Consider the following 115,343-nt stretch of genomic DNA (forward strand, 5'->3'; position numbering starts at 1 on the left):
CAGAGTTATTGAAGAGACTCCGCATGGATCGGGATCAAGAAGTATTTTCGCACACAGACCAATTAAGTCATCAGTACGATATGTTTCTGGAGCGAGTGGAAGAACGGATGGAAGCCGATGAGTATGACGAATTAACGGAGGAAGAACAGAAAGAATTACTTGCACTAATGCGTGCTGAAGATGAGCAAGAGCGACGAGACTCATCAACGCGTAATGTAGGTCTAGGCTGGCTGGTATTTGTACTGCAATGGGGCGTTGCTTATTTTATGGGGAGAGCGGCAGAATCCGGAAGTATTGAATCCGAACAATGGCTTATGCCGTCTATTATCATCATGATAGGTTGTGCACTGTTCTATACTTTAGTAAAAAGGTTGCTGTGGAAGCATATGTTGTTTTATGCAGGCGGCACATTTCTGAACTTCCTAGGCACCAGCATCCTGCTGGGAGGAAGCGATGAGACAACAGTGATTGGACAGATGCACCTTTCCTTATCCGGCAGTGCAATATTATGTGCTGTGTTAGTTTGGATTCCATACATTCTCATCTATCCGCTCAGAGCAGGAAGAGACGGTCGTAGACAGGACGAATCCATATCCCTAAGTCATTCATAAACATTCATAATACATCCAAATAATACATCAAAGGCACCCCGCATTCTAAGGAATTGTGGGGTGCCTTTGTATAGATCTATACAGGATAATCACGAAAAACATACACGTGCCCTAACTTGATGCAGGGATGAGCTCATTTTTTGTCGTCTATATACAAGGATCTACGTTTGCACTCATTTACCTATTGAAGCTATCAAGATTGTACCTCGGCGTAATGATCTCGATATTTCTCGTCATATACCCGACCGACTGATTCTGCCAGTCCACCTCGCGCTTTCTGAGGATAACGTTCTATGGTGTGATACAAGCGCATGAAGCGATCCTTGGGCATAAAGCGCGCGTAGCGGGTAATAAGACTAGGGAATAACTCAATATATTTGCTTTTACGTACCGCCGCAGCCGCTACTGCAGTGAGGATCTGAATGCCATTGTGTAGTTGTAAAATATTCACTTCGTACGTAGCGATGTAACGAATGGCATCTTCACGCACCAGATCAGGCTTGAGCCGAGCAATCTCACCAATATATTCGGCGAGCAGCCGCTCGAAATTGCGAAGCAGCAACGGTTTTAACTGTAAATCCATGTCACTTCGAAGGACGAAGGATTGAAGTAGAGCCACTTGCTGGAGACGAATTCGATCATTGTATACGAGTGAGCCAATTTCACGCAGCATTTCGTATGCGAGAGCTTCGTCCTCCTGACGAGCTTCGGCGACTAGTGCCCAATTGCGGTTGATCCCCTGACGGATATTTTCCCGTTCCTCGTACAACAATCGCTTCATCTGGCGGAGTTGTTGGACAGGAAAGGCACGCTTATGAATATAGATGAGCCATCCGATGAGCAGTAGAGACACGGTTGCGGCTAGCATCGTCTGATCGGTCGTTTCACCGAAATAGGTTGCCGCAGAACCAAGAATAATTGTGAATAGGAAATCGCGAGCGATCCGGCGCTTAACCCGTGAGCCAGCACGTTCCTGCACAAGAACGAGTGTGCTGCGCCCACAGGAGGTACATTCATCTTCCCATAAGCAGGTATATTGTCCGCATCGCTTGCAGACTCGCAACTTTTCAAAGGCATATGTCGTCCGGTTAAAGGGTCGGATCGAAACCACTTGTTTTGTGCTCATGCTCTAATCACGCTCACCGTTCAGAATAGTATATAGCGTGCGATCTGAATCTTCTCGGGTCACAGGCTTCCGGTTATGAAGATAGAATTGAACCGCTCTAATTAGGACAAAAAGAAACAATATGGCGAGACATACGTATGTAACCATAATTCGATCCTCTCTAGATAGCGTTATTGTGCGTACAAATCAAGGTGATCGCACGCTACGTTGTTATATTGCGGTTTGATGGCAATAACTATATCATATTTCCATAGTTGGAATATTTGTTCCAAAAAAAGGGCTGGAATCGTCGATTTTTGCCAGTCATTACAGAATTGTAACTCAAGATAGGGGTGCTTTTCAGAATTTATTAGTAGACTGTTAAGATTTCCTTAAGGCTTGACGCCTATAATAAACTATTCCCATTTTAATCTCAAACGTGAAGGAGTACACCTCATGCTGCGGACACGCAAAATACGCTGGCTTAGCGGAACCTTGGTTCTGCTGGTATTACTAACGCTACTTCTGCCTTCGACAATGCTGCCTCAGGCGGCAGCGGCTCAGGCACAAACGAGTGGAATTGATGCGGTACTTGTGGCCGATGTAAGTAATTCGATGAACACAAGTGATCGTGACAAGATCAGCAATGAAGCCATGAAAATGTTTATTGATATGCTACCTGTCCAAGGGGACAAGGTAGGGATTGTCGCTTACACCGATCAGGTGGAGCGGGAAAAAGCGATGCTAGAGATTCAGTCCGATGCGGACAAAAGCAACCTGAAGGATTTTATTGATCAGCTGGGTAGAGGGCCGTATACGGATATTTCCGTAGGTGTCGCCGAGGCTGTGAACATTCTGAACCATGGCGCTGACCCGTCCCATTCACCGATGATTGTGCTACTGGCGGATGGTAACAACGATTTTAACAAAACAAAAGGTCGTACACAGGCTGAGTCCGATGCAGATCTGGACATAGCCGTGAAGGAAGCACAGTCACAAGGCATTCCTGTGTATACGATTGGTCTGAATGCGGATGGCAAACTGAACAAGGATGCACTTGCTGATCTAGCTCAGCAGACAGGCGGAAAATCTTTTATCACCGATACGCCAGAGGATCTGCCACAGATTCTAAGCGAAATTTTCGCCGATCATGCCAAATTAAATGTCGTGAAGCTGCCTTCCATCACGGGAAACGGCAGTTATCAGGAAGTTACCGTGAATGTGCCGAATGATAGTGTGCTGGAAGCTAACATTTCGATCATGTCATCGAAGCCAGTTGAAATTCAGTTAACAGATCCTGCTGGCCAAGCTGTAGACCTGAACTCGAATGCGGCCAAGTTAACCACTTCGAAGAGCTATTCCTTGGTGAAGCTACTTAAACCGCAAGAGGGAGATTGGAAGCTACGAGTCAAAGGGGCTCCGAAGGACAGTATCGATATCAATCTGCTCTTTAACTACGATCTGCAACTCGTCGTGGATCCAATTAAGACCAAGTCCTATAAAAAAGGCGACAAGATCGATCTAACCGCAAAGCTGGAGAATGGCGGTCAACCATTACAGGATCAAGACCTGTATGCTGACATGAAGGCGACGCTGGTGATCAACGATGTGGATACAGGTAAAAGTGAGGAACAGCCAATCGAGAACACAGGAAATGGATTTGCTGGTACGTTCACTGTTCCAGACAATCACAATTATGAGCTGGTTATTCGGGCAGAGGAAGATAGTTTTTACCGCGAGAGTGCTCCAGTCATCATTAATGCTGGCGGAGCAGCGGGAAGTGGAACTCAGCCGACGACATCAGCTGGTGGGGAGGACAAGCCGTTTCCATGGTTACCTGTGATTCTGGGTGTCATCGCTCTGATCGTGGTGGCGGTTGGCGGTTGGTTCTTGATGGGCTGGATGAAACGTAAAAATCGCGGCTTTGTCGGTCAGATGGTCGTCGAGATTCGTGATGAGAACACGGGAGACAAGTCTTATCCCCAATACAAAAAGCTAGCATCGTTCCGGGGCAAATTCCATCTGCATCAATTGCTGCAGCTAGACCCTGAACTAAAGGAAACGGAAAAATATATATTTACACCCGGCAATGGTGACCGGATTATGATACGCAACACCGCAGGCGGCACGCTGGAGAAATCCGGTCGTGCGGTCGATGCAAGCTCAGGCGTTGAACTGAAGAACGGTGATCGACTGAGCATCCCGCTGCAACAGGCGGATAAAACCATTTTGATCGAATATCTAATTTAAAATACTAAAACCGTTAGAGGTTGGGAAAAACCGTTTACACGAAGACGTAGAGGATAGAAATAACGTGAAGAAGCGGTAGCGCTCGCCTGAAAGCTTTCTTTCAGAAAGCTACTTCGGAAGCATACGCTATCCCCAGATTTTAACCTTTGAAAAAGAGAATCGAAAAATCCGAGGATAACAGCGATCGGAAGGTTGTTCTGTCATCGGAGTGGCAAGTGTAATCATGTTTTATTTCCAACTGCGTTTACCAAAGGGAGGACATGGAATGAAACCGATTGTTAGAGAACATATTCAGCAACTGGATGTATCGCTTGGCGGAGGAATTGTCAGCGAAAAAATCAGGGTGGATACGATCGATAACCCGATGTTGATTATTGGTCTTGGGGGAACAGGGATCGATGCATTACTTCGTCTCAAGTATCAGATTAATCGTCGCTTCAAGCTGCCACAAGATCCAGTGTCGAAGAAGAAAATGGAGAAACCAGACAATGTCGAGTTTCTTGCATTCGAAACGAACGAACAGGATCGTGCGAAGAGATACAAAGGAATCGGTCTAGACCCGATTAACGAATTCGTGTTACTGTCCAACGCCGAGATTGGCGGATTGCTGCAGAACCGCAGTGTGCTGGAGCCTTATATTACGGACTGGCTCTCGCCAGAGCTGAGCATTACGGATGGTATGAACGGAGCTGCGGGTGTTCGTCAGGCAGGTCGTCTGCTGTTGTTCACGAAGATCAACCAAGTGGTGCAAGCCATCGATAAGAAGATTAAGACACTTTCCGTAGGTACGAATAAGAAATTGATGGTGTTCTTGCTCACCGGTCTGTCCGGGGGTACTGGCAGTGGATGCTTCCTCGATATTTCCTATATTGTGCGTGGCATCATCGAACGTGATCATGGCTCAGCAGGGATTGACCGGGTCAATACACTGGGCTACCTGTTCACGCCAGACGTGAACTTGTCCAACAAAAGCTTGAGTGAGCATACACGGGAGTATATCCGCAAGAACGGTTATGCTGCGCTTAAAGAGCTGGACTACTGGATGAACGTGGACAGCCGCGGAGAACGTTTTACGCAGAAGTACGGTAACATTCTGACCGTGAACTCGCCGTTGCCACCGTTTAACCTGTGTCACTTGATCTCAGCCACGAACACGGAAGGTAAACTGCTGGAGAATGCGTATGATTACTGTATGAATGTTACGGCAGAGAATATCACCAACTTCATGGCGAGTGAAGAGAAGCAGTCTGGGGAAGAGTTCGCGATCCATGACTACATTAGCAACATTCGTACCAACATTGCACAGATGAACAAGGTATACCCGGCGAACTATGATTACAACATCATCGGTGCATCCTCGGCTGTACTACCGATTGAAGAAATGACGACATATCTGGCGTACCGGATGTTCGACAAGATGAGCACGATGTTCTCCAAAGCACCAAACCAGGAAGATACCGAGAAATTCGCTCGTAAGCTGGGCATTGATCTCGAAAGTGTAGTGAAGGCATTTGAATCCCGCGTGCCAGAGCCGCTCCCAGGTTATCAGAACAGTGAACGTCTGTCCTACAACAATGTCGTGAAATCCCAAGTCGTGAACATGGACACGGAGCTGGAACAGAACTTCCTGGCACGTGCTCGTGAAGAATATATCAAGGCGAAGAAACAGCATCCAGGTGAGATTGCAGGGCAATTCACTGAACAGATTCGCCGGATGTTCCTGCACCCAGAACAAGGGCCATTCTATGTTTCTCGTCTCATCTATACGGAGAAAGGCTTCTGTATTCTCAAAATGATCCAATCGTACATTGAGACTTTACGGGAGAATGCTTTCCGCATTCCGCGTGATATCGAGGCTGCCCAAGAACAGTCTGAAGAGAAACTCGGTGATGCGAAGAGTGCCTTCGTCTCCAAAGAGAAGAAAAAGAATGCTTATATTGAAGCTAAAATTCATGAGTACTGGCTGCATGCTGATGTAGAGCGGAACGAGCAGATGATTGAGTTCTATGAGGATCTATATGAACTACTCAACCAAGAGAACAGCCGCATCTATAACGTATTTAGTGAGACATTGAATGCCCTCAGTTCAATTTTCTCCAAGAACGGAGATATTCTGACCCGCGGGGAAGAACAGGCAGATCACAAAGGCAACAAGACGTATTATTGGAACGTGGTAAGTGTACCGGATATCGTCAGCGTCGTGGACGGGCTGTTAGACAAGCGTGATACGGATGACTTGATCCGTGACTTCTCGCGTGAACTGCTGGAGAACTCTAACCAGTGGGTGAAGGAGAACGAAATTGACGTCGTTAGCTCCATCTCAGACTTCTTGACCGAGAAGTTCGGCGATCTAATTACCCGTTCGATGGAAGATTTCCTCGTGATCAAGTACGGTCAGGATGAATCGGTCGAGAAATTCGTAGAGCGGCATATCGCAGGCAAATTAGATGATGAAGCGGTGCCCGTATTTAACCTGAGCAATAGCACGGGTAGCCTTCACTTTCCATCATGGGGATTCGTATCCGTACCAACACAGGCACCGGGTATTCTCAAAGGAATTCGCAATTATCAGAACAATGCGGTAGGAAAGTCTCACTTTACGGTTAAGGAGAGCGAGGTTCGTAATCGAATCTTCTGGTTGAACACACGTAACGGTGTGCCGCTCTTTGTGTATACACCTCTCAAAGTATATGAAGAAAGTTATGAGCGTACAATTCTCGACAAAGAGGGGATTGGTCGCCACCTCGTGCAGACGGAGAAAAATAACTGGACGTATCTTCCGTCCCCAATCCCTGAGAAATCATGGGGCGATGTGTATGAGAACAGCCGCGTGAAGCAGTACAATGCCCGTGTTCGTTCCGAATTCGAACAAGCGCTCGGATACAACATCATTATGGCGAAGACGTTGGATGAGAACACAAGCAACCGCTACGCGGTGGTAACGACAGAGCCGTTTGATCTATCTGCGAAGTTAGGCAGCTACGACATGCGTCTGACATCAACTACACCAAACCTTGGTGAAGTGAAGCGGGCGGTCATTGAACTGAAACGCCTGCAATCCGAAGGACTGCCACGGGTCAGCGTGAAGGATATTTTCGGAAGTATTAATGAAGATATGGCGAAAGAAAACCTGGTGCGTTCTCCACAACTGATTGCGCGTGTACGCGAGGAACTGGCGAAGATGAATGCAATCTCCGTTAAAGTATCTGAGCTTGAAGGTATCCTTGCTCAGCATCAGGATGAAGAGCAATGGTATGATCGCTTCATTGAAGCACTCTATACCGATACGATTGTGAAGAAGGGTGCACTGTACGTCTATGACCGTGACCCAGAGGAAGATGCATGGGAACCGTTCGCCAATCTCATGAAGAGCCGTAATTTTGCTGAGTATGAGGTGTTTGGCAACTTCCGTGGATTGTCTGAGAAGGATCGGAACACCTTGCTTCGCAAAGCTTCACGCCGGGATAACGATCTGACCGCTTCGGAGGATATTGCTCCGCTCCTTGCGAAACTGGATGAACTTGCTGCACTGTTCATGGAGTCCCGTGATCGCCTTGAATACGAACGTGTCGAACTGGCGAATGGTGAGGATATCTATCAGTTCTACAGAACGATGTCGTCCAAGCTGAACGACATTCGCAGAAGGTTGAAATAAGATGGCTGCCGGGATGAAGCACAGCTTGGAGCAATTCGCGGCATCATATACGGCGGAGCAGGAACGTCAGGGCAGTCTGGGTGACGGTCGCAGCAGCATCCATTACCCTGCCTTGTTCTTGTTCGTGGGTGACTTGGTTGCACCGGCATTACCTGTTGTCCGTGAGATTAACCGAACAAAGTGGGATAACGGGGATGGCGTGGTCTATGTACAGGTTGGAACCGAAGACCTGGATCAACAAGAGGAGCGTAGGGGCGAACGATCTGAGGAGAGCCAGGTAGCCTGCCATATTCTAACGCTGTCTACGGGACATTCGGCATCATCCAAAACATTACGCAAAGACATATACCGTCAGTTTCACGATTCAGATCAAGCACTTGCGGGTCTGAATCGTACTTTACGGCGGGTGAGTAACCGGATCGCTGAATACGGGCGTCTGTATTCTTCGTTTGACCGTATCTATGTGACGGTTGTAACTAGAGCGGATGATCCATTGAATGTGCTTTTGCCTGAGCTTACGAAATTGACGGAAACGATATTAGCTCAATCCTTCAAATCCGTGCAGACAGATCTGCATGTTCTGGTTAGTGAAATGGAGCAAGTGAACTCATACGGATATGCAAGCGCAGCGGGACTCGCCTTTTTGCGAGAGCTTGATTATATGCAGGGCTTGGACTATACCTTTAGCGGTCGTCTGCTCGTGACAGAAGATGGCATTTCTATTCCGGTCACACATCCCGCTTCGCCACTGTTTGACCTGGTATATATTTTGTCAGATAAGAATGAACGGGGTACAGGGGTATCTGGCGGGTGGATAGAGAATGCCGAGATCATCTGCCGTATCTGTCTGCTCAAGAACCGTAAACAGGATATGGATGCTGCTGGCACCATTTCGAGCACAGGAGCGAACACCTATAACAATACCTCATTCAAAAATAACATTCGCACCACCTCAGATCAGCATGGTTACGCCAGTGCAGGTTTTGCTGAGATTAGACGTCCCAACAAGCCGATAGCTCTTGCTGTGCTGTACCACTTCTACCGGCATCTGCTTGAACAGATGCGGAAGGAACCGGATGATTGGGGCATCAAGGACAAGCTATCATTCTTCGGTCTTGATCCGATGACGATAGAACGTAAGATTGATGGGCTATTACCAGGTGAGGATCTGGTCAGCGGTATGAGCGGCATCATGACCCATAACGTCAGCTACGCTGATCTCAAGCCGCTATCGCTACGTGAAGCGGAGAGAGCGCTGTTCGGTCATGGAGCCGAGGCGTACTTCCGCGATAATGTGGCACGTAAGGTAGAAGAACGTGTACGTCAGCGGAGTACCGAAGGTACTCTTCGTCAGCAGGCGGAACAAGCTCGGGGTGAGCACCCGGAGGTAGGTTACTTCCAGTGGGCGGCTTGGAGTAATCATGGAATGGGAAGTGTACGCGAAGGTTTGCTTGGATTGATTCGGGACAAATCCATGCAGCTTGAGTCCGCACGAGCTGTTCTTGAGCAGCGACTACAGGAGCAGGTGCAGGATCAACCGTTCAAAAGAGCTTTATTCCGTGATAAACAAAATGTACGCAACGTGATTGATTGTATCCTTGAGCGAGTGTATGTACCGAAGGTGGAGTTATTACGGATCGAAAATGAACTGCAATTGCTGCGCATCTACGATACGGAGATGGAGCAGCTTCACGCTTTTAGTCGAGGCATCACCCAATCCCTTGAGGAATTGAAACAAACATTGCGCGAGACAGCCGAGGAGAGCATAGCTGCAGCGGATGAGTACATTGGACAAAATGTTATGGAATACTACGGTAAAGTGACGGAAGATCTGATTACGGATCTGGAGGCCAAGCGTGGACGGGGCGTATGGTTTGAAGACCGCTATATGGGGGATATGAACCATCTGGCTACGCAGGGCAAGGAGCGTGTATTGGAGCGACTTATGGACGTATGTCATGCATTGTTGCTGACTGCTGAACCGTTGCGTGTTCCTTTCGAAGAGGAGCTATTACAACGTGCCAATGTCACGATTACGTATGGAGATAAAAATGTGTTAACGCGTGATGACCTGTTCCGTCGATTATATCGCACGTTAGAGGATCAGGCTGTTGTTCGGGTTAGGGTGTTTGATTATACGCAGGAACATCGGTATGAAGAAAAATATTTCTTTGGTGACCATGATAGTGCCTTTATGGACTACGCGGCACATGCCGAAGAAACGTCACGAATTTATAAGCTTGGTGTCGTGTATGAAGAGCGAAGCAGCGGCGTAGAGAAATTGAATCTTATGGGAGGCTTCCATCTCGAAGATCTGATGGTCTATCGTAATGCCAAGGTATATTACGATTCCTATACAGACAACGGATATGAGCTACATCCTGAAGGTCTTGCGGACAAACTGTCTCCCGTGCGGTAGCCGGCCTTCGTCATCACTCACGCTTGTATTAATTCAGCCTTATTAAGGGCTGGTGTAGAAAGGATGCATGTGAACATGCAGCGAAAAATCAATCTTCTCCTGGTACTGTTCAGCCTCATTGGCGGAGCAGTAGGATTTGCGGCAGGGGAAATCATGCTGCATCAGTGGCTTGGAGAGATGCCGCGTCTGTTGCTGATGGGATTATATTTCGGTGTTGTTGCACTAAGTGTGGGTCTATTCTGCCTGCTAGCTGAGATGATATCACCGAAGCTTAACGGTGCTTCATGGAAGCTGCGATATCTGAGCTTGTCTTGGAAATTACTTGTCCCGGCAACACTCGCACTCTTATTCGTGGTGGGGCTAGTGGTGCAACTGCTGTATCAGATCAATCCAGGCGGTGTGAAGCAGGTCAAGGATATCGTGCTCATGATTGACAATTCAGGCAGCATGACAGAGACCGATCCGAATAATGGCCGCTTTGAGGCAGCGAAGACGCTGATTAGTCAGATGGAGAGCGATAAGCAGGTAGCCGTGATTACATTTGCGGATGAGCCAGAACTGTTGCAGCCGTTCATTGCACTGGATAATGAAGCTGCTAAGAATGAGGTATATGATAAAATCGATAGCATCGTGACGACCTCAGGTGGAACGAACTTTGATGCAGCGTTAAAAGAAGCGATGGAGCAGATTAAGGGCAAACAAGATCCGAAGCGTGGTACCGTTGCGATATTGCTATCTGACGGAATGAGTGAGGTTGATACGTCTGGCATTCTATCGGAATATGTGAATGAACAGATTGCGGTCAACACGGTGGGACTCAGCTTGGTCGACCCTTCGGGTACAGATCTATTGCGCAGCATCGCTGGGCAGACAGGTGGTCTCTATTATGATGTGCCGGACGCAGGTGGACTTAACCTGGCATTCCAGCAGATTTACGATACGATTGATGAACGAACACTAGTTACGGAACGTACTGGCATGATGGAGCATAGCACGTATCTGGCTATTTTCCGCGTAGCTGCCCTGCTGTTGATTGGAGTAGCGCTAGGTGTTTCACTTGGACTGGTATTCGATAATCGCCATCTAGCGCTCAGCTTCGGCATTGGTGGAGCAGTCTCAGGTTTGTTAGCGGGTCTCCTTCTGGAATGGGGGCTGGATGGATCACCTGTCGGTGATGCATTTGTAAGGCTTGGCGCAATGCTCTTGCTGGCTTCCGTATTAACCCTGTTTACATGGATTATTCCGATGAAGGAGAATACACCACGGAGCAATCGCGGCCGGCGAGATGCCAGAAGAGGGAACGCTTCGGCAGAAGGGTTCGGAGGGCGCGCAAGAGACACACGAAGCAAAGGATTCTAAACATCGGGAGGTCTTAGGAACATGCAATTTACGGATGCAGATCCTTCGGCGCCCACAATTCGCAAACTGACACTTGCGGTGGACGAAGGCATGTGTACGCTTCGCTGGCTCTGGCCAGAGGGTGTCGAGGCTGTGTATGTTGAACGGCTGGAGGTTGCGATGCTGGGCAAAGAGAACAGCGGCGATGCACATGCACAAGGTAAATTGAAGCTATATACGCGTGAGGAATACAAAGCTAGTAACGGATACGTGGATCGGATAACAGGTTTTGGAGCGATCCGTTATACGGTTTATATTTGTAGGATGGATGATGCCGAGCCAGTACTGCTCCGTCAGTCGAACGGTGAGAACACGGTAATGGCGAGTGCAGGCAAGGCGGATATTCGATTTTCCATTCGATATAAAAGTGGTTTTTTTCAGAAAAGAAAAAGTGTATTCATGACCGTTACGACCGAAGCGCCAGTTCCGAAGGAGGCTCTCTGTTATGTTCGTAAACAAGGGAGTGTTCCACTAAATAAGGAAGATGGTACGGTCTATCCATTTGTAAATGATTTTGCACCTGGAAGAAATGAGATGCCGCCTGTTGAGATTGCGAAGGATGAATACGTTAGACTATTCTTCACAGACGGCCCCAAGTATGGAACGGTGTACCGGCTAATATCGGACTAATGAATAGGTTGACTTTCAATTAGGGGAGGGGAGTGGCTATGAGCTTTTTTAGTCGTTTTTTGAAAAGACAGCAGCCAGAAGAACGGCCGCTATTTTACGATATTGTATGTCCCTATTGTTTCAGTAAATTCTCACCTGAAGAGGTTGTATTCCGGGCAGCTCATCACCGAGACGACGATGAAGACTACGCATTGGGGGAAGATGCGAAGCTGAATCGCTACCGTGAACGGTTTGGGCTTGATACGGTGTTTGATATGGAGGCCGTGCTTGCCCCGCATGACGTACCAGAGGAGCATCGCATTTATTCAGACAACATTGTGATGGGGTTGAATGATCGGTATGGTGTTGTCACCCGCCGTAGACTGTGCCCGCATTGTCATAATGAGTTACCTGTTACAGCAGGTAAGGCACCAAGCAACATCATATCCATTATTGGGGCTTCCCAGGTGGGTAAATCGGTGTACATGACATCGCTCATCCATACGTTACAGCATTACACAGCCGACCATTTTGATGCTGCTTGTATGCCGCTGAATGCAGAGATTAGCCGTAGATTCCGTGCGGATTATGAAGAGCCGTTGTTTGAGCGGGGGGATCTGCTGGATTCAACGCAGAAGGAGAAGTTGCAGGAGCCGTTTATTTTCCAATTTGTGTTCAAGGACGAAGATAAAGCTCCACTGACACTGGTGTTTTTTGACGTGGCTGGTGAGGGTATGGTGGAGCAGGATTATCTGGGACTTCACGGACAGCATATCAAAAATTCAGCAGGCATTCTGTTTATGGTTGATCCACTTCAGATTCGCTCCATTCGGGACAAAATCCGGATTAACCTCGGCAATGAGCCAGGGGAGTGGACACCAAGATATGATGAACCGCGCGACGTGGTACTGACATTGTTCGGTGACTTTATCGCTTATCAGGATAAGGCAAAAACAAACATTCCAACAGCCGTTGTGTTGACCAAAAGTGACATGCTGCATTCCTTGAAGGATGAGGATGGCGATTACATCAAATCCAACAGCAACGTGTTCCGTAACATGGTTCACCGCGATTGGTTCGACTTGACGGAGTTTGAGAATATCGATGGAGAGATTCGCCGTTTTATTGAGAAGGTAGATCGTCCGTTCAAAGGCACAATGGATGTTTATTTCAAAGATACGGCATATTTCGCTGTGTCCGCACTAGGAAGCAATCCGGTAGATATGAAGCTACAAGGGGTTGTTAGTCCGATCCGCGTGGACGAGCCATTCCTATGGCTGCTGTACAAGCTGAAGTACATTGAGGGGAGAGTGGGATGATGCAGTCTTCCATGACCCCGCCGATTGAACAACAGATGTATACCCGTGAGCGGCGAGGGGTATTTCGCACAACGGAAGGCTTCGATACGGTCGCGGCATCACCGGGACTGGAACCTTCTTTTATCAAAAAAGTACTTCATCCGTACTGTGTCTATGATGCTCCTGCGGAGCTGACTGGCCGGAGTGAGAAGGACGAGACCAAGTTCCCAGCTGCGATACATCTACTGCATCTGGACAGTGGAGAGACGATCCTAGGGCAGAATGTGTACCAAGCGGCGGACTTTACGGGACTTCGCAGTGCCTTCTTTGCTCATAACTATGTGTTGCCTTCCGAACGCTCGGAAGAGCTCATGAGAACGGGTCGCTGGTTGGATGTGGCGTTTGCTACGTCTTATGACATCGAGCAAGGCACAGTACTGCCTGCTTTGTCTGATTTACCAGGTGTTCCACTGAAAGAGCAGGAGGCTGAACTCAGCTTAGGAGCCCGTTCCGACGCGCTTGCCGAGATTCTGGCTGGGTTAAAACTGAACGAGACGTTGTTCAAGCGTTTGCTCTATGCCGTGATGCAGGCTGTCGCGACACGCCGTAAAGTGTACATCGCATTGGATCTGCCCGCAGAGCAAGTCACAGCAGGGGCGAAGGAGTTGCTTCGTCTGCTCTATGCGGCACTACCTTACGCATTCCGGAGACAGCTTGGGTTCATGACGTTTGCCAAGGAACCACAGGCGAAGAAGGGCATCCACCTTCAGTTCGTAGAACGAGGCACACTTCGTCCCAAAGATCGTAATACAGAGAAGGACTTTACGTTCGATCTCATGTCAGGCAGAGTAACCCACGTGGATGCAGCAGTGGCAAATCTTCCTTATATGGATTTTGCATGGTCATTGCTACATGATCCGAAGGCGGCTACGCCGTTTTATTCTTATGCCGATGAGATGCTATCGGGCATGGAGCCTGGACGTGACCTTTCGGTTGAAGCGTACGGGGAGTTATCTCTATTTTACCGGCTTGAACAAGGACATGAAGACCTATATCTTAATCATAAAAGCGGTGTGCTAAGTGGGCTTCTTACATATCTGAAACCCGAGGGGGCAATCCAGCGCCGCGCTCGTCTGAATGAGCTGTTCCTGACGCTGCTTAGTCGGGAATTAAATAATGTTAAGCGAGAGAATGTGCCTGAAGAGCCGGTTGCAGCTCGAATCGGTGAGTATTTCTCCGTAGCAACGCCAGTGGTTCAAGCCCGAATCGTAGATTATTTCATCTATGCGATCAACAATGCGCGCACACAGAAACGTATGCGGGCGGTTCAAGAATTATACAGTTTACTGGATCGGAATGTTGCGCTGAATCGTGCATTTTTCGGTAAGGTGTTAACTAATGAGTCATTGACCAAGCTGTTATTTGAGCCCTACTTGGACAGTCAATTAAAACATACAGAGTCATCGGCAAATGTGGTGGACGTTATTGAGAATTGGGTACTTTCCCATCCGTCGTCTATCCATAACGATTTCTTGCTGGAACGGACAGCCTCAGAGCTTCGCGAGCGGCTGTGCTCTGCACTGAATCCGGTACATTCCGCCAATGAAGCGCTCAGTCGAGTCAGTGTATTGGATCGTGTCTCAACCTCCATGGAAGACGCTGTAGACACGGGAATTACGGGACAGATCGGACAATCCGAAGTGGTTGTCCGGTCAGAACGTAAACCTGGAGCTGACGCGGCAGCCTTGTCCTATCAAGAGCAATTAACCCGCTTGGCGGATAAGCTCGCCTACGTCATTAATCTCTTCCTGATTCAGGATCTTGATCTAGATCGAGTGGGCCGGGCGCATCTGTTAAGCATTGATATTTTGCAGCATGATCGTGAGGTTCGGGATTGGGCTGCACGTCAGGGCTCAGATGTATCCGCACGCACGAACATGATGCTCGCCGCGAGAGCCTGGCTCAGTGGTGAAGGTCGGGATGAAGAGGATCTGGAAGCCCTCTCCCTTACAGAGCGTAATGAGCTCCAGCGTTGGACCAGACGCTGGCTTGCCGATGAGCTTAGAGAACGTCCTGATGAGGATGCGTTCGCAGCTTTGCCTCTCGCCTTTTATCGTGGAGGTAGCGGCGCTAAGCTGGACTATGCAGGTCTGATTGAGTTTGTTCGGAGCACAGCAGGCAGTGAGCGAGGTCTGTATCCGTTTCTGGAATGGTCGGGCAATCAACGGCTGTTTGTCCGAGGGTCTCAAGCGAGCAAGCCATACTCCGATGCGATCGTAGCGTACTTCAAGGCGCATGATCGTGAAGCCTTCAAGTCGAAGTCAGCCTTTAAGCCATATTATGCTAGAGCAAGTAAGACCATGAAGCCAACCTATGACCGTGCGAAGTCAGAATTATCTTCATCTCTGGTACGTTTATTGACCGGGAAGAGGAAAAATGTTTTTCTAGGGTCATTCGTGGTCATTCTGATTCTTGGCATTGCCGGAGGAACGTATGCTTTAATGGGGAATAATGCAGAACCACCTGCAGCTTCACCTACACCGGTTCAAGACCCTGCGATCCCGGCTGAACCCGAAGTTTCATTAGCTGATCAGATGGCATACATTGCACCAGCAACCGAAGAGAGCGGCACAGCGACTGCGCCGCAACTCGTCATTCGCTTCCGTAATGAAGCAGACCGCGATGCATTGCAGACGGATAAGCTGCAATTGAAGCTGGCGGACGGTAGCGTCGTTGAACTGGAGGATGCGACAAGTGAATGGGAGAGCTTCAACCGGAATGAGGAACCAGATGCGGTAGATTCATCTGATGGTGAATCACAGGATACGGCAGCAGGGAATTCGGGGGATAGCTCTGATGGGAGTTCGGAGAGTATCTCTACTGATACAACCGATGATACCCAATCCAGTAATGATGGTGGAAGTCATGATTCCAATTCGACCACAACATCCGATTCGACCGAATCTACGAACGAGTCTTCTCCAGATGGAGCAGGGACAACGCCACCCGGATCTTCTAACTCTACGGTGGCTGGAGAAGAAGGTTCTCCTGTGACAGAACCACTTACCGTTGAGGCGGCAGATCGCTTATATCCTTTCGGCCAACAGGTCTCACTCCCGACGGATGTGGATCCAGCGAACATTGTCAGTATCCAAAGTGGAACCACTGTGATTGAGCTAACATCACAGCCAGAGGCGTAGCAGCAAGTCTTCTGGTCGTTTCAGCATTGAATGTAATGAACTTATGTATGAACACAATGATTTCAAGAACTCATGTCATGCAATTCATTCATATTAAATGACCTCGGTAATGGTTTACCGGGGTCATTTTTTGTGAACAGCAATTCATTTTCATGTAACATTTGGATGGTTTTGACTGTCTATATAAGTTGAACTAAAGAATATTTACACTTGCCACTCCAATGACAGAACAATCTTCCGATCGCTGTTATCCCCAGATTTTTTTGATTCTTCTTTCCTAAAGGGAAATCCGGGGATAGCTTATGCTTCCGATGTAGCTTTCTTGCAGAAAGCTTTCAGGCGAACGCTCCGCTTCTTCAGATTATTTCTGTCCTCTCCGTTCACGTGTAAATGTTAAGTTCAATTATATAGAATGTAGAGGTTTATAGAATAAAATTAGATGACATAGGGGGCATATGATGAAAGTTTGGCTTGCAATCATATTGATGTGTTGTGTCGTAGTGGGATGTTCTAATGCAGGGGATCCAATCTCAGACCCATCGGATCAGATGGAGAAGCAAGATGGATCACTTACAGCAACAAGGCAAGTAGGGAATTATGTGTTGCAGCTTGTGGCGACTTCTGAGGGGGAGCAGCTTATCCATTTTCGTCCCAGCATCAAGTATGTTGGAGAGCAGACAGAGCATGAAATCTTTCATGGCGTTGGACTGTTCGATGTTGATCTACATCATGATGGGGAATCCATTCTTCCACCTAGAAGCTCTATCGACCTTGGAGTTACAACCGTTCTAAAGGCTAACGAGTGGTATACGAAAGAGTATCAGATTCAACTGACTCAGGAACAGCTTCGAGATATCCCTATGGATGAGATTCAGGTGGTAGTAGAAGCGGACTTCGAGTCAGAGGAAACTGGTTTTGATGATAAGACAAGAATGATCTTATATCTCCACGAGATACAATCGGATTGAAGAAAGGGTGAGAATTAAGTAGAAAGTTGAACGATAGGCAGGCTACGTTTAATCATTCCTTTTGAACTATTGCTGTGCTTTCTCTTTTTCAAGAACATAAGCAATGCTCATCTCCACAAAATTCAGCACGTCCTCAGATACGGGATATAGTCCTGACTCTTCAGTAGGACGCTTCCTCACTTCCCAGAACTTCTCCATCAATTCCTCATCTCCGTTGAAGGTTTCTTGTGATAGCTTCATTAACTCAAAGGCAATATGGTAACCTTCATCGGATTGTGGTGGAATAGCTTCCTGTATGCACCACTCAATCCGTCGTAGCAAAGAAACATATTGTTGAGTTGCCTGGTCACCGCTACTTAGTCTGGGTAGGGCATTCTGTAGAAATGCACTTTCGTCATCGGTGAAATATTCGATCCACTGTTTGGCAGTAGGCTGGACATTATGAACCAGATGAGAGACGCGTTCCCAAGAGAGTTCACCCTCTAGATCAACCATGTTAATTAAGGATGTCGTATTTGCAATACTGCTCTGAAGCGAAGAGAGCTGCTCCTGAAGATGATTATGGTGTGCGATCAAAATATGGCGAAAGGACAGCCTGTCCATTACATTTCGAATGTCATCGAGCGGTAATGATAATGACTTAAGCAAGGTTATCTTTTCAAGAGTGAATAAATCTTCCTCAGAATAATAACGGCGGCCGTTATCTTCTTTATAACTCGGTTTAAGCAGACCGATCTGATCATAATACCGCAGGGTTCGAACCGAAATATTCCGCTGTTTGGATACTTGTCCTGTTGTCCATCGATTCATGGTACTGCTCTCCTCCCGAAATTATGACTTGCAGGTGACGTAACGTCACCATATATCATTCAAGTATATCACAGAGGATTGAGGGGTTAAGGATGACTAGCACAGACACGTGGAAGAAGATGGATCAATGGACATGGCGTGAGTTTGCCGCCTTACTTGCGCTTGAATTTGTATTTGTCATATTTGTTATTAAGTTTGCAGTACAGTCCCTGTATGAACAATGGTTGAGCAATACGCTTTACTCGGGAACTCTTACAGGACTAACGATTGCGATTGTTCTTTTGTTAGGGATCTATTTGGTCGCGTTACGACCACAGAAACTGTCCTGGACAGAGGTAGGTCTAAAGGGATTCCCTGCAAAGGATTGGTGGAGGATAGTGCTATGGACACTCATGCTCATCGTCCTCAGTGTGGGAGCTGTGTATCTGACCAGTTTACTTGGAAATACGGTGGACAACAGCAAAACAGAGAGTTTGAAGCAAAGTGTTACAGTGTTTACAATTCTCATTGGTGTAGTGTCGGCAGGGATTGTGTCACCCATTTATGAGGAGATATTTTACCGTGGATTTATATTTCGCTGGCTACGCACTCGTGTGAGTATGAGCTGGGCTATTGTGATTAGTTCACTGATCTTTACTGCTGCACACTACCCTACGATGAATGCCATGCCTGTGAATTTTATTAGTGGAGTTGTACTTGCATGGACCTATGAACGTACAGGATCGGTCGTGCCTGGCATGATCGTTCATGGTGTATTTAATACGATTGCTGTGTTGTTAACAGCGTTGGGGTAGAGTGTATTTTGATATAGTTCATGCGAGGGCGGATGAATGACGTGGTATGAATATGGACGTGGTTGAGATTCTGTTCTCTGAGTTTCGTGAATAAATGGAACGAAAGAGCATATTGATGGTTGGAATGGTTTTTCCGAAAATGATGCGTTAGGTTACGCTTGTGCTGAGAAAAGCTCTCACATTCACACAGGTATTTAAGGGGGGAATTACTGAAGTTAGTAGCTAAAATGTGTCGATCCAGCTTAGAAAAAATAGATTTAATTTCGATTACCTGTTGACAAATGATAATGATTATCAGTATCTTTAGCATAGAAGATATTTTGCGCCGGAAATAATCAGAATTACAATTTCGTTTTCGTTGTCGATAGCCGGGGTATCACCGGGATAAATGAGAGAGGGATGATCGAATGTTTCGTCTGGAGACGTCTAAGCTGGATATCGCATATGAGGAAAGACTAATTGTTGAGGATCTGAATATCCAGATTCCCCAAGGGAAAATCACAGCACTTGTTGGAGCCAACGGCTCAGGAAAGTCTACGATCCTGAAAACGATGGCTCGGATCATGAATCCTAAGGCTGGTAACGTTCTGCTCGACGGAAAGTCCATTCATAAGCAATCCACGCGTGAAGTAGCGAAGCAACTCGCGATCTTGCCACAGAATCCTACAGCTCCCGAAGGACTCACAGTAACGGAACTGGTGTCTTATGGACGATTCCCTTATCAAAAAGGTTTTGGTTCAATGCGTGCTGAAGATAAGCGCATGATTGAATGGGCGATTAATGTAACAGGCATGACGGAGTTCCATGACCGTCCAATTGATCAACTGTCTGGTGGACAGCGTCAACGTGCTTGGATCGCTATGGCACTTGCGCAGGAAACAGATATTCTCTTCTTGGACGAGCCGACAACGTTCCTCGATATGGCTCACCAACTTGAGGTGTTACAATTGCTGGAACAGCTTAATGCGACAGCTAACCGCACCATTGTTATGGTTGTCCATGACTTGAACCATGCTTCACGTTATGCGCATCATATGATCGGAATTAAGAAGGGTAAAGCAATCGCTACAGGCTCGCCTGTAGAGGTTATGAACTCTGATGTACTCCGTGAAGTATTCAACATTGAAGCGGATATCGTTATTGATCCACGTTCTGGTGTGCCTCTCTGCTTGCCTTATGCTCTTGCAGGGGAGCGTCAACAACAATCCACGACACCAGATCCACGGGTGATCAACAGTGCGATGGTTCATGCCGGAGAACGTAAAGAACAACGTGTTCATCAGGCAACGGGAAGTTAATCACGAATTTAAATATTGCAGACCATATATAGGTCATTAATTATAGAAATAAGTCACGTGCAGTATTGCACGTGACTTATTTTTTTGTATAGAGACTGCTAAAGGGGGACTACATTTTATGTAGGACGGTGTACGGTGGAGAATCTAATGAAAGACGAGTGGTTACAGATAGATAGGTGTTGAGGATATTTGGTAATTAAACGGTTCATGTTTATAATAGTAAGACAGGCTACTCAAGAGAGCGCACCGTCGTTCTGGTTAAGTTAGCTTAAGTCTAGAACAAAATCATGGGAGGAATCAGTCATGTCCGTATATTCGTACAAAGCGTTAACTACCGCTAATCAGGAAGCACCTCTGGATCTGTATCAAGGTAAAGTATTGGTGATTGCCAACACAGCCAGCAAATGTGGACTGACTCCACAATACGGCGAATTACAGAAGTTATATGACCGTTATCGCGATCAGGGTCTGGTTGTATTGGGCTTCCCTTGTAATCAGTTCGGTGGACAAGAGCCTGGTACAAGTGAGGAAGCTGAGTCGTTCTGCCAAGTGAACTATGGGGTTAACTTCCCTGTGTTTGCGAAAGTCGAAGTTAACGGCGAAGATGCTCATCCATTGTTCCAGTACCTTCGTGAACAGCAGCCAGGTGAGGGTGAAGATAACACGATTCAGTGGAATTTCACGAAGTTCCTGGTTAATCGTGAGGGTGAGGTTGTAGGTCGTTATGAGCCTAAAGAATCTCCAGAAGCTATGACAGCAGAGATCGAGAAGCTGCTCGGTTAAATACATGATGTGGGGAGCTTGGTCTCGATCAAGAGACCAGGCTCCTTTATCATTTATAGAGGTTGTTCAGAAAGTCCGCTTTTGATTACGAAGGATGCCTGACGGCATCATCAGCAGCGAATATAGTATTCAGCCGAAATAAGTGAATGCTTACGAAGTTTGTTCCCTTGGGAAACAATGTAGTTGCTCACGTAGTCTGCCTACGCTCCGCTACTCCATTTCTGGCTTTATCCCATCTTCTTGGTACTGAAAAGCGAACTTTGTGAACTTGGATTATAAGAGGTTGTTCAAACAGTTCGCTTTTGATTACGAAGGATGCCTAGCGGCATAAATTTTATGATCCAGGCAAAGGTTTACTTAGAGGATAGTACCCGGTATCCGAAGCAAGCTTCAACAGATTACGCGCGTAACTTCCTGCCCAGGAATACCCGTGTCGCCGTTCTTCGCTGATGTCCAGAATGTTCATGTATTTCAATCCATCCCGATCCGCATAGAAAGGCACATCCTCATCTACATTATAGAAGCGGTACCAGATCACGCTCCCCGCATCCGGCTCAAAATAAACAGGACCTTGCCGATTATATTTGGTTCCATTTTCCCGAACCGTATCAAACCAGCGCAACGCTGCTTTGGCTGCTCGTTCAATCTCCGGTGTTTGCGGTCTGGACATGAGAAAGGCAGTTACGGCTACAGACTCAGATCCCGACTTGGAAGCCAATTCATACGCTCTACCTGCTACAGGAGAATAGGTCACAGGATCATGCTGAGCACCCCAAACGGTAGGTTGGCCGTTATTGATAATCTGTGCTTTAAGGGTATAGTTGATACCCTTGTCCAGAGCAGTCTTCAGTTTATTACGGTCATTGTTGCTTAAAATATCGTTGTCAAATCCCTGTCTTCGCTCCACGATATCGTCAATGAGGATCATCGTTTGTACCATAGCATTGTCATTATAAGTCACTGCGTCGGAGTAATTGCTCCGTTTAGGATATACCTGTGGCCATCCTCCAGACGGATATTGAGAGGTTAAAATAAAGCCGACGGCTTTGCGGACGCTGTCCTTGAAGACGGGATTTCCTGTTTTGTTATACATATCAGCTAGAAAACGGATTTCTGATGTTGTAGCATCATTATCAAACGTCCCGAGTTCAGTGCCATTTGGATCCTTCCAGCCAGAGCGTGCTGTTACGCCATCCCAAGGTGCTGCATATTGCTCTTCCATGTCTTTGTAGAATCCACCATGCGGCATCTGCCATGAGACGATATTGAGTGCATAGGCTGTATCCTTAGCTAGATCACCAGTGGCAAAATTACTAAAATCTCTAAACTTCTGAAGCAGAGAGGAGACATCCACACCTGCTGAAGCTTTGGAGGACAAAACTTCGGTTTTGATCGTTACGGGCGGGGAATCGACAGCAGCAGCAGGGGTAGTGGAAGCAGCTGAAGCACCGTAAGGTACAGCGACTCCGGCTGTCATCATGGCAACGGCAAGCGCGACGGGAACCAATTTGAGTGTGGCAGGCACTGAATGTTTCTTCAAATGAACGCCTCCTGTAATTTTGGTATTTGTAGTATATAAAATCCAAATAAAGGATCATATACCTGTATTGTAAGCGCTTACTATCATGAAAATCAACCCATTTATTTATTGCTTTTGAAAAATATTGGATTTACCTTTCTGGATGTATGTTAAGGCAGGGCTAGAAATAACCCATTTTCTGTGGTTCTTTGAAGCAATTCAGATCATCACGCTGGAGCATAAAGGGCTTGTTTTCAGGGGAAAATAACGTCGTAAACCCATGCAATACACCCATGGCAGTACCCAGGGCGAGGAATCATACCAATAGCAGGCCAGCCGAGTTAAACTGCATTTCGACAATTTTTTTTAGAAACCTATTGCAATGTGAAAAAGATCACATTATAATGAGTGTATAAAGTGAAATAAATCACATGGACAGTATCGACAAAGTAGTGAAATATTTCACAACTTAATTAACATTATAAATCCTATAATTTTTCATACACTCAAGGAGGAATTTTAAATGAAAATCGCAGTTATCGGATGTACACACGCAGGAACCGCAGCTATTGTTAACACCGCCAAATTGTATCCAGACGCAACAATCACCGTGTACGAGCGCAATGACAACATCTCCTTCTTATCTTGTGGTATTGCGCTATATGTTGGTGGCGTGGTGAAAGATCCAGATGGACTGTTCTACTCATCCCCGAATCAGCTCGCTGATCTGGGCGTTGTAACCAAAATGCTGCATGAAGTTACAGCCGTTGATACGGCTAATCACAAACTTCAGGCTAAAAACCTGCAAACAGGGGAAGAATTCGAAGATACTTTCGATAAGCTCATTGTCACTACAGGATCATGGCCGGTTATTCCGAAGCTGGAAGGTATTGAGATGGATAACATCTTACTCTGCAAAAACTATAACCACTCCAATACCATTATCGAAAAAGCCAAAGACGCTAAACGCATCACGGTTGTAGGTGCAGGTTACATCGGCATTGAATTGGTGGAAGCTTTCCAAATGAACGGTAAGGAAGTCACCTTGATTGATAGTGTGGATCGTATTTTGAACAAATACCTCGATCCTGAGTTTACGAATGCTATCGAAGACACGCTGACTAGCCGCGGTATTAAGCTGGCCTTGGGTCAGACGGTACAGAAATTTACCGGTGAGAATGGCAAAGTGAGCAAAGTCATTACATCCAAAGGTGAGTTTGAAACAGATCTCGTTATCCTGTGCATCGGCTTCCGCCCGAATACGGAGCTGCTCAAAGGTCAGGTGGATATGCTTCCGAATGGTGCCATCATTGTAGATAAATATATGCAAACGAGTCAGAAGGACGTCTTCGCCGCAGGCGATAGCTGTGCAATTCATTACAACCCAACAGGTAAAGCATCTTACATCCCACTGGCAACCAATGCTGTACGAATGGGAACTCTCGTAGCGCGTAACTTGGTTCGTCCTACAACACCGTATATGGGTACACAAGGTACATCGGGTATCAAAATTTACGATCAAAACATTGCAGGTACAGGTATGACGGAAACATCTGCAGCAGATGAAGGCTTGATGGTCGAGGCTGTCGTGTTGGAGGATAGCTACCGTCCGGAGTTCATGCCAACAGCTGAGAAGCTGCTGCTCAAAGTGGTCTATGAACAAGCAACTCGCCGCATTGTTGGTGCACAAGTGATGTCTCAAGTGGATCTGACACAATCGATCAACACCATCTCGGTCTGCATTCAGAACAACATGACGGTAGATGAGCTTGCATTCATCGACTTCTTCTTCCAGCCACATTACAACAAACCGTGGAACTTCTTGAACACAGCTGGACTGCAAGCTTTACCTCCAATTGAAGTGAAAGCACCAGCGCTGGTGTAAGTAAGCGCGAATCCGGAGTGCAATAAAAAGTAAATCAGGAACTAATCAAAGGAACTAAATAAACCAAAAGGCTAGCGAGTAATCGCTGGCCTTTTGGTTGTTCTGAGAGAAGTAGCCTGTTCTCTAACAGAGTTAATATTGAAGTGAAACGGATCAATAACTAAAAATGCATCTATTGTTTGTGATTATTTGCACAAAGTTTTATCTTCAGCCAAGATACAATTAGATCAGGGCAGTGAAGCTATAAAAAAACTCAGGCATGAACTGAAGAACGTTCCATTCAAAATGAGAAGCAAAGGAGAGAATGGCGATGGCGGTCAAAACACCTCTTGAGGTTGCACAATACACGGTGCAGAGCGGGATCAAGAAGGCTCATAATCCTGTTTTATCTGTACTTATCCTTGGCTTTATGGCAGGGGCGTTTATATCTCTAGGATTTCTGCTAAATATTCGGGTAGTTGCCTCTGCTCCGGCAGAGTGGGGAAGCCTGGTGAACCTAATCGGTGCGTCTGTCTTCCCATTAGGTCTTATTCTGGTGCTTATCGGCGGCGGAGAGCTACTGACTGGCAATATGATGGCTGTACCTCTAGCCACAATCGCACGTAAACTATCGGTGGGCAGCATGCTCAAGAACCTGACTTTGGTGACGATTGGGAACTTTCTAGGCGCGATCTTCGTGGCGTATGCGTTTGGTCATGTGTTAGGGCTAACGAGTGAGGGCGTATATCTAGCGAAGGTTGTGGATATGGCGGGGCATAAGCTACATGACGGATTCCTGCAAGCCTTCATCTCCGGCATTGGTTGCAACTGGTTGGTCGCTTTGGCGGTGTGGTTGTGCTATGCAGCAGATACGATGAGTGGTAAAGTACTCGGTATTTGGTTCCCGACGATGGCCTTTGTCGCGATTGGATTCCAGCACGTTGTCGCGAATATGTTCTTAATTCCTGCTGCGATCTTCGAAGGGCATTATTCGTGGACACAATACATCATGAACTTCATACCGGTATGGCTTGGTAATCTGACGGGTGGTGCTCTGTTTGTCGCGGCAGCCTACTATATGGTGTACCTTCGTAAAAGCGAGTCGGAAGTCAAGCCGGAGTTAAAAATGGCAACTGAGCCTGAAGCTAGACCGATGCTGAGCAAACAGGCGTAACGATTATATCCAGGAAGGTTTCAGACATGCCCTTAGCGCAGACGATCTTGTCTCGTTCTAAATCACGGTGAGCAACCCCGTGACAGAGCGGAAACGAGATCGTTTTTTCATGTTTAATATTGTCGGTGAGGCAGAGTTAAGGTTATTTTGTCAACGAAGTGACAGCTGTAAATAATCATCAGTTTAGTTCTATATAATATATAAAATGAATTAACATTTACACCAGAACGTAGAGGGCAGAAATAACAAGAAGAAGCGGAGCGTTCGCCTTTATCGCCGGATTTTCCCATTGGAAAAGGGAATCAAAAAAATCTGGGGATAACAGCGATCGGAAGGTTATTCTGCCGTCGGAGTGTGAGTGTAAATGCTCGTTAGTTTAATTTATATAAATACACAAAATAAATTCGCCATGACAAGGTTCGGGGGAACGAAACCTGTTCATGGCGAATTTCGGGAGTGGTCCATGATATGGCATGAGGAGGAAGTGGGGAAACACTAGCCTAATGCCTTGTTTTTTATTTACCCCTGAATCTGGAGAATGAATCAAAAGCAAAAAACTTTTTTTGCAAAATAATGGCGTCCTGTGTAGATGTGAAAATGAACTGTTCTCTTTACGGTAACGCATTAGAGAAGATATGATAGAGAGATAGCTTTTACAGGGGAGGAACTTCAACATGATTAATCAGGAGAATGGTGTATTTCCGGCAGTTTGTCCACTCGATTGCCCCGATACATGCGGTCTGCTGTTACATAAAGAGAACGGAAAAATTGTAAAGGTCGTGGGAAACCCCGATCATCCAATCACCAAGGGCGCTATCTGCAACAAAGTTAGAAATATGACCGAGCGTGTGTACCACCCTGAGCGGCTTCAATATCCGATGAGACGGGTTGGCGCCAAGGGTGAAGGCAAGTTCGAACAGATCAGCTGGGACGAAGCAATTGGCGAGATTACTTCCAAATTCAGTTCCATTGCGGAGACGTACGGATCAGAGAGCATTCTGCCGTACAGCTTCTATGGTAATATGGGCATTCTCGGCGTTGACGGTATGGATCGACGGTTCTTCAACGCACTTGGAGCGAGTATGCTGGAGCAGACGATCTGTAATGCGGCGGGCAATACCGGCTGGAAATATACCATGGGTGCTAATCAAGGGACAATCCCAGAGGATACCGAGCATGCGGATCTCATCATCGTATGGGGAGGCAACATTGTCAGTACGAATATGCATCAGGTTGTACTCGCAGAGAAAGCTCGCAAGAAGGGCGCTCAGATCGTCGTGATCGACGTACACCGCAACCGTACCGCTCAATGGGGAGATTGGTTTATCCCGCTCTACCCAGGTACAGACAGTGCATTGGCACTGGGAATCATGCATGTGTTGTTTGAACGTGGGATGGCGAATGAAGATTTTATGCAAAAGTATACCGTAGGACATGACGCACTACGTGATCATGTTCAAAGTTATACCCCAGAGCGTGTAGCACGCATTACCGGCGTGCCGGAAGCTGACATCGTGAAGCTGGCTGAGCTATACGGCAAGGCGAACGCAGCGCATATTCATATCGGCAATGGCCTCCAGCATCATGATCATGGAGGGATGAGTGTGCGCAGCATATCATGTCTGCCTGCGATCACTGGCCACTGGTTGCAGCGCGGCGGCGGCGCAGTCCGCACGAATAGCTATGCGAGCACCAATAGCGATGCATTGGAGCGTCCGGATCTGCGGCACAATCCAGAGCCGCGAGTAGTGAACATGAACCGGATTGGTGAAGCGCTGCTCGAAGCAGAGCAGCCAATCCGAGCGATGTTAGTGTATTGCAGCAACCCACTGGTTGTTGCACCGGATTCCGAGCGGGTGGAGCGAGGTTTTGCAAGAGAAGATTTATTCACGGTTGTACACGATCTATTCATGACGGATACGGCCAAATACGCAGATATTGTGCTGCCTGCGAAGTCTTCGTTTGAAGCAACAGACCTATACACCTCCTACTGGCATCAGTACGTTCATATACAGGAGCCTGTCATCGCACCGATTGGGGAGAGTAAGAGCAATGTAGAGTTGTTCTCCTTACTTGGACAGGCGATGGGGTACGATCCTGAGATCTTTGGTGAGAAGCCAGAACAGATGATTGAGGCAGCACTCCAGAATACAGACAACCCATATATGAACGGGGTAACGCTGGAGGCACTTCAGGAGCAGCGGTTTGTTAAGCTGGATATGACGCCATATGATTCTTACTTGGACCGTTTGCCAACGCCATCTGGGAAGATTGAATTGTACTCCGAAACGATGGAGCAGCGTGGATTGCCACCCCTGCCTACGTACCGCACTTCCTTGGAAGGTTATGATGGAGAGCGACCTGCCAGTGTTACGGATGAATATCCGCTGATGTTTGTATCTCCGCCGAATCATAACTTCTTGAACTCGTCATTTGCGAATACGCAGAAGCATCAACGTCTGGAGAAGATGCCTATGCTACAGATTCATCCAGAGGATGCCGCACGTCGAAACGTGGAAGAGGGCGACACGGTGCTCGTGTGGAACGAACGTGGACAGATTGAGCTTACAGCGAAAATTACCGAAGCAATGCTCCCAGGAACGGTCATTAGCCAAGGCTTGTGGTGGGATGACGAAGGGAAGAAACAGCGCGTCAATAAGCTGACGTCCAATCGTCTGTCTGATATGGGGAATGGAGCGACATTCTTCTCTGCCACTGTTGAAGTGAAGCGTCAGGTTGGTGTATGAAGGAGCATGAACGAACATTATGAGATGGCTGGATTCCTATCCTAAGGAAGTAAAAGTGTTTTTGCTGGCAAGTCTGGTCAACGCGACAGGCAGTGCCCTGATGTGGCCGCTGACAACGATGTATGTGTTTGACGAGTTAGGTCGGACGATGGCTAACGCCGGATTTGTCATCCTGATTCAATCTCTGGGCGGTATTTTTGGACAATTGCTTGGCGGCTCACTGTACCACAGAGTAGGCGTCAAAAAGTTGATTATCGGATCGCTGGCACTGAACGCTTTAGGACTGTTTGCTCTACCGTGGATCAGTGCATATTGGGTTGTATTTATTTGTGCAATGGGCTGGATTGGCTTATTTAGTTCCTTGTCGCTACCTGCGATTCAAGCGTTTATCGGTTTTCGGTTCGCAGAGCGACGTGGTGAACTGTTCAACATTATTTATGTGGCGAACAACATTGGTGTGGCGATTGGTACAGCGCTTAGTGGATTTCTGGCGGACTTTTCGTATCACCTCAGCTTCATATTGAACGGGGTAACCTCGGTGGGCTTTGCGATATTCTTCTGGTATTATCTATCGCGACTTGAACCGGAGCAAGGGGAAGTACATCTGACCAAACGCCAGACGGAGACCAGTGGTGCAAGTGTATGGGCACTGCTAGGCAATACGAGGCTATATCTGTTTATGAGTCTAGGTGTGTTGTTCCTGTTATTTGGTAACTCGATCTGGAATACAGGGGTATCGCCCTACATTATTTCAGAAGGTATGGAGAAAAGAATGTATGGGCTGCTCTGGACCCTGAACGGGGTGCTGATCTTTGTAGGACAGCCCTTCACGACGTGGATTAAACGTACGATGGCGCGTACCTCCAATGCGCAGATGACGGCTAGTGCCGTATTCTACGGCATGGCATACCTGGTGATGATCACAATGTATAACTATCCCGGTATGGTTCTGGCGATGGTGCTTGCAACCTTCGGCGAAATGCTGATCTCCCCGGCAACGCCGGCATTTATATCCGAGCACGCTGGACGAGCAGCGCCCTTCTATATTGGGGTGTCCGGCGGTATCGGTGCAATTGGTCGGGTCATTGGTCCGTATGCGATGGGGGTCATGTATGACAAGCAGGGATTGATTCCTGTAGCCTGGCTTGCAACTGCAATGGCAGGTGTAGCGATCGTTGGTTTCCTACTGCACGCGGCACTGAATCGGCACCGTGAGGTGAAGGAATATGGAATAGACGGCTAAAATAAATGATTGACAAAATTTTGTTTATATGCTATAATTTACACATGTAAATATCCCGTATATAATAAGATTCTCCTGGCCAGGGGGAATCTTATTTTTTTGTGGGAGGAACACGATATGAAGCATGGACAGGTAAGTATAACTTCATTAGTGTCAGCGTTTAGTCGAGCGTATCACAGTCAGTATGATGTACCTTGTATTTTCAATGATAGTCTGGCTAAGGAATTACTATCACCTCAGGAGCATTCAGAGATTCGGAATAATATGATCCAAGGGATGTCTTTTTTTGATGCAGAAATGGCGGGCAACATGAAGGATGATCCGGATGTGATTCTGAAATGGATTGTTCAGGTGCAGCTTGCCCCGACACCACTGGCTCGTGCAGCCTACTGCGAGCGGGTTCTGCTTCATGAGGTGACACTCGGAGCTACACAGTATGTCATTCTTGGAGCTGGCTTAGACACGTTTGCGTTCAGGCATAGAGAGCTCAGTACTACGCTTCGCATCTTTGAGTTGGATACCCCGGCTACACAGGAATCGAAACAGAGTCGGTTGGTACAAGCGAATTGGGATGTTCCCGCTAATCTCACTTTTGTACCTATGGATTTCACGCTTCCTCTGTCTGTTCAGGCTATGATGAATGCTGGATTTAGTGATCATCATAAAACCTTCTTCAGCTTGCTTGGCGTATCCTATTACTTGACCAAAGAGGACTTGTCCAACTTGCTTCGGCGTATATTCGCTGTCGTACCTTCGGGAAGCTCTATTGTATTTGATTATCCAGATGAGCATCTGTTTGAAGAGAAGGGGATCTCTAATCGTGTGCAAAATATGATTCAAATGGCTGCAGTAGGCGGGGAGTCGATCCAAGCGTGCTACACATATGCGGAGATGGAGAAGCTGCTGGCTGAGGCTGGTCTGCTCATTTATGAGCACCTCTCTCCAATAGGCATTCAAGAGCAATTTTTCTCGAATCGTACGGATGATCTATCGGCATTTGAGTCGGTACATTATATCCATGCGGTAAAACGATAAATATAGCGTAGGCAAAAGGTATACCCGAATAACCACAAACAGCCTTTCCTCTTTTAACGAAGGAAGGCTGTTTCTTCATTCATTTCGTGCCTTTGAAATTGCAATCAGTACGCTAAATACAGCCCCACCGAACATGATCGTTATATAATCAATTTCATCTAAGGATTTACCCAGTAAGATCATATTGAATACGACGGATAATACATTCCATAAAATAAAAAAGCCCAGAAAGTATTTTAGAAAAACTTTTAATTTCATGTTGATTAGTCTCACATCCACTCATAATATTTAATCCATTTTATACCATTATGGTAAGTGTACTATAGTGTCTCTGTAATCTTCATGTAAAATCACAATATCAACAATTGTCCATCAAACACCCTTATTTGCATCAATCACTGCCATTCGCAACGACCCCCCATATTTATGCATAATGCTCATATAATAGAATAAAAGTAGTTAACAATCAGGGGGATATTCTACATGTACAAGGTCTTGTTGGTTGATGATGAATTTCTGATCTCTGACGGAATTTCCAGTGTCGTGAATTGGTCCCTACTGGGTACGGAGCTTATCGGGATTGCTCACGATGGATTGGAAGCGCTTGCCTTTATTGAACGTCAACGCCCCGACATTATTATCTCGGATATTCGTATGCCAGGTATGGATGGGCTGCAACTGGTTGAAGCGGTGGCGGAGAAATATCGGAATATCTCGTTCATTATGCTCACAGGTTTTACTGAATTTGAGTATGCGAAGACGGCTATGCAGTATGGGGTCAAGCATTACCTGCTCAAACCTTGTAGTGAGGAAAGTCTGGTACAAGCCATCGGAGAGCTAGTCAGTGAGAAGCGTGAACTCAATGATCATGAACACTTTGTGCAGACCATTCAGTACAATTTGGAACGTGTATTGCCACATGCGAAAGAGTATTTTCTGAAGGAACTAGTCACCAACAAGACGTATGGTGTGAAGGAATGGAAGTATTTTGGCGAGCTGTTTAGTGTGCAATTTCTCGGTCAGCGTGTACGTTTGTTACTGGTCGAGATTGAGGGAGAGCATGAGTATCTGCACTTGTTCGCTGTTAAGAACATCGCGGAGGATATTTTTCATAATCCGATATTAAGTACAACGGTTAGAGGGCATCTGCTCGTCATGATGGAAGATACGATGTCCGAAGCACAACTATTTCGGAATATTGATGAGATTCGAGCCACCTTTACCCGGTACTACCGCTATGACTTAACGATGGCGCTAAGTGAGCCGGGTGAACTGCCACAGACGCGCCAATTATATATGCGGACGATTGCGTACCTGAATCATCGCTTTTACCTGGGAGAGGGTAGCCTTATTATGGAGCGTGATGTTACCCCAATTGAGGAGCGAGATGTGCCTGAATTTGAGTATGATCAGGGAAGGCTTGTCACCGCAATTCAAGCAGGACACTGGCAGGATGCGGGAGCGGAGCTGAATCGGATCTTCCAACTGCTCGTTGATCTTCGTTACGATATATCCCAGACCAAATCATACCTGATCCAAATATTCATGGAGATTATTCGGCTCAGCGGAGCTGCAGATATGAAGCGTTACATGGACCGGTTACCTTGCATGATTGAGACGAGTACACTTCATTCCTTCCAGCAGTTCCTGCTGACCGTAGCCAAACAGATTACCCTTCGCCGTTATGAACAGCAACGTTCCAGGCAGTCTCAGATGGTGCAACAGGTGAAGCAGCTTGTACAGAAACGCTATCAGGATGAAACGTTAACCCTCCAGTCCATCGCCGGAGAGATCTACATGAATCCCGATTATATCGGCAAGATGTTTAAGAAAGAAACGGGCGAGAAGTTCACCAATTACGTGCTCACCTACCGGATACAAAAAGCATTGGAGCTACTGGAGCAGGACGGGAATTATACGGTGTCCTTGCTCGCAGAGTATACGGGCTTTGGATCGAACTGGCCTTACTTCAGCAAAGTGTTCAAGAAATATACGGGCTTCTCTCCATCCGAATATAAGAAAGCCATAACCTGACTGTCTTCATGGACAGCAGGTTTTTTTTGTTTTTTTATAGCCGTCCCCGGCTTCGGGGTGCTGAAACCGTAATTTTTATACATGAATTTGTAGAACACGGTTTTGAACATCCATATCTCGGAAATGAGCATGGGAAGAACACCCATCCAAGTTCTATCATTAGGAGTATAGAGGATTTCCACATCAGAATTGGAGGTACAGTGGATGGAGCTGAAGCGAAGTCCGGTGATGGAGCCGGGACATTTGAAGCCAGCTGGCAAATGGGGCTTTGTGAAAAAGGAACTTGTTCGTAACAGGTATGTATATCTCATGCTGCTTCCTGTCGTCGCCTATTATCTGATTTTTAGCTATGGGCCAATGTATGGGCTCCTGATGGCGTTTCAGGAATCGTATAGCCCGGTCAAAGGCATATTGGCAGGAGAATGGGTCGGTTTTGACAATTTCACCATGTTCTTCGAAAGTTATTACTTCTGGAGACTCATTAAGAACACATTGATTCTGAGTTTTTACAGTATTGTATTCGGCTTTCCAGCTCCAATTATACTTGCCTTACTCTTGAATGAAGTACGTAAGAAATGGTTCAGAAGCACAGTGCAAACGGTCAGCTATATGCCGCATTTTATTTCAGTTGTTGTCGTGGTCGGAATGTTGAAAACGTTCTCATCTCTGGACGGCGGGTTGTTTAATGTCATCCGTGGATTCTTCGATCTACAGCCACTGATGTTCTTGGCAGAGAAAGATATGTTCCGTCCGCTCTACATTCTATCGAATATCTGGCAGGGTGCAGGCTGGGCGTCCATTATCTTCTTGGCGGCGCTTAGTGGCATTGATCCCCAGTTGTATGAAGCCGCCAAGATTGACGGTGCAAATCGCTGGCGCCAATTGCTCCATATTACACTACCTGGCATCATGCCAACGATCGTCATCATGCTTATTCTGCGTATGGGCGCGGTCATGAATGCCGATTTTCAGAAAATATTACTCATGCAGACCGCGCCGACTTATGAGACATCGGATGTCATATCAACCTTTGTATACCGTTCCGGTATTCTGGAGGGCAATTATACGTATTCAACAGCCATTGGGCTGTTCAACGGAGTCATTAACTTTGCGCTGCTTATCGCTGCGAATGCAATCAGCAGAAAGCTCAACTCAACCAGTCTCTGGTAATTGGAAGGTGAAGCGATGAAGAGGTCTACAGGTGAACATATCTTTGATGCATTTAATACGCTACTGCTCTTGGTGGTCATGATCCTGTGTTTCTACCCGATGCTGTATGTATTCAACTCTTCGATTAGTGATCCGGATCAGATGTTACGTTCCCGCTCACTCATGCTCTGGCCCGAAGGCTTTCAGTTGGAAGCGTACAAAGCGGTATTTCAGGATACCCGTATCTACACGGGTTATATGAACACGCTCTTCTACGTGGTGGTGGGAACAGCAATCAACTTGCTGATGACCTCACTTGCGGCATATGGGTTATCCCGTAGTGATCTGCTGGGTAGAAAAACACTGATGAAGCTGATTACCTTCACGATGTTTTTCGGTGGGGGCATGATTCCGACGTTCCTACTCATTCAAAATCTGGGGATGGTGGACACGCGCTTTGCCCTGATTATCCCTGGAGCGATCAGCACATTCTATTTTCTCATTATGAAAACAAACTTCGAAGGCATCCCGATCAGTCTGATCGAATCCGCGAAGCTGGATGGCGCCAATGATTTCTTGATTCTATTCCGCATTGTGCTGCCTTTATCGAAGCCGATTCTAGCGGTTATGATGCTGTACTACGCCGTGGATCACTGGAATGATTACGTGGGGCCGATGCTCTATCTGCGGAGTCAAGAGCTGTACCCGATCCAGATTATTATGCGTGACATCTTGATTAGCAGCAGCACGGAAGCGATGGGGGCAGGTGTGGATACAGGCTTTGCGATCGGCGAGAACATCAAATATGCCACCATTATTATTTCGACACTTCCGATTATGCTGGTGTATCCGTTTATCCAACGTTATTTTGTTCAGGGTGCCTTAATCGGCGCTGTGAAACAATAAATCAAAATCATGGAGGCGAATTACGTGAAAAAAAGAATGGGGTCTATTCTATTGTCATCTCTACTCACCATGTCCTTATTGGCTGGATGCACTGGAGGAGCGAGTGAGCCAAGTGCTACAGAGCCCGAAGAAGGGACGGAGCCTGCGGTTCAAGCACTGACTGAGATTCCGCTACCGATTACAAACGAACCCTTCACGATTAATTATTGGCGCGCCAATGATGCCAAGCTCACGGCTTCAATGAACAACTTTGCAGATATGGCATCGTACAAGGAGAAGGCGAAGCGAACAGGCATTGAGGCGAAATTTACACATCCTCCACTGGGACAGCAGAAAGATCAATTTAACCTGCTCATCTCTACCAAAGAATTACCTGACGTGATCTACTATAACTGGGCTGACGCCGTTGGCGGACCGGAGAAAATGATCAAGGATGGCCGAATTATTCGTTTGAATGAGCTAATCGATAGCTATGCACCTAACCTGAAACGCATCATTGAATCCGATCCGGATGTGAAGAAGCAGATTGCCCTTGATGATGGAACGATCTATATGTTCCCACTGCTCAAGCTGGATGCACTCAAGCTGAATGCAACCTCTGGTTTGATTATCCGCCAAGACTGGCTCGATAAGTTGAACCTGCAGGCTCCGACGAATATTGATGAGTGGTATACGGTGCTTAAGGCGTTCAAGGAACAAGATCCGAATGGCAACGGGAAACAAGATGAATTACCCTTCACAGGTAACTGGGGACCAGGTAACCTGACCAAGCTGCATGACTTTGCTACTGCCTTTGGCGTTATTGGCGGCTTCCAGATGAATGGAGACAAGGTCGAGTTTGGCCCGATCCAACCAGGATATCGCGATTTCTTGGAAACGATGGCGAAGTGGTATAAGGAAGGTCTGATTGACCCTGAGATTATGACCAATGATGGTAAGGCGTTCGACTACAAGGTTACCAACAATCTGGCAGGTGCTTATCAGGGCGGTGTATTTAGCGGGATGGGGAAATATTTTAACCTCATGAGAGATACCGATCCGAACTTCGATGTAACAGGTGCGCCATGGCCACAGTCTCCAGATGGAACAGCCTATGCGACGTTTAACATGGAAAATAAAGTTCTGAGTTATGGTGAAGCCATCACATCTTCCGCAGATGAAGATAAACTGAAATATATCGTCCAATGGATGGACTATAACTACAGTGAAGAGGGCAGTGATCTGTTCAACTTCGGGATTGAGAACGAGAGTTATGTGAAAGAAGGCGATGGCGTCAAATTCACCGATGTCATTTTGAATAATCCGAATGGTCTGACATATGACCAGGCGCTGGCTTCGTATGCACTATCCATTATGGATGGCCCAATCAATCAAGACAGCCGTTACCTGGATGCACTATTGTTCGATGAAGGCCAACGAGCAGCGAATACGGAATGGATGAAAGCCAGCTCAGCACTGACACTTCCTCCAATTCGTTTAACTACCGATGAGGCTAGCACAAGCACGTCCATTATGAGCCAGGTGAATACGTATCTGAATGAGACGATGACGGCTATCATTAGCGGACAGAAGCCAATTACGGAATTTGACACCATGGCTGAAACGATCAAGAGTATGGGCATTGACCGTGCCATCGAGATTCATCAAGCTGCGTATGACCGATATAATGCAAAATAGTAGGCAAGGAATGTTCGGCAAGCCGCATATGCTATATAAGTTCAATTAAACTTTTTACACGAGAACGGAGAGGACAGAAATAACGTGAAGAAGCGGAGCGTTCGCCTTTATCACCGGATTTTCCCTTTGAAGAAGGGAATCAAAAAAATCTGGGGATAACAGCGGTCGGAAGGTTATTCTGTCATCGGAGTGGTAAGTGTAAACCTTCTTTAGTTGAAGCTATATAGACGGATCTGAACATGTACACACGAACGAAAAGGGAGATTCGTGTATCATCCAAGCGTTGAATGCTGCTAGACGAGCGGGGCGCTAAAAAGATATAGGAGAATTTTCCTGCATGTGATATATCTAGTAGAGGTTGTATAACACGCACTAGTAAAATCACGTGGTTCAAAGGAGCGCTTGTGTCATGATAGCCTACCGCAAACTAAGTATCAAAATGAAAATGTTCCTAATGATCATGTTCATGATGGCATTTATTATCACGCTGGCTTTCAGTTCCTTGTACTATACGTATTCCGTCTATGATAAACAGTTATTCGATAAGTCTTCCCGGCTGCTGAATCTCTCGTCCTCTACGGTTGATCTTGAATTGCAGAAGTTGGAAGCGTTATCACTGAATATGATCTCGGATATGCAAATCCAGCGGGCATTAAAATCATTGTTAGATGATGACACGGCGTACTCCAGTTTTATTGAGCGTAAGAAGATTACAGATCGGCTATGGGAACACATTAGTGGGGCTGCACGTTACGTGCAGTCCGTTCATTTAATTGATTCGCAGGGAAGAGTGAATAAGTATGGTGAGGCGATCACCGTATCTGAGGAAAAGTATGATCGCATGATTGCTGCTGCTGAGCATGCAAATGGTGCTGTTAGGTGGCTGTATCCAGATGATGATGACCCGATGCTGGTGATGGTTCGGCAGGTACGAGCTTATGATCCGATGACGCTCAAGCCTGTAGGCATTTTGTTTCTACGGATTAACATCGAACGTCTTGTGAAGGAATACGCAGGATTGGATAGCCAGAATAGTGATATTGTTCTGAAGGCAGGAGACGACGTAGTTTATCCTTATCGGCAGCTCCAGAACGCAGTATCCGAAGGGCTGAAGCCATTGCCGGGCAGTGGTGGTTATGAGATCAAAAACCTGGATGGAAGGGCAGTATTTCTAGCGCAAAAGAAATCGTCCTATACCGGCTGGGTCTACTATAACATGGCCTCCTATCATGAGATTTTTGAGCGAATCATATGGCTCAAAAATGCACTAATCGTCGTTTATGTTATAGCTATTGTAATCGTACTGACCCTAGGGATGGTATTTGCACGCAGCTTAACGAGACCAATTAGACAGCTCATTGGACAGATGAAAGAGGTTCAGTATGGTGATCTCGACAATATCGATAATGCCAATCTCACTGTGCCAACGCATCATCACATGGATGAGATCGGGTTATTGCACCGTACATATCGGTTGATGATTACCCACATCAATACACTGATTAAAGAGAATTATGCGAGCCAACTGGTCATTAAGGAAACGGAGTTTAAGGCGTTGCAGGCTCAGATTAATCCACACTTTCTGTACAATGCTCTGGACTCTATCCATTGGCTTGCCAAAAAGCATAAGCAGGAGCAGATCTCCAGTATGGTGCTGTCGCTAGGTTATTTATTACGCACGTCAATCAGCTTCAAGCAAAATGTCATTACCTTGGCGGAAGAGCTGGAGATCATCAATCATTACGTTACGATTCAGAAATATCGTTTTCAGCACCGACTGGATTTTCATCTGGATGTGCCACAGTCCTACTTAGGCTGTGCTATTCCCAAGTTGACGTTACAGCCGTTACTGGAGAATGCGATCCAATATGGGCTGGAGCCGCAGGTAGGCACCTGTCAGATTCGTGTGTATGCGGAACTGTCAGCAGGGAAGCTGCTACTTATCGTTGAAGATCACGGGCCAGGCATGGAACCGGAATTCCTGGAGAAGGTGCTTCGCGGTGAAGTGAAGACCCGAGGTACAGGAATTGGTCTGATGAACATCAGAGAGCGGCTACGACTGGCTTTTGGTGATGATTATGACATCAAGCTGGAGAGCAACCCGGGATGTGGAACCAAGGTGATGGTTCCCTTACCGCTGCCGAAGGAGGAGAAGCTGTGGGAAGATTACTGCGAACAATAGGCATCATCTGCCTGACGGCAGCTCTGCTCGGTTGTGTGCCCCAAGTTGCTCAACGGCCTGGGATGGTGATTGAAGAAGAACCCATTACGCTACGTATTGCCTGGTGGGGTGGAGATTTCCGTAACAATGCTACGATTGAGGTTATCAACCAATATGAACAATTGAATCCGCATGTAAATATCGAATATGAATACAGCAGTTTCAACGAATACTGGCGGAAATTGGCTCCGCTGGCGGCAGGAAACACACTGCCAGATATTATTCAAATGGACATTTCGTATTTGGCACAGTATAGCTCACTACAGCTCTTGGAGGATCTGACTCCATATATGCAGCGTGGGCTGCTGGATACGAAGGACGTGGACAAACAGCAGTTGGATAGTGGCCGCATCGATGGCAATGTCTATGGATTGAGTCTGGGTGTGAATGCGCTGATGAGCATGTATGATCCAGAAGTGTTGCAGGCGAATGGCATTGAGTTCCCGACAGATGCATGGACGTGGGACGATTTTGATCAGATGGGCAAGCATATTCAGGGAAGAGGCATCTATCTTGGAACCCATCTTACCCCAGAGCAGTTTTTCGCGTATTACTTGAGGCAACATGGTGCGAAGCTTTACGCGGAGGATGGGGCACGTCTCGGTTATGAGGATGACGCGTTATTTGTTGAATACTTTGGACTAATGCAGCGACTCGCGCAGGATAAACTCATCTTTGCCCCAGACATTTGGACCTCCGATATCGGTAAGCCAGACAATGATCCTTTTTATTTTGGAGAGGCGCTGTTTAGCTGGGGATATTCCAATCAATTTATTAGTACAATAGAGCATTATGGTAAGCCGCTGTCTATTGCTCCAATGCCAGGGCCTAATAATGCGGAGGGACTGTTTTTAAAGCCCGGCATGTTCTTCTCCATTGCAAATAATTCCAGGCAGAAGGAAGAGGCAGCGAAGTTTATTAGCTTTTTCGTGAATGATCTGGATGCCAATCTGCTGCTCAAAGGGGAGCGAGGTGTGCCCGTTTCGACTAGTGTGCGGGAGCAGATGAGAATGATCGTTGAACCGGAGCAAGCACAAGTATTTGATTATATAGACTGGGTCGCAGACCATAGCAGTCCAATGGATGCTCCGGATCCTGTAGGGAGCTCCGAAGTCACTGCCGTGCTGCGTGAGCTGTATGATCTGCTGTTATTTGGCAAGTTAACGGCAGAGGATGCAGCGCAGCAATTTCGTGAACGTGCCAACGCCATTTTGGCGAGAAGTGAAACCTAGCCATCTAATCATGATAAGGTCATTCTGTCATCAGAGTGGCAAGTGTAACTATTCTTTATTTCAATTTATATAGCATAACCTTCATTCTGCATGGATGAGGGTTTTTGTTATGGAATGGTGGATATTTCCTCTAGTATAATTAAACGGGGTAGTCATGCTGCCAATAGATCGGAATTTCGAAGATTAGAAGTTTGGAAGATGTTATCCATATATCAACCGATGAGGAGTGTCAGGACATGTCCATACATCACATGGGTCAAAAGATTGCTTTTGCAGATATCAAAACGAGGTTGCCTCACGAAAGCTGGATGTATACACAGAATGAAGCGCATGACGGTGAATTCGATGCCGAGGAAGTATGGTTACATTCCGGTGATCTTCATATCCCTGAGCTGTTGCTGGATGAGGGGCCTTTTTTGATTATGGTGGAGGGAAATCTGATCGTTGATCGTTATATTGGAAACACCGAATCCGACGCGGCCGCTTCTAACCTGGTTGTGCTTGGTGATCTTACAACGCCTTATATGCTCGTAGGAGGGCAGGAAATATATATTACAGGTCATCTTTATGTGGAGGATATGTTCTGGGGAGATTACAACCATGGAGAGTTGACGGTGAGAGGTAACGTAGAAGGTGGACTGCTAGTAAGTACAGAGCAATATGGAATTCAGGTTCAAGGACAGCGTAAAGTGAAGCGTCAGCTCCAAGAGTGGGAGGATCTCGGGCCATGGCAAGGCTTTGACATGCTGAAGTTATTTGTTCCTGAGTGTGTCATTGACGAAGATACAGAAGAGCCGTTTCTATGGCGAGAAGAGATGATAAAGAGACTTCAGCAGGGACAACCTGTCATTCATCGAGAGTATATTCAGGCCGCTGGAGTAGAACCGGATGTACCGGATTGGTTCGAAGATCATCGAGTTAGCGCTGAGAACATACAGCGTCTTACGCATCCTTCATTATTGCCTGTAAAGGAGGACGATGAGTTGCTGAACAGCTATGAGTTTTGGCTTGGTGAACAGTTTTGCCGAGCATCCGTCTATGGGGATGAGCATACGGAGGGTTACTTCCGAAGCTTGTATTTTCAGGACGAACATGGCTGTGCATTGTTGCTCAAAATAGAGCCAGTAGACCAAGCTTCAGGCTCTCCTAAAGAACTTGCCGAGCAAGCGGAAAAACCTGCCTGGAAGATCTCAGGCGCATATCGTTATGTGAACCGTGAAAACTCCGAATGGAGCGTATTTACGGAAAAATCACCTTCGGATATTCAGAAGTTAAGCAACCACGGATGGGACACCTTATTGCAGTCTGTATCGAATTATCAGTATGCCCGCACCTTAATTACGTCGCAACGTATTCGTGATTTATTAGCGTTGCCTATTGTGGAGCCATATGACGATTATTATGATGATGACCGGCATGGGCTATGGATTGGAGACTTCTACTATGCATTTCGACAAGCAGGTCAGATGTGTGATGGTATTCCCCAGCCAGCTATGCTGCGTATTGGAAGAGAGTATGTGGACATAGAAGGGGAGACACGGGTCGAGAAGTACTACTATACCTTGCACCAGCACGTGGATGGGTCTGAGAGTGTATTGATCGAATATTCGGCTCAAGAAGACGAAGATGATGATGAGGAGCCGCTGACGATTGAGCTTCATTATGCAGGTGGATCTCAATTATTGCATGCCGTTCAATTGCTGGAACGTGGACGCAAAGAGATCATTCAAGCTAATGAGGATTTATTGAATGGGGAGCTGCCGTACGGTGTGGATTCTTTTGCGAAGCGATATTGGAAATCCAAAGGATATCTGAAATAAAAGAGCTACACCTTAAAACAAGACGCCCAGACAGGATATTGCACCTGACCGAGCGTCTTTGTTTGATCATTTCTATAGAAGAGTAGAGCACGCGAAAGAGAGAGGTGGGCAGTTGAGTGGACGCCAACATGTGGAATCATTTAATTCAATTAAAATTGGAAAAAGAGGTTGAAATCGCTACCAACTCAGACTATAATAAAAATGTCGAAACGTTTCAATATGCTGTTTATAAGCTTAATTAACGATTTTCTATATTTAGAAAAAGCAAAAGATATGATATTTATACGTATAATATAACGATGGTAGAATGGTAAGAAAGAGCTTATATATCTTAGTCCCATAGGGTTTTCGGAGCAAAAGTAGAGCATTTTTTCGGAAAGTGTTCGAAACGTTTCGAATTGGTATAAAAGCACACTCAGTTAGAGCCGAAGTACCTCACAATCGTAGAAAGTTATTAGTTATGGTGGTTGTCACAACCCTTTACAGTATAAAATGTAGCTATACAAAACGAACTTGATAGTTACACGAGAACGGAGAGGACAGAAATAACGTGAAGAAGCGAAGCGTTCGCCTTTATCCCCGGATTTTCCCTTTAGAGAAGGGAGTTCAAAAAATCTGGGGATAACAGCGATCGGAAGGTTGTTCTGTCAGCGGAGTGGTAAGAGTAACGTTCTTAACTTCGTTTTAACAAGAGAAATTTGGTCAATGTAGAAGGAGCGAACGTAGAATGGCGACGATTAAGGATGTGGCAAAGCTAGCAGGCGTAGCGCTCTCGACAGCTTCCTATGCGTTAAACGGGGATAGCAAAGTGAGTGCGAAAACGAAGAGTAAGGTGCTTGAAGCAGCACGTGAACTGAATTACCGCAAAAATGGCTTTGCCATGGACCTGAAGCGGAGCCGGACGAATACGATCGCTTTGATTTTGACGGACTTGTCTGGTCCGTATTATTCGGAACTGATTCGGAGTGTGCAAGATGTAGCGCTCGCTAACGGATATGACCTGATTGCATGTAGCTCTATGGGTGAGCGTGATTCCACAGCCGTTCGATTTTTGCGTGAAAAAAGAGTAGACGGTGCGATTATACTTGCACATAACATCCATGATGATATTTTGGTAGAGTCAGCCGGGTCGCGTTTTCCGATCATTGTGATGGATCGTCACCTCTCAGGGGATCATCTGGTGAACGTCCTGGTGGACGGGGAACAGGGTGGCTATCTCGCTACGCGTCATCTGATCCAGGAAGGGCATCGCACGATTGCTTATATTAGTGGACCGTCCAACTCGTATGACAATGCCTTAAGATATCAAGGATATCTTAGAGCCATGCAGGAGGCTGGACTTGAGGAACGTTCGAAGTGGAAGCTAAGTGGCAGTTTTGTGCGTGAAGGTGGATATAGTGCAACCAAAATGATGATGCTGCAAGGTGAGCTTCCATCGGCTGTTTTTTATGGTAATGATGAGATGGCGATTGGTGGTTTGAAGGCATTCGAGGAAAGCGGTATATCTGTTCCGAATGACATTTCAGTCGTTGGTTTTGATGACATTCAGTTGTCGGAATACGTTCATCCTCCGCTTACGACAATCCGTCAGCCTAAGCATGAAGCAGGATCACTGGCAGGACATCTGTTATTCCAGATGCTGAACGGTGAAGCTGTGAATCCATCATATACGCTAACGATTGATATGGTGGTACGACGTTCCGTGCGGTCTGTTCAATCAAGTACTGACACACAACCCATACAGCCTGCCTAACAATCGGCGGTAAATGCTCGTAATGGCGTGGCTTTGGAACATATAAGCAAGATATGGCTAAAAATGATTCATAAGTGCGTAGTGAATAAAGGGGTTCATCGTCGGGATCAGGCTTAACATGCTCGATCCTTAGGGAATCCCTATTCTTTTTCAGACAATTCGAAACGTTTCGAATTTGAGTTTATACTACATCAAGGAGTGGATAAGATGACAACGATGACTAATGAATCGATCCGGCTGACTGCTGGGGAACTGACATTTACCTTTTTGAATAGTGGAGATCTGTATCAGGCGACTTCCGGCACAACGATGCTGAACCAGTTGCTTAGCAATCCAATTGATGGATCACTGAATAACCTGTACCTGCGGGTGTTTGAGGGTAGCAACATTCATGCCGTTCCATTGCTGGGAGCGCGCTCGAATAGCAAAGTCGTGAAGAGTAAGTCCTTGCCAAGCAACCAGTTAATCTGGGAGGGCGCCGTACCACTGGATGGTAAACAACAAGAGATTGGTTATCAGGTCATATTTACGGCTACTGCACAGGGGATCTGGTTCTGGGATGTGAAGCTCCATGGGCAACATAACCACGTGGATGTCGTTTACGGACAAGACGTAGGTCTTGCTGATCCAGGCGCAGTACGGAGCAACGAGGCGTATCTGTCACAATATATCGATCACACCGTATTTGAAGATGCAACTAAAGGTTATGTGGTGTGTTCCCGTCAGAATCAGCCTCAGGGCGGCGCATTCCCATATATGCAGCAAGGTTCACTGACCAAAGCAGTAGGTTACTCCACGGACGGATTCCAGTTCTTCGGTCTGTCTTACAAAGAAACCGATAAGCCCGAGGGCTTAAGTTATCCAACGCTCGCTAATGAGACGTATCAGTACGAATTTGCTTACACGGCGTTACAGTCGGAAGCCTTGAAACTGGATGGAGAAGCGCAAGTTATCTTCTACGGACTCGCGAAGCCAGATCATCCTACAGGCATCTCTGCCCTGGAATTTGGGGATGAAGTAGCGGCAGCTTGGAATAAGGTTCAGGCAGAAACTGTCCAGCTTGGCGAGACATTGGAACAAGTAAAACGGTCTGCACGCCTTGGCGAGCCGCTGGTGACGGTTGATCTAACGGAAGAGGAGATTAATCATTTGTTCCCTGATCGGCATCAGGAAGAACGCAGCGGTGACTCCCTACTTTCCTTCTTCACAGGTAGTTACGAGCATATTGTTTTAAAAGCAAAAGAGTTGCTCGTAGAGCGTCCGCATGGCCATATCCTGATGAGCGGTGGCAATGTGCAGCTCGGAGCACAAGTTATTACGACAACGTCGTATATGTACGGTATCTTCAACTCCCAGCTTGTCATTGGGAATACGAATTTTAATAAAATGATCAGCAATGCCCGCAATGCGCTGAACGTGCCGAAAACAGCCGGACAACGGATCTATGTGGAGCTGGATGGGGTCTATCGTTTACTGACCATGCCATCGCTGTTCGAAATTGGCTTCAATTATGTACGCTGGATGTACAAAACCGAATCGGATACATTCATCATTACAAACTACACGGGTACAAATACAACCGAAGTACGTATGGATGTGCGTTCAACGAGTGGTCAAGCGTACCGCTATCTGGTAACGAGCCAAGTAACGATGAATGTGAATGAATATGAGTATCCGCTACATATGAAGCAGGATGGCAATACGTTGATCTTCACAGCAGACTCACAGGCGATTAGCGCAGGGACTTACCCTGACTTGCAATATCGGATGACGGTGGAAGGCGCTACCTTTAACGTGGGTGACGAATCCTTGCTGGCAAGTGGTGTACGCAGTGGTAGTGCATCTCTGGTTACGCTTAGTCTGGAGGAAAGTGCTGAGTGGAGGCTAACCATCCAAGGGATACTTGAAGGTCAAGCAGAGGGTTCAGTAGTAACGCTTGATTCGAGCCTGACGTTTGAAGAAGAAGTTCAGGCGTATCGTGAATTTTTTGCGGGTGTTATGAATGGTTTCCGCCTATCGCGCGGTGAAGGTCAGAATGCAGAAGATCTTTTCAAAGTAAATGCACTCGCATGGTGGTACACGCACAATATGCTGGTTCATTACTCTGTGCCTCACGGATTGGAGCAATATGGCGGAGCAGCATGGGGTACGCGGGATGTATGCCAAGGACCTGTTGAGTATTTCATGGCAACGCAAAAATATGAGCAGGTAGCTGATATCATCAAAATGGTCTATACCCACCAGTATGAAGATGATGGTAACTGGCCGCAGTGGTTCATGTTTGATAAATATTTTGCCATTCAACAGGAAGAGAGTCATGGCGATATCATCGTATGGCCGCTCAAAGTACTTGCAGACTATCTGACCGCGACTCGTGATTATGCGATCTTGGATGAGAAGGTGCCGTATACCGTTAAGCATAGCTTCGGATTCACAGAAGAGACAGCAACGGTACTGGATCATGCCAAAAAAGAAATTGAATATATCCGTGCCAACTTCCTGCACGATACATTCCTATCTTCCTACGGTGATGGCGACTGGGATGATACGCTCCAGCCTGCGAATGCACAGCTCAAGCAATACATGGTGAGCAGTTGGACAGTTGCCCTAACTTATCAGTCCGTGAATGTGCTCTCCCAAGCACTGCAATCCAAGGATACGGAATTTGCACAGGAGCTTGAAGTGCTGGCACAAGGCATTCGTGAGGACTTTAACCGTTACATGTTAGGTACAGATGTCATTCCGGGGTTTGTATACATGGAGAAAGCAGATCAAGCGAAGTTGATGCTGCATCCATCAGATACAGAAACAGGTATTCAGTATCGTCTGCTGCCTATGACGCGCAGTATGATTGGTGAATTGCTGAATGCGGAGCAGGCTGAAACACACTATGCACTTATCCGTGAGCAGTTCCTATGCCCAGATGGTGTACGTCTGATGAATCGTCCGGCTCAATATGCAGGCGGTGTAAGTACACACTTCAAACGGGCAGAGCAGGCGTCCAACTTCGGACGCGAGATTGGTCTGCAGTATGTGCATGCGCATATTCGTTACGTGGAAGCTATGGCGAAGCTGGGCAAGACGGATCAGGTATGGAATGGTCTGGCGATGATTAACCCGATCGGCATCAATGAGGTTGTCCCAAATGCGGAGATCCGCCAAGCGAATGCCTACTTCAGTAGTTCTGACGGCAAATTCAATACCCGTTATGAGGCACAGAAGCATTTTGACCAGTTGCGTAAAGGAACTGTACAGGTGAAGGGTGGATGGAGAATCTACTCCAGCGGCCCTGGAATCTACATGAACCAACTGATCTCGAACGCGCTTGGCATCCGTCAGGAAAGTGGAGATCTGGTGATTGACCCTGTATTGCCAGCAGAGCTGGACGGTATGCAGTTCGAATTCGAGTATGCGGGTGAACCGGTGACATTTATCTACCACTTGAGTACAGGTGCAGTTAACCGTGTGACGGTGAATGGCCAGGAGATCCATGCGGAAAGCACGATTAATCGTTATCGCCAGGGCGGCGTCTGCATCTCGCAGGAGGCGTTCAAACAAGCACGTGGTGCTGCAGAGCGTACAGTTATTGATATTTATATGTAATGTGTAATCAGGAGAGAGACAAATAATATACAATCTTGTTGGTACTCTCTTCTGTCCCCTATACACTAAAAAAAGAAGCTCTACCTTGATCAGTGGAAGTCAGTCTATCCATTTACAAGGGGGGGGCTTCTTTTCTTTATATATGAGGATGGAAATCAAATGGAACTTTATGAGGTTTTCCACTGCCTATCGCAGTGGGACGGCTAGCACGGTATGCAATAACTCATTGTAACGGATATGCTTCGTCACATACCCATGACTCTCCAGCCAACCGCACAGTTCATTGAGTAAGGGGAAGTGGCGCTCTCGAACAGCGCGTAGCCACTCTTCCTCTCCGGTGGTCTTAACTTGATCCGTAAATGCATTCCGGTGGTTAGCGTCTGTGAACATAAGGTCAGTAAGGCAGATGCGTCCCCGCGAGGTTAACACCCGCTGTATTTCCTCCAGTGCTAGTAGTTGCTGATCTGGGCTTAGATGATGGAAGGCGAAGCTGGACACAACAAAATCAAAGGAATCTCCCTCAAAAGGTAGCGCCAGAAAATTGCCGAGCTTTACATGCATATCAGGATATTTGTGGCGACAGGTACGCAGCATCTCCCGTGATTGATCAATTGCCGTCATATCCGCACCTCGCTGTAACAGCCTTCCAGCCAAGTTGCCTGTCCCGGTTCCGATGTCCAATCCCTTTTCCCCAAGGATGGGCGAGATCCAATCAGCGGTCTGTTCAAGGGCTTCATCATAGTTCTGGTATAGTTCGAGTTGTTCAGATTTGACGTGTTCAGAATTCGCTCTGTTCGTAGCCTGCACTCTCTCATCATGGATGGCGGCCTGTGTATCGTAGTTCCAGCGGTCATGCCAATTCTGCCTCGCTTCGCGCAAGCGGCGTGAGCTGTCTGCAAGCACATGAAGGTGACTGACTTCCAGTGGTCCGTCCTGACGATTCAGATCTATCATGCGCTGGGTGGTATCCAGCATGCGTTTGAGTTCAATCCACTGGGCGTACATAACGGCTTGTTGCAGCTCTAGGTATTCTTCCAGCCGTTGCTGGTTACCTTGGTCAATCTCCCCAATGGCGTGCGCGATATCCTCAAGCGACATGCCGATCTCACGAAGTGCGGCGATGGTCTGTAAGCGCCATATATCATTCTCCGTGTAACTTCGGTATCCGTTGCCCGTCTGTTTCGCAGGGGATATCAATCCTTTTTCCTCATAAAAACGAATTGCCCTCGCAGATATACCAAGCCTGTCTGCTGCCTCCTTGATGTTCATCCTGCTGCACCTCCTTCTACTTTCAGTATAAACCATGACGTTACGTTAAGGTTAAGCATTACTTTTAGATTATGGTATGTCATCTAACTCTGGAGGGAGCAGAGTGCGGCGACTTTTCGTTTCAGTTCAGTAGTTTTGTGCATTCGCAAAATTTTAGTCCAGTCTGAGGCTATGCTACAATATAGAACAACGTAGTCTTTACCGCTCATCCATTGATTCGTGAGATTTCTCTTGAAAGGATGAGTTGCAAGACTAGACCGTGAAACGAACAAACTTATCTCTATGGGAACGCTGCAATCCGCAGCGATATATTATTGCATGAAAGGTTGCGCGATTATGTTAACAAGCCATACCTATACGATTCGACCATCCGAGATCCAAGATACCCGTCAACTGATGGATTTGGATGCGCTGGTGTGGGACAAAAACACTTCACCTGCACCGTTTCAATGGCGATCCAGACAGCAATATCTACAGCACTGTCCTCCGGGTAGCCAGTTACTCGCAGTACAGGGTGAACGTGTGTGTGGTTATGTCGGTTTTCACCCAGCGACAGCAATGCCTGTTAATCAGCACGTGTATGAGATTAATATTGCAGTTCATCCCCATGATCGCCGCTGTGGGATCGCGACAGCGTTGATGGATGCGATGAAGCAGCATGCGCGTGAGCAGGGAATTAGGAAGCTGCGGTTACGCGTTTTATCGTGTAATCCGGGGGCTATTGCTTTTTATACACAATGTGGCTTCTTAACCGAAGGTAGATTAGTGTCTGAATTTTATATTGACGGGAAATATGTAGATGATATTCTGATGAGTTATTTCATCGAAGCATAAGCGCGAAGGAGGAATAACGATGGATATGGGACTTCAAGGGAAGAAGGCACTTGTACTGGCGTCGAGTCAAGGGTTAGGCAAAGCGGTGGCAGCTCAACTGGCAGCAGAAGGCGCGGATGTGATGCTTGCAAGCCGGAACGAAGAGAAGCTGATGACAGTTAAGGAAGAACTGCTTGCGGCTGGTGGGGGCGGACGAGTTGAATTTTGTGTAACCGATGTGACACGTAAGGAAGATATCGATGCGCTGATCCGCAAGACAGGTGAGTTATTTGGTCGAATTGATATTCTGGTGAATAATTCAGGCGGGCCGCCCTCAGGTACGTTTGAATCGTTGACTGATGAAGACTGGGAGCATGCATTTGAATTAAATGTACTCAGTTATGTGAGAGTAATCCGTGGTGTTCTTCCCTATATGAAGGAGAGCGGCGGCCATATCGTAAACATCGCCTCTACCTCAGTGAAGCAGCCGATTCCAGGGCTAATTCTATCGAACACCTTCCGTACAGGTGTGTTTGGTATGGCGAAGACGTTATCACAGGAATTAGCGCCGTATGGCATTCTGATTAATACCGTATCCCCAGGCCGAATTGGCACAGATCGGATACGTGATCTGGATGCTGCGCGGGCAGAGCAGAACGGAATCAGTATTGAAGAAGTAGGCGAGCAATTCCGTAAGGAAATACCACTGGGGCGCTACGGACAACCGGAGGAGTTTGCTAAGGCGGTTGTGTTCCTTCTATCTGGTGCCAATACGTATATTACAGGAGCTTCCCTCGTAGTAGACGGCGGTATGGTGCGAGCGCTCTAGTATAGGTCTGAGTCAGGCGTTAGATATAATGGGAATGCTTACTCAAAAAGTATAATAGTGAAACCCCTCTATACCCGATATATCGGAATAGAGGGGGTTCATTGAGTTTTAGATTATATTTTGCTGTCTCGGTGTAGAGTCATGTTGGTTCCATCCATATCATAACTCCCTATAGAAGTAGAGGTCTATGAGACGGAGTCGTATGTACTTCATTTAGCGCAACAGTTCCCATTCATGCTGTAACATGCCATACACAGCGTGGTTCACGTAGCCTTTAGGCAGCTTCTCTGCTTGTCGAATGACACCCTCTAGCACGAATCCAAGTCGCTCTGGAATAGCCCGGCTACGTTTGTTATTGGTGGCCGAACGAATCTCCACTCGGTTCAGATCCAATGTCACAAGTGCATAATCCACGAGCACACGGCACGCACTGGTCATCAATCCTTGTCCCTCGTAACCTTTTCCAAGCCAGTATCCAATGCTTACGGAGCGATTTGTCCAATTAATTTCATGGAAGCCAATGATGCCTGCAAGCTCGCCCTTTAACCATACACCTGCGGTAAATCCACCATTTTCAGCACCTTGCTTCAAGGCATTGGTAATAAAGTTTGAGGTATGCTCGATTTCGGTCACATGATCCACCCATGGTAGCCAGTGTCTTAATTGATCCCGTGAACGATCGGTAAGTTCAAATAATGGCTTCGTGTGCTCCATCGAGAGAGGGCGTAGTTCGGTATATTCATCCAATGAATAGGTAAACATGAGTGCAACCTTCTTTCTTAGTCAATTTAGGGTTTTAACGGGACTTAGGGGGCAGTTTGCGTTCTAATGCAAACAGATCCTCTTCCAGCGAGGCCATGCGTTGATTCGCCGTGGTGCGTGCGTCAGTGACGGCCTGATTATATATGTAGGGAGCGAGCTGGGTCATGAACAGATCCAGTACACCCCAAGCTGCCAAATCGCCCAGTTCTTCGCCGCGTTCCTCTTCGAAATACGACTGGATGGTGCGTATGGCGTCATCCTGCTGTTCTTTGGTCAGTTTTAGCGTGTTCAATTGGGAAACCCTCCCTTAAATTCTGGTTTTACTACCATGCTACATGATTCGTGCGCACCCGTCAAAATGGTTATAGGCCTATCTTGAATGCGTTTGATCCTGACTTTGGTGCCGTTCTTTATTGAACTCATCCTCCGTTAAAGGTATATTTAAATGAAACGCGTACGAAACTTTCCAGAAAGCAACATTACTCTGGTTGATGTCTTCGTATATCTAAAGGATGATAGCGGAATTGCTGCAATTCCTGAAGCTCCAATCCATTTATGAAAGGTTTGATAGCTGTGGACAATCGTACCACCCCACCTAACTTTATCAAAAATATCATCACCGAAGATCTCCGGTCTGGAAAAGTCCAGGAAGTTATTACCCGTTTTCCTCCGGAACCGAACGGTTATCTGCATATCGGACATGCCAAAGCAATTTGGATTAACTTTGCGCTGGGCGGCGAGTTTGGCGGCAAGACGAATCTGCGCTTTGATGACACAAACCCGGTTAAGGAAGACGTAGAATATGTACAATCCATCCAGGAAGACGTGAAATGGCTCGGATATGAGTGGAACGAGAAGCGTTTTGCCTCGGATTATTTCGATGAGATGTACAATCGTGCAGTCTTGTTGATTCAAAAAGGAAAAGCATACGTTGACGACCAAAGCGCCGACGAAATTCGTCAAATGCGCGGAACGCTGACGGAGCCAGGCAAGAACAGCCCGTACCGTGATCGTTCGGTAGAAGAGAATCTTGACCTGTTCACACGTATGCGTGCAGGCGAATTCAAGAACGGAGAGAAAGTGCTGCGTGCTAAGATTGATATGGCTTCGCCAAACATCAACTTGCGTGATCCAGTGATTTACCGGATTTCACACGCACACCATCACAACACAGGTGACAAATGGTGCATCTACCCGATGTATGCTTTTGCACACCCGCTCGAAGATGCTATTGAAGGTGTGACGCACTCCCTCTGTTCCCTAGAGTTTGAGGATCAACGTCCATTCTATGATTGGGTCATTGCTGAGTGCGAGATGGAGAGTCAACCACATCAATATGAGTTTGGCCGCTTGAATCTGTCCCAGATGGTGACAAGTAAACGGAAGCTGAAGCTACTTGTAGACGAAGGTCATGTAGATGGATGGGATGATCCACGTATGCCAACAATCTCGGGTCTGCGTCGTCGGGGTTATACCCCAGAAGCTATTCGTGACTTCGTATTTGAGACAGGGATCTCCAAGAGCCAAGGGGTTATCGATATTCAAACGCTAGAGCACTTTGTACGTGAAGACTTGAAACTGAAAGCTCCGCGTACGATGGCAGTTCTGCACCCACTCAAGGTTGTTATTACGAACTACCCTGAGGGTCAAGTGGAGTGGCTTGAGGCGGAGAACAATGTGGAGAATCCAGAGATGGGTAACCGTCAAATTCCGTTCTCCCGTGAGATTTATATTGAGCAAGATGACTTTATGGAGAATCCGCCGAATAAATATTTCCGTTTGTTCCCTGGCAACGAGGTTCGTCTGAAACATGCTTACTTCATCAAGTGTAACGATGTGATCAAGGATGCAGAAGGTAATGTGATCGAAATTCACTGTACCTATGATGTGGAGACGAAGAGCGGTAGCGGATTTACAGGTCGTAAAGTAAAAGGCACAATCCACTGGGTGGAAGCGAGCCAAGCGGTACCTGCGGAATTCCGTCTGTACGAGCCACTAATCTCGGCAGAAGCACCGGAAGTAGACAGCGAACCAGAGGTAGTCGTAGCTGGGGCTGAAGCTGAGGTTGTGGAAGAACAACCGGAAAAAACATTCCTGGATCAACTGAACCCGAATTCGCTTGAGATTGTTCACGGATACGTGGAACAGGAGATGAAAGAGGCGAAGCCTCAAGATAAATTCCAATTCTTCCGTCACGGCTACTTCAGCGTAGATCCGAAGCATTCCGAGCCAGGTCGCCCGGTATTTAACCGCGTAGTATCACTCAAAAGCTCATTCCAACTGCCAAAAGCATAAGGTTGATGAATGAATTAAGAGTCTGTTCATCAGCGAGCTGGTGAGCAGACAAGTTATAAATTTAAGAAGGGCATCTGTTGTCATGGTTGATCATGACAACAGATGCCCTTTTTAGTTTTTTAGGAGGAGGATTAGGTTCAGACTCAGGCATAGACTAAGCATAGGTATAGGCGAGACTTTAGCGTCTGCACAAGCATGGGGATGAGCGTTAGCACAAGCAGAAACATAGGCATAACTATATGAGCATCAGTACAAATAGAAGCAGATGCATGACCATGAGTATCAGCCAAGCATAAGTATGACCAATCAGCATGAGCGCCAGCACAAACAGAACACGGCTGACGATAAGTTTCAGAAGCAAGCACAAAGATAGGCAAAAACACGACCAATTGCTCCTGAGCATAAGCACGACGTGGGCATGACCATGGGCGTCAGCGTAAACATAAAATTCGCGCATGAGGTAGGAGCCTAACGAATCGAGGACGCGCTATTTAAGTGTATTTGGATGTTCCAGCAACGTAATGAATCTTAGAGACCTTATTTCGTCGTGTGACCTATCTTTTTAATAATTTGAAGGTCTTTTTCGCGAAATAAGGTTACTGAGGTTCCTTAGCTTTGGAATCTTCTGAAATTGTAGCAAATAAGACGCCTAAGGTTCGTTAGAATTAAAAGCAAGGCTGGGTTGGGAGGAAGGCTACACTTAGATGATTTATAAATCGTAATTCGCACCGCGTGCAGCTCCTAGCAAGCAGTGCCCTACTTCATGGCTACTGAATGAGACAATGGGATTCAACAATGAGAGGAGGAGGAGGGGGTAGAAGACTAGAGTAATACCAATGGGGTGGCACGCAGGTATGCTGAGATAGGGAGGTTAAATCGAATTAAATTCTATATGTAGATTACTATTACGGAGTTGTTGTGGATACAGCTTACGTTAGAATTGTGGCAGGTGAGATATGGTGTTAACGTCTTTAATATCTCTAATGTCTTTTCGTCCATGCCAAAGACATCATCGATCAGATCACAAGATAAAGGTGAGGCCAAAGTGCTCGGCTCCCCAACAAACTTCTTGAGAAGTAGGCTGCATCGAAGCATACTCACCTCTCTTGTCTACTCTCAACAATTAATCTTTATATCGTTTGTGAGTAGTAAGGGACGATGATGTTACATAGTAACGAAGAGTTTAACCTTACTCCTGCTCTAGTCTTTAATTTTGTTTTGTAACGGTAGTGTGTTACACCATAACGTAGAGCTTTATCCCTACTCCCTGTCCTTAATCTTTTGTTTGAATGTTTGAAGTTTTTATTTACACCATAACGGAGAGGACAGAATAAAGCTGGAGAAGCGAAGCGCTCGCCCACAAGCTTTCTGCAAGAAAGCTGCATCGTAAGCATAAGCTATCCCCGGATTTTACCCTTTGAAAAAGGGAAATCCAAAAAATCCGGGGGTAACAGCGATCGGAAGATTGTTCTGTCCTCGGAGTGCCCCGTGTAAATCAAGGTTTCAACCTTTGCCAACAAAAGATTAACCATCACCCATTTCCGTCAACACAACAGGCTGATATCCATTCCGGCGATTAATCAGCCACATGATGGCGAAGCCAGTAGCACCAATCAGTGAGAAGAATACCCCGATGTTGTACATAAGTTCAGCACCGAAGCTCTGGAACAACCAGCCGCCAAACAAACCTGCAATGACACCAGATAAACCGCCCCACGCCATTGTGTAGACAGCTTGACCAGAGGAACGATACGGTCTAGGAATAAACAGCATCGTGAGCTGTGTGCCTACATAGAAGTATCCACCGAAGGTAATGGAGTGCATCAGTTGAATGAGTACCACTTCAATAGGAAGAGTAGACTCAGCCATCAACTGCCAACGGATGGCAAACAGCAGACTAACTAGGACAAGCGAGGCGAGCAGGAAGCTCATTTTTCTTTTTAGATATCGATCCAGCAGTAAGAAGACCCCGACTTCCAGAATAGAAGACGTGAAGATCGCCCAGCCGACCATTTGTTTGTTGCCGCCCATCTCCGTAATATAGAGCGACATGAAAGTGCTGTTCATCGCGTTAGGCACGGATACAAGGACGCCAAGTCCAATGAACGCCATAAAATAAGGATTGAACATCACCTTGCCGAATCGGCGGAATGTGACTACAGGCGTATCGGAAGCGATCGGTTGTCTGGGTAGAAATACCGAAAATGCAAAGGCAACGATGATCATACACGCGAACACGATCGATACACTACCTACGCCAAGACGATCAATTAACGGCCCAGCCGCCACCGCAGTCAGAGCCCACCCTAAGGAGCCCCAGAGCCGGAAGGAACCGAACTTTTGCGAGGTACCGTCAATGTATCCAAGGATCAAGCTATTGGTTTGAGCGAATAGTGGACTTTGAAAAAAATAAAAAACAATCATGGCTGTATAGATCCAGGCATAGGTAGGCGCATGAAAGACAGCTTGAGAGAACACAAATGTGCCTCCCATCATAATCATCAGAATAATGCGGATATTACGTGACTTATCGCTCGAGAACCCCCAGAACGGATTGGCAAACAAGGAGACAAACGGGCCGATCGCCATGAGACTACCAATCTCTAATTTGGTCATACCAATCTCCTGCAAGTATAATTGCAGAAATCCGGCGAAGACGGAGATTGCCCCATAGATGAAGAAATTATATAGTTTCAGCGAGACCAAAGAGGGATCGCCTCTTCCGGGTGCATATTTATCCAATAGAGCCATTCCTTTCAGGAGCATATTGTTCAATGTATCATTTGTTGTATAGGGATTCAACGTATAGAATAAAAGCAACTCTCTTATACCGGGTATACATAAAGTCACATCAAATAGAGTCAAATCGAAAATAATAGCATTGGAGGAGATCGACGTGAGCACAACGGAGTGGACGGGCATCATTTTGGCAGGTGGTCAATCTAGGCGTATGGGATCGAACAAGGCACTATTGCCAGTGAAGGGTTCGACGTTGCTCAGCCAAATTGCTAGTTCAATGATACCGGAAGTCGCCCGCATTATCGTTGCAGGTGGCTCTCATGTCACCACATATACAGAACTGGGCTATGAATGTGTTCAGGATCAATATCCGGGCAAAGGGCCGCTCGCTGGATTGCATGCAGCGCTACAAGCTTCGGATACGAATTGGAACCTCGTATGCGCTTGTGATATGCCACTGCTTAAACCTTCCTTTTTCGCAGGCATGAAGCAATTGGCTGAATCCAGCGATCAACATGCTGTCATAGTGCCGCGAATAGCAGGACGTGTGCATCCACTTGCCGGTGTATATCACAAACGTGTGCTTACAGAGCTTACGCAATGCTTAGACCAAGACCGTTTACGAGTCACAGGTTGGTTGGAGGAAATGAACCCTCTCTATATTGACGTGCAAGATCTGGAAAGCGTAGGTGTTCACGATGCGTTAGAGCAGTTAAGCAATGTGAACACACCAGAAGAGTACCAGTCCATTCGAAACCATGAGAGCTAATTGTGCCAATTAGCTCCGATATAACATGTGATTATTTCATCATTAATCAATCTGATCTTCTAATCGATTCCGTTCACGGTTGAAATTGCGCTGGAAGAATCGAGCTGAGCACTGCGATTTTTTTTCAGGGTGGAGTTGCGATATTGAAGTGGGCTTTCCCCTGTCCAGCGTTTGAACTGCCTGCTGAAATGAGATAGATGGGTATAGCCAAGCTTCCATGCAATTTCCCCTAGAGATAGCTCCGGTTGTTCGATGAGAACTTTGGCTTCCTGTAATTTAAGGCTAGATAGGTATGCGCGCGGTGCTCGTCCGTATACTTTACGGAAGATCTGCAGACCATATCCTGGGCTGATCCCGAACGAAGCGATAATCTGTTCCACTTTTATGGTAGATACGTTGCCATCCTTATTTCTTAGCTGAGCGTGAAAAGCCTGCTTAATCGCTTCCGCAATCGCTCCTGCGTAGTGCATAGCCGTCGGTGCGGGTGTATTGGGCCCAGATCCAGACATCGTAGAGACGGGTTCGCGATCGGCTGTCTGGGACAAGAGTGCAAATAACTCAAACATCCGTGCCTGCATCATAAACTTATCTGTCGAAGTATAAGCCTCTGTTTGTTTGATCATGCCCATCCAGCTCTCCAGTATAGCGCGCATTTTCAGATTATCCGGTGTGCCTGCCTCATAGATTCGACTGTGTCTGGACATCAGCTTTAATATAAATACAGGATCGTCCACATTGAAGTGGGCGCTAAAATAAGTCATGCCCGTGGTTGAGATACATTGGTTCGTATGTTTGTATCCCGGAGGAATTAAGAGAATGTCGCCTTCTTCTACCAAATGTTTATATCCATGGATCATACTCTCTTGTGTACCTTCTAATATGAGGAGCAGCTCGAAGCCTGGGTGTGACTCTTCCGGCATCGTCCAGCCCATCTGCACTTGCTGGCTATGTGCGCCGTACAGCTTGATGTTGCAATCAATAATCGGCAGCCAGTGTGCCATTAGGTGTTGCGGCATTTCTCGAAGCTGTAATTTAGTTTCCATAACATCACCTCGGAAAAGGGTAAAAACAACTCGCTTTGTACAATCGGCACCCTTAGTATACTTCATTATAATCAGTTTAACCCTGATATTCATAATCATTGGATTCTGGTAAGAAACTAGGGATAGCCTGCATATATAGTACACGGTTATTGCTAGTTATGTAAACGTTATCATCCGCATAGTCGCAGATTGGTCGTGAATTTCCTGTTGGATATGTGGCGCATTGCTTTAAGTGCTTTAACGGAAGTAACATACTTTTCCCATCAGAAGGAGAAATTACAATGGACAAGTTATTATACGGTGTAGCTTACTACGATGAATATATGCCTTATGAGCGATTAGACCAAGATATTCAGATGATGAAGGATGCAGGAATTAACGTGGTTCGTATTGCCGAATCCACCTGGAGCACGCATGAACCACAGAACGGAGTGTTTGATTTCTCTTCGGTGGATCGTGTTCTGGATGCGATGCATCAGGCGGGGATTCAGGTGATTGTAGGTACGCCAACGTATGCGGTTCCGACATGGATGGTTAAGGAGCATCCGAACGTGCTCGCAACAACGGTGCAAGGGCCAGGAAAATATGGCGCACGTCAGATCATGGATATCACGAATCCAACCTATCTGTTCTATGCAGAGCGGATCATCCGCAAGTTGATCTCTAGAGTGAGCACCCACCCAGCCGTTATAGGATATCAGACGGATAATGAGACCAAGCATTACAATACGGCAGGGGATAACGTACAGCTACAGTTCGTCAAATATATGCGAAGCCAATTCAGCTCCTTGGATGAGCTTAACAAAGAGTTTGGACTCGACTATTGGAGTAACCGGATTAATAGCTGGGAGGACTTCCCTTCGGTTGTAGGTACGATTAATGGTAGTCTTGGTGCTGAATTTGCGAAGTTCCAGCGTCAGCTCGTAACGGACTTCTTGGCCTGGCAGGTTAGCATTGTGAATGAATACAAGCAGGAGGGGCAGTTCGTTACCCAAAACTTCGATTTTGAATGGCGCGGATACTCCTATGGTATTCAAGGGGATGTGGATCATTTTGCTGCATCGAAGGCTTTTGACATCACCAGCGTTGACATCTATCATCCGTCTCAGGATGATCTAACCGGGATTGAAATCTCGTTCGGTGGTGACGTTGCACGTTCAACGAAACAATCTAATTATCTGGTGTTGGAGACGGAAGCTCAGGCATTCTGGCACTGGGTTCCCTACCCGGGACAACTCCGGCTTCAGGCGTTCAGCCACCTCGCTTCTGGCGCAAATATGGTTGCTTACTGGCATTGGCATTCCCTACACAATTCGTTCGAGACGTATTGGAAAGGATTGCTTAGCCACGATTTTGAACCTAATCCAGTGTATGACGAGGCCAAAACGATAGGTAGAGATTTTGCCAGACTCAGTCCGCAGCTCGTGAATATGAAGAAGACCAATCGTGTTGCAGTTCTGTTCAGCAATGAGGCATACACCGCGATTAAGTGGTTCGGCTTTAACTTTACCAGTGATAAGAGCTATAACGACGTTGTGCGCTGGATGTACGATGAATTGTACAAAATGAATATTGGCTGTGACCTCATCGATCCATCCGTGGAAAGTTATGAAGGATATGATGTCATCATTGTGCCTGCACTATATGCTGCATCAGATGCTCTGCTGGAGAAGCTGAATCAATTCGTTCAGGATGGAGGACACGTCGTCTATTCCTTCAAGAGTGGATTCACCAACGAACATGTGAAGGTTCGCTCGACCCGTCAGCCGGGAATCATCAGCGAAGCGTGCGGGATTAACTACAGTCTCTTCGTTGAGCCGAAACATGTTGCGTTGAGAGATGATCCTTTTGCCGTAGGAGAAGAGCAGAACCAGATCCACACCTGGATGGAACTCATTACACCGACCACAGCAGAGGTGTTGGCATGGTACGATCACCCGCACTGGGGACAATATGCTGCAATTACTCAGAACAGCTACGGTCAAGGAAAAGCAACCTATGTGGGATGCTTCACTAGCTCGGCGGTCATCCATAAGGTGCTGGAGCGTGTGATGAAAGAAGCAGGCGTATGGGGAGCGGATCAAGAGTTAGCTTTCCCAATCATCGTCAAGACAGGTGTGAATGAACTAGGCAACACGATTCGTTATTATTTCAATTATTCCGATCAGCCTGTTTCCTTCGTACACGCCCATGAAGGCGGAAACGAGCTTCTGTCCGGAACTGCGGTAGAGAAAGGCCAGAAGATTGAACTGGAGCGGTGGGGAATTCAGATTATTGAGCAACAAGGGTAGATCATATAGATCGAACTACACATTTACACAAGAACGGAGAGGACAGAGATAACATGGAGAAGCGGAGCTACAAGCTTTCTATAAGAAAGCTGCATCGGGAGCATAAGCTTCGCCTTTATCCCCGGATTTTAACCTTCATAGAAGGGGAATCAAAGAAATCTGGGGATAACAGCGATCGGAATGTTGTTCTGTCATCGCAGTGGTCAGTGTAAAAAATTTGTTCAATCTATACAGAAAAGCACGCCGCATAATAATTGAAAACAAAAGACCAAGACGCCCTCGGCAATATGCTGGGGCGTTTGTCTTATTTTTGCTTGGGAGTGGGCACCATGTTCATCGAACTTTATCGAAAGCTTACAGATCCGTTCAAACGCAGCATTCGCAACAAACTGATTCTCACAATGGCCCTGCTTGCCGTGCTGCCTGTCATTATCATGACGGCGATGGCTGCAGAGAATACTCGTTCTTCCATGGAAGAGGAGATTATGCAAACGAACCGCACCAATATGAACTGGGCTTCGATCTATCTGGGCGAGCAATTCGCTCGGATGAATAATATCGTCTACTCCATTCAGATCAGTGATGAGGTTCACCAATACCTTGCATTAAATAAGGATGCGTCGGCGGCAAGTCGGTTTGATGAGCAAAAGTCGATGTTCAATATGTTAAACAGTGTATATTACTCTGCTGGAAATTATGTATTTGGTGTGGAGCTGTATTTAAAAGAATTAGGTACGTTGTTCACCTTCAACTCGATGGAGAGCCGGATCAAAACCGTTACTGAAATTCCGAAGGGGTATCGTGAGCTATTTGATCAGCATAAGGACTTTACCATCAACAATGATGAGAGTGATCCGAATAAGTTTCATATGACCCGCAGCATGAATCGATTCGAGGATCAGGAGCAGATCGGGGCGATTAGTCTTGAAGTGAAATGGGCTGAATTCAATCAAACGCTGGAGCTGCTGGACACTCGGGGAGATTACTCGGTGTACATCGCAGATCGGTCAGGGACGGTGCTCTATCAGCCCGACCGCATGCAACCACCGTCAACGGAGGCACTGCAACAAGTGGCGAAGTCTACCGACGAATCAGGTTTGATTCGCACAGCCAACTCATACGTATTTTATAACTCCATTGAGCCATCGGGGCTACGCCTTATTAAAGTTGTGCCTACCCATGTCATTAATGAGAGTGCATTGGAAACGATGAAATACGGGCTTGTGGTGGGCGGACTAGCTGCTGTATTTTCCATTGGGATCGCTGTTCTCGTGGCATGGCGTACCTCGAAACCGATTGTTAGACTGGCCAATTCGATGAAAGGCATTCGGCTTATCAAGGATAAGGAAGTGGTTCGCAGTGGACGGGTGGATGAGATTGGATTGCTGGAGAAAAATCTACATGGGATGGCGAGTCGCATCCGAGAGCATATTCGGGATAATTACTTAATGAATTTAGAGAAACAGACAGCGGAGCTCAAAGCGTTGCAGTCACAGATCCATCCTCATTTTCTTCAAAATACATTACAGATGATCGGCGGCATGATTTATTCGCAGAAACCGGAGGACAGCTACAGAGTCATTCGTGCATTAAGCGAGATGTTCCGCTATATCGTCAGAGCTCCGGATGGTCTTGTGCCACTCCAGTCTGAGTTAGATCAATTGGAGCATTATATGTTGATCCAGAAACAGCGATTTGCGAGCAAGCTGGAATACAACATGGAGATGGATGGTGTAATCGGTGACTGTTACATTCCTAAGCTATCTCTACAACCTATCGTGGAGAATGCCTTTGTCCATGGTTTGGAAAAGAAGCAGGGGGAGTGGAGATTACACGTAGAGGTGATCCGCGAGCAAGATGAAGTACTTATTCGAATCAGTGATAATGGCGTTGGGATCGATGAGGAGAAATTAAGTGAGATGCAATTGAGACTGTCCAGGATGTCTCAACAGGGGGATCGTGTCTGGCGCACAGGTACAAGCATTGGTCTTGTGAATGCTGCTTCACGGATCGTCATGCATTTCGGATCTGCATATGGCATGAGAATTGAAAGTGAGCAAGGACAGGGCACGAGAGTGATGATCCGAATTCCCTGTTCTACAGGAGGCGAACGCTTATGAATAAGGAGCAAATGCAGTACAAAGTGTTGCTCGTGGACGACGAGCCGTGGAATCGTGATATTTTACGCAACCTGGGGGCGTGGGCAGAGCTAGGTATGATTGTAGCTGGTGAGGCAGAGGACGGTCAGGAGGCGCTCCAGTTGATCGGGCAACTTCAGCCTCATATCATCATTACGGACATGCGAATGCCCGGTACAGACGGTGTAGAACTGCTACAGACGTTAAGTGCACAGTATCCAATGATCAAAGTGATTGTGGTCAGTGGGTATGACGATTTTAATTATGCGAAGCATGCCATCCGTCACCGTGCGGCAGATTACTTATTGAAGCCTGTGAACCCGGAAGAGTTAAATGCGGTATTAGCTAAGTGCCAACGAGAACTGGAAAAGACAGCATACGGGCCTGAATCCTGGGAGCCTTATTCATCTGCTTTTGCTAGTGAGTTTGCGGTATTTCAGCATCAGCTCAGGCTGCGCTTCAACGACCTGAATACTGGGGGACTTCAAGAGTTGTTCCAACAGCTGGAGAACACATTGAAGGGTACGGAGATTCATAGACCTCAGCAGCTAGGAAGGATCGTATATGAATTGCAGACCTTGCTTACAGAGCTCCGTGGAACGAACGCATTGTATGAGCAGCAGCCTTCCTGCGCTGTGCTGCCTCCCGCTCATATTTTATCCTCCATCTCAACTGCTGTGGAATGGGTGGCTGATTCCTATGAACAAGCGTTGGAGCAACTGATTGCACAGCGCAAATTCAAGAATCGATTGAATCTGGATGAAGTGAAGCAATATATCGAGCAGCATTGCATGGAGCTAATCACATTGGAGCAGCTTGCACAGATCTTTTTTGTCAGTAAGGAATATATGAGTAAGGTATACAAGCGCGAATATGGCGTGAATGTGAGCGATTATATCGTACAACTGCGCATGGCGAGAGCCAAGGAGTGGGTGCTAGATGACCAGGTTCCATTCAAACATATTGCAGAAATGACTGGATATGAGGACGTATCGTACTTTTACCGTGTATTCAAAAAACACTTTGGACTGTCGCCTGGTGAGATGCGTAAAGGTCATACGAATTCATTCGACTAATGACATGTCGTACACTCGCTTTCCAGAATCGTTACTTGGATTAAGGTTTAAAATAATCCAATACAGGAGTCTAATTTTGTCCAATGAAGCGCTTACATTTAGTGATATATAATAATCCCATGAAAGACAAAGCAGTCACACCGGGAGGTCATAAGAGATGAAGATATGGAAAAGCGTAGCAAGTGCGGTTCTGGTAAGCGTTCTGCTGGCAGGTTGCGGTTCCAATGCGGGTACAGAAAGTTCGGAGGGAGGCACTGCAGCAGGAAGCACGGTTTCGCTCAAAATATTCGTCGCACAACCACGGCTGAAAGAACACTACGATAAATATATAGAACAGTTCAAAGCCAAGGAGAAAGCCGAGAAAAATATTGAAGTGAACGTGCAGCTGGAGATGCCACCAGCAGATAATGCAGCCCAGATTCTCAAAACACGTCTTGCCTCCAATGATGCACCAGACGTATTCGCCCTTCATGCTGTTAACGAGATTCCACCGTTCAGTAAGGCAGGGTACTTGGAGGATCTATCCGGGCAACCGTTCGTGGATAAGCTGCTCGATTCGGTTAAACCATCGGTTACTGATTCAAGTGGGAAGGTCGTAGCGGTTCCTTTGGAAACGTTATCCTGGGGATACCTCTATAACAAGGATATTTTCGAAGAGCAAGGATTGGAAGTACCAACGACCTTAACTGAGATGAAAGCGGTGGTAGAGAAGCTGAAGTCAGCAGGCATTACCCCATTTGAGCTTTCTTACAAAGAAGCTTGGGTTCCTCAGCTCTTCCTGCCGCTTACAGTAGGTGCGCTGTCACAGACGGATCACAAGGATTTCTTAGACAAAATGAACCAAGATCAAGGCTCATTCTCGGACATGAAGGCAATCTTCAATATCTTCGATCTGGTCACAGCTAATGGTACAGAAAGAGCGCTGGAAGTAGGGCCAGACGATGCGGCGGCAGCCTTTGCAACAGGCAAAGCAGCAATGTGGGTACAGGGACCTTGGTATGCAGAGACAATCTTAAAGTCTAACCCGGATATGAACTTTGGTGTGGCACCGATGCCGATCGACGACAACCCGGACAATACAAAGATTAACCTGAGTACCTCTACTTCATTAGCCGTATCCTCTTCAAGTAAAAACAAAGAAGTGGCACTCGATTTTGTAAACTATGTTCTCGATGACAAGGATTCTAGCGGTTTCTACGAGGCTTTGAAATTTAACCCGGTAGCTAAAATTCATGACTTTAAGAGCTTCCCTTGGGTTGACGATGCGCTGAAATATGTGAATGAAGGCAAGGCTTATCAAGACCCGGCTGTTCCTCAAGCAGTCAAAGATGAATCTGGTAAAGTACTGCAAGGCTACTACTCCGGGCAGTTGAATCAGCAGCAGGTTATCGATGCACTCGACAAGGCATGGAAGTCCTACAACAAAGTCAACAAGTAAGGAGCTGCGAGTAACTTCGTACCCGCTATTGTTGACAAAACCCTGCGGTCTAGGAGTTTTGTCAACAAATTAGCGTTGCTTTATACTTCGCAGTCCCTAAGCAGATGAAACGGCTGGCAGAACGTACTTCGTTCCCCCGTTCACACGAAGTCTGTTTATGGAGGTTGTTCAAAAGCTGATAACCGCCTTTTTGAACACGCACTTACAGTAAAAGGGGGAGATTCTATGGCTACGAATGTGTTCAAGAAGTATCTGTCATTGCTTGCGTTCACTGCGCCTGCCTTTGTCATCTATGCGATATTCCTGCTGATTCCGACATTTAGCGGTATGTTTTATAGCTTAACGGACTGGAATGGACTTAATCGGGATTATAGCTTTATTGGTTTAAGTAATTTTATCGAATTATTTAAGGAAGACCCTGACTTTCTGAATTCCCTGTGGTTCACGATGAAGTATGTGGTATTTATGCTCATTCTGCAAAATGGGATTGCTTTACTGCTCGCCGTATTCATTGAGACACGGACACGCAGCAAAGGATTGTTCCGAACCTTGTTTTTCATGCCAAACATGATCAGTACAATCATCAGTGCATTTATGTGGACATTCATATTCTCCCAAGTGCTGCCGCAGCTTGCTGAGAAACTCGCGTTCTCTCTGCTGGATCAGCAATGGCTGGGTGATCCGAAGGTCTCTTTTTACTCCATCATTATCGTATCGCTCTGGAATGGTGTAGGGTACATGATGATCATCTATCTTGCTGCATTGCAAGGTGTACCGAAGAGCCTGAAGGAAGCCGCCACGATCGATGGGGCAAATGCATTCCAGGTATTGCGCAATGTCGTTATGCCGATGATTACCCATGCGATAACGATCTGTTTCTTCCTGACACTGAACGGAGCCTTCAAAGTGTTTGAAGTGGTGTATGGTCTGACAGGTGGCGGTCCGGGTAGAGCCACACAGGTGATTACGATGAATATCTATGAAGAGGCGTTCTCCAATAACTTCAGGTATGGCTATGCGAGTGCCAAATCGGTTGTTCTATTCATCATCGTTCTGATCTTCACATTGATTCAGATTACGGTGATGAAGAAGAAAGAGGTGGAAGCATGAGGATGCAACGGCTGAACAGTTATCTCATCCGACTACTGCTGATCATAGGTTCTCTCTTCGCGATGCTACCGATCTATATGGCTGTAGTGAACTCGTTGAAGACACAAGGCGAGATGTTCCAATCCTTTATCGCATTGCCAACGACACTGCATTGGGAGAACTATGCAGAAGCTTTTACCAAAATCAATCTGCTGCACAGCTCCATGAACTCGGCAATTGTCTCATTTCTTGGCATTGGCGGCATTGTACTCACAGCCTCGATGGCTGGATACAAGCTGTCACGAACATCAGGTCGACTGAGCAATATCATCTTCTTCCTGTTTGTAGCATCTATGTTGGTTCCATTCCACTCCATTATGATTCCGCTGACACGGATGGCGAGAGGGCTTTCGGTTCAGGGAAGTACGTATGGTCTGGCTCTGATCTACATTGGGCTTGGCGTTAACATGGCCATCTTCCTCTATCACGGGTTTGTGAAGTCTATTCCGCGGGAGTTGGAGGAATCGGCGCAGATGGATGGATGTAATGAGTTCCAGACTTTCTTTCAGATTATTTTCCCGTTATTGTTACCGATCACGGTAACGATTGCGATTCTGGACTTCCTCTGGATCTGGAATGATTTCTTATTACCTTTGTTGATGCTAACCGATGTGAATAACTATACGCTCATTTTGTCCACCAATATGCTGTTTGGCGAATACAACAAGGAATGGCCTCTAATCCTATCCTCCTTGGTGTTAACCGCAATTCCCGTTATTCTGATCTATGCTTTCTTCCAGAAGTTCATTATGGAAGGTATTGCTGAGGGAGCGGTAAAAGGGTAAGCGAGAGAAGACTGTACGAGATCTAGCGTAAAGGGCGAAGAACAGAACGTGCAGAGTATAGAGCAAGGATATGGAGAGTATAATAACAAGCCGTCAAGTTTAGGGGAGCATTCTCGCTCTGTTCTTGGCGGCTTTTTGAATTTACTTTTCAAGAGAAGTGAGCAGTTCACGGACGGTATCTGCAAGAATGCTTAGTCCTTCCTCCATCTGCTCTGGTGTGCAATACGCATAAGACAGGCGAATATGCTCTTGATCGAGACGGTTGTACAGGTATCCAGGATGGATAAGTACACCGCGATCCAAGCACATTTGGAAGAGTCGTCTGATGGAGAGGGGAGCACAAGTGAATTGCAGCCAGATATAGAACCCGCCACGAGGTATATTCCACTGAGCAAGTTCCCCAAAATATCGTTGCAGTAGTTCCAGCATATGATCACGCCGACTGCGCAGTTCAGGTCTTATACGATCCATGTGCCGCTCGTGATATCCATCAGCGAACCATACCGCAGCTGCTTCTTGAGCCAGAGAGCTTGTCCCATAATCCGTCTGCATCTTAATATCTGCGAGCCGGCGAATGACTGGTTCGGGGCCGACTAACCAGCCAAGCCGCAGACCGGGACTAACTGCTTTTGACAGTGTGCCCATATGCAGTACGCGTCCCTCTTGATCTAACGCTTTCAGTGGCTTAGGTGCAGGCTCATCCAGCCATAGATCCATGTAGGCGGCATCTTCCAGAATGGAGAATCCTGTTGTATACGCCGTAGCAAGCAGCTCTTCACGCCGCTGTGCACTCATCAGCTTGCCCGTTGGGTTGTGGAAGCTAGGAATCGTATAAAGGAGTGGGAAGTTACCTTGCTTGAATGCTCGGTTGGAAGCCTGGCTCAATTCAGTAAGCTGTATGCCCTCGTCATCTAAGGGAATGCCGCCCATCTTCAGTCCAGCAGACTGAAAGGCATGGATGGAATACAGATACGATGGTTTCTCCAGTAAGACCGTCGCTCCCCGTGGAAGCAGACCTACAGATACGAGATTCAGAGCCTGAATGGAGCCGGATACGATCAGAATGGATGCAGGTGACGCTTGAATATCATGAAACTCCCGTAAATACGCAGATAACGCAACACGCAGTTCCAAACTACCTTGTGGCTCCAAGTAATTCAGGCTGTGGGAACGGCGAGATAAAGTGAGCAAAATCTCATTGAATTCGTCATGTGGCATAAGCCCTGGTGCCAGTTCACCTGTACCGAGGCGGATGATGCCTGGTTGAAATTCCGACCGGTTAATCTGCTGCACTTCTGGAAGATTAGGATAGTAGGAGCCTTCTTCGGAAGCTTCCTCCCAATTAGGAATCTCCCGAACAGGCAGAGCGTTCCAGTCTAAGCTGCATACATACGTACCACCGCCATGTCTACCCTCAATCATACCTGCGGCCGTGAGATTATCTAGAGCGCTGACAAGTGTGCTGCGATTAATCCCCATAGACTGAGCTAAGGTTCGCTGGGAAGGCAGGCGGGTTCCTGGAGCCCACTCGCCACTCGTAATTTTCTGGCGAATGTACAGTTCGATTTGTTGATACAGTGGCAAGGGTTGTGAGGGATTAGGCTTCCAGTCCATGCTTGGCCACGAATCAGAACGTTTCACTTCGTTGTAACCTCCAATATGTGCATTTAAGGCGCGTTCGCATCGTTATGGACAATATAACATTTGGTTGGTATACATGCCATCCAAGTGGTTGGTTACGTCGAGTTCATCCTCCTTTATTATAGATAAACAGACTTAGGGGGAGAACATATGGGTGTTTTTGTTCACGCGATAATATTGGCCTTTGGATTGATTTTGCCACTAGGCGTTCAGAATGTATTTATTTTTAATCAGGGGATGCTGCAACAGAAATTTTCGAATGCTTTACCAGCAATCATAACAGCAGCTATTAGTGATACTTTGTTGATTGGAGCAGCCGTCGGGGGTGTATCGCTTATTTTGCTGCAATGGCCCTTGCTGACGAGTGTATTGTATGCGGGAGGTAGTCTATTTTTATTATATATGGCATGGGGCATGTGGAAGTCAGCGAGTGCTGCACATGAATCAGGGAGCGTGTTGTCCGCAGGTCAGCAAATTGCATTTGCAGCCTCCGTATCTCTCCTGAACCCACATGCTTTATTAGATACAGTAGCTGTCATCGGCACGAGTTCACTTCAGTATGACGGCATGGAGCGGTTTTATTTTGCCTTAACGACAGCAGTGGTATCCTGGGTATGGTTTATGGGATTAGCAGGAGCAGGCAGAGGTATGGGGCGGTTAGATCGTTCAGGGCGCATGAGTGTGATGTTCAATCGGATCTCGGCTGTAATCTTGGTTGGCGTGGCGGGCATGATGCTGTGGAAACTGCTTCAATCGTTATAGATAGAGCATCGTTCATGGTTTAACCATTGTTCAACATGTGAGTTTCAATAGCTCACTAGTAATAAAAGAAGGGCATCCCATAAGTCATGAATATGACGAGGGACAGCCCTTTTGGCGTTATTTTGATGTAATGAACCTGACACACGCTATTCGCTTCTATTTTCCCAGATCTGAGGTCTAACGAATCACAGAGGTGTTATATCATCGGATCAGTCGATTATGAAGGATAGCCACCGCTGGAACAGGATTTAATCTGCTTTTAATAGCATGGATTCAATAAATACTTTCAACTCGTGACTTGTATGATTCAGTCGCTCAATAACATCACTAAATTCCGTGACAACTTCCGCTTGATTGCTACTAGACTGTGCGATGGATGTAATCTCATCCTCCATGTTTTTCATGGATTGCTGAACCTCACGTAGCGAACGTTCGATGTTGACGGTTGCTTCCTTCGTTCCGGCAGACAGTTTACGTACCTCCGACGCCACAACGCCGAATCCTGCCCCCATCTCACCTGCTCGTGCCGCTTCAATCGCAGCATTGAGACCAAGCAGGTTCGTTTGTTCAGAAATTTCTCGAATGAACGATGCCACTTTGGTTACCTCACCCGAATTCTGTACCGCCTGCCGCGTGTTATCGAGGATTTGAGAAGACGATGCAGATAATTGCTGAGACTGGGCAGCTACCGTCTGCACCATGTCTTGGAGTCGGGAACTAATTTCCGTAATCAGTTGGGTGAAATGCTCCAACTTCTCTTCGTTTTTGAGCGAGAAACCGATGGCAAAGGAGCCTACAATGGTTCCGTTCTCGTCCCGAAGTGGTGTAGCTGAAGAGTTAATCGTTGTGCCATAGAATTCTTCGGGAATCCGATTAGCGGATGTTTCCCCATGAATCAATGCACGGCGGAGAGTAGGATCTTCTAATGAGATCGGATCACCCGCTCGAATGCCCAGGTCACAATCTTCACTCGGGACGTAATACACAAATTTCTCAGTATCCGTCACGGCGAGCATCAGATCGTCTTTGAGAAACATAACTTTAAAATAAGGACAGGCTGCTACAAGGGCATCAACAATATTCAATTTGGTCAACTCCTACATGATGTCTGATATGTTTGGTTCGCGTTGCTACGTTATTACCTTAGATCTTGAAGCTATGTAAAAGGCTAAACGTATAATTAACTTTATCATAAAGCTTTGAAACAGGGACGGTGAATTATATAGAAAAAAGTTATCTACAAAAGAGATTCAATAAAAAAGCCCAGAGGTTCTCTCTAGGCAATGTAATCGTGTAACTCACATATTTCGATATTGTTTAGCCGTGCTAAACGCTTAGAGGGAGTACATATGCTGTACACTCTCGATGTGATTAGTATACTCGATGGGCGCAATATACTCGCTGTGGATGGGAATCAGATCGAGCTCCCTGTGTTCCAAAGACTAGTGTATAGCAGCCTTACCCACCAATCTGAGACATCCGTCTCGCTGTTGGTGTATGGCTTTGCATTTTTTGTTCCAGTGCCATAGCCATCTCATGGTTCTTCGGTTTGGTGCCGAGTGCTTTGAGGAAAAGAGCAGCCATCGCCGCAGGATCATCGACAAAGCGTCGCACGTTATACTCATCTGACCAATACAAGCAGGCTTTGATATGTCCATCTGCGGTCAAACGCAGACGATTACAGTTATCACAGAAGTGGTCACTTACCGGATGAATCAATCCGAATGTACCTTGTGATCCTGAAATTTTCATGTTTCGTGAGGGTCCGTTCCCGGCAGGGCCTTCGGTTTGATCCACAGTCCATCCGGCCTCTGCACATACATCGGTGACAGCTTCGAGTGGCAAATAGGACTTGCGCCAAGAGTCAGAAGCATGCCCAATCGGCATGTATTCAATGAACCGAACATGAAGTGGCTGGTCAAGGGTCAGCGCGATGAAGTCCTTGATTTCATCATCATTAATGCCTTTCATCAGTACCACATTCAGCTTAATCGGTTCGAGCCCAACGTTGGTCGCTGCCTCAATGCCTTTCAGCACCTTGTTGACATCACCGCCACGGGTAATCATGGAGAAGCGATCCGCACGCAAGGAATCCAGACTGATATTAATTCGGTTCAGTCCAGCATCCTTCAGCGCCTGAGCCTGCTTGTCCAACAGCAATGCATTCGTAGTTAAAGCAATATCTTCAATTCCGTCAATGGCGGAGATCATCGCGACGAGCTTGTGCAGGTCTTTGCGTACTAATGGTTCACCGCCGGTTAAGCGCACTTTGCGCATTCCCATAGGAGCCAGCACTCGAAGCACCTGAGCAATTTCTTCATAGCTCATTATTTCATCATGGGGGGCGAATTCCATTCCCTCGGCTGGCATGCAGTATACACAACGCAAATTACAGCGGTCCGTAACAGAAATACGGATATAGTCATGTATTCTGCCAAATGAGTCCTGGAGCATTTCCATGCAGACCACCCTTTCACCTCTCAGATTGGAAAAAGCTCTTTCCTATATAAGTTCAACAACCAATATTTACATTGAGGCTCCAGAACAGAACAACCTTCCAATCGCTGTTATCCCCAGATTTTTTTGATTCTCTTTTCCCAAAGGGTCAAATCCGGGGATAAAGGCGAACGCTTCGCTTCTTCAGGTTATTTCTGTTCTCTCCGCTACTGTAAATATCGTTGATCTTATATACAAGAGCATGTTACAACATGCTAACCAAAATAAATGCGACAAATTCAAAAAGAACAGTTGCATCAAATTTTAGCTATTTCTCCAATCCGCGTCAATGATGACGTCGGATGATAGCATTCGTTTTGCGGCGTTAAAAGGGGCTTAAATCTATTGCGTGGAACTTGTTTCCGGATGCTTCTTAAACCATTCATTGGCTTCGCGAAGCACCTGTTCTCCACCAGCTTCCATGAATTCCTTCACAAAGGTATCGAAACTCTCCACAGGCTGATCACCAGTGATGATGGAAATGTATGCTTTGTCTCTCATACTGACCAAGTCAGATGAATATTGAATTAGGGCAGGAGTAGCCACCTCCAGGTGATTGTAGATACCGCCCTCTGACAGTCCTACAGACGCAGCCCACTGTTCACGTTCGCCGATCGAGCCACCAGGAACCGTCATACCGATACTGGAGCCGATCGTATTGATATAGTTCTCCATTCGGTTATACGGAGGGAGAAGGTGGAACGTATTTGCGGATTTACCATCCCAGTCCCAGTGCTTACCTTGAACACCATGCTCCATTCTGATCTGCTCATGCGGATCAGGATTGGCACTGACGTAGTCTAGAATTTCCAGAATTTTTTCAAGTTTACCTGGCTCCTTTACCGCCTCAGCTCCAATTGCAATAAAGTTCATGAGCAGGTTGTTGCCCTTTGAGCCACTAAGTCCATCCGGGCCAACGACAGGGGAACCAAATACCACCTTGGCGTCTGCATTCTTTTGTTGAAGTTCATAGACATTGAACGAAGCTGCCATCGGGGTTTCTTCGCCTTTTTCGTTCAGGATATTGTAATCGCCCTCCTGAGTCCAGTGATAATAGTTACCCATGGAGGTCATTCCAATTTTACCGTTAATAAAAGCATGGGATAGATGCTTGTAACCGCCTTTATTTTCGCCGGTGATAAACTCTGGGTCGATAATGCCGTCCCTGTACCATTTTTGCAGATAAGTTAAGGCTTGCTTCATCTCAGGCTCCAGGGCACCGATGACAAGTTGATCATTTTTCAGATTAAAATATAGCTGCTCGGTAAAAACAGTCTGCCCAAAAGCGCCAAACACCACATTCATACCTTCCTTGGACAAACCATACGTATCCTGTTTACCATTTCCGTCAGGATCACCTTTGGCGAAGGCATACAGAACCGTTTCTAACTCATCCAATGTTGTGGGCGTGTCTAGTCCGAGCCGCTCCAGCCAGTCTGCTCGATAAACGATCGGGGTTCGGTAAATATTGGTCTCATTGATAACGGGAATACCGTATAAGCTGTTATCTATTTTACCGTACTCGAAGTACCGGGGATCATAATCCCGGATACGCTTCACAATATTAGGTGCATGTTGCTCAAGCACTTCTTGGGGGATTTCCGCTAATACCCCTTGTGTCTGATATTTAAGCAAATCATGGGGCTGCCTGATTCGGAACAGGTCCGGTATATTCCCTTGAGCAAGCTCTAAGTCGAGCAGATCCTCGTAACGCTTGTTCTCCAGGTTCCACACATCCAGATTCACATTAAATAACTTCTCAAGGTATACAATCATCTCTGCATCCTCAGGAACCGGGGTATTCTGATGCATAGTCCAAGAGATGTTATATTCAGGGGCTGCATCCTTCTCAGCGCTTGCGAGATGGGTCTGCTGCTGCACTTGTGCACTTTCTCTTCCTGATACCGTACAGCCACTCAAGAGTACGATAAGCATAAGTGTTGTCATAGATAGACAGAGAACTCTTGAAAGGTTGAGGTTCATAGTAGCTCCTTCACAATTTTTTTTAAATTTCAGCTATAGGTTAGTTCGTCAGGCTGCGCATGAAATTTTTCGGGGTGCAACCGTGAATTTCTTTGAACTTCTTAATGAAATAAGCAGGAGTGCGGTAACCGACTGTGCTCGCCACTTGCTCGATGGTAAATTCCCGCATTGCAATGAGTTCACGTGCACGTTCCATCCTCTGATTGGTGACATATTCCGAATATACAATGCCAGTCTCTTCTTTGAAGATTTTACTGAGATATTTGGGGCTGATGAACACTTGCTCAGAGACATGATCTAGCGTGAGATCACCTGAGATATTGTCACGAATATAAGCTTTGACCGCAGAGATGGTATCGGGGCTCCGAACCTCGCTTCGTTTCTCTACATGTGTAATAAATTCGGTGATTAGATGAACCATCCACTCCGAATAGGTGTTGATATTGTAGAGTGAGGCAAATTGCTTGTACAAACTATTGGCGTTTGCATCAGCAGGCTGCCAGCGTACCTGATTCATGCAGTTCGAATAAATTGATACCGCTTTCAATAAAAAAATCCTACTGTACTCGGCTGAATACAATCCTCCCTTAATGGTCGATACCAATTCGTGGATGGCGTCAGCCGCACCGTGCACGTCACGGAGCTGTAATTTCTTTTCAAAGTTCACAAGGTATGAATCTGGAATTTCCAAACTGCTACTCTCCCTGTCCAGAAGTTCAAGATCTTGAATTGCAGACTGCTCGGGGAAGAAATAGCTATATTGAATCAGTGCATTAGCCTGATGATAGCTCGTACAAATCTGGGTATAGTGATCCACCCAGCCACCCAGTGATAGCGCAAATTTTAGGCCGAATCGGTCTCTTGCCTCGGAATGAATGAATTCAACAATATGATCCGAGAGAGGCTCTTCAGGTTGGTTGGTACAGATAATGACCACCATTTTGTGATCCTGCAATTCCTCAGCGAGCAGCCTTGTTCCTTCAATCTCGGCTGTTTCTAGCTGCTGAATCATGGTGTATAACGTATGCTGCAACTGTCGTGGCTGCATTTCTTTCCACTTCTCACTGACGGGATCAATAACGATACAACTGAAGCGAGAGTAGGCCGTCGAAACTTGAATAGATTGCAGTTGCTCCGTGAGCTCCTCTGGTGTAAATCGATCATGGATCATGTTCAGCATAATGCTGTGCTTAATCATGTTGTGATTGGCCTGTAACGTTTCTTCCAAACTATCCACTTTGCTAGACAGGCTGTTAATAGCGGTGTCGATCAAGCGATACTCATTCTGCCGCAAGCTGGTTGGACTATCCACCCGTCCCTTAATGTTATTCAAAATTCGCTTGACCGGACTATAGTTGGCTACTGTAAATAGGGAAGACATCGCAATCCCAACAGCGACAGCGAGCAAGCCAAGCAGAAGCGAAACTTCCTTCAAGCTATCCAGTTTGTAATAGAAGCTTTTATTAGGCGTAGTCGTGTATATCCTCCAGCCATTCCCTTTGAATTGATCCTGTGAAATGACATATGAATCATGGTCAAAGATATGCGTAAAGCTCTCATCCGCAGAAGAAGTGGACAGCAGGGACTGTAACAAATTCTCTTTTGTAGTGGTGCCTAACAAGGTTTTGTCGGCGGCCGAAATAACGGTTCCTTGCTGATCCACGATAAATGTACTCGCATAGTCGGCAGGAATCATATTTTTGATGATCTGACTGATCGTAGATTCTTTGATATCAATCGCAATCATGACCTTACTGTTCTGTCCAGACGATTGAAACGGATAACTGCGGACATAGGTAATTAAAGGCGTTTTATTGTTCTCTATGGATTGTTCAATATAAGCATCCTGAGGAACCATGCGAGCCTGCGTCCACAAAGAGCTCTCTTCCGTTGCTCTCATCGTGGCAGCCCAATCAGCAATCTGATCCACCCGTTCGGGCGCATCCTTATAGAGCATCAGCCCATGTGCAGACGAGATCATGAATTGGTTCTTTGTATCGTATATATGAATGGATTCAATTAGATCGGAATAATTTTGCACCTGATTTTTGAGTAACTGTTCGATATCCAGTATCTTGCCATGGTTTCCTTTTAAGCTATCTATATCAATACTAACAGGGCTACCCAGCGCTAAAGACAGATAGACCTGATTCACCTTCTGAATGACGGAGCTTTCCATATAATTGACCGTGTTTTTGAGCAGCAATTGTTTGTTGTTACGTATCTCTTTGCTGTATTGATGGGAGAAAAAGAGGTATAGGATCGAGCCAAAAAGAAGCGCAATGACAAGGACGACAGCGATATAGGAAAAGACCATCCTAGATCTTACAGATTGAAACAGCTCGCGCATCCATGTTCCTCCTTCACAATTGGTTTCTACATAACTCAATCATTATATAATAGCCGCCGGACGAGAGATCATGTTGATCGAAATTTAACAAACTCACCTCAGAAAATTTACCTACAATTTAAAAAGATTTTACAAACAACTACAGTATAGATGACGTTTGTAGGATTCTCTCTATTTTTTTGAAAAAAAAGCTCCAAAACGTACGAATTTGATATAAAACGGAATTTGTTCTATAGATGCCAGGCGCCCCCAAATGCTAATGTTACGGCATATCAGACATCTAGATGGAACACTTCTCATCATTTGCTGGTGCGGTAGTAAAAATAATTACGATAATGGGAGCGTGTATTGCAGGCCATGAGAAAACCACTAAAAAAATCACTCGCATTACTTCTAATGTTGTCTATGGTAAGTCCGACGTTTGCGGATCGGGGTTATGCAGCTGACCAGAAACTTCAGTTCTCTGACATTAAAGGACACTGGGCAGAAGCGAACATTCAAGCTTGGGGTGATGAAGGATTAATTCGAGGTTACCTGGATCATTCATTCAAACCGAATGCGTACATTACTAGAGCGGAATTTATGAATCTGGTGAACAAGGCTTTTGGATACACAGGACAAGCTACCATTAACTATAATGATGTTTCTAACCAGGCATGGTATTACGAAGCGGTTTCTATCGCAAATGCTGCTGGATATATAGATGGTTATACGGATGGTACGATGAAGCCGCAAGATCCAATTACACGTCAAGAAGCGGCGAAAATTATTACAGGAATTCTGAATCTAGAGCTAGATGAGGAGTCTGCTAATACGTTTAGCGATTCATCTGCTATTGCAGACTGGAGCAAAGGAGCTGTAGGTGGAGCGGCAGCAGCCAAAATTATTGCTGGATATGAGGACGGAAGCTTCAAACCACTTCGTTCCATCACGCGTGCAGAAGCCGTAAGTGCGCTTGTGAATGCGCTGGACATCGATTCGAACACAGCGATTAAACCAGCTAAGCCTAAGGGTACAGTGAACGTGTTGAATGTAGCTCCTCCTGCGGATGAAGCTCGTTTATCTGCAGTTGAGGATGGTGCCAATGCCGATGATGGTACACTCAAAAACGTTGTGGCAACCAATCCATTTATCGATATCTTGGACGGATTCGATCAAGTATGGTCTATCAACCAACCGGAGTGGAGAGATGGAACAGCAGCGACGAAACCTGGTGCGGGTGATAAAGTAGCGAAGTATGGTGATGGACCGACTCCTTACTATGACGGCTTCAAAAATGATCCAACCGTACCTGTTGCAGATCAGAAAACATTTGCAAATGTAGAGATTCGCAACGAAGCAACGTGGGTTGCCAATATCAAATACGTAGAAGATGTGACGCAAAATCGTACGGACGAAGAGGCTTTAGCGGCCTATTACGATGACCAACGCGATAAAATCTACAGTATGATGGAAGGCTTTGGCCCGCTGGCTAACACGTATGTGGACATCATTAAGCCGGTGACAAGTATTGAACGAAGCGTGGATGAGATGAATGTTGATCTGAAAGAAGAAACGGTGGAGGATGAGAGCCAAGGCCTTGGAAGTGATTGGTCCAAAACAGAGCTTGCTGACATGGCCGCTCTAGTGGATCTGGTTCGTTTCAAAACACCTGCTTCATCCAATCCGGCGAAATACTTCTTCTCTTCCCCAAGACCGTGGAGAATGAATTCGAACGGAGAAGTGAAAGAGGTCGTAGATAACAAGGGATTGCCTGTATGGGAAACACTGGGCGAAGGTGAATCCAAAGAAGAGCCGCTGCCATCTGGAGGAACGAAAGCTTCAGGAGAGAAGCATGTTCAGCAGTATGAGAGCAATGTGAAGCTCATTCCTGCATTAAGTTATGTGAGAAGAATCGCTGAGGATGGACAAGGAAAAGACGGAGGATATCCAAGTGGACATACAAGTGCGTCCTACTTGTCCGTACTTCCATTTGCTTACGCTACGCCTGAACGATTCTCTGAGTTGTTGACGAGAGCAGCACAGATGGGTGAGAACCGTGTCATCACGGGCATGCACTCCCCACTTGATGTAATTGGTGCTCGAATCCAAGCTACAGCGATGACGGCATATGCGTTCAATAAAAAAGAGAATCAAGAAGTGCTGGATAAGGCTTATGAGAATGCAGGAGAAGTATTTGGTGCATTAGCTAAAGAAAAAAATATGAGCCTGTATGAATATGCGCACACCGTAACAGAGGATTACAACTTTAAGAGTGCATATGACGAGAATAAATGGGAAGATCATGACGCGAATAAAGCCTTCTACAGAGAGAAGCTGACGTATGGTCTGCCACAAACAGGAACAAAAGGTCTAGCGCCTGTTGTGCCGCTCGGAGCAGAAGCGTTGCTGGAAACTCGCCAACCTTATTTAACGGATGAGCAACGTAGAGAAGTATTGTATACAACATCCATTGATTCGGGTTACCCTGTACTAGACGAGTCCAAAGGCTGGGGTAGATTGGATCTGGTGACAGCATCGGATGGTTATGGTGCCTTCTTAAGCAATGTCACTGTAAATATGGACGCTTCCAAAGGACGTTTCAATGCAGAGGACTGGTGGAGAAATAATATCTCTGGCATGGGTATGTTAACCAAGAAGGGCACAGGAACACTTACATTGACGGGGAAAAACAGTTATACAGGTGGAACCTTGGTGCAGGCCGGAACACTGAAGGCTGAATCCACAACGGCATTTGGTACAGGTGATCTGTATTTGGAAAATGGTGCGATTGTCGTCGATACGGATGGGGCACTCAACCTGAACAGAAACTTTACTGTGGACAATGGAACGCTCGACATTGTTGTGAAGAACAATCTGAATGCGATTAATGTCGGCAAGAAGCTGTATCTGGATGGAGGAACGCTCAATCTCGATCTGTCTAACTACAAAATTGAGGGCTCCAAAGACATTACCCTGATTAGTGCAAATGCAATTCAAGGTCAGTTCGATCGTGTGACTGCTGACGGGTACGATGTGACTGTTTCATACCAAGATAATCGTGTCGTTGCGCATGTTGTTGCTAAATAAAATCTGATCTAAGTAACGCATTATGTATACAAAAAAAGCATCTGCCATTGCCTTCATTGTTGTTAGGTAAGATTCACAACAACGAAGGAGGTGCAGATGCTTTTTCCTATGTGCTCGTATGTATACTCGTCAACTTTCAGAGATACCCGTATTCGTCTGGGGGTGAGTTAATTGGAACTGTCCCACCACCTGTTGCAGAAATAAAGTAATGACTTCGACATCACGTGAAGAATGTTGTACCTGTAACATATCGTGCAGAAGCTCCCGCATCTCTGTCTCAACCTCAGCAGAAGTAGAGCGATTTTGATGGCTGATCGCTGCGATGTTCTCCATCAGCATAACGACCTCATCAACCACTTGTGTTCGCTCAGCATCTTCCGCGGTGGCACTTTGCAATAACTGTGAGGCTGCCTGCACGAGAGTCGTTCCTTCCGTAAGAACCTGATCGCCTTCTCGGATGGATTGGGATGCTGTGTTAGCTGCTGTAGATATTTTACTCAGAATGTGATGAATATCTTCTGTTGAGGAACGGGACAACTCAGCGAGTTTGCGTATCTCCCCAGCGACAATAGCGAAGCCCCGTCCATGCTCTCCAACATGAGCGGCTTCAATAGAAGCGTTCAATGCCAGCAGATTGGTCTGAGCCGAGATCTCATTAATGACAGCCAGTGCACGGTAGATATCCTGCATCGTATCTATAAAAGACAAGATCGTGCGATTGGTATCGGATACCGCTCCTGAGATCTGAACCATTTTGTCCCCGATCCGTTCTACTTCTTGCTGGGCAACTTGAATCTGTGCTGTCGCACTGGCTTCAAGCTGGTGCAGGGTATGACGCATATGATCTGCGGCGATCTTAGCTTGATCCAGATCCTCAAGCTGTGTTCGTATGCCTTGAATCATGAAGCTTAGCTTGCGATTGACACGTTCTGTCGTGCCTTGTGTCGTTTCTGTTGATGTTCGCATCTGAATTTGATTGTCCATTACATCCACGGTAGCTAGTTGAACTTTGAGCATGATGGCTTCAAGTGAATCGATCATGTTATTGATCCATTTTGCTAATTCGCCAGTTTCATCCTGAGCAAAAGTGGAGGTATCCAGGCGTTGAGTCAGATCACCTTTGCCCTCGGCATTGATTCGAATAAACCGACTAATACGTCGCATGTCCTCATGCACACGACGATACTGCCTACGCTGCAATTGGCTTGCTGCGAAGAAACCGCATATGAGATTGAAAGCGGCAATAGCCCCTGCACTCCATCCATTGCCGGAGAGAACGTAAACGAGAACAGCCCCGAGGATTGCCGACAACATAATCCACAGACTGTGCAGCTTGAACTGGCGCCAGCCAATGTTCCGAACTTGATACACTTCCTCCAAGTCCCCCTCACACATCATACCCCAGCGGTCTGGGCAGTGTGGAAGCTGAAACGTAATCCCTTTACCGATGACAGGGATATGACGATAATCGGAGTAGCCGGGAAAGGCTACGAACAAGTTAGAGCCATGTTGAATCGTATTCTCCACCCCGGGATGTAATTTTCCAGTGGAAGGATCGGTGAATAAGAGTTCAAGCTCGGTATGTTCCTTGACAGAGACAGTACCCCATTCGGTTGTGACGCCGTCTTTGAGATTTTCTCCGTGAGTGAAGGTTCGATCCTCGAACCGGCTACGGGATAGAGCTGTTCCGGGCAGTAAATGTGGTCTTATCGTTGATTCGGCCATGAAAATGTAGTTATCACCTGAATCCGGATAGATATGGCCTGACTCTCTTTGAATTAAATCGCCTAATACATCGTTCGGAATACGGCTGCATAGCGCTCCGACATAGCGTCCCTCGTGTACGATGGGGGCAACAAACATCAGTGTGACATCATCATGAAAAGAAGACGAACGCGCGCCAATCTCCAGGGTGAGTGGATCAGAGTAAGGTCCATAGAGGCACTTTCTGCCCTTGATATCTGCTCTGGCATACCGTATACCTGGTTCAAACCCTTCCTCAGTGTTGCTGTAGACCTTCCCGATATGCTTCGCATAAGTGGAGAATACAACCTCGTTTTGCTCATTCATCATAAAAATCTCTGTACAATCTTTTGCTCTTGCGTAACTTCCCTTGAACCACATGCTAAGTTTGCTTAGAGACTGTGAACCTTGTAATACATCTTGGGGCCAATGCGACTGAACTTGCTGCAGTAATCGATCCAGGTGATCCCATTGTTCATCTGCCCAGTCCATGAGAAGCTGACGTCGTGTTTCGGCGATCCCCTCAAAGATCTGTTCTACGTCTTCCTTGATATGTACGTTTAACCGATATGACCGCCACAGCGGCCAACCCTTTTTCCACCCGAGCCAGTCAAACACGCCAAACACCCCCGATTGTTAAATGTGAATGCTTCTCTCTCTTTCTCTCTATATAAGTCTTATACAAGAAAATCACTAAGAATACGAGGGCATATGCCGAATTTTCCGAATATTCATTCAAAAAATACAAATAATATACGGTTTATAAAAGAGAGATTTGAGCTGTATATGGCATGATGATCCTCTAACCATTGAAATTCATGATTGAGTTATATATTTGTTAGGTAACCTCTCCTCCATATTTGTCTCACTTTACACTCTGTAACATGAACAAGCCTATTCTAAAAACAGTCTGTATAATGTAATCCTCGCTCAATGTTATATAGTATTACCTAACCAGTTAAATCTGTAATGTTCGTGAACACGACTCGGTTCAACAACCTCCCATTCAACCTGAGTGCGATAAGAAGATCACTTCCGCGAAAAGGAGAATGCCTATGTCCTCCATAAACGTCCCTGTTCCAGATGTGTGCCACATTGAAGTGGATCATGTGTCCGTTGTTTTTGGAACTGGGACACAACAGGTAACGGCACTGTCTGATGTTTCGTTTCACATCGGTTCCAATGAATTTGTCTCTTTGCTAGGGCCGTCCGGCTGTGGCAAATCCACCTTATTGCGACTGGTTGCCGATCTGCTCCAGCCCACGTCCGGTTCTGTCCGCATTGCCGGGGATGAGCCAGAAAAAGCAAGGTTACAGCGACAGTTCGGTATCGTATTTCAGACCCCCGCGCTGTTCGACTGGCGCACGGTGCGTCACAATGTAGAATTACCGCTGGAGCTGCTCGGTACGAGTAAGAAGGAATGCAGGCGCATGAGTGCCGAACTGCTTGAGCTAGTTGGTCTTACCCGATTTGCTGACCATTATCCTTGGCAGCTTAGTGGGGGGATGCAGCAGCGGGTGTCGATCGCCAGAGCACTTGCGCTTGATCCACCACTGTTACTCATGGATGAACCATTCTCCGCCTTGGATGAATTCACCAAAGAAAAATTGCAATTAGAACTGCTTGATATTAAGCGTTCCACAGGCAAGACCTTCCTCTTTGTTACACACAGTATCCCTGAAGCTGTATTCCTATCAGACCGGATTATCGTTCTCTCTGCACATCCGGGTCAGGTACATTCCATACATCCCGTTGAATTACCCTTAGAGCGTAATCGTGAACTGAGGGAAACGGAAGCCTTCTATCAGATGATTACGACGATTCGCAATTGTTTCTATGAGGAGCGTGATCCGTCTGATACCTCCGCGCTCTTATAAACCTGGCTATCGTTCTTGGATTGCGATCTGGATCATTCTCCTGTTCCTATTATGGGAAGGCATCGCCTGGATACTCCATGCATCCATGACTCCCCAACAGGCATCATCTCGCCTACCTTATCTCCATGATGTAATTATGGCGCTATTCCGACATGCAGGCACGCTGGCTGAACAAGGAAGTGTGACGTTTGGTAATGCGGCAATTGGTTTTGCGGGAGGTACACTTCTGGGTCTAGCGCTAGCACTCCTGATGAGTATAGCCGCCTGGCTGGAGCGTACATTATCGCCCTATGTGATTTCCTCACAGATGGTTCCAGTCATTGGTCTTGCCCCGATTGTATACGGCATTATCCATAACGCTGAGTGGGCGCGGATCGTGATGGCCGCATACGTTACCTTTTTCCCGATTATCATTCACACGCTGAAAGGTTTGAAAAGCACTGCCCCGGAGCATCTGGAGCTCATGCGTTCCTGTGGAGCCTCGTTGTCAGCCCGGTATATTAAGTGTTTGTTGCCTTCTGCGCTGCCTGGTTTATTCTCTGGGATGAAAATCGCCGCTCCGCTAGCTGTAACTTCTTCTATTGTAGTGGAACTAATGGGTGCTCCCGATGGATTAGGCGTGCTTATGGTAAGTTCTCTGTACTATGGTAACGCCCAAGTTGGTATGTTCTGGGCAACGATCATGCTAAGTATGGGCATCGGATTGATCTCGTATATGGTCATCAGCCTTGCTGAACGTTGGTTAACACCATGGCAGCCTGAATTCAGAACCAAGAGAGGAGGGGCTGCATGAATGATCATGTATGGAAACATCGGAATAAGGAGGATCGAGTGACGGCGGTTGTATCTGGAGGAACATCCATGTCCAGCTCCGCCATGATCACACCAACTTCAGCTTCCCACTTACAGGAACAACAGGGACAAGCCGAAGAGAGGCGATGGACTCGTCGCTTGCGTGGACGATCCATGGGTGTACGTCTGCTCCCAGCACTTGCAGGACTTATATTTCTTTTTCTCTGGCAACTTAGGTTTTTCCACTTCTTGTTCTCCCTGGAAATCTATCAATTGCCAGTTCCCTCTTCCATTGCGATCTCAATTAAAGACAATGCAGAAATGCTCTTCCGTTATGCGATGTATAGCGGCACTGAAATGTTAGGTGGTTTCTTGTTAGGTTCTTCGCTAGGCGCACTCGCTGCTATAATCGCCTGTTTCTTTCCTACGAGTGGAAAGGCGGCAGTTGCCGTGATGTCTGCGCTGAACGCAATACCCATCGTTGCACTGGCACCGATTATGAACAACTGGTTTGGCGACGGAATCTGGTCACGCATTGCGGTGGTAGCGGTCATCACTATGGCCGCTATGGCTGTCAGTTTATTCAAAGGGCTGACGTCCATCCAGCCACAGTACCATGAATTGCTCGGGGGACTTGCAGCGAGCAAACTGCAAATTTTTATCAAACTGCGCTTACCTCATGCCCTGCCTGCACTATTCGCTGGATTGAAGATTAATATGTCGACCAGCATTATTGGAGCCATCGTAGGGGAGTTTTTCATTGCTTCACAGGGCCTGGGATACCTGCTCTCTGATCAGATTCGCCTGGCGAATATGCCGCTTGCCTGGTCTTGCATTGTTATCGCCGCTGTCCTTGGGATTGTGCTCTATGAGGCTGTGGTGCTGACAGAGAAACGCCTAATTCCTTGGAGCCGTGTTCGCACAGATCCCTGATTGGACATCGAGTAGAGTTCTGATTACATGCAAGCGGCATGACCCAAAATCCATATCCATAGGGGGTTGTTCTTCACATGTACCGACCGTTAAAACCTAGTTTTCTAGTGTTGATGCTGCTGGTTGTTGCTATGTTAGGTGCGTGTTCGACGGATTCTAAGCCGGCTGCGACTCCTGCTGCTGCGGGTGCAGGAGAAGCGGAAGGTGAGGGTCAGCCTTTAACGAAAGTGAAAATCCAACTCAAATGGGTACCGCAGGCTCAGTTTGCAGGTATATATGCTGCCAAGGAGCAGGGTTTCTTCGCCGATGAGGGCATCGATGCCGAGATTATTCCCGGAGGGCCGGACATCGTCATTGAACAACAGGTCGTTAATGGTGCTGCAGATGTTGGAGTAACCGGGGTAGATAGTTTGCTGGTCAGCCGGGATAACGGACTCCCGCTGGTATCCCTCGCGCAAATTTCGCAAAAGAGTAGCTATCGATTAATTGCCAAGAAATCTGCGGGGATCACCGATCCTACTCAGATGAAGGGCAAGAAGGTTAGTACATGGTTTGGTAGTCAACAATTCCAGGTGCTCGCCTTCATGGAGAAGAATGGTCTTGATCCGAAGAAGGATATTGAGCTGGTCAAACAGGGCTTCACGATGGATCAATTCTTCAATGACCAGGTGGATGTGGCTACAGCAACCATCTATAACGAATTTCATGTGGTACTGGAGAGCGGTGTAAAGGAATCCGATCTGGATGTATTCAACATTGAGGATGCGGGTGTTGGCATGTTGGAGGACACCCTTATTGCGAAGAAGGACTGGGTTGACGGCAATCGGGATCTGGCGGTCAAAGTCACGCGTGCCATTCTGAAAGGCTGGAACTACGCAATCGACAACCAAGATGAGACGGTAGATACCGTCATGAAAAATGTAACCGAGGGCAGTACCACTCGTGAGCACCAAGTGACCATGCTGGAAGAGATTGCGAAGTTGATTCGCCCCGAAGGTTTTACCGAACAGCAGGTTGGCAGCTTCGTCGATGAGTCCTTCACGCGAACGGCGGACATCGCCTTAAATTATGGTTTGATCAAAAAAGCCGAAAATCTAGATGAAGCATTAGAGAAAAGTATCTATGAAGATGCAGTGAAATAGATTGAGGAGGATGACGCATGAACTCTGTGGATCAGCAGCCTCAGCCACTTGGGGGTACGAAGGAAGAATGGCTGGAGAAGGATCGTCAATATGTGTGGCATCACATCTCCCCGCATAACGATCATCCGATGATTGCCGTCAGCGGTGAAGGAAGCTGGATTATGGATCAGTATGGCTCACGTTATTTGGATGCGATGTCTGGATTGTGGTGTGTGAACGTTGGGCATGGGCGGGAGGAAATTGCCAGAAGTGCCTATGAGCAGATGAAAGCACTCGCCTATGTCCCAATGACCCAGAGTCATGAGCCGGCAATCCTGCTCGCAGAGAAGCTGAATGACTGGCTGGAGGGGGAGTATCGGATCTTTTTCTCCAACTCGGGTTCGGATGCCAATGAGGTAGCTTTCAAAATAGCCCGCCAGTATCATCACCAGAATGGTGAGCCTACGCGGCACAAGTTCATCTCTCGTCATCGTGCATATCACGGGAACTCCATGGGCGCACTTGGCGCTACGGGGCAAGCGGCTCGCAAGATCAAATACGAACCCCTGGGCGTTGGCTTCACTCATGTACCTCCGCCGTACTGTTATCGTTGTCCGTTTGGTAAGAGCAAGGACGGTTGCGGGCTGGAGTGCGCGGCGATCTATGAAGAGGTCATTCGCTGGGAAGGGCCAGAGACTGTAGCTGCCGTCATTATGGAGCCGGTCATTACAGGGGGCGGCATGATCGTGCCTCCTCCAGATTATATGCGCACGGTACAGGAGATCTGTGAGCGCTATGGTGTGCTGTTGATCGTTGATGAGGTCATCTGTGGTTTTGGTCGCTCAGGGCAAAAGTTCGGGCATCACAATTACGGTGTGAAGCCTGATATTGTGACGATGGCCAAAGGGTTAACCAGTGCGTACTCTCCATTATCGGCTACCGCCGTAAGAGCGGACATGTACGATTCGTTCAAAGAACCTGGCGCAGATACACACTTTCGTCATGTGAATACCTTTGGGGGGAATCCGGTGTCTTGCCGGGTAGCGTTGGCGAATCTGGAGATTATTGAACGTGAGAATCTAGTTAGTCAAGCTGAGTGGCTGGGAAGTCTGCTCCGTGAAAAGCTCGAACCGCTCTTGTCGCTTTCAGTGGTCGGTGACATTCGCTCCTTCGGATTCGCCTGTGGCATCGAATTGATTGAGGCGGATGGCTCTCCGGCCAGAGCAGATCAGGTAATGAAGGTACTCGCTAGCTGTAAAAAGGATGGCATTCTCATCGGTAAAAATGGGGATACCGTACCAGGGTTTGCAAATATTCTGACGATCTCACCGCCATTCGTCACAACGGAAGCAGAGCTGGATCTCATTGCAGGCAGCCTACTGACTGCACTACGTAATCTGGATGCAAGTTCATTAGACATGAACGATGAAGCCATAATTGTACAAGGAGGAATTCGGAGTGCAGACGACGGAGGGAATCACCATTAATCAGGCTCGATTGGATGAGCGTATTGAACAACTATCTCGTATTGGACGCATCGCAGATACTGGTGTCTGTCGCTTAGCCCTAACACCGGAAGATATGGAAGGCATCATTCAGGTTCGTCTCTGGATGGAGGAGACAGGGCTTACTACTCGGCTCGATGCCTTTGGTAATCTGATTGGTCGCTTGGAAGGTACAGACCCTTCGCTTCCGCTACTAATGCTGGGCTCACACATCGATTCCCAGCCGTATGGTGGCCGCTATGATGGAGCAATTGGCGTGCTCGGCGCGCTCGAGGCGGTTCAATGTCTAATAGAGCAAGGGATACAGCCCATGATGCCCATTGAGGTCATTGCCTTTTGTGATGAAGAGGGTTCACGGTTCAACAAGGGTTTGTTCGGCTCCCGTGGGATAACCGGGCAGTTGGAGGAAGGTGAGCTGGAGCGACAGGATAAACATGGGATGACGCGGCGAGAAGCGCTTGAGTCCTTCGGCTGCTCCCCAGCACAATTTGCCGAATCGGTATACCCGCCTGGAGCGATTGGCGCATATCTGGAGCTGCACATTGAACAGGGACCTGTACTGGAATCGATAGACGCCCCCGTGGGTGTAGTGACCGGGATTTCTGGACCATTGTGGCTCACGGTGACGATGAAGGGAATGGCAGGTCATGCTGGATCGGTTCCGATGGGAATGCGGCATGATGCACTTGTTGGCAGCGCCAAAGTCATTGCTGCGTTTGATGAGATGGTACGCGAAGATCCTGGTGCACCTACGGTAGGAACTGTAGGGAGCCTGAGGGTATTCCCCGATTCGCGCAACATTATTCCGGAGGAAGTTAGCTTTACCGTAGATTTACGGGATATGGAGATGGCACGCAGAGATCGGCTGGAAGCCCGGTTCATGCAACTGCTGGAGGATGTAAGCAAGCAGCATGGGCTGAGCTATTCGCTCACAGTCGATACCAATAGTGAACCACGATATTGTGCGGAACGAATTAAGTCTGCGATTCACTCATCGGCCGAAGCGATGGGAATGACGTTACCGGAGCTCATGAGTGGGCCTTTCCATGATGCGCTGGCATTATCACATGTATGTGATTACGGCATGATCTTTGTCCGCAGTAAGGACGGCATCAGTCACCATCCGAGTGAATACTCTTCGCCAGAAGATATCGCACTGGGCACCGAAGTGCTATACCGTACCGTTCGGCAGATGTGTAATGGTCACACAGTTATCGATACATTTTCCTAAGGAGGCGTTCCAATATTATGGGCAAAATCAAGATTGGTTTGATCCAAGCTTCACACGCTATGGAGGGCACCGCTTCCGTTGAGGTTCATAAGGAAGCGGCGATACAGAAGCATATCGCCATGGTACGAGAAGCTGCCGCCAAGGGAGCGCAGATTATTGGTTTACAGGAAGTATTCTATGGTCCGTACTTTTGCACGGAGCAGAATCCGAAGTGGTATGCCTCTGCGGAGCAGGTACCAGAAGGGCCAACTACACAGCGTTTCCAAGCATTGGCGAAGGAGCTGGGGGTAGTCATTATTTTGCCGGTGTATGAGGTGGAGGGTATTGCTTCGTATTACAACACGGCAGCTGTGATCGATGCGGATGGATCGTATCTGGGAAAATATCGCAAACATCACATCCCGCATGTGGAAGCAGGTGAGGGTACGAATGGATTCTGGGAGAAGTATTATTTCAAACCTGGAAATCTTGGATACCCGGTGTTCGACACGGCTTACGCCAGAGTGGGCGTGTACATCTGTTATGACCGTCATTTCCCGGAGGGAGCACGTCTGCTCGGTTTAGCGGGGGCCGAGATTGTATTCAATCCTTCGGCAACGGTGGCAGGCACGTCGGAATACCTGTGGAAGCTGGAGCAACCCGCACATGCGGTAGCCAATGGGTATTATGTTGCTGCGATCAATCGTGTAGGGGTGGAATCACCTTGGAATATGGGAGAGTTCTACGGTCAGTCCTACCTTGTTGATCCGCGTGGCAAGATGGTTGCCATCGGTAGCAGGGATCAAGATGAAGTGATTATTGGGGAGATGGATACTGAGGTAATCCGGGAGGTACGTAATGTATGGCAATTTTACCGGGATCGACGGCCTGAAACGTATGAACATCTTGTTCATTTGTAGAGGTTGTTCAAAAAGTCCGCTTTTGATTACGAAGGATGCCCTGAGGCACAGATAGGGTACACAGCCCAATGAATAATTTTTGGAGGTGCATACGCATGATGAACAGCCCTGGAACCCCCATGTCCGACTATGGATGGGAGAGTCGTTTCACGGAGATGAAACCTGCGATGTCAAGTGCAGAGGCGATGGAGGAATCCAACCGCTGTCTATATTGTTACGATGCACCTTGCATCAAGGCGTGTCCAACAGATATTAATATTCCTTCGTTTATACGGAAAATCTCTACAGGTCATCTCAAGGGTTCAGCTCGAACCATTATGGATGCGAATCCGGTGGGAGCCAGTTGTGCGAGGGTCTGTCCAACAGAAGAGTTATGTGAAGGTGCCTGTGTTCTGAACGATTCGTCTAAGCCTATTCGCATCGGTGATCTGCAACGTTATGCAACGGATTGGGCACGAACGAAGAATGAACCGTTGTTCCATCCGGCACCTTCGAATGGACGTACGGTTGCAATCGTGGGTGCCGGCCCTGCAGGGTTGTCCGCAGCCAGAGAGCTGGGGCGTGCAGGGTATGAGGTGACGATCTATGAAGCGAAGGCCAAGGGTGGCGGATTAAATACGTATGGCATTGTATCGTTCCGTTTACCTGAATCCGTCGCATTGTGGGAAGTACAGCAAGTGGAAGCGCTGGGCGTACAGATCCGATATGGCGTTCGCATTGGGGTAGACCTCTCGGCGGATGAGATTATGGAGCAATACGACTCGGTAATTCTCGCTTGTGGCATGGGCGCAGTGCCGATGCTAGGCATTGAAGGCGAGACACTAGAAGGAGTCTATGATGCCATTGAGCTGGTCGAATCGACGAAGCAGGGTGTGCCACCGGCGCTCCATGGATTGAATGTTGCTGTGATTGGTGCAGGCAATACAGCTGTAGATGCGGCAACGTGCTCTGTACGTTTGGGTGCTGAGCGAGTACAGATGCTCTATCGACGCGGCGAGGGTCAGATGACGGCGTATGCGTTTGAATATACATTTGCGAAACAGGAAGGCGTGGAGTTCCGCTGGTTTACGATGCCGAGGCGCATTGTCGGAGATGAGAACGGCCGAGTTCGCGCTATTGAATGCGTGAAAATGCGGCTGGAGACACCGCCCGGCGGGGGGCGTGCATGGCCTGTACCGGTGGAAGGGTCAGAGTTCACGATTGAGTGTGATACCGTCGTGCGTGCAATTGGACAGAATCGGTTGTTGCCGCTTATTGAAGCCTTTGGATTGAAGCACCAAGGCGGTGTAGTGGAGGTGGAGCCGCACACGTATCGCACATCCCACCCTCAGGTCTATGCCGCTGGAGATGTTATCTTTGGTCAGGGGCAGGGCGAAGCCATGGTCGTATCCGCAGCCCAACAGGGGAAGATGGCTGCGGCAGCCGTCATGAAGGCATGGCCTGGTCAGGTGGAAGAGACAGCATAAGTTTGGAATCATGCCACGCTCGGTTTAATGACACCAGCACCAGTGAATCAGTGAATGGTTTTGCCGCCATCATTATTTGGAGCATATAGGGTGATTAATCTATCTCAAGCAATCCCAAGCCTGATATCAGGCAACATCATTTGATTCGCAAACCAAAAGCTACCAATATTAAGCAAGTGATATCAATCCACATCTAGGAGGGATCGTTATGGCTGACTTATCTATTAATCTGGCAGGTATTCGATCGCCGAATCCATTCTGGCTGGCATCTGCACCACCAACGAATACAGGATATCAGGTTCAGCGAGCCTTTGAGGCAGGCTGGGGTGGCGCAGTGTGGAAGACAATGGGCGAGCCTATTATCAATACATCGTCACGCTTTGCCGCGATTCATTTCGGTGGGCAGCGTGTTGCGGGTTTTAACAATATTGAGTTGATATCGGATCGTCCATTAGAAGTGAATCTGCGAGAAATTGCAGAGACCAAGAAGCGTTTCCCGAATCGAGCGGTGATAGCCTCACTAATGGTTGAGCCGAAGCGGGAGAAGTGGCATGAGATTGTGAAGAAGGTCGAGGCAGTTGGTGTCGATGGACTGGAGCTGAACTTTGGCTGTCCCCATGGCATGGCTGAACGTGGTATGGGAGCCGCCTCGGGACAACAGCCTGATCTGGTAGAGCTCCAGACCATGTGGGTGAAGGAAGTAGCAACGACTCCGGTCATCGTAAAGCTTACGCCCAATATTACGGATATTACGGTAACAGCCAAAGCCGCCGTACGTGGTGGTGCGGATGCAATCTCCATGATTAACACCATCAACTCTCTTGCGGGTGTAGATCTGGATTCGTGGAATACGGTTCCGCATGTGGCGGGTAAGGGCGCGCATGGCGGGTATTGTGGGCCGGCCGTGAAGCCGATCGCACTGAACATGGTTGCAGAGTGTGCACGTAATCCGGAGGTAGGCGTGCCGATCTCCGGTATTGGAGGCATATCCAATTGGCGGGATACAGCTGAGTTTCTATTAATGGGAGCTACGGGCGTTCAGATCTGTACGGCTGCAATGCATCATGGTTTTCGGATTGTGGAGGAAATGATCGACGGGCTGAATGATTATTTGGATGAGAAGGGTTTGCAAAGTGTAACCGAATTAATCGGTCAGACGGTTCCTAAGTACTCGGATTGGGGCAATCTTGATCTGAATTACAAAGTGGTCGCTCGTATTGACCGCGATGTCTGTATTAATTGCAATAAATGCCATATCGCCTGTGAAGACACTTCACATCAATGTATTGATATGCTGACAGACCCTTCGGGTTCATATCTTGAGGTGGTTGAGGAGGATTGTGTAGGCTGTAATCTGTGTTCCATCGTGTGTCCGGTGGATGGCGCAATCCAGATGGTGGAGATCGAGCATGAACAAGCACCACTGACCTGGAATGAACGTCAATCGGCTATAGCGACGCTACAGTGGACACGAGATCAATCAACGAAAGAGGCGATATCATGACTATCCGCAAATTGATTCGTAATGGTGTGTTGGTTACAGCGTCAGATACATTCGAGGCAGATATTCTAATTGAGCATGGCAAAATCACGCAGATCGGCATAGGGCTACTGCCAGACGAACGGACAGAGGTAATCGATGCTTCAGGTTGTTATGTGATTCCTGGCGGTATCGATCCACATACCCATTTGGATATGCCGTTTGGCGGAACGGTTACAGCAGATGATTTTGCGACAGGTACGGCTGCTGCTGCATTTGGCGGCACAACTACCATTATCGATTTTTGTTTAACGCAAAAAGGGCGACCACTGCTGGAATCCCTCCAGCAATGGCATGACAAAGCAGACGGTAAGGCAGCCATTGATTATGGCTTCCATCTGATGATCGGAGAGATGAATGATCAGGTACTGGAAGAGTTACCTCAGATGATTGAAGAAGAAGGTGTGTCTTCCTTTAAGGTATTCATGGCATACAAAAATCAATTCCAAGCCGATGATGCCATCCTGTATCAGACGCTGCAAAAGGCGAAGGAGTACGGCGCTCTCGTTATGGTGCATGCCGAGAATGGCGATGTGATCGACCTGCTCGTGCGTGAAGCGCTCGCGGCTGGTCGAACCGAACCGATTCACCATGCGCTAACTCGTCCATCAGTTTTGGAGGGAGAGGCAACAGGTCGGGCTGCCCGACTGGCGGCACTTGCGGATTCTCAGCTCTATGTTGTGCATGTGACATGCGCTGAAGCGGTGGAGCAGATTGCTCGTATGCGGGAGTTAGGGTATCGAATCTGGGGCGAGACGTGTCCGCAGTATTTAACGTTGGATCAATCGATCATGGATCAGCCGAATTTTGAAGGCGCCAAGTATGTCTGGTCACCACCTTTGCGGGAAGCAACTCATCAGGATGCATTGTGGAATGCGCTCAAGAATGGTCAGCTGCAGACGATTGGCTCGGATCACTGCTCGTTTAACTTTAAGGGACAGAAGGATCTGGGGAAGGATGATTTTAGCAAAATTCCGAATGGCGGGCCTGTGATTGAGGATCGACTCAGCATCCTGTATTCAGAAGGTGTCGCCAAAGGACGCATATCCCTGAACCAGTGGGTGGATCTGTGCTCAACACGGGCAAGCAAGCTATTCGGGCTATTTCCGCAGAAAGGCACGCTGGCTGTAGGAACGGATGCAGATATTGTTATTTTTGACCCAGCGATCGAGAGAGAACTTTCTGCTGCGACGCATCATATGAACGTGGATTACAGTGCCTTTGAAGGAATGCAGGTTCAGGGATGTCCCATTACGGTGCTATGTCGGGGAGAATATGTGGTTCGTGATCGGCAGTTTGCAGGCAAGCCAGGTGCAGGCCAATATGTGAAGCGTGCCAAATACGATGCTGGCGCACCCGTTCCAGCGAAGAAAGTAGCGACAACAACGAGGGGGTGAGAGGTATGTCCGAAACAGCGGATTTTGAAGCGGAAAAAATAGCAATTGAACGTATGGTCGCTCTGGGTTACCGCATCTATACGGTGCAAGAGCATCTGGAGGGAGCGGATGTCGTCTGGGAACATCCGGATCAGCCGGGAGAGTGGAAGCAGCAACACGTAGGCACTGCCTCCGGCCGAAAGTGGTTTGGACACTTTCTCGTGCAGCAACTGCGAGAACAGCAGGGGGCATAGTGAAGCTACGCGATCGGGCCGTGGACATATTCATAACCATAGATGGCAAGCTCGATCGCAACTCTTTTCTCAGGAAGAACATAGTCTTCTCCTAGGAGGGACTCGATTTTGTGTAATCGGTGATATAGGGTCTGCCTTACGATGAACAGACGGGTAGCGGTCTCTTGTTTGGAACAACATAGCACGAAATATTGCTTAAGCGTATGCAGGAGTTGCCCACCTTTTTCTGCATCATATCGAATGATAGGCCCCAGATATTCCACGATAAAATCCTCCAAACTGCCACTCTGCTTCATACCCGCAATAATACGGTAACAATGAAGATTGCTGTAGAAGGGCTGCTGCATTGCTCCGATATCTTTTTGAATCGACAGGGTTTCCTTGGCTGAATCTAAGCTGTCTCTGATACGAGAGAGGTTAGCACAGCTCTGACCAATGCCTAACAGACCTGAGAATAGACGATGTGTTTGATCTGCTTCATGATGCTGGAGTTGTTGAATGCAGCTCCATAGATGGCTTTTGCGCTGAACTCCAGGCTGAGGGTCGATGATGATGAGAATGATCTGATGGTTAAGCACGGTACTGTAGAGGGTGAACCCTTCTCTTGAGAAGATAGAGCGGGAGACGATGTTACGCTGAATGAGGAGCTTCTGAAGCTTGAGGCTATCTGAATAACCCGGGATACGGTCGAACAAAATGACGGTGCCTGTGCCTGTTGCAAGAAGGGGACTAGCGGTGGATAGATATTCGTGTATCTCTTTGGCAGAATGATGGCCGTTGAGCCAATCGATGACCCACATATCTTCCTTGTATCGGCGCTTCTCCTCCATGTATTTGGTGCGCATCCAGTCCTGGGCAATGGCAGCGGCACAACGCTCCATGGCTTGAAGGACGAATTCATTGGAAGGTTGGTGTGGGTGCGCCAGATCCAGATCATGATTAGATGATTTTGCTGTGCTGAGTACGAGGTCGGCAAAGGTATACTCTAGTGCTTGCACAGACAGAGAGAGCGTACCCGGTGAGGAGCAGAATTCGGTTGAAGTCGCGGGTTCCGTATGACTATCCGTTCTCATTGACTCAGACTTCCGATGCGAGAACCAGGACTGGCGTCGCGCTTCTAGATGTTCTGGTGCACTATAGGGCACGGCACTTGCCTCACCCTCAAGTGGATAGAGAGCTACATCATAACCCGTCGTACGTGACAACAATCGAAGTAGTGGCTGCACACCATCGCCATTGAGCAGAAGTTGGTTGAATGAGGTGGTCAGGGTATCCAGTTCATTGATCAACCGTTGGTGACTACGGAGCAAAGTAAAATGCAGATCTTGTGTAATATCGATATAGCGAACTTGTTCATGGAACCAGATGAGTGGAAAATCCTCGGCAGAAGCAATTTCTTTCATTGCCCCAAGCTGGGATTTGGTGTGTGCCCCAAGCTCAATACATAACCCCGCAGCCCCATGTGCAATTAACTGACGTAGAAAAGAGAGCCCTTGCTGCGCATTATCCTGCCATCCGATGCCTGTGGTTAGCACCAGTTCACCGCCGTTGAGCAGGTTCCCCACTTCAGGCACCTCCATGATATGTACCCATCTTACGTACCTCGTCAGCGCACGTTCACTGGCGAGTACCTCTGCTTTGCGAAATACCGGACGTTTCAACATATCCCTCATCTGAATATGCAGCGTTGTTTCCCCCATACCCTCACCGTCCTTCCCATGGTATGTCCTAGCAATACCCAGATCCGTAAACCTTAGTATAAAACCATTCGGCACAGATGAGATGATCTCTTACACTTATTTGTGTGATTTCCCAAAATGAATGGTTTGTTTTGTCGTCTAATTCAAAATTGCCATCGTGCTAACTACAACAAATACGCTGACTACAAAAAAACACCCCTTGGTCTGATGTTGGAATATAAAATCATTCCAATACATAGCAAGGGGTGTGAATTGTTAATCTAGTTTAGAGCATGAGTCTATCTTTGCGACCAATTAATCTTCGATTCTTTTCTTTTTGAACTTCATCAGGAATTCATACACAATCGGTACGATGACCAGTGTGAGCAGCGTGGAGCTGATCAGACCCCCGATAACGGTAATTCCGAGACCTTTGGAGATAATGCCCGCGCTCTCTTCCAGCCCTGTAACGAGTGGAAGCAATGCACCAATGGTAGCAAGAGCGGTCATCAGAATCGGACGAAGACGTGTTGCTCCGGCTTCCAGCAAGGCTTCACGAGTAGACAATCCCTCGTTTTCCTTGTGAATGACACGGTCGATCAGGACGATGGCATTCGTGACTACGATACCGATGAGCATTAGTCCACCCATCATGGCAGATACGTCAATTGTACCGCCTGCTACGAACAGACCTACCATAATACCAATAACGGTGAACGGCAGGGAGAACAGGATGGCAAATGGCGCAAGTCCGCCGCCAAACGTAACAACGAGCACGAAGTATACGATAGCGATGGCTGCCAGCATGGCAAGACCAAGCTGTGTAAATGTGTCATTAATTTGTTCAGTCGTACCACCAAACTTCACTTCAACACCATCTGGCAGATCGATTTTGTCGATATTAGCCTGCAGATCCTGCGAAGCCTTCGCTACATTAGCAGCGAGAATGTTAGCTGATACCTGAACAACGACCTTACCATCAATACGCATGATGGAGTTCGGTGAAGTACCTTCTTCTACTTTAGCGACATCTTTAATGGGTACTTCGATGCCGAGCGGTGAAGTGACGGTTTCATTTTCAATCTCCGAAAGGCTATTGAATGTCTTTTTGTCCGTTTCAACATATACTTTATATGTTTTGTTCTCGATATCTACTTCGGTAAGCACAGGGCGTTCCCGCACTGGGCTCAGTGTCATAGCCAGTTGACCTGCAGTCAAACCAAGCGAACTTAGTTTCTCCTGATCTGCAACCAGCGTGTACTGCCCGTAGGTATCAGAGAGTGTTGTATCTGCTTTTTCGAATGATTCCGTATCTGCTTGAACCAGCTTCAGAATTTCATCGGAGACCGGTTTGATCTGTTCTACACTGTCGCCATAGATGGAAAGGCTCAGACTGCTTCCTCCCAGACCCCCAGACATATCAAGCTCACTCCAGGTTCCTGCGGTAACTTGGTTCTTCAAACCTTCCACAAGATCTTTCTTCACTTGGGTAAATTCTTTGGTATCTTCGTTGTATTGAATATAGAAGAGTGCAGAGTTGGAGCTTCCTCCACCCATGCTGCTCAGCGGGTTACTGCCACCGATGGAGTATTGCATTTTCTCCAGACCTGGTTGCTGCAACAACCACTTCTCAGCGACAAGGGCTTCTTTTTCCACATCTTCACGCAGAGCTCCCGTTTCCGGACTGTACGTAACCATGACATATTTATCCTGTTGCTCTGGCAGGAAGCTTGCGCCGATGAACGGATACAAGAATAAACTACCAACCAATACGAGTACAGCGACACTTACAGTAATGAATTTATGAGACAACGTCCAGTTCAAGAGTCGTTTGTACGTATCCGCAAGCTTGCCTGGTTTTTCATCATGATTTTGCTTGTTCTTGATCCCTTTGCGGAAGAGGCTATGAGCCAGCATTGGTACGATTGTGATCGCAACAACAAGGGATGCCAGTAGGGCAAAGACCATCGTCAAGGCAAATGGTAAGAACAACTCACCGACCATACCGCTCACAAGTGCGAGTGGAAGGAACACGGCAATGGTAACAATGGTGGAGGAAAGGATCGGTACAAACATCTCACGGGTTGCTTCCCGGATCAGTTCACGGCCTTTTAATTTCTCTCCTTTGAGCGTTAAACGGCGATAGATATTCTCGATAACAACGATGGAGTCATCCACGACCCGCCCAATGGCAACCGTCATGGCGCCGAGCGTCATCATGTTCAGCGTAATGTCCATTACATTCAACGCTGTCAGTGCAATGAGCAAGGAGAGCGGAATGGAAATGACCGAAATGATCGTAGAGCGAATATCACGCAAGAATAAGAGAATAATCAAAATGGCGAACAAAGCACCAAACATCGCTTTATACAACATGGTATTTACGGAATCTTGGATAGGTTTACCTTGATCAAGTAGAACCGTAAGCTCTGCATTTTTGAATTGGGATTGCAATTCTTCTGCTTTTTTCTTAACGGCATTAACTACATCAACCGTATTGGCATCATTGGACTTAACGATCGAGATCCCGATAGATTCTTTACCGTCTGTCCGAGAGATGGATTCTGCTTGACCAATAACTTCGATCTTCGCAATCTCACTTAATTTAACGGTTGGAATGCCAGGTGCTGCATTAGCTGCGCCCGCAGGATTACCAGCGCCAGCGTTACCGCCACCCGCTTGCCCTGCAGCCTGGTCAGATTCTTGTGCAGCCCCTGGTGCTGTACCTTGACCCGCTTCACCAGCTTGAGCCGATGAACCACCTGTTGGTGCTCCTGTGCCTTGTGGAGTAGTAGCTGCACCATTACCTGCGGATGCACCTGCACCGCTTGGGATAACCGGAATAGCCAGATTGTTTAGGTCATCCATATCAATGATGTTACCATCAACAACGACAGCCTTCTGGGCTTTATCCAGTTCAAACAATCCAAGAGGTACACGGACAGACGAACCTTGAACGATCCCTTTGACTGTATCTTCAGTCAGACCGAGTTCGTTCATTTTGTCCTGATCAAATTTCAGTTGGACCTCTCTAACGTATTGACCGGAAACTTGTACCTGAGCGACACCATCGATGTCTTCAAGTGCAGCCTGAATATCGTTCTGTGCGAGTCTCGTCAGTTGTTCTAGATCCCCGCCATCCTTATCGGACAAGCTCAGTGATACTACTGGGAATGAGTTAATGCTGAATTTGGAAATGGTCGGTTTCTGTACGCCATCTGGCAGTTGCACTTCGTTCAGTGCTTCACGAACTGCTGCTGTGGCATTATCTAAATCCGTTCCATAATCGAATTCAAGTGTGATGGAAGAGGCATTCTCCATGGAGGTAGAGGTGAGTGTTTTGATGCCCTCGACGTTCCTCAATGTCTGTTCTAGTGGTTTGGTGACATCCTCAACAATTCCTTCTGGTGCGGCACCAGGATCGATAGCAGTAACGGCCAGGAATGGAACGTTGATGTTTGGAATCGTCTCCTGCTTCATCGTTAGTCCACTGTATAAACCGGTGGCGGATACGATGATGGTCAGAATCCAGATGGCAAACTTGTTGTTCAGTGAAAAGTTAATAATCCCTTTCATACGCTGGTTTCTTCTCCTCTCTGTTCTCCCTGTTTTTTATTGGTTTGACGAGTCAGCTTGGATAAACCGGCTATACATGGCATCCATAATGTGCTGAAGCTCGGAGTGCAATGGCTGAATGGCAGGAATGTGATTCAGATTGTGCATCATACCCAGAATAATGGCGCGCCTTGGCGTGAATTCCATCATCTCACGTTTTAGAATGGCGATGGTTTCCAGCGCATCGGTACGTAGTTGTCCTGGTTGCAAATCCGACGTAATGATATCCTGCATCTGTTTAATAATGTGAACCGGGTGACGCATGACGGTAGAATCTGCATTGAATTCACGCGTCCATGCTGGCCAGTGATCTAACATAACTAAGGGCGCAGGCTTGTGCTCCAGCAGTCCATGTGCCGCGTAATCCATCGTTCGAAGCAAGTTGGCAGCCATTTTGGCAACGGTGAGTGAGGGCATTTCCGTGAACCAAATTTTGACGTAGGAGAGAAACAGACCTTGCGTAAGCAGCATCAAATCAATGGTATATGGTTCAATCTCGGGGCCATACAGAGCCTCAAGCTTATCCTTGAACCAATGTAAAATGCGAACCTCTAGCTCTTTGTGCTGCGGGTTGCATTGTTCATGATGCTTCTGTTCATCGTCCATCATCATGCTGCGCAGTTGTACACGCAAAAATTCTCTCAGCTCGGATACATGGATGAGCAGTGTTTCGATCTGCTTGTGCAGACGTTCTCTTGATGTGAGGCCAGCTTCTTGCTCAATCTGGGTCATTTCATCAATGAGAGTAAACATGCAATATTCCAAGGTGCTGGACTCTAATTCCTCTTTGGATTTAAACATAAGGTAGAGACTACCCTTCGACATTCCGCATAGTTCAGCAATCTCTTGCATGGACGTTGCAGCACTGCCTTTGGCAGAAAACAGCTTGAGGGCTGTGGTAATAATGAGCTTTTTCTTCTCATTCATTTCATGGATAGGGTTCATTAACGATACATTCACCTCGTTGCGGAACTTGTGAGTTCTCGGATTGACTTCAAGGTCAGAATAAGTATAAACGATCTGGAAGGTCGAATTCAAATGGGAGGAAATTGGAAAAAAAGAGAAGGGGGAAACTTACCTAATGAGGCTACATTCCACCCTGAAAATCATAAATAGCGAGCAGGATTACCGCCACGAGGGAGAACAGGAAGAACGCAGCTAATAGGATGAGGAAGGTGTACCCTGTGAATGCGCCAAGACGTCTCCATATTTTCTTCATATCATCAGTCTCCTCTCCTGTTATTTCCATCATATCGCAAAAAGACGACTTCCTGATGAAGTCGCCTGTTATTTTACGTAAAATATTAAATTTATTACAATCGGTTATCGCTCATTATCGTTTAACATTGCAATATCACTTGTTCTTGCCGGATACGTTACGTAATTAATTTCAAACCAACGGCTGCGACCAGAATCATCGCAATAAATAAGAGCCGCTTCGCTTCCTTGCGTTCGCCGAACAGGAACATGCCTGTCAGCGTGCTGCCTACTGTTCCGATTCCTGTCCACACAGCGTAAGCTGTGCCCATAGGAATGGAAGTCATTGCGTAGGACAGAAGAGAGAAGCTGAATACAAATGAAACCAACATCAGTACGATATAAGGCCAGCCCTTTTTGGAAGAAGCCCCATTAATACCGATGACGCCAAAAATTTCACAGATGCCTGCACCGACGATTGCTAACCATGCCATTATGCCGCACCTTCTTTCGTTGACTGCTGCTGGTCTGTAACCAGTTTCAGCCCAATGACACCGCAGAGCAATAAGCCGATCAACAATATTTTAGCAAGGCGGAATTCCTCACCGAACAGCACCATCTCCGTTAGCACAGTACCCGCTGTACCAATACCTGTGAAGACGGCGTATACGGTACCGACAGGAAGTCTCTTGGAAGCGGCAATGATGAGTCCAAAACTAATCACGATGGCGATCCCCGTCAGTGCCCATTCTGATGCATTAGAAGCGTGCTTTAACCCGCTTACCCATACAATTTCTATAATTCCTCCGATAAAAACATACAACCAGTTGCGGTTCATGATGGTGAATCTCCTTCCAGCACAATAGCTCGTGCTTCTTCGTTCATATGATGTATGCCATGCCAAAAGACAGGCCAGGAGGCTTCAAGGCGTCGTTTGTATCGACGTGAGCTTCCATATATAATCTCCACCGTAATACCGTCCAGGAACGTCATAAACGCAATAGCTGCTTGTTCTGCTGGAACAGACGGTAGTTCTCCATGACGTATTGCACGCTCGAATAGCCTGATCAAGGCGCGTTCCATACCGTCTAGAAACGGATACACGAGATCCATCACTTCGCTATAGAGGTTCAGTGGTGGATAATAACAATTGCGCAGCATAAAACGTGCGGATGCATGGGCATGGTACTCTTCCTCAAACCAGAATAGTAGACCCTTCAGCCGTTGCTCTAGTGGTAAATCCGCATGGTCACGGAAATATTCAAGTGTGTGCCGCCGTACCTCCTGAAATGCGAAGGCCAGAGTGTGCAAAAATAAGTCATCCTTGTTGCTAAAATGTGCATATATCGATGGTTTCTTAATCCCGACTTCATCTGCGATGGCTCTGAGTGATGCTCCTTCATATCCATCTCTAGCAAAATGGAAAAGCGCGGCATCCCGAATCGAATGTGCAGTCATGATATCACCTTCCTAACGGGCGTTAGGTAATTATGTTTTCACATTTTACATCCCGTGTCAAGATATAAAACTCCGCCTGCACGATAGAGCACAGACGGAGTTTATAAATACTATAAATATATCCGGAGAGAACAACGATCTTAATGGATGTTCTTTCAGCGAAGTGGCAAGTGTATCATCTAGGTTCATTATCTTTCTAAAAGGTCGTAAAGCCCAAGATAAGTTGTAGCTTATACAAAATCCCTTTCAGAAATGTTGTTTTCTCCTGAAATTCATCGAGATTCAACGTAAACTCCGCATCATCATTATTCCAAATGCGATCAAAATAATTCGCAACATTCTGGGTGAACTCGTTATCCGGAGGGGATGCAACCCAAAGGTTGTTTTCCAAATTATAATCATTCAAGTTCCGCGGTGTAAAATTGGTCGACCCGCCAAGAACAATGTGATCACCGGTTGCTTTGGCGATGTACATCATCTTGGTATGGTATTGTTCCTTGGTTGTGTTATACCAACGAATCTGGATTTTGCCGTCTGACTTGCCATGTAGCTCAGCAGCTACAGGCCGATTCGGAATGCCGATCTTCTCCTGACCAAATGCATTTTCGTTTGGATCAAGTACAAGCCGAATCTCTGTTCCGCGTTCTGCCGCTGCGAGCAGCGCATCCAACACTTTAGGTGAGGCAATGTAGAACATGCCCATCCATAACACGTCACCCTTTTCGGCTGCGTTAATCTCATGCAAGGTTGCATCATTTACTTTGCCTTCGGTTAAGTAGCGGATACGCAGGTCACCCTCGTTCGATTTAGTGCTCGACGTAGCGGTCGAATCGTTGGCAGAGGGAGAATATACGGGCACAGTGCCACCACCGGAAATGTCTAGTACCGCCTGTTCTGAGCGAAGGATATCCTCAATGATGGGACCAGAGACTTCAAAGGCAATGTTGGAGTGATAGGCGCTTGCGTCATGGATATTACCGGAGGATACAATCGCTGTCTTCTCACTGACAACAACTTTGCGATGATTGGCTTTGACGTTTAAAAGTTTTAAGTAAGACCGCAAGGTAACATCCGGGCCGTCACTTGCCATTAGGTTAGGAACCCATCCTTTGCCGGACTGTCCGAACCATTGGAAGAAAGTACGCCACACTGCCGAGTATACCGGCGTAGAGTCACGGAGTGGATCAACATTGGTGATGACCACATGTATTCCCGCTTGTTTCATTTGTTGAAATAGCGGGTTCGGCGCTGAATTATAGTTCGTGTTCACTTCGTCGGTAATAAACCAGATGTCCATATCGGGATGTTGGTTCTTTTTCGCTATCATCGCATCCGTGAATTCTGCACTGATCGGCGGGAATCGTTGCCCTTCGTGCTGATAATCATTAAATAAGAACATATCCACGAGAACGAATTGTTCAGCATCTTCAACGACCTGCAGCATACGTTGGTAAATCTGCTGCTCATGTTCCATCAATCCATCTGCGGAAGGGTACGTCAGATCATGAAGAAACTGCACTTGATCCGTGCGATACTCCGGACTTTCATAGGAGATGCCTGGTGGTAGCGGTTTATACGTCTGATAGAGCATGACTGCGATGAGCCATAGAATAAGCAGACCTAGAGCTGCGCGTATGTATGGAAAGCGGCGTCCTGATGCCTTGGATTTGGTTGATGTGTGGCGAGAAGAAAACAAGCAATGACCCCCTTTCATAAGTTAGCTGACTACTATTACCACGTTGCAATGAATATTGACGCATAGGACTGGGTATAGAAGAGAAATTGGACAAGCCAGATGCTACTAAATTATCTTGATGAATCGACAGGGGTGTAGCTGTTGTGTATAATGGGTGTATTATTTTTGTAGAATGTTTTAAATTTCATATAAACTCGAAATGTGAACCTGGCGGAGACGGAAAAGGCCACGGCAAGCATTTCAGAGCATGCTTTATTGGATATTTTAAGAAAGAGAGTGGGGACTAAAGTGTATTCCATCAAACAGGTCGCTGCCATGCTGGACATTCCGACGGTAACGCTCCGAGCTTGGGAAAATCGTTACAGCGCGGTCACTCCTGAGCGAACGGAATCGGGTTATCGGTTGTATACAGATGAAAATGTTGAAGATCTGCGCTGGTTAAAACAGCAGGTTGAGCAACATCAGACCAATATTTCAGAAGCAGTGCGGATGTTGAAGGCGAACAAAGCCAAGCCAGCGGAAGCGTTCATTCCCACCCCGAGTACGACTCCTGTTCCCACCATGGAAGAATCGTACCAACGGATTGCGGATCAAATTTATGACTCCCTCTACCAATTCCAGGGTGAACGAGCCAACGGTCTGATTGATTTTGGCTTTACAATGTATGGATACGACTCGATGTTCTATCATGTACTTGTGCCCATTTTAGTTCGAGTTGGCGATGCTTGGGAGCAGGGAAGAGCCTCTGTAGCGCAGGAGCATTTCATGACCCAACTGATTTCACAGCGGTTTTATCAGTTTTTCCATCTGTTCCCGATCTATCCGCACTTACCTAAAGTCCTAGCGTTATGCCCAGAAGGGGAACATCATCAGGTGGGTTTGCTGCTATTCTCCCTGTTTATGCGTAAAAATGGAGCTGAAGTGCTGTACCTTGGAGCTAACACGCCGGAAGAGGGCATCTTTCCAATTATTCGTGAGCAGAAGATCAAGCTAGTCTGTCTCTCCATCACGAGTCCGGGATTAATGGAGCGTTGTGACCAATTGGTGAGTCGAATTAAAGATGAATTCCCGCATATGCGCTTTGTCCTTGGGGGAAAAGGGTATGAGCATGCCGAACATGCAACCTATCCCGAATGGATTATGCCGGAGCATTCGTCCGAATGGCAAGGTTGGTTAGAACGGGAGTACTTGGTAGACATGCCACCAGGCTCACAGTATTAACATAATAGAGCGACATGGTGAAATGGACAGGTCTAATGTATGGCTCAAACGATCAAGTTATGTGGGGTTGCGTCATATGTATCAACATTGCATAAATAAGCTTGATTATAAGCATCCTTGAACGCAATTGCGGTAAGGGTGTTTTTTGCATTCAATCCGATGTTATGTGCATTAAACAGGAAGTGCAGAATGTACAGTTTACAAGGTCGTATAATATTTGTATTATATTTGTATAACGTTTGATGTTTTATCCGCTTAGAATGTTGTTGAATGGTTTAATAGTAGGTTAGAAGCTATAAGAATAGCGTAGCAAGATAAGAAAGGTGAGTGGCTTAATGCCCAATCAACAACGTAAACGTGCCGCTGTAATTGGCGCAGGCCCAGGTGGGCTTGCAGCAGCCATGTTGTTATCCGGTCAAGGATACGAAGTGGATGTTTATGAGAAACAACCTGTCATTGGTGGACGCTCTTCCAGACTTGAACTCGGTGAATATAAGTTTGACCGAGGCGCAACGTTTCTGATGATGCCACAATTGCTTGAAGAGATGTTCGATGTCGTTGGACGCAAGCTATCCGATTATGTGGACATGAAGGAACTGACACCGCTATATGCACTGAACTTTGGTGATAAAGTATTCACGCCTTCTCGGGATCGGGAGCAAACAGCCGCGCAGATTAAGGAACTGTTTCCCGGTAATGAAGATAACTATCTTCGGTTCATGCAAGATGAAGAAGTGAAATTCGGTAAAGTAATGCCATTACTTCGTAGACCCTTTGGTAAGTTGACGGACTATCTGCGCAAAGACGCGATAACAGCTCTTCCTAAGCTTGATATCAATAATACGGTGTACGGAATTTTATCACGATACTTTACAGATGAGCGACTACGTTGGGCATTTACGTTTCAATCCAAATACTTGGGCATGTCTGCCTGGGATTGTCCTGGTACATTCACAATTCTATCGTTTATAGAGCATCAGTATGGACTGTATCATCCAATCGGTGGTGTGAACCGTGTGTTCCATGCCATGGCTGATGTGATAACAGAGTTCGGCGGAAGAATACATACATCCTGCCCCGTAGATCAGGTCATTGTCCGCAATGGTCGTGCAGAAGGTGTATTGCTTGAGAATGGTGAACGTATTGAAGCAGATCATGTTGTTGTGAATGCAGACTTCGCACATGCCGTAACGAATCTGTTCGAGCCAGGCGTCCTTAAGAAATATACACCTGAGAAGATGAAACGGAAAAAGTACTCCTGTTCTACAGCGATGCTGTATCTCGGTGTAGATGGCGAGATCGATCTGCCGCATCATTCTGTGTACTTCCCAGACGATTACCGAGTGAACGTAGACGAGATTACGAAGCACAAAGTGTTGTCCGCTGATCCATCTCTATATATTCATAACCCCTCTAAGCTGGATTCGACGCTAGCTCCGGCAGGAAAATCTGCACTTTATGTTCTTATGCCGACTCCGAACCTTACAGGAGACATTGATTGGGATAGGGAACGGGAGAACGTTCGCGAAGCAATGATGAAGCGGATGGAGGCGATTCCTCAGCTGGCAGACATTCGTAGTCGCATTGAAGAATCGATGATGTTTACGCCGCTTGATTGGGCAAATGAACTGGATGTATACAACGGAGCAACGTTTAATATGGCTCACAATCTGGGTCAAATGATGTATCTGCGACCACATAACCAATTTGAAGAGCTGAAGCAAGTGTGGCTTGTTGGTGGTGGAACGCATCCAGGTAGCGGATTGCCTACAATTTTTGAATCTGCACGAATTAGCGTGAGACTTATCCAAGAAGAAGATGCACGCACACAGTCTCGCCCAACCCCTTATGTACAACAGTCGGCAGAAGCTGGAGGTCATTCATGAAGCGCGCGGCGATTATAGGTGCAGGCATTGGAGGATTAACGTCAGCGTTATTGCTGAATCGCCAAGGTTGGGATGTTACGGTATATGAGCGAGGTTCACGCGTTGGTGGACGGATCGGATTCGAACAAGAGGGAGAATACCGGATCGACCAAGGGCCAACGATTGTACTTCTGCCAGAGATGTTATTAGGTATTTTGGAAGAAGCGGGTGTAGATCGTTCCAAGGTGGAGTTGTTACGCTGTGACCCCCTATACAGGGTTCATTACAGCAGTGGTCGAGTCATGACCAAAATGACCAGCCGTTCACTTCAGGCAGAAGAGATTGAGCGTCTGTTCCCGGGTGAGAGTAAAGGGTTTAACCGATTCATGACGGATATGGATACACTCTTTCCGGCAGGACGTGCAGCATTTCTAGAGCGAGCTTTTCCTCGAAAAAGAGATTTCTTCACGCCGTCCCTCATGTCGCTGATGGGCAGACTGCGTGCACACAAAAGTGTGCGGAAGGCTGTAGGCGATTATTTTGAACACGAAGAATTACTCGACGCGTATTCGCTACAAAGCTTATACATCGGCGGATCACCGTTCGGGACACCTGGAATCTATTCATTGTTACCTTATGCGGAACATCAATATGGAATATGGATGGTCAAAGGCGGTTATGCCGCACTGCCAGGTATATTGGAAAAGGAACTGATTGCGCGCGGTGGACGCGTTGTATTGAACACCGAAGTGACCGAACTCCGGATTAACCAAGGAAAATGTGAAGGAATTGAAACTGCAGACGGCTTCGAGCCTATGGACGCTGTGATCTACAATGGCGACTTTCCTCACTTATCCAGTTTACTTGGAGACATCTCTGAAGCACCACGCAAACGCAAGCCGTATCGTCCTTCTTCTGGATGTGTGTTAATCTATCTAGGAGTAGACAAAAAATGGGAGGATGCGACGACACATCAATTTTTCTTACCTCCAAGCCTTGATGGGAGTTTACGTGAAGTGTTCGAGCGACGCCGAATTCCAGATAAGTCCTCATTCTACGTATTTAACCCGGCTGCATTAGATGAGACGGCTGCACCTCCAGGCCAGAGCGTATTGTATTTCCTCATTCCAGTACCGGATGCGGAAGGCGTGGATTGGTCACAGGAAGGTGAGATGCTCGTAGAGCGTGTGCTTGAAGAAGCAGAACAACGTGGGTTCCCGGGACTGCGTGCTGCGATCCAATGGAAAAAAGTAAGAACGCCAGCAGATGCAGAGCGCGATGGACTGTATGGCGGTGGAAGCTTCGGTATTGCGCCGGTTCTGTTCCAATCCGGGGTATATCGACCACAACCTAAGCCGTTTCCTGCAATTAAGGGGCTATATGCTGCGGGAGCATCAGTACATCCAGGTGGCGGAGTGCCGATCGTGATGCAGGGTGCGCGTATGGCTGTAAATCAACTCATGAAGGAGATGGGAACATGAACGAAGCAATTTTGAGCAGGTGCGAAGAGTTGATGAAGAAAGGTTCGACTTCTTTTTATCAAGCCTTTAAAGGCCTTCCCAGTCCGCGTCGTGAAGCAGTGTATGTCATTTATGCGTTCTGTCGCATGATTGATGATAGCGTGGATGAGCCGGACCAATCGGCATATACCATCCATGAGATTCATGATTTGTTTACACAACTGGATGAAGCGGAAGGACATTTCATATGGCCAGCGCTGAGATGGTTATTTGCAAGCTTTCCACATCTGGATAAGGGACCTTTTTTCCGTCAAATGGAAGGACAGCTCACAGATCTGGAAGTTACGCATTACACAACGATGAAGGAATTGGAGCATTATTGTTATCTTGTTGCCGGAACGGTAGGCGAGATGTTGCTGCCTGTACTACGTGATGATAATGGTGCAGAAGTGGCAGTCAACGGAATTGCTCTGGGCAAAGGCATGCAGATCGTGAATATTATTCGGGATGTGGGCGAAGATCGGGCAAGAGCACGACGTTATGTTCCACTTGAAGTGATGGAGAAGCATGGATATACGGAGCTTGATTGGCAAAATGGTGTGATTGACGAACGCTGGATCGCGATCGTTCATGAATTGAAGGTCGCTGCACTGGACTGGTTCCGCGTGGGAATGGATCGTCTAGATACGTATCCGGTGGATAGTGCGTTTGCGATTGAACTGGCAGCTGCATTTTATTCAACGATCTTACATGCGGTGGAGCGTAATGAATATGACGTGTATTCAAAACGTGCTTATGTTACCGATGAACTGAAATTGGAGATGCTGGGAGCGATTGTGAAGCGTTATCCAATGCTGGCATTTCAGGCTTCCCGAACGGCGGTTTCCTAATGGTTCAAGGTTTATATTGGGTGTGGTATGCGATCGGCGCTATATTGATGCTTACGATTGGTGTGCCGGATGTCCTATCCTTCTCTAACGGACTTTTCTTAATCTTCTATGCGTTATACGTGCTAGATCTAATCTACAAGGGACGGTACCGAACTGGAATGTCCGACCGGTCAGTCATTTGGAAAGAACCCAGTCTCTGGCTGGCCTCATTCATCATATGGCTTGGAGGAATGGGCATTGAATGGCTGGGCGTTCACACCGAGTGGCCATTTGGAGCATATTCTTACTCTGACTTTTTTGGTATTCATTTATTTAGCGTACCTGTTACACTCGGTTTTGCGTGGATTGCTGTCGTCGGCAACTCGGCGTTGCTGAGCGGAGGTGGTTCAACTTGGAGAAGCAAGTGGGTGCGTGCAATTAAAACGGGCTTTTGGGCCGTACTAATGGATTTTGTGCTAGATCCTGTTGCTCATGCTCGTGGCTTCTGGCATTGGGAGGCACCCGGTGGCCTCTATGGAGTTCCGTGGACGAATTTCGTCAGTTGGTTTATCATGGGCGCATTTCTTTCTCTATTTCTTCCGGCTATGCCTGGCGACCGAAGCACCCTGCTGCGCGCCAAATGGTTATATCAATTGTTTATCCTTCTGTTCGGTGTGCTTGCACTAAAGGAAGGCATTACAGGTAGCTTCGTGATTGCACTTGCTGGCGTGCTTCTGGCAGAAGGGAGCTGGCTGTATGATTCGCGCCGCAAAGTCCAAATCGTTTAACCATGTGTTCTCACGGTATAACCACTATTATTTACTGCGTCGGCGTTTTCGTTCATTTACACTTTCAGGCTCGCTTGATCCGCACCGGGTTCCCGGCTATGAGATGAAGATCGAGCCGAAGAGACCCGTGATCTATTTTATGAATCACAGTTCCTGGTGGGATGGTCTGCTGCTCTATCATGCAACGCAGCAGACTTCGATAGGCGATCACTACGTGATGATGGAAGAACAGCAGCTACAGCGGTTTGCTTTTTTTCGGAAGCTAGGTGCTTATTCCATCAACAGGGAGAGTGCATCGGCGATCCGTGAGTCTATGCAATACACGTCAGAACTACTAAATGCAGGCAAAAGGGTATGGATCTTTCCGCAAGGTGAGATTCTGCATCAAGATATCAGACCGATCCAATTTCGTCCGGGAATTGGGCTGCTGCTCCGGCGCTCGCCAGGAGCCATTGCTGTACCTGTGACTCTGTGTCATGGCATGATTCAGCATGATTTACCGGAAATTTCTATGCGTGCAGGTCTGCCAATCCTGGAAAACTGGCATGCTTGGAAGAGTGATGAGATTGCCGCCAAACTTCGATTGGTGTTAGAACAGCAGTTAGATGATCACAAAACAGAGCTGATGAACAGCGTACGAGGTCAATTGCAGGACGCGACTTCGCTGATTCGTCATCGTTCTTCTACGAGTGAAAAATACGATGCCGCACGGAAGCAGGTGAGCCGTAAGCGATGACTGCATCTGAAATAGGTTGGATTGTTCTCACTGGTGTATTAGGCATGCAATTGCTGTTTGCGATATGGAATCTATCCTGCTTGCCTAAGGTACATTCATTGGATGCCCAGCGTATACTACGTTCTGCCTCAGGCGAGGAAATTCTTGTCTCTGTGCTGATTCCAGCACGTAATGAAACACTTCATATTCAAGGCTGTCTGGAAAGTGTGCTTGCGAGTGATACGTCTGGCTTCCGCATGGAAGTATTGGTTCTGGATGACCGCTCTGAAGATGATACGGCTGAGATCATTCAGCGTATAGCGAATCAGGATTCACGTTTACGTCTATTACAGGGCGTTGATCTGCCTCCAGGTTGGATGGGGAAATCCCATGCTTGTCACCGGCTGATTCAAGAGGCGGCGGGACAGTGGTATATGTTTGTCGATGCGGATGTACGATTGAACCCTACTGCCATTCGGCAGACACTTGCCGCAGGCGTAGAGCAAGGTGGAGGCTTAGTAACAGGTTTCCCTTACCAGGTCACGAAGACATGGATGGAAAAGCTTGTCGTACCGATGATGGTGTTCACCATTATTAGTCATCTGCCTATTTTTATGATACGCAGGTCGTCCAGCCCGCTCTTCGTTGCTGCTACAGGAGCCTTCCTGCTGATCCATCGTTCCAGTTATGAAGCATCTGGGGGACATGCTGCTATTCAAGCGCATCTGGTAGATGACATGAGCCTCGCCAAGGCAGTAAAACGTGCAGGTCACCCGGTTATGCTGGCGGATGTGCATGACGTGACGACAACCCGAATGTATCAGAATGGCTCGGAAGTGTGGAATGGGTATAAGAAAAATATGTATGAAGGCTTAGGGCGCAAGGATGCACTCCTGCTGGGTACGCTGTTGATGTATACGCTGATGTATCTGGTGCCGCCGCTCGGGTTGATCTTCGGTGTGTTCACTGGCGATATGACCACTCTTATGTATGGGCTCACAGGAACTCTGCTGGGCATGGCGGTAAAAAGAGTTGCGGACTATGCTGGGGGACAGCCTTGGTGGCTTGCACTCCTGCAACCGATTAGCATGGCCTGCGTTATAGCAATTGGCGTTGCTTCGTGGCGGGCAGGGCGCTCCGGCAAAGGGTATGTATGGAAAGGCAGGCGGTATAATTGAAGAGAAGCATCATCATTATTGGCGCAGGGTTCGGTGGCTTATCCTGTGCTATTCGATTGGCTTCACAAGGCGTGCAGGTGACCGTACTGGAACGCCAACAGCAGCCTGGAGGGAAGCTGCAGCAGATTGAGAAGGACGGATACCATTTTGACCGCGGCCCAAGTACGATTACGATGCCATCTTCATTTCGCTCGGTCTTTGAGCATGCAGGTGTTGAGATGGAGGATTATGTGCGATTGTATGAGTTAGAGCCGCGTACACGTAATGTTTTTGCAGATGGTACGGTGGTGGATCTGTCTCGGGATCGGCAGTGGATGAAGGAGCAGATTGCGGTATATAGCCCGGAAGATGCGCTCCAGTATGATGCTTTTATGAATGAGTCGGCTGCACTCTATGCGGAAGCGAATCAACATTTTCTCGGTAAACTGCTCATCTCCCCCAAAGAAAAATATAACCTGCAGATGCTGCGCAGTCTGTTAAGAGTACGTCCAACGGTTAAGCTGGATACGCTGCTTCGATCCTACTTCAAGCATCCACACACGTTAGCGATGATTGGCCGTTACGCCACCTATGTTGGGTCATCACCTTATCAAGCACCCTCAATCTTTGCGATGATGGGACATGTCGAAGCAGATGTAGGCATCTACGGCGTCGAAGGTGGAACCTATCAATTAATTGCAGGTATGGTGAAGCTGGCACAGGAAAAAGGCGTTCAGATCGTTACCGGGACTCAGGTACGGCAGATTGTTGTTCGGAATGGACAGGTGGTCGGGGTAGATACGGATCAAGGCTTCCGGGAAGCAGATCAAGTGGTTGCCAATGGAGATGTACTAAGCGTTAATCGTTTGCTGGTCGAACCTAAATATCGTAAACAAATGACGGATGCCCGTATTGCCAAATACGAGCCGTCCATTTCCGGTTTTGTTACATTGGCAGGTGTACGCAAGCAGTACGATGCATTGCTACATCACACCGTTTTTTTTCCGGAGCAGTATGAACCGGAGTTTAAGGACATTTTCCGTGATCGCCAAATGCCAACCGATCCAACGATCTATATCTGCTACTCCGGTTATTCGGAAGCGAGTAGAGCGCCTGTAGGTGCAAGCAATCTGTTCATTCTCGTGAATGCTCCATATTTGTCGGATGCGTGGAACTGGGATGAGCAGATGGAGCGGTATGGCGAGTTTGTGTTAGATCAACTGGAAGCACGGGGCATCACGGGATTGAAACAATCGGACGTCCTCATCCGTTATACGCCTAAGCAGATCGAACAGGATACGCTTGCGCATCAAGGCTCTATCTATGGCATTTCGTCCAACTCGGTGAAGCAGACCTTTGCAAGACCAGGCAATCGGAGCAAAGATGTGCGCGGACTGTGGTATGTTGGCGGAACAACACATCCGGGTGGTGGAACCCCCATCGTAACGCTGTCTGGTCAGTTGGTTGGGGAACAGATTGCTTCTAAGATGAGCGTAAGATAAAGACGGAAGAACTCCCCGGAATTCAAACGTACAATTCATTGTATTTCGGGGCAACCTTTCATTCATAAGTATGGAACGGTATACTGGTAGAGTTGATGCCAAATAGCGTCTACAACCGCTGAACCGATACGTTGCAAACGAGAGCGTTTGTACGATACATAGAAGTGCAAGCTATAAACCATGATTAGAAGTAGGAAAGTGGGCAGGTTATCCTGTCGATCAGCGCAATTCTCACATAAGGGGGTCTCATCATGAACGAACAAGAGCGAGCTGGCAAAAGACTGCTTCCTGAAGTGGCTACAGGCGAACGGAAGCTGGAACATGTGCGCCTCTGTCTTGAGGAGAATGTGGCAGGGGAAGGGATAACCAGTGGGATGGAGCGGTATGCGTTTCGTCATAATCCACTGCCTGAATTGAACTTCGACGAGGTGAGTCTAGAGACGGCCTTTATTGGAAAAAAAGTACGTACGCCCTTGCTCATCAGTTCGATGACGGGCGGAAGCGAAACGACTGGCGCCATCAATGAGCGGCTGGCGCGTGTAGCGAACACCAGAGGCTGGGCGCTCGGCGTAGGTTCAATTCGGGCTGCCGTGGAACAGCCCGAACTAGCACATACCTTCGAAGTACGGCGCTGGGCTCCGGACATCCCAGTCATTGCCAACCTTGGTGCAGTGCAACTGAATTACGGCTTCACCACTGCTGACTTCCAGCGTGCTGTGGACATTGCGGGTGCTGACATGCTTGTGCTGCATCTGAACAGCTTGCAGGAGATTTTTCAGCCAGAGGGCAACACTGACTTCAGTGGGCTGTTACATCGGATCGAGGAGCTGTGCGCGAAGCTGGATGTCCCCGTCGGTGTGAAGGAAGTAGGCTTCGGCATGGATGGAGAGATGGCACAGCGGTTATATGCAGTAGGTGCAACCTTCGTGGATGTAGCAGGTGCTGGCGGCACGAGCTGGGTGCAGGTCGAGAAATATCGGAATAGCAATCCGGTACGACGTGCCGCAGCAGAAGCATTCGCAGACTGGGGCATTCCAACAGCGGATTGTATCCGTGAGGTGCGTACGCTGAATCCAGCAGGAGCGCTCATCGGCAGCGGTGGTCTGCATAGCGGAGTCGATGCGGCTAAAGCGATCGCACTTGGCGCTGACCTTGCCGGGTTCGGACGCTCACTGCTCGGATCAGCGGTTGCTTCTGATGAAGCATTAAGCCAGCGGCTAGAGCAGGTTGAATTCGAGTTACGCACCGTGATGTTCGGTATTGGTGCTGGGACTGTAGATGAGTTGCGTGGTACGTCGAGACTTATTGAGAGACGATAGTATAATTGATAGGGTGTTGCGGACTGGTGCGAACCCCAAGCTCACATGATTTCCCCGGGGGATTCGCACCTCAGATCTTGTCGAAAATCTTGTTTGTGTAACCTTTTGGTAATGATTTTTTCTATTAGCTTAGATGATGTAACTTGAAAATATGAAGTTGCGTAATACTTTTTCGTATTTTCATCTTTGTTACGTTATTTTTCGCTGTCGCACTCTGTATGGAGTGCGTGGATTGAAATCTCCACATTGGGCTCAACACCATATAACTGAGCGTCGCACTCTGTATGGAGTGCGTGGATTGAAATATGTTCGAGAATCGATTATGCGGCGAATACTGGTGGTCGCACTCTGTATGGAGTGCGTGGATTGAAATATTAGTTCGCTGATCATATTACCACCCCAATACGTCGCACTCTGTATGGAGTGCGTGGATTGAAATAAAAAATCGTAGGTATGTACGGTGCGGCTCCATGGTCGCACTCTGTATGGAGTGCGTGGATTGAAATACATGTATAGGTAATCGTTGCCCCGTCCGATCCTCGTCGCACTCTGTATGGAGTGCGTGGATTGAAATATAAGTCATGTGTGTTATCTCTCCTTTGGTGGGCGTCGCACTCTGTATGGAGTGCGTGGATTGAAATTCTATTACATGAACCAGTTGGATGCTGTTTGTAAGTCGCACTCTGTATGGAGTGCGTGGATTGAAATCACACCATCCACCTTGTACCTATGCCCCAACGCTTGGTCGCACTCTGTATGGAGTGCGTGGATTGAAATTGTAGTCCCAGAAGGAGTCTCGAAAAATTAAATTTTAATGCAGAGCGTTCTCTAATTCAGAGGGCTCTTCTTCTTAAAGGAAGTGAATTATATGAAAATGGAACTGGCGTATATTCCTAAGATATCAACACGCCTGCGCCTGATCCAAATATAAATTATATAGAGCAAATGAAAACCATACATACGGTAGATCCAAAAACACTGGATAAGGTGGATTGGGTTCTGCTATTTGCAGGAGAAGTGGCAACTGTCATTTTTGTTGTTGCTATTGTCTGGTGGTTCGTCACTTTGTTACTTTTTCTATTGAAAGTGTCTATGGGTAAGCGAGCAATGAACGGGACCCATCACGATTTGCTGGCTGAACGATAATCTGATCACCACTCGATCAAACGAGGACATATGTTCTTTTAAAGGTT

Annotated in this window: 81 protein-coding genes and 1 CRISPR repeat array (1 of these 82 only partly in view); of the genes, 59 read left to right on the top strand and 22 right to left on the bottom strand. The window is 47.1% G+C overall.

All coding sequences use genetic code 11. From position 1 onward, the window contains the following. Positions 1-611 carry the 3' portion of a hypothetical protein gene (locus J2T19_RS19835; protein WP_307218776.1) on the top strand. Its footprint begins 592 nt before the window's first position, so the window shows 611 of its 1,203 coding nt (coding positions 593-1,203); its start codon lies off the left edge, out of view; its stop codon occupies positions 609-611. Positions 612-804: 193 nt separating this feature from the next. Here the strand turns inward: J2T19_RS19835 and J2T19_RS19840 are convergent, their stop codons facing one another. Next, positions 805-1,737 carry a hypothetical protein gene (locus tag J2T19_RS19840; protein WP_307218778.1) on the bottom strand — a complete coding sequence of 311 codons (933 nt, stop codon included), beginning with the start codon at positions 1,735-1,737 and terminating at the stop codon, positions 805-807. Positions 1,738-2,172: 435 nt separating this feature from the next. Here J2T19_RS19840 and J2T19_RS19845 point away from each other — a divergent pair, with 435 nt between their 5' ends. The 8 genes from J2T19_RS19845 to J2T19_RS19880 all read left to right on the top strand — a co-directional run bounded on the left by J2T19_RS19845 (position 2,173) and on the right by J2T19_RS19880 (position 17,513). Continuing rightward, the gene (locus tag J2T19_RS19845; protein ID WP_307218780.1) at positions 2,173-3,966 is read left to right on the top strand and encodes a vWA domain-containing protein; all 1,794 of its coding nucleotides are present in this window, start codon (positions 2,173-2,175) and stop codon (positions 3,964-3,966) included. A 265-nt stretch (positions 3,967-4,231) separates the two neighbouring features. Beyond that, entirely contained in the window at positions 4,232-7,621 is a 3,390-nt protein-coding gene (locus tag J2T19_RS19850) for a tubulin-like doman-containing protein (RefSeq protein WP_307218782.1), read from the top strand. Between the two features lies 1 nt (position 7,622). Then, positions 7,623-10,040 carry a transcription initiation factor TFIID gene (locus J2T19_RS19855; RefSeq protein WP_307218784.1) on the top strand — a complete coding sequence of 806 codons (2,418 nt, stop codon included), beginning with the start codon at positions 7,623-7,625 and terminating at the stop codon, positions 10,038-10,040. Positions 10,041-10,115: 75 nt separating this feature from the next. After that, entirely contained in the window at positions 10,116-11,399 is a 1,284-nt protein-coding gene (locus tag J2T19_RS19860) for a vWA domain-containing protein (RefSeq protein ID WP_145044471.1), read from the top strand. 21 nt (positions 11,400-11,420) lie between these two features. Continuing rightward, a complete protein-coding gene (locus J2T19_RS19865; RefSeq protein ID WP_307218788.1) occupies positions 11,421-12,068 on the top strand; it encodes a beta-mannanase in 648 nt (215 codons plus the stop codon). 38 nt (positions 12,069-12,106) lie between these two features. After that, the gene (locus tag J2T19_RS19870) at positions 12,107-13,366 is read left to right on the top strand and encodes a TRAFAC clade GTPase domain-containing protein (RefSeq protein WP_128103867.1); all 1,260 of its coding nucleotides are present in this window, start codon (positions 12,107-12,109) and stop codon (positions 13,364-13,366) included. Next, positions 13,363-16,545 carry a GAP1-N2 domain-containing protein gene (locus tag J2T19_RS19875; protein WP_307218790.1) on the top strand — a complete coding sequence of 1,061 codons (3,183 nt, stop codon included), beginning with the start codon at positions 13,363-13,365 and terminating at the stop codon, positions 16,543-16,545. The genes J2T19_RS19870 and J2T19_RS19875 overlap by 4 nt, the downstream gene beginning before the upstream one ends. A 458-nt stretch (positions 16,546-17,003) precedes the next feature. Beyond that, positions 17,004-17,513, top strand: coding sequence for a hypothetical protein (locus J2T19_RS19880; RefSeq protein WP_307218792.1), 510 nt, complete (start codon positions 17,004-17,006; stop codon positions 17,511-17,513). Positions 17,514-17,579: 66 nt separating this feature from the next. Here J2T19_RS19880 and J2T19_RS19885 read toward each other — a convergent pair whose 3' ends face one another. Then, positions 17,580-18,323: a MerR family transcriptional regulator gene (locus tag J2T19_RS19885; protein ID WP_307218794.1), complete on the bottom strand. Its 744-nt coding sequence runs from the start codon at positions 18,321-18,323 to the stop codon at positions 17,580-17,582. 92 nt (positions 18,324-18,415) lie between these two features. Here J2T19_RS19885 and J2T19_RS19890 point away from each other — a divergent pair, with 92 nt between their 5' ends. From J2T19_RS19890 to J2T19_RS19900, 3 genes are all read left to right on the top strand, one after another. After that, positions 18,416-19,117, top strand: coding sequence for a CPBP family intramembrane glutamic endopeptidase (locus J2T19_RS19890; RefSeq protein ID WP_307218796.1), 702 nt, complete (start codon positions 18,416-18,418; stop codon positions 19,115-19,117). 407 nt (positions 19,118-19,524) lie between these two features. Next, on the top strand, positions 19,525-20,415 hold the full coding sequence (locus J2T19_RS19895; RefSeq protein ID WP_307218798.1) for an ABC transporter ATP-binding protein: 891 nt from the start codon (positions 19,525-19,527) through the stop codon (positions 20,413-20,415). A 303-nt stretch (positions 20,416-20,718) separates the two neighbouring features. Next, positions 20,719-21,198: a glutathione peroxidase gene (locus J2T19_RS19900; protein ID WP_307218800.1), complete on the top strand. Its 480-nt coding sequence runs from the start codon at positions 20,719-20,721 to the stop codon at positions 21,196-21,198. Positions 21,199-21,532: 334 nt separating this feature from the next. Here J2T19_RS19900 and pelA read toward each other — a convergent pair whose 3' ends face one another. Then, a complete protein-coding gene (gene pelA / locus J2T19_RS19905; protein ID WP_307218802.1) occupies positions 21,533-22,738 on the bottom strand; it encodes a pectate lyase in 1,206 nt (401 codons plus the stop codon). Positions 22,739-23,240: 502 nt separating this feature from the next. On the opposite strand from pelA, the gene J2T19_RS19910 reads away from it, so the two are divergent. From J2T19_RS19910 to J2T19_RS19975, 14 genes are all read left to right on the top strand, one after another. Further along, positions 23,241-24,602, top strand: coding sequence for an FAD-dependent oxidoreductase (locus tag J2T19_RS19910; RefSeq protein ID WP_307218804.1), 1,362 nt, complete (start codon positions 23,241-23,243; stop codon positions 24,600-24,602). Positions 24,603-24,912: 310 nt separating this feature from the next. Continuing rightward, positions 24,913-25,755: a formate/nitrite transporter family protein gene (locus J2T19_RS19915; RefSeq protein WP_307218806.1), complete on the top strand. Its 843-nt coding sequence runs from the start codon at positions 24,913-24,915 to the stop codon at positions 25,753-25,755. Positions 25,756-26,429: 674 nt separating this feature from the next. After that, a complete protein-coding gene (locus J2T19_RS19920; RefSeq protein WP_307218808.1) occupies positions 26,430-28,502 on the top strand; it encodes a molybdopterin-containing oxidoreductase family protein in 2,073 nt (690 codons plus the stop codon). Positions 28,503-28,521: 19 nt separating this feature from the next. Then, positions 28,522-29,745 carry an MFS transporter gene (locus tag J2T19_RS19925; RefSeq protein ID WP_307218810.1) on the top strand — a complete coding sequence of 408 codons (1,224 nt, stop codon included), beginning with the start codon at positions 28,522-28,524 and terminating at the stop codon, positions 29,743-29,745. Between the two features lie 117 nt (positions 29,746-29,862). After that, on the top strand, positions 29,863-30,780 hold the full coding sequence (locus J2T19_RS19930) for a class I SAM-dependent methyltransferase (RefSeq protein WP_307218812.1): 918 nt from the start codon (positions 29,863-29,865) through the stop codon (positions 30,778-30,780). Between the two features lie 483 nt (positions 30,781-31,263). After that, positions 31,264-32,814 (top strand): response regulator, encoded by a 1,551-nt coding sequence (locus tag J2T19_RS19935; RefSeq protein ID WP_307218814.1) that lies wholly within the window; start codon positions 31,264-31,266, stop codon positions 32,812-32,814. A 228-nt stretch (positions 32,815-33,042) separates the two neighbouring features. Continuing rightward, entirely contained in the window at positions 33,043-33,984 is a 942-nt protein-coding gene (locus tag J2T19_RS19940) for an ABC transporter permease (RefSeq protein WP_251383546.1), read from the top strand. A gap of 15 nt (positions 33,985-33,999) precedes the next feature. Then, a complete protein-coding gene (locus J2T19_RS19945) occupies positions 34,000-34,869 on the top strand; it encodes a carbohydrate ABC transporter permease (RefSeq protein ID WP_056702053.1) in 870 nt (289 codons plus the stop codon). Between the two features lie 24 nt (positions 34,870-34,893). Next, positions 34,894-36,546, top strand: coding sequence for a type 2 periplasmic-binding domain-containing protein (locus J2T19_RS19950; RefSeq protein ID WP_307218816.1), 1,653 nt, complete (start codon positions 34,894-34,896; stop codon positions 36,544-36,546). A 409-nt stretch (positions 36,547-36,955) separates the two neighbouring features. Then, entirely contained in the window at positions 36,956-38,728 is a 1,773-nt protein-coding gene (locus J2T19_RS19955) for a sensor histidine kinase (protein WP_307218818.1), read from the top strand. Further along, entirely contained in the window at positions 38,704-39,999 is a 1,296-nt protein-coding gene (locus J2T19_RS19960) for an ABC transporter substrate-binding protein (protein WP_307218820.1), read from the top strand. Before J2T19_RS19955 ends, J2T19_RS19960 begins: the two co-directional genes overlap by 25 nt. A gap of 236 nt (positions 40,000-40,235) precedes the next feature. Next, complete coding sequence (locus J2T19_RS19965) at positions 40,236-41,819, top strand: hypothetical protein (protein ID WP_307218822.1); 1,584 nt, start codon at positions 40,236-40,238, stop codon at positions 41,817-41,819. Between the two features lie 727 nt (positions 41,820-42,546). Then, positions 42,547-43,572: a LacI family DNA-binding transcriptional regulator gene (locus J2T19_RS19970; RefSeq protein ID WP_307218824.1), complete on the top strand. Its 1,026-nt coding sequence runs from the start codon at positions 42,547-42,549 to the stop codon at positions 43,570-43,572. Between the two features lie 207 nt (positions 43,573-43,779). After that, the gene (locus J2T19_RS19975) at positions 43,780-47,175 is read left to right on the top strand and encodes a GH36-type glycosyl hydrolase domain-containing protein (protein ID WP_307218827.1); all 3,396 of its coding nucleotides are present in this window, start codon (positions 43,780-43,782) and stop codon (positions 47,173-47,175) included. A 186-nt stretch (positions 47,176-47,361) separates the two neighbouring features. On the opposite strand, the gene J2T19_RS19980 is transcribed toward J2T19_RS19975, so the two are convergent. After that, complete coding sequence (locus J2T19_RS19980; RefSeq protein WP_307218829.1) at positions 47,362-48,444, bottom strand: MerR family transcriptional regulator; 1,083 nt, start codon at positions 48,442-48,444, stop codon at positions 47,362-47,364. A gap of 336 nt (positions 48,445-48,780) precedes the next feature. Here J2T19_RS19980 and J2T19_RS19985 point away from each other — a divergent pair, with 336 nt between their 5' ends. Continuing rightward, positions 48,781-49,278 carry a GNAT family N-acetyltransferase gene (locus tag J2T19_RS19985; RefSeq protein ID WP_307218831.1) on the top strand — a complete coding sequence of 166 codons (498 nt, stop codon included), beginning with the start codon at positions 48,781-48,783 and terminating at the stop codon, positions 49,276-49,278. A gap of 19 nt (positions 49,279-49,297) precedes the next feature. Next, the gene (locus tag J2T19_RS19990; protein ID WP_307218834.1) at positions 49,298-50,086 is read left to right on the top strand and encodes an SDR family oxidoreductase; all 789 of its coding nucleotides are present in this window, start codon (positions 49,298-49,300) and stop codon (positions 50,084-50,086) included. A gap of 213 nt (positions 50,087-50,299) precedes the next feature. Here the strand turns inward: J2T19_RS19990 and J2T19_RS19995 are convergent, their stop codons facing one another. After that, a complete protein-coding gene (locus tag J2T19_RS19995; RefSeq protein ID WP_056702081.1) occupies positions 50,300-50,848 on the bottom strand; it encodes a GNAT family N-acetyltransferase in 549 nt (182 codons plus the stop codon). Between the two features lie 34 nt (positions 50,849-50,882). After that, positions 50,883-51,140, bottom strand: a complete 258-nt coding sequence (locus J2T19_RS20000) for a DUF2164 domain-containing protein (RefSeq protein ID WP_307218837.1) — start codon at positions 51,138-51,140, stop codon at positions 50,883-50,885. 263 nt (positions 51,141-51,403) lie between these two features. Here J2T19_RS20000 and J2T19_RS20005 point away from each other — a divergent pair, with 263 nt between their 5' ends. Next, a complete protein-coding gene (locus J2T19_RS20005; RefSeq protein ID WP_307218840.1) occupies positions 51,404-53,143 on the top strand; it encodes a glutamine--tRNA ligase/YqeY domain fusion protein in 1,740 nt (579 codons plus the stop codon). A gap of 1,524 nt (positions 53,144-54,667) precedes the next feature. Here the strand turns inward: J2T19_RS20005 and J2T19_RS20010 are convergent. Further along, positions 54,668-55,909: an MFS transporter gene (locus J2T19_RS20010; RefSeq protein WP_370874910.1), complete on the bottom strand. Its 1,242-nt coding sequence runs from the start codon at positions 55,907-55,909 to the stop codon at positions 54,668-54,670. Positions 55,910-56,039: 130 nt separating this feature from the next. Between J2T19_RS20010 and mobA the strand changes: the two genes are divergently transcribed. Further along, complete coding sequence (mobA, locus tag J2T19_RS20015; protein ID WP_307218842.1) at positions 56,040-56,651, top strand: molybdenum cofactor guanylyltransferase; 612 nt, start codon at positions 56,040-56,042, stop codon at positions 56,649-56,651. A 59-nt stretch (positions 56,652-56,710) separates the two neighbouring features. Here the strand turns inward: mobA and J2T19_RS20020 are convergent, their stop codons facing one another. Continuing rightward, complete coding sequence (locus tag J2T19_RS20020; protein WP_307218844.1) at positions 56,711-57,694, bottom strand: AraC family transcriptional regulator; 984 nt, start codon at positions 57,692-57,694, stop codon at positions 56,711-56,713. Positions 57,695-57,975: 281 nt separating this feature from the next. On the opposite strand from J2T19_RS20020, the gene J2T19_RS20025 reads away from it, so the two are divergent. The 6 genes from J2T19_RS20025 to J2T19_RS20050 all read left to right on the top strand — a co-directional run bounded on the left by J2T19_RS20025 (position 57,976) and on the right by J2T19_RS20050 (position 66,571). Next, positions 57,976-59,985, top strand: a complete 2,010-nt coding sequence (locus J2T19_RS20025) for a beta-galactosidase (RefSeq protein ID WP_307218847.1) — start codon at positions 57,976-57,978, stop codon at positions 59,983-59,985. Positions 59,986-60,314: 329 nt separating this feature from the next. After that, a complete protein-coding gene (locus tag J2T19_RS20030; RefSeq protein ID WP_307218849.1) occupies positions 60,315-62,105 on the top strand; it encodes a sensor histidine kinase in 1,791 nt (596 codons plus the stop codon). Next, a complete protein-coding gene (locus J2T19_RS20035; protein WP_307218851.1) occupies positions 62,102-63,199 on the top strand; it encodes a response regulator in 1,098 nt (365 codons plus the stop codon). Before J2T19_RS20030 ends, J2T19_RS20035 begins: the two co-directional genes overlap by 4 nt. A 157-nt stretch (positions 63,200-63,356) precedes the next feature. Next, positions 63,357-64,637, top strand: coding sequence for an ABC transporter substrate-binding protein (locus tag J2T19_RS20040; protein ID WP_307218853.1), 1,281 nt, complete (start codon positions 63,357-63,359; stop codon positions 64,635-64,637). Positions 64,638-64,862: 225 nt separating this feature from the next. Then, complete coding sequence (locus tag J2T19_RS20045) at positions 64,863-65,747, top strand: carbohydrate ABC transporter permease (RefSeq protein ID WP_056702097.1); 885 nt, start codon at positions 64,863-64,865, stop codon at positions 65,745-65,747. After that, positions 65,744-66,571, top strand: coding sequence for a carbohydrate ABC transporter permease (locus J2T19_RS20050; protein WP_307218856.1), 828 nt, complete (start codon positions 65,744-65,746; stop codon positions 66,569-66,571). The genes J2T19_RS20045 and J2T19_RS20050 overlap by 4 nt, the downstream gene beginning before the upstream one ends. A 141-nt stretch (positions 66,572-66,712) precedes the next feature. Here J2T19_RS20050 and J2T19_RS20055 read toward each other — a convergent pair whose 3' ends face one another. Continuing rightward, on the bottom strand, positions 66,713-68,185 hold the full coding sequence (locus J2T19_RS20055; protein WP_307218933.1) for an aminotransferase-like domain-containing protein: 1,473 nt from the start codon (positions 68,183-68,185) through the stop codon (positions 66,713-66,715). Positions 68,186-68,362: 177 nt separating this feature from the next. Here J2T19_RS20055 and J2T19_RS20060 point away from each other — a divergent pair, with 177 nt between their 5' ends. Next, positions 68,363-68,974 (top strand): LysE/ArgO family amino acid transporter, encoded by a 612-nt coding sequence (locus J2T19_RS20060; RefSeq protein WP_307218858.1) that lies wholly within the window; start codon positions 68,363-68,365, stop codon positions 68,972-68,974. A gap of 248 nt (positions 68,975-69,222) precedes the next feature. On the opposite strand, the gene J2T19_RS20065 is transcribed toward J2T19_RS20060, so the two are convergent. From J2T19_RS20065 to J2T19_RS20080, 4 genes are all read right to left on the bottom strand, one after another. Continuing rightward, entirely contained in the window at positions 69,223-70,059 is an 837-nt protein-coding gene (locus tag J2T19_RS20065) for a methyl-accepting chemotaxis protein (RefSeq protein ID WP_307218860.1), read from the bottom strand. 373 nt (positions 70,060-70,432) lie between these two features. Beyond that, a complete protein-coding gene (moaA, locus tag J2T19_RS20070; protein WP_307218861.1) occupies positions 70,433-71,434 on the bottom strand; it encodes a GTP 3',8-cyclase MoaA in 1,002 nt (333 codons plus the stop codon). Positions 71,435-71,812: 378 nt separating this feature from the next. Continuing rightward, positions 71,813-73,417 (bottom strand): extracellular solute-binding protein, encoded by a 1,605-nt coding sequence (locus J2T19_RS20075; protein ID WP_307218863.1) that lies wholly within the window; start codon positions 73,415-73,417, stop codon positions 71,813-71,815. A gap of 76 nt (positions 73,418-73,493) precedes the next feature. Then, the gene (locus J2T19_RS20080; RefSeq protein WP_307218865.1) at positions 73,494-75,803 is read right to left on the bottom strand and encodes an AraC family transcriptional regulator; all 2,310 of its coding nucleotides are present in this window, start codon (positions 75,801-75,803) and stop codon (positions 73,494-73,496) included. A gap of 357 nt (positions 75,804-76,160) precedes the next feature. On the opposite strand from J2T19_RS20080, the gene J2T19_RS20085 reads away from it, so the two are divergent. Beyond that, complete coding sequence (locus J2T19_RS20085) at positions 76,161-78,872, top strand: S-layer homology domain-containing protein (RefSeq protein WP_307218867.1); 2,712 nt, start codon at positions 76,161-76,163, stop codon at positions 78,870-78,872. 129 nt (positions 78,873-79,001) lie between these two features. Here the strand turns inward: J2T19_RS20085 and J2T19_RS20090 are convergent, their stop codons facing one another. Next, positions 79,002-81,233, bottom strand: a complete 2,232-nt coding sequence (locus J2T19_RS20090; RefSeq protein ID WP_307218869.1) for a methyl-accepting chemotaxis protein — start codon at positions 81,231-81,233, stop codon at positions 79,002-79,004. Positions 81,234-81,670: 437 nt separating this feature from the next. On the opposite strand from J2T19_RS20090, the gene J2T19_RS20095 reads away from it, so the two are divergent. The 11 genes from J2T19_RS20095 (at position 81,671) to J2T19_RS20145 (ending at position 93,609) form a co-directional block, all read left to right on the top strand. Further along, positions 81,671-82,492: an ABC transporter ATP-binding protein gene (locus J2T19_RS20095; RefSeq protein ID WP_307218871.1), complete on the top strand. Its 822-nt coding sequence runs from the start codon at positions 81,671-81,673 to the stop codon at positions 82,490-82,492. Further along, positions 82,461-83,285 (top strand): ABC transporter permease, encoded by an 825-nt coding sequence (locus J2T19_RS20100; RefSeq protein ID WP_307218873.1) that lies wholly within the window; start codon positions 82,461-82,463, stop codon positions 83,283-83,285. Before J2T19_RS20095 ends, J2T19_RS20100 begins: the two co-directional genes overlap by 32 nt. Continuing rightward, positions 83,282-84,217, top strand: a complete 936-nt coding sequence (locus J2T19_RS20105) for an ABC transporter permease (protein ID WP_307218875.1) — start codon at positions 83,282-83,284, stop codon at positions 84,215-84,217. Before J2T19_RS20100 ends, J2T19_RS20105 begins: the two co-directional genes overlap by 4 nt. Positions 84,218-84,294: 77 nt before the next feature. Continuing rightward, the gene (locus J2T19_RS20110) at positions 84,295-85,359 is read left to right on the top strand and encodes an ABC transporter substrate-binding protein (RefSeq protein WP_307218877.1); all 1,065 of its coding nucleotides are present in this window, start codon (positions 84,295-84,297) and stop codon (positions 85,357-85,359) included. Positions 85,360-85,376: 17 nt separating this feature from the next. Then, on the top strand, positions 85,377-86,825 hold the full coding sequence (locus J2T19_RS20115; RefSeq protein WP_307218879.1) for an aspartate aminotransferase family protein: 1,449 nt from the start codon (positions 85,377-85,379) through the stop codon (positions 86,823-86,825). After that, the gene (locus J2T19_RS20120; RefSeq protein ID WP_307218882.1) at positions 86,797-88,074 is read left to right on the top strand and encodes a M20 family metallo-hydrolase; all 1,278 of its coding nucleotides are present in this window, start codon (positions 86,797-86,799) and stop codon (positions 88,072-88,074) included. The genes J2T19_RS20115 and J2T19_RS20120 overlap by 29 nt, the downstream gene beginning before the upstream one ends. 17 nt (positions 88,075-88,091) lie before the next feature. Next, a complete protein-coding gene (locus tag J2T19_RS20125; protein WP_370874908.1) occupies positions 88,092-88,973 on the top strand; it encodes a nitrilase-related carbon-nitrogen hydrolase in 882 nt (293 codons plus the stop codon). A gap of 98 nt (positions 88,974-89,071) precedes the next feature. Further along, entirely contained in the window at positions 89,072-90,439 is a 1,368-nt protein-coding gene (locus tag J2T19_RS20130) for an NAD(P)-dependent oxidoreductase (protein WP_370874911.1), read from the top strand. A gap of 208 nt (positions 90,440-90,647) precedes the next feature. Continuing rightward, entirely contained in the window at positions 90,648-91,943 is a 1,296-nt protein-coding gene (preA, locus tag J2T19_RS20135) for an NAD-dependent dihydropyrimidine dehydrogenase subunit PreA (RefSeq protein ID WP_307218884.1), read from the top strand. Then, positions 91,940-93,376: a dihydropyrimidinase gene (gene hydA / locus J2T19_RS20140; protein ID WP_307218886.1), complete on the top strand. Its 1,437-nt coding sequence runs from the start codon at positions 91,940-91,942 to the stop codon at positions 93,374-93,376. The genes preA and hydA overlap by 4 nt, the downstream gene beginning before the upstream one ends. 5 nt (positions 93,377-93,381) lie before the next feature. Beyond that, complete coding sequence (locus J2T19_RS20145; RefSeq protein WP_307218888.1) at positions 93,382-93,609, top strand: hypothetical protein; 228 nt, start codon at positions 93,382-93,384, stop codon at positions 93,607-93,609. Between the two features lie 5 nt (positions 93,610-93,614). Here the strand turns inward: J2T19_RS20145 and J2T19_RS20150 are convergent, their stop codons facing one another. The 8 genes from J2T19_RS20150 to J2T19_RS20185 form a co-directional block, all read right to left on the bottom strand. Next, on the bottom strand, positions 93,615-95,309 hold the full coding sequence (locus tag J2T19_RS20150) for a PucR family transcriptional regulator (protein WP_307218890.1): 1,695 nt from the start codon (positions 95,307-95,309) through the stop codon (positions 93,615-93,617). A gap of 294 nt (positions 95,310-95,603) precedes the next feature. Next, a complete protein-coding gene (locus J2T19_RS20155; protein ID WP_307218892.1) occupies positions 95,604-98,864 on the bottom strand; it encodes an efflux RND transporter permease subunit in 3,261 nt (1,086 codons plus the stop codon). Between the two features lie 36 nt (positions 98,865-98,900). Next, entirely contained in the window at positions 98,901-99,830 is a 930-nt protein-coding gene (locus J2T19_RS20160) for a TetR/AcrR family transcriptional regulator (protein WP_307218894.1), read from the bottom strand. Positions 99,831-99,990: 160 nt separating this feature from the next. Then, positions 99,991-100,122: a hypothetical protein gene (locus J2T19_RS20165; RefSeq protein ID WP_307218896.1), complete on the bottom strand. Its 132-nt coding sequence runs from the start codon at positions 100,120-100,122 to the stop codon at positions 99,991-99,993. A gap of 157 nt (positions 100,123-100,279) precedes the next feature. After that, positions 100,280-100,594, bottom strand: a complete 315-nt coding sequence (locus J2T19_RS20170) for a DMT family transporter (RefSeq protein WP_056702138.1) — start codon at positions 100,592-100,594, stop codon at positions 100,280-100,282. Further along, complete coding sequence (locus J2T19_RS20175; protein WP_307218898.1) at positions 100,594-100,938, bottom strand: DMT family transporter; 345 nt, start codon at positions 100,936-100,938, stop codon at positions 100,594-100,596. Before J2T19_RS20175 ends, J2T19_RS20170 begins: the two co-directional genes overlap by 1 nt. After that, positions 100,935-101,558, bottom strand: coding sequence for a TetR/AcrR family transcriptional regulator (locus J2T19_RS20180; RefSeq protein WP_307218900.1), 624 nt, complete (start codon positions 101,556-101,558; stop codon positions 100,935-100,937). Before J2T19_RS20180 ends, J2T19_RS20175 begins: the two co-directional genes overlap by 4 nt. A gap of 196 nt (positions 101,559-101,754) precedes the next feature. Next, positions 101,755-103,272: a phospholipase D family protein gene (locus J2T19_RS20185; RefSeq protein WP_370874909.1), complete on the bottom strand. Its 1,518-nt coding sequence runs from the start codon at positions 103,270-103,272 to the stop codon at positions 101,755-101,757. A gap of 183 nt (positions 103,273-103,455) precedes the next feature. On the opposite strand from J2T19_RS20185, the gene J2T19_RS20190 reads away from it, so the two are divergent. From J2T19_RS20190 to J2T19_RS20235, 10 genes are all read left to right on the top strand, one after another. Then, positions 103,456-104,475 carry a MerR family transcriptional regulator gene (locus J2T19_RS20190; RefSeq protein ID WP_307218902.1) on the top strand — a complete coding sequence of 340 codons (1,020 nt, stop codon included), beginning with the start codon at positions 103,456-103,458 and terminating at the stop codon, positions 104,473-104,475. A gap of 335 nt (positions 104,476-104,810) precedes the next feature. Further along, positions 104,811-106,361, top strand: coding sequence for a phytoene desaturase family protein (locus tag J2T19_RS20195; RefSeq protein WP_307218904.1), 1,551 nt, complete (start codon positions 104,811-104,813; stop codon positions 106,359-106,361). After that, entirely contained in the window at positions 106,358-107,821 is a 1,464-nt protein-coding gene (locus J2T19_RS20200) for a phytoene desaturase family protein (RefSeq protein WP_307218906.1), read from the top strand. Before J2T19_RS20195 ends, J2T19_RS20200 begins: the two co-directional genes overlap by 4 nt. Beyond that, entirely contained in the window at positions 107,818-108,690 is an 873-nt protein-coding gene (locus tag J2T19_RS20205) for a phytoene/squalene synthase family protein (protein ID WP_307218908.1), read from the top strand. The genes J2T19_RS20200 and J2T19_RS20205 overlap by 4 nt, the downstream gene beginning before the upstream one ends. Further along, the gene (locus J2T19_RS20210) at positions 108,690-109,457 is read left to right on the top strand and encodes a carotenoid biosynthesis protein (RefSeq protein ID WP_307218910.1); all 768 of its coding nucleotides are present in this window, start codon (positions 108,690-108,692) and stop codon (positions 109,455-109,457) included. The genes J2T19_RS20205 and J2T19_RS20210 overlap by 1 nt, the downstream gene beginning before the upstream one ends. Continuing rightward, entirely contained in the window at positions 109,426-110,193 is a 768-nt protein-coding gene (locus J2T19_RS20215) for a lysophospholipid acyltransferase family protein (RefSeq protein WP_307218912.1), read from the top strand. Before J2T19_RS20210 ends, J2T19_RS20215 begins: the two co-directional genes overlap by 32 nt. After that, positions 110,190-111,350, top strand: coding sequence for a glycosyltransferase family 2 protein (locus J2T19_RS20220; RefSeq protein WP_307218914.1), 1,161 nt, complete (start codon positions 110,190-110,192; stop codon positions 111,348-111,350). The genes J2T19_RS20215 and J2T19_RS20220 overlap by 4 nt, the downstream gene beginning before the upstream one ends. Beyond that, positions 111,347-112,831: a phytoene desaturase family protein gene (locus J2T19_RS20225; RefSeq protein ID WP_307218916.1), complete on the top strand. Its 1,485-nt coding sequence runs from the start codon at positions 111,347-111,349 to the stop codon at positions 112,829-112,831. Before J2T19_RS20220 ends, J2T19_RS20225 begins: the two co-directional genes overlap by 4 nt. Before the next feature lie 251 nt (positions 112,832-113,082). Beyond that, the gene (gene fni / locus J2T19_RS20230) at positions 113,083-114,150 is read left to right on the top strand and encodes a type 2 isopentenyl-diphosphate Delta-isomerase (RefSeq protein WP_307218918.1); all 1,068 of its coding nucleotides are present in this window, start codon (positions 113,083-113,085) and stop codon (positions 114,148-114,150) included. Positions 114,151-114,356: 206 nt separating this feature from the next. Further along, positions 114,357-114,927: a CRISPR direct-repeat array (repeat unit 33 nt; unit sequence GTCGCACTCTGTATGGAGTGCGTGGATTGAAAT). 168 nt (positions 114,928-115,095) lie between these two features. Beyond that, positions 115,096-115,296: a hypothetical protein gene (locus J2T19_RS20235; protein WP_307218920.1), complete on the top strand. Its 201-nt coding sequence runs from the start codon at positions 115,096-115,098 to the stop codon at positions 115,294-115,296. Positions 115,297-115,343 lie beyond the last annotated feature (47 nt).

It is taken from the genome of Paenibacillus tundrae (assembly GCF_030812775.1).
In the GTDB taxonomy this organism is placed as follows: domain Bacteria; phylum Bacillota; class Bacilli; order Paenibacillales; family Paenibacillaceae; genus Paenibacillus; species Paenibacillus tundrae_A.

Bases quoted from the DNA above. Each gene is read 5' to 3' on its own strand.
- J2T19_RS20145 (WP_307218888.1), top strand. From the start codon at position 93,382: ATGTCCGAAACAGCGGATTTTGAAGCGGAAAAAATAGCAATTGAACGT.
- J2T19_RS20115 (WP_307218879.1), top strand. From the start codon at position 85,377: ATGAACTCTGTGGATCAGCAGCCTCAGCCACTTGGGGGTACGAAGGAA.
- preA (WP_307218884.1), top strand. From the start codon at position 90,648: ATGGCTGACTTATCTATTAATCTGGCAGGTATTCGATCGCCGAATCCA.
- J2T19_RS19855 (WP_307218784.1), top strand. From the start codon at position 7,623: ATGGCTGCCGGGATGAAGCACAGCTTGGAGCAATTCGCGGCATCATAT.
- J2T19_RS19985 (WP_307218831.1), top strand. From the start codon at position 48,781: ATGTTAACAAGCCATACCTATACGATTCGACCATCCGAGATCCAAGAT.
- J2T19_RS19845 (WP_307218780.1), top strand. From the start codon at position 2,173: ATGCTGCGGACACGCAAAATACGCTGGCTTAGCGGAACCTTGGTTCTG.
- J2T19_RS20215 (WP_307218912.1), top strand. From the start codon at position 109,426: ATGATTCGCGCCGCAAAGTCCAAATCGTTTAACCATGTGTTCTCACGG.
- J2T19_RS20235 (WP_307218920.1), top strand. From the start codon at position 115,096: ATGAAAACCATACATACGGTAGATCCAAAAACACTGGATAAGGTGGAT.
- J2T19_RS19930 (WP_307218812.1), top strand. From the start codon at position 29,863: ATGAAGCATGGACAGGTAAGTATAACTTCATTAGTGTCAGCGTTTAGT.
- J2T19_RS20095 (WP_307218871.1), top strand. From the start codon at position 81,671: ATGTCCTCCATAAACGTCCCTGTTCCAGATGTGTGCCACATTGAAGTG.
- moaA (WP_307218861.1), bottom strand. From the start codon at position 71,434: ATGGAAATGCTCCAGGACTCATTTGGCAGAATACATGACTATATCCGT.
- J2T19_RS20160 (WP_307218894.1), bottom strand. From the start codon at position 99,830: ATGAATGAGAAGAAAAAGCTCATTATTACCACAGCCCTCAAGCTGTTT.
- J2T19_RS19925 (WP_307218810.1), top strand. From the start codon at position 28,522: ATGAGATGGCTGGATTCCTATCCTAAGGAAGTAAAAGTGTTTTTGCTG.
- J2T19_RS19980 (WP_307218829.1), bottom strand. From the start codon at position 48,444: ATGAACATCAAGGAGGCAGCAGACAGGCTTGGTATATCTGCGAGGGCA.
- J2T19_RS19865 (WP_307218788.1), top strand. From the start codon at position 11,421: ATGCAATTTACGGATGCAGATCCTTCGGCGCCCACAATTCGCAAACTG.
- J2T19_RS20045 (WP_056702097.1), top strand. From the start codon at position 64,863: ATGGCTACGAATGTGTTCAAGAAGTATCTGTCATTGCTTGCGTTCACT.
- J2T19_RS20165 (WP_307218896.1), bottom strand. From the start codon at position 100,122: ATGAAGAAAATATGGAGACGTCTTGGCGCATTCACAGGGTACACCTTC.
- J2T19_RS20185 (WP_370874909.1), bottom strand. From the start codon at position 103,272: ATGAAAGGGGGTCATTGCTTGTTTTCTTCTCGCCACACATCAACCAAA.
- J2T19_RS20175 (WP_307218898.1), bottom strand. From the start codon at position 100,938: ATGAACCGCAACTGGTTGTATGTTTTTATCGGAGGAATTATAGAAATT.
- J2T19_RS20200 (WP_307218906.1), top strand. From the start codon at position 106,358: ATGAAGCGCGCGGCGATTATAGGTGCAGGCATTGGAGGATTAACGTCA.
- J2T19_RS20210 (WP_307218910.1), top strand. From the start codon at position 108,690: ATGGTTCAAGGTTTATATTGGGTGTGGTATGCGATCGGCGCTATATTG.
- J2T19_RS20180 (WP_307218900.1), bottom strand. From the start codon at position 101,558: ATGACTGCACATTCGATTCGGGATGCCGCGCTTTTCCATTTTGCTAGA.
- J2T19_RS20080 (WP_307218865.1), bottom strand. From the start codon at position 75,803: ATGCGCGAGCTGTTTCAATCTGTAAGATCTAGGATGGTCTTTTCCTAT.
- J2T19_RS19840 (WP_307218778.1), bottom strand. From the start codon at position 1,737: ATGAGCACAAAACAAGTGGTTTCGATCCGACCCTTTAACCGGACGACA.
- J2T19_RS20050 (WP_307218856.1), top strand. From the start codon at position 65,744: ATGAGGATGCAACGGCTGAACAGTTATCTCATCCGACTACTGCTGATC.
- J2T19_RS19995 (WP_056702081.1), bottom strand. From the start codon at position 50,848: ATGTTTACCTATTCATTGGATGAATATACCGAACTACGCCCTCTCTCG.
- J2T19_RS20150 (WP_307218890.1), bottom strand. From the start codon at position 95,309: ATGGGGGAAACAACGCTGCATATTCAGATGAGGGATATGTTGAAACGT.
- J2T19_RS20085 (WP_307218867.1), top strand. From the start codon at position 76,161: ATGAGAAAACCACTAAAAAAATCACTCGCATTACTTCTAATGTTGTCT.
- J2T19_RS20075 (WP_307218863.1), bottom strand. From the start codon at position 73,417: ATGACAACACTTATGCTTATCGTACTCTTGAGTGGCTGTACGGTATCA.
- J2T19_RS19860 (WP_145044471.1), top strand. From the start codon at position 10,116: ATGCAGCGAAAAATCAATCTTCTCCTGGTACTGTTCAGCCTCATTGGC.
- J2T19_RS20155 (WP_307218892.1), bottom strand. From the start codon at position 98,864: ATGAAAGGGATTATTAACTTTTCACTGAACAACAAGTTTGCCATCTGG.
- hydA (WP_307218886.1), top strand. From the start codon at position 91,940: ATGACTATCCGCAAATTGATTCGTAATGGTGTGTTGGTTACAGCGTCA.
- J2T19_RS19945 (WP_056702053.1), top strand. From the start codon at position 34,000: ATGAAGAGGTCTACAGGTGAACATATCTTTGATGCATTTAATACGCTA.
- J2T19_RS19975 (WP_307218827.1), top strand. From the start codon at position 43,780: ATGACAACGATGACTAATGAATCGATCCGGCTGACTGCTGGGGAACTG.
- J2T19_RS19850 (WP_307218782.1), top strand. From the start codon at position 4,232: ATGAAACCGATTGTTAGAGAACATATTCAGCAACTGGATGTATCGCTT.
- J2T19_RS20220 (WP_307218914.1), top strand. From the start codon at position 110,190: ATGACTGCATCTGAAATAGGTTGGATTGTTCTCACTGGTGTATTAGGC.
- J2T19_RS19915 (WP_307218806.1), top strand. From the start codon at position 24,913: ATGGCGGTCAAAACACCTCTTGAGGTTGCACAATACACGGTGCAGAGC.
- J2T19_RS19970 (WP_307218824.1), top strand. From the start codon at position 42,547: ATGGCGACGATTAAGGATGTGGCAAAGCTAGCAGGCGTAGCGCTCTCG.
- J2T19_RS20025 (WP_307218847.1), top strand. From the start codon at position 57,976: ATGGACAAGTTATTATACGGTGTAGCTTACTACGATGAATATATGCCT.
- J2T19_RS19920 (WP_307218808.1), top strand. From the start codon at position 26,430: ATGATTAATCAGGAGAATGGTGTATTTCCGGCAGTTTGTCCACTCGAT.
- J2T19_RS19965 (WP_307218822.1), top strand. From the start codon at position 40,236: ATGTCCATACATCACATGGGTCAAAAGATTGCTTTTGCAGATATCAAA.
- J2T19_RS20130 (WP_370874911.1), top strand. From the start codon at position 89,072: ATGAACAGCCCTGGAACCCCCATGTCCGACTATGGATGGGAGAGTCGT.
- fni (WP_307218918.1), top strand. From the start codon at position 113,083: ATGAACGAACAAGAGCGAGCTGGCAAAAGACTGCTTCCTGAAGTGGCT.
- J2T19_RS19875 (WP_307218790.1), top strand. From the start codon at position 13,363: ATGATGCAGTCTTCCATGACCCCGCCGATTGAACAACAGATGTATACC.
- J2T19_RS20005 (WP_307218840.1), top strand. From the start codon at position 51,404: ATGAAAGGTTTGATAGCTGTGGACAATCGTACCACCCCACCTAACTTT.
- J2T19_RS19880 (WP_307218792.1), top strand. From the start codon at position 17,004: ATGAAAGTTTGGCTTGCAATCATATTGATGTGTTGTGTCGTAGTGGGA.
- J2T19_RS19940 (WP_251383546.1), top strand. From the start codon at position 33,043: ATGGAGCCGGGACATTTGAAGCCAGCTGGCAAATGGGGCTTTGTGAAA.
- J2T19_RS19990 (WP_307218834.1), top strand. From the start codon at position 49,298: ATGGATATGGGACTTCAAGGGAAGAAGGCACTTGTACTGGCGTCGAGT.
- J2T19_RS19910 (WP_307218804.1), top strand. From the start codon at position 23,241: ATGAAAATCGCAGTTATCGGATGTACACACGCAGGAACCGCAGCTATT.
- J2T19_RS20030 (WP_307218849.1), top strand. From the start codon at position 60,315: ATGTTCATCGAACTTTATCGAAAGCTTACAGATCCGTTCAAACGCAGC.
- J2T19_RS19870 (WP_128103867.1), top strand. From the start codon at position 12,107: ATGAGCTTTTTTAGTCGTTTTTTGAAAAGACAGCAGCCAGAAGAACGG.
- J2T19_RS19935 (WP_307218814.1), top strand. From the start codon at position 31,264: ATGTACAAGGTCTTGTTGGTTGATGATGAATTTCTGATCTCTGACGGA.
- J2T19_RS20125 (WP_370874908.1), top strand. From the start codon at position 88,092: ATGGGCAAAATCAAGATTGGTTTGATCCAAGCTTCACACGCTATGGAG.
- J2T19_RS20060 (WP_307218858.1), top strand. From the start codon at position 68,363: ATGGGTGTTTTTGTTCACGCGATAATATTGGCCTTTGGATTGATTTTG.
- J2T19_RS20105 (WP_307218875.1), top strand. From the start codon at position 83,282: ATGAATGATCATGTATGGAAACATCGGAATAAGGAGGATCGAGTGACG.
- J2T19_RS19900 (WP_307218800.1), top strand. From the start codon at position 20,719: ATGTCCGTATATTCGTACAAAGCGTTAACTACCGCTAATCAGGAAGCA.
- J2T19_RS20195 (WP_307218904.1), top strand. From the start codon at position 104,811: ATGCCCAATCAACAACGTAAACGTGCCGCTGTAATTGGCGCAGGCCCA.
- J2T19_RS19895 (WP_307218798.1), top strand. From the start codon at position 19,525: ATGTTTCGTCTGGAGACGTCTAAGCTGGATATCGCATATGAGGAAAGA.
- J2T19_RS20035 (WP_307218851.1), top strand. From the start codon at position 62,102: ATGAATAAGGAGCAAATGCAGTACAAAGTGTTGCTCGTGGACGACGAG.
- J2T19_RS20040 (WP_307218853.1), top strand. From the start codon at position 63,357: ATGAAGATATGGAAAAGCGTAGCAAGTGCGGTTCTGGTAAGCGTTCTG.
- J2T19_RS19890 (WP_307218796.1), top strand. From the start codon at position 18,416: ATGACTAGCACAGACACGTGGAAGAAGATGGATCAATGGACATGGCGT.
- J2T19_RS20170 (WP_056702138.1), bottom strand. From the start codon at position 100,594: ATGGCATGGTTAGCAATCGTCGGTGCAGGCATCTGTGAAATTTTTGGC.
- J2T19_RS19885 (WP_307218794.1), bottom strand. From the start codon at position 18,323: ATGAATCGATGGACAACAGGACAAGTATCCAAACAGCGGAATATTTCG.
- J2T19_RS20205 (WP_307218908.1), top strand. From the start codon at position 107,818: ATGAACGAAGCAATTTTGAGCAGGTGCGAAGAGTTGATGAAGAAAGGT.
- J2T19_RS20110 (WP_307218877.1), top strand. From the start codon at position 84,295: ATGTACCGACCGTTAAAACCTAGTTTTCTAGTGTTGATGCTGCTGGTT.
- J2T19_RS20020 (WP_307218844.1), bottom strand. From the start codon at position 57,694: ATGGAAACTAAATTACAGCTTCGAGAAATGCCGCAACACCTAATGGCA.
- J2T19_RS20055 (WP_307218933.1), bottom strand. From the start codon at position 68,185: ATGGACTGGAAGCCTAATCCCTCACAACCCTTGCCACTGTATCAACAA.
- J2T19_RS19955 (WP_307218818.1), top strand. From the start codon at position 36,956: ATGATAGCCTACCGCAAACTAAGTATCAAAATGAAAATGTTCCTAATG.
- J2T19_RS20010 (WP_370874910.1), bottom strand. From the start codon at position 55,909: ATGCTCCTGAAAGGAATGGCTCTATTGGATAAATATGCACCCGGAAGA.